This is a genomic window from Pseudomonas sp. NPDC090752 (genome assembly GCF_055584805.1).
Window position 1 is genome coordinate 112,455 of sequence record NZ_JBVJLI010000008.1, and the last position, 113,550, is coordinate 226,004.

A 113,550-nucleotide genomic window follows, 5' to 3' on the forward strand; every position below is an offset into this window, starting at 1 on the left:
TAGAAGACGATCGAGAGGATCTGCAGGGTGATACTGAAGGTGTTGCTGGCGGGGGAGGGCTGTTGCGCGGTCATGGGCTCGTTCGCGGGCGGGCGGTTGGGCGTGAGATCATCATGGGCGTTGTGCGAAGGAAATGAAAGCAGGCTAACGAATTATTCGTTATAGACCCGGCCATCCGAAGATGGCCGGGCAGAACAGCTAACTCAGACCAACACACCCTGGCTACGCAGGTAGTCGTCATAAGTGCCGCTGAAGTCCACCACACCGTCCGGCGACAGTTCGATGATGCGGGTGGCCAGCGACGACACGAACTCACGGTCATGGCTCACGAACAGTAGCGTGCCCGGGTAGTTTTCCAGCGCCAGGTTCAGCGCTTCGATCGATTCCATGTCCAGGTGGTTGGTCGGTTCGTCCATCACCAGCACGTTCGGCTTCTGCAGAATCAGCTTGCCGAACAGCATGCGGCCTTGTTCACCACCGGAAATCACCTTCACCGACTTCAAAATCTCGTCGTTGGAGAACAGCATGCGCCCGAGGGTGCCACGGATGATCTGCTCACCGGAGGTCCATTGGCCCATCCAGTCGAACAGGGTCAGGTCGTCCTCGAAGTCGTGCGCGTGGTCCTGGGCGTAGTAACCCACTTCGGCGCTGTCGGTCCACTTCACCGAGCCTGCATCCGGTTTCATCTCGCCCACCAGGGTGCGCAGCAGGGTAGTCTTGCCGATACCGTTGGGGCCGATGATCGCTACGCGCTCGCCAGCTTCGACGGTGATGTCGAAGTTCTTGAACAGCACCTTGTCGTCAAAGGCCTTGGCCATTTTCTCGACGACGACGGCCTGGCGGTGCAGCTTCTTGGTCTGCTCGAAGCGAATGAACGGGCTGACCCGGCTCGAAGGCTTGACCTCGGCCAGCTGGATCTTGTCGATCTGCTTGGCGCGCGAGGTGGCCTGCTTGGCCTTGGAGGCGTTGGCCGAGAAGCGGCTGACGAAGGTTTGTAGCTCAGCAATCTGGGCTTTCTTCTTGGCGTTGTCCGACAGCAGCTGTTCACGCGACTGGGTGGCCGCGGTCATGTATTCGTCGTAGTTGCCCGGGAACAGGCGCAGCTCGCCGTAGTCCAGGTCAGCCATGTGCGTGCACACGCTGTTGAGGAAGTGACGGTCGTGGGAAATGATGATCATGGTGCTGTTACGCGCCGTCAGAATCGTTTCCAGCCAGCGGATGGTGTTGATGTCCAGGTGGTTGGTCGGTTCGTCGAGCAGCAGCACGTCCGGGTCCGAGAACAGCGCCTGGGCCAGCAACACACGCAGCTTCCAGCCTGGCGCTACTTCGCTCATCGGGCCGAAGTGCTGTTCCAGCGGAATGCCCAGGCCCAGCAGCAGCTCACCGGCGCGCGATTCGGCGGTGTAGCCGTCCATTTCGGCGAACTCTGTTTCCAGTTCGGCGACGGCCATGCCGTCTTCCTCGGTCATTTCTGGCAGCGAGTAGATACGGTCACGCTCGGCTTTGACCTTCCACAGCTGGCCGTGGCCCATGATCACCGTGTCGATAACGGTGAATTCCTCGTAGGCAAACTGGTCCTGACGCAGCTTGCCGAGGCGGGTGTTCGGCTCGAGCATGACCTGGCCACCGGACGGCTCCAGGTCGCCACCGAGGATCTTCATGAAGGTCGACTTGCCGCAACCGTTGGCGCCGATCAGGCCGTAGCGGTTGCCGTTGTTGAATTTGACCGAGACGTTTTCGAACAGCGGCTTGGAGCCGAACTGCATGGTGATGTTAGCGGTGGAGATCAAAGGGCTTACCTATCAGTAACTTACGACGCTGGATTTTCAGCTGATACCGTTTTGATACCAATCTTGAATCTTCCAGCTCGCTCCAATCGGAGCTTGAGTAGAGCCAACGGGCGTACGTCGACAGCAGCATGTGCACGCTGTGACCCAGCTGTTGAGCGATAAATGCGGGGGTTGAGGCCGGACATTGAGCGTATTGTCGCATAGGTGTGACGGCAGTTGTATGGGGGCCGACGCCTGATGGCCAATTCATTGGGCGCCGCTGTGATCAGCCAGCGAAATGCTGACGTTGTGGGAGCGGGCTTGCCCGCGAACACCGGCACGGCCGGTGCCATCCACCGCGGTGCCTGCTTCGCGGGCAGCTGCGGGGCAACACAACCTCAGCTACTCTGGCTCAGCACGTACTGTTCAGCCATAACCTTCCCTTCGAGAATGGCTTCGGTCGAAGAGGAAAATGGTCGACTTACCCGCAGCGTGCGTGCCATTGCGCCTGGTTTCCCTATCTCAACCAACATCCCACTGGGAAACTCGAGGCTCGACTCCCAGAATACGTAAATCGATGCCTGGTAACCCAGGTAAGAATGCACGTAAAGGTCATGACTGGTGGACTGAAGGTTCATCACACTCTCCCACTGGGCGTCTCAAGTGCGCCTCTGATGGAGATACGACTGGGGCGTGCTCAGAAGCGTTCCGTTTTCCCGGCATTGCTATCTGTGAAGGTGCGAGTTCAATAGCTGCGTTCGTTCGGCCATCGATCTGCAGGCAGGTAGTCTCGCCGGGAGACTACCTGCTGCCACGCTAAAGCTTGTACTGAATGGTATAGGACGCATCAGTTCTTGGTTCTATCGTAATAGGAATGCCGAATAGTTTCCCTCGACACTCACTGACGCTACAGCGATACACGGCCCCCTGCCGAAGTTGGGTCCACAAGCCTTCGTCATGTATCGAGATACGCAATACGTGGTTGTTCGGATCCTCTCTGACTTGAGCAACGTGGTGGTCAAGGTCACATCCAAAATCCGCAGGGGTAAGCTCTGGATCGTAGCCGATCAGCACCCCGTGCCGTTTCAGATCGTCCCTGATACGTTCAATCACGTCATCCGCTTCTTGTTTTAGCATGATCGTTATCTCGCGGTGTTTTACTCGTTAAAACTCTAGTTGAACCTGATAGTTTTTGGTACGGAGTGCTGTTGGGGTGATGGGCGGCACTGATTGCTGATGCTCTGGTCTGCCTATCGGCGTCTGGCGATGGAGTGGCGAGATGGTTTGGCTTGGGCTATTGCTGAATCTGCAGTCAATGGAAACACGAGGTGTCGAATGAAACGTTTTCTGTTGGGTGCGGTGGTGTTGTCACTGGCCGCAACGGCTAACGCCGAGATGCCATTGGTTAACGCGACCTGCCCAGGTGGGTTCGAGGTGCACGCAGACGAGGGCGGGCCGGTGTACGTCAATGGCAAGGAAGCAAAACTGAAAAAATTCAGTGATACATACTTTGAAGCCAAGGGCAGTGGTGTGACCGTATCGATTACCATCAACCCTGATGAGTCTCTGGGTGTGTCGTACACCGGCAAGGGGGGGGCGAATGGCGTGTGCGAACTCACGGAGCAAGACTGATTTATTTGTGAGTTTTCATCCGTGCAGTTCGGGCGTGCGCTCCATCGCCAGTGCCAATGCATCCGATTGGCCCCAGGCTATCTGCATCGCCCGCAGGCCGTGCATCAGCAACTGCCGGGTTTCTTCGTCCTCGATGCGTTCAAGCGCGCGTCGGCTGTCGCTATAGGCGAACATCAGGTAGTGGGAAACATTCAGCAGCACGTGTTCGATTGGCACGACTCGCTCGCCGATGGCGCGGGCGAGGGTCTTCCCGGCTGGCAGTTCGAAGGTGTGGGGTGGATCAGGGACTATTTTTTTCATGGCTATCTCATGGGATTGACCGCACCCGTCCGTTTCCACACGTATGGGTGGCAGTTGTGCACGGGGTGGAAAACCGAGCCCATGAGAATCCCGGTAGGCCTTGCGACCTCCCGCGCACAACTGCCATGAAGACAGCTTCAATCTCAGGGACTGCCGGGTTTCCACACCCGATCGCTGAACCGTCAGCGACCCGGAGAGCCTAGAGGGCAGGGGTTCCCAGGACAATCAGATGAGTGTCGACAGGCCGCGTAGGGTATTTCTTCAGCTTTGCGCCCACCAGCGTAAAATAGTGGGAAAAATCTGAATCAGTTGTAGGGCAGCGCAGTCCTGTGCATTTTCTTTATAGCAAACAAGAATATTGGCCTGTAACTAATGCGGCGTACTATAAGCAAGTCATAAAACTAAAACATGGGCTCTTCTCGGTCTTGCAATGTTCTTGTAGGGGCAGCAGGAGCGTGTCGCGTGAAACGTTCTATTTTTTCAGGCGCAGTATTGGCAACAACTTTGGCTACAAGTCTTCTAGCGGGATGTGCACAAAATCCTGATGTTCGCGAAGGCCACGACTCTACATCCGGCATTACCGAGAAAAGCCCGCCGGATTATCTGAGTTGCGTTAAAGAAGAGTTGCACGGCAGTGCAACCACTTATGAGGAGGGCACCGGAGATTCCGTCAAGCTTTACGTCGATAGCACCGATCCGAATAAAGCTAACGGCCTGGTGGAAATGCGCAACACCGGCACCCATCATCAGTTCACGGCCTATCAACGCGATGCCTGGTACGACCATGGCCGGCTGCTCGATGCGGCACTCATGTGCTCAAAAGCCTGAAAGCCCTCTGGAACAAAAAGCCCGCACCCATGAGCGCGGGCTTTTTGTGATGGGTGCTGATCCTTCAGCGCGATGCATTGTAAAGAAATCATTCTCATTTGAAATGAGACGGAAGTCTTGCGTCCTACCATGGTGGATTAGTGCTTTGGTAAAACCATCGCTAGAATGCACCCTGTTCAATTGGGTCAATTGCAAATGCCTACCTTTCGTATTCTTCTTTGTGCCGCAGTGGCCATCAGCCTGGTCGGTTGCGCCAACCCTGGCAAGCCAACCGCCAGTAAGCTGACAAAAAAGTCCCCCGAGGCCTATGCCGCTTGCGTACTGCCGAAGTGGCAAGCGGTGGCGCCGCTTACCACGCAGAAGTCCATCAGCCACGGCTATCGGCTGACCGCACCTAGCGCAGTGACTTCCGATGAAGTACTTGAAGTCGTGGAGAACCGTGAGGGCAGCCGGGCGACGTTCTACAAAGGCAGTTTCCTGGCAGGTGACAAACTTCGTCAGGCGGCCAGAGAGTGCCTGGATTGAGCGTTCGTCAACTGCTCATTGCGGCCGGCTGTTCATCATGCGTTTGTACTGTCAAGGCTTGACTAGCGCAACCCCACCTTCAGGTTCATCTGACGGCATTGCACCTCTGCGTCCACCCTGCTCGGATAGCTGGGCTTGAGCCGTTCCTTCGCTTGGTTGTCATAAATGTCAAAGCCGCCGCACTCGGTAGCTGCACAGTACCTGCCACCGAGGCGAAAGGACTCCTTTTCGATGGGAACTGCCGGAACGATTACGAATCGTGGTTGCATGGTGCTTGCCTCCCAGGCTGAGACTTAAGTATTAGTACCACCGGGGATAACCAGCAAGGAAACGCATGACTTAATGACTGACACGCCGTGGACGAAACGAGACCCGTTGGTCGGATTGTGTAAGGGTTTTGTAAAAGTGACTGCAGCCTGGACAGGCATGGGTATGCTTTGTACCTAGTCCGAGCCGAAGAAAGTCAAAATGAACACACTTCCGTCGCAGCGAAATGCTGAACGCGGGGCGTTCTCCAGTTTTGAGGCGTGTCGCAATACTCAAAAAGGCCCCGTGGTGATTCTTGCCTCAGGTGCCTCTGCCAAGCAGTTCCCGTTGCGTGACTTCGCGCATCTTCCGGTCATCGCCATGAATGGCTCGGTCGCGCTCACCGCCGCCTGTGCTGTGAAGCCCTTTTTCTACGTGTGCACCGACAAGAGCTTTCGCGATCAGCAGCCCGAGCTGTTTGCCACCGCGTTGCGTGACAGCCAGCGCCTGGCGTTATGGCCCGAGCAGTTCGCCGGCGCCGACATTCCGGCCGACACGGAGTGCTATCCGTTGCACAAGGCCGAGACTCCAGGTCTGATCGATGGCTTGCGTGGCCATGGCTCCAGCCATGTCTGCAGCCGCGCGTTATGGAGCAAACGGGCCCGTTCGATCGCCTTCAGCAAAGACCTTGCAAGCGGCTATTACGATGCCCGCACGGTGGTTTACGTCGCTTTGCAGCTAGCGTATCACCTGGGTTTCGAGCAGGTATTGATGGTGGGCGTGGACCTCGATCAGTCGCTTGGCCGCTTTTACGAGAGCGATGAGGGCGAACATTCTCCCTGTGGGCTCGATCAGCATTGGGATAGCCGGATTCTGCCGTCCCTGACGCTGATGGCCGAGCAGGTGGTGAACGAACATTTCCAGGTTTACAACCTGTCTGCCATATCCCGTATTCCCCCTGAGGTAATCCCCAAGATCGACTTGCCCGAAGCACGGCGCATCGCTATTTGAAAGTTCCCTGCGCAAGATTGCGGATGCACAGGCTTAGGTGCGGCGTTACAGTGCGTGCACCTTGATACCCAGTGAGCACCCGTCATGACCCGTACCTTCACCCTTATGCAATCCCCGGTCGGCACCTTGACCTTGGTGGCACGGGGCGAGTGCCTGGCTGCCGTGCTGTGGCAAGAGGAACGGGAAAACCGTGTACGTTTGGGCGAGCTGCACCGGGATGATCGGCACCCCATCCTGCGCGAGGCTGCGCGCCAGCTAGGTGAGTATTTTGCCGGCCAGCGTCAGCGCTTCGAGCTGGCACTGGACTTCGCCGGCACCGAGTTTCAGCGTCAAGTGTGGGCGGCGCTGCTGACCATCCCCTTTGGCGAGACCCGCAGCTACAGCGACATCGCCCGGCAGATCGGCAACCCCAGTGCAGTCCGCGCGGTCGGCGCGGCCAACGGGCGCAATCCGATTTCAATCATCGCCCCCTGTCATCGGGTGATTGGTGCGTCCGGCAGCCTGACCGGCTTTGCCGGTGGGTTGCCAGCCAAGCAGTATCTGTTGGCACTGGAAGGGCGCCAGTGCCTGGCGCTGGATTTGTAGTTTCAGCTGAGCCAGAACGCGACCAGGCAGGCCACCACCGCCAACGCGGTCCCCGCCATTAGTGTGTACTGCCGGTGTGCCCGCCGTGCGTACGGGCGCACTTCCCGAAGATACTGCCCAGGCGCAGGCGCGTCCGGACGGTGGCGCAGCCCATCGGCGATGTCGGCCAGCTGGCCCTGAATCAACAGCCCCACCAGGTAATAGGTGCTGGAAAAACTGGCCAATGTCAGCAGAAAATATTTCATCCGGCAGACGTATTCAGCGTCACGCCCATGGCGCTGGAGGTATCGGTATCCAGCACGATCATGCCTTCGTGCCGGTCGTCCAGTGCCGCCAGCAACGTGCCCTGGCTATCCCAGGCCGCTGAGCCGCCGGCACCGACGAAGTTATCGGCCGGGCCAACGCAGTTGCCATCAGTACTGGGATACCGAGTGTACGCGCCACTTCAGGGTAATGTTCATAGCCTTCGCGGATACCCTTTGCGGTCTTGGCAACGCTCACCAGGTACAGTTGCGCGCCCAATGCGTGCGCCTGTTCGGCATGCTCGATGAACATCGACTCATAACAGATGGCAGGTGCCACCTGCAGTTGCCCGGCCGCGAAAACCAGCGGTTGCTCACCCGCAACGAAGTACGCCAACTCGTCCCCATGCAAGCGCTGTTTAGCGTACGCCAGCTGCGGCTGGCCAGGGCGTAGAATTGGCATGCCGATCTGAACACCCTCAGCGGTGGGCAACGGGAGGCCCACGGCGACGCTGATGTTCAGCCTGTCGCAGAGTGCCTGTAGCGGCGTTAGCCGAGTCGAGGTGACGGGTAACGCCAATTGCCGGGCCAGGCTGGGCTCATAACCGGTCAGTGACAGCTCGGGGAACACCACCACCTCTGCGCCTAGCCCCGCCGCCTGCTCGATGCAGTGCAGGTGGCGGAGCACATTGCCTTCGAGATCTCCTTTACGTGATGCCAACTGTACGGCACAGAGTTTCATGGAATGAGGACCTTTCCCTGGTGCAAGTCGAAGGGCCGAGCATACTACCGGCGCGCGCGCCTGTACCAGTGCAGGGTCTATCAGGAAGCTGGATGCGCCGCGAAACGTTGGCGGAACCAGTCGTCGAGCATGGCCTTTTCCGCGTACAGCCTGTCACTGCTACTGGCCGCGCGGCCTGGGCGGCTGAGATACATCTTGTCACTGACCCGTTCCTCGGCCTGTTGGCTGGGCTGTCCAGGCTGGCTCAAGGTATAGCTGAGGTCGATGGTTGGCCAGGTGATGTCGCGCATGAAGCGCACATCGTAGGCACGGCTGTGCCAAGGCTCGAACCGCCCGGCCAGGTCGATGTCACGGATGTCGATGACCAGTTGCTGGCCCGGTTGCAGGTAGCGCTGGCCAAGCTTCTGCAGGTACTGGGTCAGGGTTTTCATGACATAGTCGTCGGCACCGCGTTCGTAGCCCGAGTTGTCCAGGCTGGCGTCGCGGAATTTTTCAGGATGGTCGAAACGCACCTCAACCTGCGCAGGTGCGGTGCCTTGTGCCATGCTGTTGGTTGAGAGCGCCATGAGCACGGCACAGATGAGAGCGGTACGCATGATGCACCTCCGGGGCGTGCTGCGTGTTCGTCCATTTTACGCCTGCCAGTGTGTGGCAGCAGAGGAACATTGTCATGAGCCGGTTTCGGCGGGTTGCCGCCAACAGCCAAGGGCGTGACTTGGCCGTTGGCGATATTCACGGGCATTTTCGGCGCCTTGAGGAGTGCCTGGGCGCGGTGGGTTTCGATCCTGAGGTCGACCGGCTGTTCAGCGTCGGCGACCTGGTGGACCGCGGCCCGCACAGCGTCGAGGTGCTGGCGTGGCTGGACAAATCCTGGTTTCACGCCGTGCAGGGCAACCATGAATCGCTGGCCATTACCCACTTCAATGGCGGGCAGCTGGACCTGGATATGTATCGGGCAGCCGGAGGTGGCTGGTTCATCGACCTGCCGAGAGACGAGCAGGCGAACTTTGTAGAGCAGTTCCTGCAGTTGCCGATTGCCTTGGAGTTGCAGACGGCTGAGGGCTTGATTGGTGTGCTGCATGCCGATTGCCCGTTCCAGGAGTGGGCCGTCTTGCGCGACAGCTTGTTGTTCGATGATGACGCGAAAGTTCGCGAAATCTGTCAATGGTCCCGCCAGCGCTTGAAAGAGGGTGATACCCAAGTCGTCGAGGGGTTACGCGCCTTGCTGGTCGGGCACACGCCGGTACTCCAGGCCAAACAATTGGGCAATGTCTGGCATCTGGATACCGGTGGCTGGGCCGGTGGCTATTTCAGCCTGATGGACCTAGCCACCCTGAGGCTGCTCACCCCTGAACCAGGTGAACCAACAATGCCCCGGCCAGCAGCATCAGCATGATGCCCGAGGCCCGCTCCAGCCAGGGCAGGGCGTGCGAGAAGCGCCGCAACAGGCGTCGATTGCCAATGGCCACGGCCACCAGCAGGTCCCAGAGCAACACGATGCTGAACATCCACGCGCCGTAGGCGTACTTCCAGCCTGCGCTGCTGCTGGCGACCATGCTGGCGAGGCTGGCATAGAACAGCGCGTTCTTTGGATTGAGGATGCCGGACACAAAACCCATCCCCAGCCCTCGCCACCAACCGCGAGCGGGGTCATGCGTGCCCACCGCCGCAAGACTGGATTTTCCGGCATGGCGCAGAAACAGCACGCCGACATACATCAGATAACCCGCCCCGGCCAGTTGCAGGGCGATGAACGGCGCGCTGTCTTCACGCAGTACCGCCAGGCCGGCGAAGGCCACCCCGATGAATACACCATTGGCCAAGGCGATGCCCAGGCAGGCACCGCTGGCGACCCGCCAACCGGCACTGATCGATGTTCTGGCAATGAGGAAAAAGTCAGGCCCAGGCGAGAGCAAGGCAAGGAAGTGGGCGAGGGCGACGATCAGGAACTGCTCCATGGGGAGGGCTTTCTCAAAAGGAAAGCCGCAGTGTGGCGGCACCTGGGCGAGCGGTATTGAAGAATATTGCAGCCGGAGGCTTACCGGTACTGCCCTGGCGTTACCCCTACATGCGCCTTGAACACACGCTGGAAATGGCTCTGGTCGGAAAACCCCAAGCGATAGGCCACCTCGGCCAGCGCCAGGCCTTCACGCAACAGCTGCCGCCCACGATTGACCCGCGCATTGAGCAGGTAGGCATGCGGGGTCAAGCCGGTGGCAGCACGGAAGGCGCGAATCAGCTGGTACCGGCCTAGGCCGGCTTGCTGAGCCAGTGTCTCCAGGCTTAACGGTGCAGGGTCATCGGCTTCGATGCGTTCGATCAAGCCGCGCAGCGCTGGCATCGCCAATGTGGGCGCAGGCGCTGCCTTCAGCGGCGGGTGCTCGGAAAAGTCATGGTCGCCCATGAAGGCGATCAATGCGGCTTCTTTCTCGAGCGTATTCGCGGCAGAGAACAACAATTCATTCAACGTGCAGAACTGGCGGTATAGCGCGGGCAGCCGGCAGATACGCGCTGGCGCCCCCGGCTCAGCCGCTGCCAGCCCCGACTCCAGGCGCAGTTGCTGCAACCATTCAGCTTGCACGTGCAGCATCTGGTAGCTCCATGCGTGGCCTGGCTCTGGGTTGCAGGCATGCACGCGCTGCGCTGGCACCATCACCAGCGTGCCCGGTGTCAGGCGTTGCCGTCCTTCACCTGCGCCAGTGAAGTGGCTGCAACCTGCATCCACCGCACCCATGGAGAACGTAGGATGGCTGTGAGCCTTGTAGCAAGCACGGCTGTGGCAGGCTCGGCGGCTTTCCACCCAGGGCAGGGACGGGTCACGCCAGAGTGAGGAGCGGGTACGGGGCATGCGGCAATCCTCGGTCAGCTTGGCAGCTTAGCAGTGCGCTGCACACGGCCGTACAGTTTTTGCCAATGGCTGTACCTTGACCCGGCGTCGTCCGGGCAGTGACAGTAGCGACAGATTTCGTGGAGAACACAATGGACCTGTCGAGCCTGCTGCTATTCATCCCCGCCTGCTTCGCCCTGAACATGGCACCGGGGCCGAACAACCTACTGTCGTTGCATAATGCCAGCCACTATGGGTTGCGGGCCGCGTGTGTCGCCGGTGGTGGGCGTATCGTCGCCTTCAGCGGCATGATCGCGCTGGCCGCCATGGGCCTGGCGGTGGTGCTGCACACCAGCGAGTACCTGTTCCTGGTGATCAAGGTGGTGGGCGCCGCCTACCTGTTCTACATCGCCTGGCAGCTGTGGCGCGCGCCGGTGGGCGAGGCCCAGATGGCGAGCGATCAGCCGCGTGGCAAGTGGCGCCTGGCGCGCCAGGAGTTCTGGGTGGCAGCGGGTAATCCGAAGGCGATTCTGATCTTCACCGCCTTCCTGCCGCAGTTCGTATCGGTGGGCAGCGCCACACCGGTAAGCGAGCAGTTCCTCTGGCTGGGGGTGCTGTTCCTGCTGCTGGAATGGGCGGCGATTGCCATCTATGCGGGCCTTGGTGCCTACCTGCAGCGCTGGTTCAGCCAGCCGGGGCCGCGTCGGCTGTTCAACCGGGTCAGCGCCTCCCTGCTGGGATGCGCTGGCCTGGGGTTGCTGGCGGCGCGCCGTTAGAACTGCCAGCGCACCCCCAGGTTGACGCCGCTGGCTTCCTGCTGGCGGCTGTCCAGGTTGGCGGCGTACTGCACGCCGCCGTGCAGGCTCAGTGCCTCATTCACTTGGGCGACCAGCCCTGCTTCGAGTTGCAGCGAAGTGTAGCGGTAGTCGGTCTTGATCTTGTCCACGTCGTCGAAGGTCAAGGTGTCGCGGCCACCGTCGCCATGCCACAGGTTGACCTGCCCGTAGGGTTGCAGGAGGCGCCCACTGCTGCCGGTGAACGCGCCCTCCAACCGCACGCCCAGACGGCCAGTGAGCTCAACCTGGGCGTCGTGGCTGACGTGGGAGACACTGTCGTGGGCGCTGTTCAGTGAGACTTTCTGGGCAATCAACTGGGCCTGGGGTTCCAGGCTCCAGCGCTTGGACAGTGGAATGGGGTAGCCAGATTCAAGCGATGCCGTCCAGGCTTGGCCATCGATATTCAACTTGTCACCACGCTCGGAGCGGGCGCGGCCGTCCAGGTCGGTGTATTGCAGCACGGCATCGAGGTAGCCACGTTGCGGCCCAACCAGCGTCCAGTAGGCACCCACGCTGTCACCATCGAGCTTGATATCACCGACACTACGATCCTCCAAGGCCAAGGCGAAACCTTTTACGTCCGCCTCCAGGCGGCTGTGGCTCACGTACACGCCGACCTGCTGGCGATAGCCGTTTTCAGCGACGTGGGCATACAGGTCCTGGCCAACCTTGAAACCATACAGGTCGCCGTCCAGGCTCGGGCTGACCGTGCCGCTCCATTGCTGGCGCAGCGCGCCGCCGTAGGCCTGGCCCCAACTGGCCGGGAGCGTACCCTCAGCGGCCAGCAATTGCTGGTCGCCCTGGCGTTGATGGAATGTGCCCAAGGCCTGACGCGCAAGCAGGGCGGCCCCCCTGGGCGCGGCTGTGTAGACCGGAACTTCCGGGCGATACAGTGGCACGCTCTGGCCCATGACCGGGGCGGGTAGGTTGGGCTGCCCAGGCGCAGGGGCGGCGATGGGGGGCGTAACTGCAGGCTGCACGGGCGCAATGCCGGGTTCTTCAACCACGGCTGCAGCAGGGGCAGCCACCAAGGTCGAGCGCAAATACCAGCTGTTTTCAGAACCCGCCGTCACGCCCCCCTTGAACAGGCGGTAGTCGTAGGCACCCACGGACAGCACCTGGGTCTGCACGAAGGCCGTGGCGGTGCTGGTGGCGCCGTCACGGCCTTCGACCACCTGAATACCATTTTGCCGGGTGGCAGCACCCGTGCCCCCCAAGTTGTTCACCTGCAGCAACGTGGTGCCGCTGATAGCGCCTTGGCTCACCACCAGGCGGTCCGAGGCGGCGCCATCCTCAGCCAGCACGCTGTTGAGCCGCAAAGTGCCGTTATCGCCCAGATAATTGCCATTGATGGTCAAGCGGCCCTGTGCGTCGCTACCACTGGCAAGGTCGAGCGTGCCGGCATTGCGTAGCGTTGCAGGCTGACCTTGGGTGAATGCCGACACCGTTCCCTGGCGCGAGAACAGCGTACTGCTTGTGTCGATTGCCAATGAACCGCTGCCACTGCCGACGTCACCCAAGGTCAGTGTGTCGTCCAGCACAAGGCGGCTGCTCTCGCTCAACCCGATCGTTTCCCAATTGACATAGCGGGCCCCGCCAACGACTTCGCTGTTGACGAACAGCAGACGGTCAGTGCCATCACCGCCGTTGACGGTGATGGTCAAGGTTTGCGCAGTCAGGTGGCTGATGGTCGCCCCATCGTTGCCCAGGCCCATGTCCACCCGGCCATCGACGTTTCCACCAGACCAGTGCAACGCGTCATCGCCAGCGCTGGCCAGCAAATTGCCCTGAAGCCTGCCACCGCTGATGGTGATCTGGTCTACGCCTCCACTGGTACTGATATTGCCACCGAGAGTGCCGCCGCGAAGAATGATCGTGTCATCGCCGAAACCACTCACCAGGTTGCCGTCGATACGCGTTTCCACCGCCGTATCCTGGGACATGTCAAAGTAGTTGTCGGCGAGCTTGAGGTCCACCCGGCCAATGCGCCCACCGCTGAAGATCGCGCGATCACCGTCCTCGAAGGCACCGATGATGCGCCCGTCAGACATGTTGAAGTGGTCATAGCCTTCGTCCTGGCTGAGCGAGCGGACCGTACCTCCAGTCATGGTGAAGCTGTCCACCTGCTGGGTCTGCAAGACTTCATCCAGGTTGTCACCCGGTGAAACCAGCAGGTCCTCGGTGTGGCCAGGCAGCGGCAAGGTAAGCAGGGGAAAAACAGCGGGTACGAGCAGGCGGGGTAAACGCATCGGCAGATCTCCGTGTCCATTGAATGGAATCACTGGCGGGATCGCGCTTTTTTGTCGCTACTCCGGCCCTGCCTGAGTTGTAAGTAGCTGCCAGCTGGGGGGCAACTGGCAAAAATGCTAGGTGGCCACGCGCTATCAGTCGCGGTAGAACGTCTGCACCAGGTGATAACCGAATTTGCTCTTGATTGGCCCATGCACCACGCGCAGCGGCTTCTTGAAGATCACCTGGTCGATCGCACCCACCAGTTGCCCTGGGCGTACTTCGCCAAGATCGCCACCGCGCTTGCCCGAAGGGCAGGTGGAAAACTTCTTGGCCAGCACGTCGAAGGCCTCGCCGTTGGCGATGCGCTGCTTGAGCTTTTCGGCTTCGTCAGCGGTCTTGACCAGGATATGGCGGGCTTGAGCTTTCATGGGAACACCTGTGCTTCGGGGTAAAAAAGGGCGCCATTATGCCTGAACATACCGCGCCCTGACGTTGGTACGGCTTACTCTAGGTTAGCTTTCTGCACATCGTTCGACGCCGACCACACGCGATAGCGCACCTCGACCCCTTCCGGCACGTACACCACGACAGGCAACTTGCTGTTGTAGCGCAGCATGAAGCCTTCACCCACCACCGGCACGAAGGCTTCGGTCTTTTTGCCATCCGGACAGGCCATCAGGGTACTGGCCGGACCACCTACCTTGTCCAGGCGGTAATAGCTGTAGCCCCAGCCTTCGAGGGTGCGCTCCTCCAGGCTGCCGGCCAGGCGCTGGCGGTTGCAGTCGACCTGCAGGGTCTTGCCCGCCAGGATTTCCAACTTGAAAGCATGTTCATCGGCTTGTGCCGGCAGGTGGATGACCTGCCGGGTGAAGCCTTTTTCAGCGTCGGGGTAGGGGGCGACGTCCTTTAAGCTGGCAGCCATCGCCGGGGCGACGGCCGCCAGGGTCAGGGCCAGGATCGAGGGCAGTAGGGTTGGGCGCATAAGGCCTCCTTGCAAATGAACGGGGGCAAGACCGTCGCCAGGCCCAGACCTCCCATCACTGGGCCAGCCAGCCACCGTCGACGTTCCAGGCGGCGCCGCGGACCTGGCTTGCGGCCTCGCTGCACAGGAATAGTACCAGTTCACCCAAGTGCTCTGGAGTGACGAAGGCCAGTGAAGGTTGCTTCTCGGCCAGCAGGTCTGCCTGCGCTTGCTGCGGGTCGATGCCCTTGGCGGCCCGTTCGTCGATCTGTTTCTGCACCAGCGGAGTCAACACCCAGCCCGGGCAGATGGCGTTGCAGGTGACGTTGCTGGTGGCGGCTTCAAGCCCCACCACCTTGGTCAGGCCGATTACGCCGTGCTTGGCGGCAACGTAAGCCGCCTTGCCGGTCGAGCCAACCAGCCCGTGCACCGAGGCGATGTTGATGATCCGCCCCCAGTTGCGTGCTCGCATGCCAGGCAAGGCGAGGCGCGTGCCATGGAACACCGCCGAAAGGTTCAGGGCGATGATCTTGTCCCAGCTTTCCACCGGGAACTGTTCGACCGGCGCCACATGCTGGATGCCGGCGTTGTTGACCAGAATATCGACGCCACCGAACTCGCGCTCGGCGAAGGCGAACAGCGCTTCGATCTGCGTGACATCGGCAAGGTCGGCCGGATGGTGGGAGGCCTTGCCGCCATGCTGAGTCACCTCGGCCAGCGCCGCTGCCGGGTCGCCGAACCCGTTGAGCAGGATGTTGGCGCCGGCGCGGGCCAGCACCTGGGCAATGCCCAGGCCGATACCGCTGGTGGAACCGGTGACGAGTGCAGTCTTGCCTTTGAGGGTCATGCAAATGCTCCTTATTGGGCTGCGCTGTCGCGCAGAGATCAAAGCCTGCGAGTGCGCCGCATACCCTGTGGGAGCGGCTTTAGCCGCGAAGCAAGCGACGCGGTGTATGGCACCGGCTTCGCCGGTGTTCGCGGCTGAAGCCGCTCCCACAGGGGGCTGCCAAATCAATCGGTTAGTGTTTTTCTACCGCCTCGGATCAAACGCCTCGCGCAGGGCATCGCCGATAAACACCAGCAACGACAAAATCACTGCCAGCGCGAAGAATGCAGTAAAGCCCAGCCAAGGGGCTTCCAGGTGCTGTTTGCCCTGGGTTACCAGTTCGCCCAGCGAAGCACTGCCGGCCGGCATGCCAAAGCCCAGGAAGTCCAGCGCAGTCAGCGTCGTAATTGCCCCAGTCAACATGAAGGGCACATAGGTCAGCGTGGCGTTCATCGCATTGGGCAGGATGTGCCGGAACATCACCTGACTGTCCGGCAGGCCCAGAGCCCGGGCAGCTTTCACATATTCCAGGTTGCGCCCACGAAGGAATTCGGCGCGCACCACATCGACCAAGGTCAACCACGAAAACAGCGCCATGATCCCCAGCAGCCACCAGAAGTCCGGCTCGACGAAGCCGCTGAGGATGATCAGCAGGTACAGCACTGGCAACCCCGACCACACCTCCAGCACGCGTTGCCCCAGCAGGTCGACCCAACCGCCGTGATAACCCTGCAGGGCGCCGGCCGCCACGCCGACCAGCACGCTGACCACGGTCAGGGCAAAGGCGAACAGCAGCGATATCCGCGTGCCGTACAGTACCCGCGCAAGCACATCGCGACCTTGGTCATCGGTGCCCAGCCAGTTGCTGCTGCTCGGCGGGCTGGGGGTGGGGACCTGCAGATCGTAGTTGGGCGTATCGGCGCTGAACGGGATCGGCGCGAACAGCATCCAGCCACCCTGGCCCTCGATCAGCTGGTGCACATAGGCGCTGCGATAGTCTGGCTGGAACGGCAGCTGGCCGCCGAACTGCTGCTCGCTGTAGCGCTTGAGCGCGGGCACGTACAGCTCGCCCTTGTAGCCCAGCAGCAGGGGCTTGTCATTGGCCACGAGCTCGGCGCCGAGGCTGAGCAGCAACAGGCCGGCGAACAGCCACAGCGACACCCAGCCGCGGCGGTTGCGGCGAAAACGTTGCAGGCGGCGACGCGAGACGGGCGAGAGCATCAGTGCGCCCTCGCGTCGAAGTCGATACGCGGGTCGAGCAGGGTATACGACAGATCGCCGATCAGGCGGATCAGCAAGCCCGCCAAGGTGAAGATGAACAACGTGCCGAACACCACCGGGTAGTCCCGCGACACCGCCGCCTCGTAGCTCAAGCGCCCCAGGCCATCGAGGGAGAAGATCACCTCAATCAGTAACGAACCTGCGAAAAACACCGTGATCAGCGCCTGGGGCAACCCCGCCAGGACCAACAGCATGGCGTTGCGCAGCACATGCCCGTACAGCACACGCCGCTCGCTCAGCCCCTTGGCCCGGGCCGTGACCACGTACTGGCGAGAGATTTCGTCGAGGAAGGCGTTCTTGGTCAACAACGTCAGCGTGGCAAAGCCGCCAATCACCAGCGCACCGACCGGCAGCACCAGGTGCCAGAAGTAATCGGCGACCTTGCCCAGCAGGCTGAGCTGGTCGAAGTTTTCCGACACCAGGCCGCGCACCGGGAACCAGTTCAGCGAAGTGCCGCCGGCGAACAGCACGATCAGCAACAGGGCGAACAGGAACGAGGGCAGGGCATAGCCGATCACGATCAGCGCGCTGCTCCAGGCATCGAAGCGGCTGCCGTGGCGCACGGCTTTGCGGATGCCCAGCGGGATCGACACCAGGTAGGTGATCAGCGTGGCCCAGAACCCCAGTGACAAGGTTACTGGCAGCTTGTCGAGGATCAGGTCTGTGACCTTGGCGCCCCGGAAGAAGCTCTGGCCGAAGTCCAGCCGCGCGTACTGGCCGAGCATCAGCCACAGGCGTTCAGGGGCCGATTTGTCGAAGCCGTACTGGCGTTTGATCTCCTCGATCAACTTCGGGTCCAGGCCACGGGTGGCGCGCGACTCGCCGTGCACCACCTCGGCACGGGCCCCCGGTGCGCTGCCGCCAATGCCCTGCAACCGAGCCACGGCCTGTTCCACCGGACCACCGGGGGCGGCCTGGACGATGGCGAAATTGACCAGCAGGATCGCCAGCAAGGTGGGGATGATCAGCAGCAGGCGCCGCAGGATATAGGCAGTCATGGCTTGGCCTTCTGGCGCTCGGCCATCTGTGCGTTGGTCAGCGCTTCGGGGCTGACTTCCCACCAGCCGTCCAGGCCTTCGTCATAGGCGGGCTGCACCTTGGGCAAGCCGAAGCGGTTCCACCACACCGTCGAGCTGCCCGGCGGGTAATAGTTGGGGATCCAGTAATAGTTCCACTGCAGTACCCGGTCCAGTGCATGGGCGTGGCGCAGCATGTCGGCTTGGGTGTCAGCGCGCACCAGGCCATCGATCAGGCTGTCCACCGCCGGGTCCTTAAGCACCATCAGGTTGTTCGAACCCGGGTCGTTGGCTGCTGCAGAGCCGAAGTAGTTGTACAGCTCGGCGCCGGGCGAAAGCGTGGTGGTGTAGCCGGTGACGATCATGTCGTAATCGCGGGCCATCACGCGGTTGATGTATTGGGCCGAGTCGACGTTGCGGATGTTCAATGTGATGCCGATCTGCGCCAGGTTGCGCTTCCACGGCAGCAGCAGGCGCTCGACGCCGGACTGGCCGTTGAGAAAGGTGAAGGTCAGCGGTTCGCCGGCGGCGTTCACCAGGCGATCGTCCTCAGGGTGCCAACCCGCTTGTTCGAGCAAGGCCAAGGCCTGCAGCTGTTGCTGGCGGATGATCCCCGAGCCGTCGGTCACTGGCGCTGTGAACACCTGGCTGAACACTTCGTCCGGCACCTTGCCGCGCAGGGGTTCGAGCAGTTGTAGCTCACTGGCATCCGGCAGCGCGCGCGCGGCCAATGGGGTGTTGGAGAACACACTCTGCTGGCGGATGTACATATTGCGCATCATCTGCCGGTTGCTCCACTCGAAGTCCCAGAGCATCGCCAGCGCCTGGCGCACGCGGCGGTCTTTGAACTGCGGCCGGTCGAGGTTGAACACGAAGCCCTGAGCGGTCTGTGGTTTGGCCGGGCCCAGGTGGGCGCGCTGCAGGCGGCCGTCGTCCAGTTGCGCACCGTTGTAGCCGAGGGTGAATGCCGTGGCGGAAAACTCGCGGTTATAGTCGTAGCCACCGCCCTTGAGCACCTGGCGCGCCACCTCGGTATCGCCGAAATACTCGATGCGGATACGGTCGAAGTTGAAACGGCCGCGGCTGACCGGCAGGTCCTTGGCCCACCAGTCGCGGTTGCGCTCGAAGGTGATGCTGCGCCCGTTGTCGATTCGCCCGATGCGGTAAGGGCCGCTGCCGACGGGCGTATCGAAACCGGCACCGTTGGCGAAGTCGCGGTTTTGCCAGTCATGTTCGGGCAACACCGGCAGGCTTGCGAGGTCCAGGGGCAGGGTCCGACCATGGGCTTGCTTGAAGTCGAAACGCACGCGCTGCGGGCCTTCCACCGTGACGCCAGTGACCTCGGCGAATAGCGTACGGTACTTGAGGCTGCCCTGGCTCATCAGCTTCTCGAAACTGAAGCGCACATCCTCGGCGCGCACAGGCTTGCCATCGGCAAAAGTAGCCTTGGGGTCGAGCTCGAAGCGCAGCCAGGCGTCTTGCGGGCCACGTTCCATGCGCCGGGCGATCAGGCCGTAGACGGTATAGGGCTCATCGAATGAGCGCACGGCAAGGGGCGCGTACAGCCAGCCATCGACCTCGCTGACGCCGGTGCCTTTGTCGATGTACGGCAGGATATGGTCGAACTGGCCGATCTCGATGGCCGAGCGGCGTAGTGTGCCGCCCTTGGGGGCGTCGGGGTAGGTGTAGTCGAAGTGGCGGAAGCTTTCAGCGTAGCGGGGAGCTTCGCCGTAGACGGTGAGGGCGTGGGTGGGCGCGGCTTGTATCGCAAAGCTCGAGCACACCAGTACAAGGCCCAGAAAAACCTGTGGGAGCGGGCTTGCCCGCGAATGCGGCGGCGAATTCACCATCGCATTCGCGGGCAAGCCCGCTCCCACTGGGATCACTACCGGTGACCTTGGCTTAGTCCTGACGGCTGGTCACTTCCAGCAGGTGGTAACCGAACTGGGTTTTCACTGGGCCTTGCACGGTGTTGAGCGGGGCGCTGAACACCACGGTGTCGAATTCCTTGACCATCTGGCCTGGGCCGAACGAACCCAGGTCACCGCCCTGGCGGCTGGAGGGGCAGGTGGAGTTGGCTTTGGCGATTTCAGCGAAGTCGGCACCGGCTTCGATCTGAGCTTTCAGCTCGTTGCATTTGTCTTCGCTGCTGACGAGGATGTGGCGGGCGGTGGCGCGTGCCATGGGTACTACTCCTTGGGTGAAAAGGGCAAGCCTAGCGCGTTGCTTGGCAAATGTCTCGCAAGGCTTGCCGCAGGTTCACTACAAGCGTGCCGCTGCCTCGCGCAGCAGGGTTTCGGTCGACTCCCAGCCCAGGCAGCCATCGGTTATGGACACGCCGTACTTCAGCGCGCCCTTACCCAGTGCCTGGCAGCCATCGAACAGGTGGCCTTCGAGCATCACCCCGACAATCGACGTATCGCCGGCCAGGCGCTGGGCCAGCACGTCCTCGAACACGGCCGGCTGACGCGCCGGGTCCTTGCCGCTGTTGGCATGGCTGCAATCAACCATGATCCGCGCCTGCAGGGCGGCCTTGGCCAGCCCTTGGCGGGCCTGGGCAATGCTAGTGGCATCGTAGTTCGGACCCTTGTGGCCGCCGCGCAGTACCAGGTGGGTGTCCGGGTTGCCCAGGGTCTCGATGATCGCCGGGTACCCTTGTGCATCCATGCCGAAGTGGCGGTGCGGGGCGGCGGCGCTGCGCATGGCGTCGCAGGCGATGGCGACACCGCCGTCGGTGCCGTTCTTGAAGCCGACCGGCAGCTCCAGGCCGCTGACCATCTCGCGGTGCACCTGCGATTCGGTGGTGCGCGCGCCGATTGCCGCCCAACCCAGCAGGTCATCGAAGTAGCCGGCGGCCATCGGCTGCAGCAGTTCGGTGGCGATTGGCAGGCCGCGTTCGATCATGTTCAGCATCAAGCCACGGGACAGGGCAATGCCGGCATGCATGTCGTCGCTGCCATCGAGGTGCGGGTCGTAGGCCAGGCCTTTCCAGCCCACCGTGGTGCGGGGTTTTTCCACGTAGGCGCGCATTACCAACAGCAGTTTGTCATCCACTTCGCGGCTGAGCGCCGCCAGGCGGTCGGCGTATTCCAGGGCCGAGCGTGGGTCGTGGATCGAGCATGGGCCTACGACGACCAGCAGGCGCGAATCGCGACCTTCGAGGATGGCGCGGATGGCCTGGCGTTGGGCCTGGACTTGCTGGGCGTGTTCGAGGGACAGCGGCATCTGCTGCTTGAGCAGGTGCGGGCTGGGCAGGCGGCGGCTGACGGTGGTGTTGGCCGCGTGCGGCTGGGTCAGGGGCAGAGCGAGGTTCGAGGCGTGCATGGCGTAGGTTCCCTGGGCGGACGGCGGGTTCTGGCCCGCGCGGTCGGCCGCTATCGTGGTGTTCGACTGTTCGTTGAATTCACATTGGCTGCAGCGTTGCCACCTTGGACGGACCGATCGGAGGCGGCAGGCTGGCCCGAACGGGATTGGCTAAATCGCCAGGCGTAGGTGCATGCGTAGTCATAAGTGGCGTAGTTCATGAAAGTGTCCTCAGTGTGATTCGGTAGTGTTCAAAAGCCTGAAAAGCAAAACCCCCGGTCGGGGAGCCGACCGGGGGTTTGAGTATTCTCATGTTCGGCGGCCCCTCGAAGGTGGGCGCCGTGTGGGTATCGGCGCCTAGTGGCTAAACCAATACCCAAAATACGAGCAGGTAAGTGCCTTGCAGCCGGCAACGGCCAGCACAGGGCGCAGGGTGCGACCGGTGTGGTTGGCGAGGTTGCGGGTGGCTTTCGGCATGTTGCTCTCCAGTGAATGAGCCCGAGCTTACTTCAGGTGATACACCGCGTTCAATGGATAAATGCTATCGCATCGATATTTGCACGAACTGGATAGCGCTCTGCAGCAGGCGGATATTAGCGCCCAGATGTGCCCCTTAACCTGAGCCGGTCTGAACAATAACAATGGAGACCCCGGCCATGTCCCTGGGATTCGACTACCTCAATGCCATGCTCGAGGACGACCGTGAAAAGGGCATCTACCGCTGCAAGCGCGAGATGTTCACCGACCCACGGCTGTTCGACCTGGAGATGAAGCACATCTTCGAGGGCAACTGGATCTACCTGGCCCACGAAAGCCAGATTCCCGAGAAAAACGACTTCCTCACCCTGACCATGGGGCGCCAGCCGATCTTCATCGCGCGCAACAAGGACGGTGAGCTCAATGCCTTCCTCAATGCCTGCAGCCACCGCGGCGCCATGCTCTGCCGGCACAAGCGCGGCAATCGCTCCAGCTACACCTGCCCATTCCACGGCTGGACCTTCAACAACAGCGGCAAGCTGCTCAAGGTCAAAGATCCGAGCAACGCCGGCTACCCCGACAGTTTCAACTGCGACGGCTCCCACGACCTGACCAGGGTCGCTCGTTTCGAGTCGTACCGCGGCTTCCTGTTCGGCAGCCTCAATGCCGACGTCAAGCCGTTGGTGGAGCACCTGGGTGAATCGGCGAAGATCATCGACATGATCGTCGACCAGTCGCCCGAGGGCCTGGAAGTGTTGCGCGGCGCCAGCTCGTACATCTACGAAGGCAACTGGAAGCTCACCGCCGAAAATGGCGCCGACGGCTACCACGTGAGCTCCGTGCACTGGAACTACGCCGCCACCCAGAACCAGCGCAAGCAGCGCGAAGCGGGTGACGAGATCAAGACCATGAGCGCCGGTGCCTGGGCCAAGCAGGGCGGCGGTTTCTATTCTTTCGACCACGGCCATTTGCTGCTGTGGACGCGCTGGGCCAACCCCGAGGACCGTCCGGCCTACGAGCGTCGTGACCAACTGGCCGCTGACCATGGCCAGGCCCGCGCCGACTGGATGATCGAGAACTCGCGCAACCTGTGCCTGTACCCCAACGTGTACCTGATGGACCAGTTCAGCTCGCAGATCCGCATCGCCCGGCCGATATCGGTGAACAAGACCGAAATCACCATCTATTGCATCGCCCCCAAGGGCGAGAGCGCCGAGGCCCGCGCCAGTCGTATTCGCCAGTATGAAGACTTCTTCAACGTCAGCGGCATGGCCACCCCGGATGATCTGGAAGAATTCCGCTCGTGCCAGACCGGCTACGGCGGTGGCACCGGCTGGAACGACATGTCCCGCGGTGCCGCGCACTGGGTCGAAGGCGCCGACGAAGCCGCCCGCGAAATCGAGCTCAAGCCGCTGCTGTCGGGCGTGCGCACCGAGGACGAAGGCCTGTTCGTGCTGCAGCACAAGTATTGGCAGGACACCATGCTCAAGGCGCTTGAAGGCGAACCGCAACTGATCCCCGTGGAGGCCGTGCAATGAACCTCCATGAAACCGTGCGCGATTTCCTCTACCGCGAGGCGCGCTACCTGGACGATGCCCACTGGGACCAGTGGCTGGAACTGTACGCCAGCGACGCGACCTTCTGGATGCCCTCGTGGGATGACGACGACCGCCTCACAGAAGACCCGCAAAGCGAGATCTCGCTGATCTGGTACGGCAACCGTGGCGGCCTTGAGGACCGGGTATTTCGCATCAAGACCGAGCGTTCCAGCGCGACCGTGCCTGACACCCGCACCTCGCACAACATCAGCAATATCGAGATCGTCGAACAAAGCGAGGGCCGCTGCCAGGTGCGCTTCAACTGGCACACCCTGAGCTTTCGCTACAAGACTACCGACAGCTACTTCGGCACGAGCTTCTACACCCTGGACTTACGCGGCGAACAGCCGTTGATCAAGGCCAAGAAGGTGGTGTTGAAAAACGACTACGTGCGTCAGGTCATCGACATCTACCACATTTGATTCGAGGTAACGCGAACTGCCCGGTGTGCCCCAAGAGCGCGCCGCGGCCAGCTTCGCCCGCGAGGTGCAACATGAGCTTCCAGATCGCGCTTAATTTCGAAGACGGGGTGACCCGCTTCATCGAGGCCAGCGGCCATGAAACCGTGGCCGACGCCGCCTACCGCCAAGGCATCAACATCCCGCTGGACTGCCGTGACGGCGCCTGCGGCACCTGCAAGTGCAAGGCCGAATCCGGGCGTTACGACCTGGGCGACAATTTCATCGAAGACGCCTTGAGCATCGATGAGATCGCCGAAGGCTATGTGCTGACCTGCCAGATGCGCGCCGAAAGCGACTGCGTGGTGCGCATCCCGGCGTCATCGCAAGTGTGCAAGACCGAGCAAGCCAGCTTCCAGGCCACCATCAGCGGCGTGCGCCAGCTGTCGGTCAGTACCATCGCCTTGTCGATCAAGGGCGAAGCGCTGAGCCGCCTGGTGTTCCTGCCGGGGCAGTACGTCAACCTCAGCGTGCCGGGCAGCGACCAGAGCCGCGCCTACTCCTTCAGTTCGCTGCAGAAGGATGGCGAGGTCAGCTTCCTGATTCGCAACGTGCCGGGCGGGCTGATGAGCAGCTTCCTCACCAGCCTCGCCAAGGCCGGCGACAGCATGAGCCTGGCCGGGCCGCTGGGCAGCTTCTACCTGAGGCCGATCCAGCGCCCCTTGCTGCTGCTGGCGGGCGGCACCGGCTTGGCGCCGTTCACCGCGATGCTGGAGAAGATTGCCGAGCAGGGCAGCGAGCACCCGCTGCACCTGATCTACGGGGTGACCAACGACTTCGACCTGGTCGAACTGGACCGCTTGCAGGCCCTGGCGGCGCGCATCGCCAATTTCACCTTCAGCGCCTGCGTGGCCAACCCCGACAGCCAGCACCCGCAGAAGGGCTACGTAACCCAGCACATCGAACCGTGCCACCTCAATGACGGCGATGTGGACGTGTACCTGTGCGGGCCGCCACCGATGGTCGAGGCAGTCAGCCAGTACCTCCGCGAGCAGGGCATCACCCCGGCGAATTTCTATTTCGAGAAGTTTGCGGCAGCGGCCGCCTGAGTGTCCTCGGGGCTGCCCAAGCATGGAGAAATACCGATGAATACAAGATTCCAAGGCAAAGTCGCCCTGGTCACCGGTGCTGCACAAGGCATCGGCCGAGGCGTGTGCTGGCGGCTCAAGGCCGAAGGCGCGCAGGTGGTGGCGGTGGACCGCTCCGAGCTGGTCCACGAGCTGGCCGGGGAGGGCATGCTGACCCTTATCGCCGACCTCGAGCAGCACAGCGACTGCGCCCGGGTCATGGCCACGGCGGTCGAAACGTTCGGCCGCATCGACATCCTGGTCAACAACGTCGGCGGCACTATCTGGGCCAAGCCGTTCGAGCACTACGAAGTCGAGCAGATCGAGGCCGAGGTGCGCCGCTCGCTATTCCCCACCCTGTGGTGCTGCCATGCCGCACTGCCGTACATGCTCGAACGCGGCAGCGGCGCCATCGTCAACGTTTCGTCCATCGCCACCCGCGGCGTCAATCGCGTGCCCTACGGCGCGGCCAAGGGCGGCGTCAATGCCCTGACCGCGTGCCTGGCCTTCGAAACCGCTGGCCGTGGCATCCGCGTCAACGCTACCGCACCCGGTGGCACCGAAGCGCCGCCTCGGCGGGTGCCTCGCAACGACGCCGCGCAGGGCGAGCAGGACAAGGTCTGGTACCAGCAGATCGTCGACCAGACCCTCGACAGCAGCCTGATGCACCGCTACGGCAGCATCGACGAGCAGGTCGGCGCGATTCTTTTCCTGGCCTCCGACGAGGCCTCCTACATCACCGGCGTGACCCTGCCGGTAGGGGGCGGTGACCTCGGCTGAGGCTCACCCTCCTGGCACGCTTCTCCTCCACAAAAACAACAAGAGCGACAGATGCCATGCGAACCCTTGACGTGCACCCGATCATCGATAACGCCCGCTTTAGCGCCTTCCACTGGAGGGTCATGGCCCTGTGCGGCTTGCTGCTGATCTTCGACGGCTACGACTTGTTCATCTATGGCGTGGTGCTGCCGGTGATCATGAAAGAGTGGGCCCTGACGCCCTTGCAGGCCGGCGCCCTGGGCAGCTATGCGCTGTTCGGCATGATGTTCGGTGCCCTGGCCTTCGGCAGCCTGGCTGACCGTATCGGGCGCAAGAAAGGGATCGCCATCTGTTTTGCCTTGTTCTCGGGGGCGACCATTCTTAACGGGTTCGCCAGCAGCCCGAGCGAATTCGGCATCTACCGCTTCATCGCCGGCCTCGGCTGCGGCGGCCTGATGCCGAACGCCGTGGCGCTGATGAACGAATACGCGCCCAAGCGCTTGCGCAGCACGCTGGTGGCAATCATGTTCAGCGGCTATTCGCTGGGCGGCATGCTGTCGGCAGGCGTGGGCATCTTCATGCTGCCGCGCTTTGGCTGGGAGTCGATGTTCTTCGCCGCTGCCGTACCGCTGCTGCTGTTGCCGGTGATTTTCCATTACCTGCCGGAATCCATCGGCTTTCTTGTACGCCAGGGCCGGACCGATGAGGCGCGCACGCTGCTCCAACGCGTTGATCCAACCTGCGATATCCAGCCGGATGACACCCTGGAGTTCACTGTGGGAGCGGGCTTGCCCCGCGAAAGGGCCGGCACATTCAGTGCCGTCCTCGACCTGTTCCGCAACGGCCTGGCCACCCGCACCCTGGCCCTGTGGCTGGCGTTCTTCTGCTGCCTGCTGATGGTCTACGCGCTCAGCAGCTGGCTGCCGAAACTGATGGCCAACGCAGGCTACAGCCTGGGTTCGAGCCTGTCGTTCCTGCTGGCGCTGAACTTCGGTGGCATGGCCGGTGCGATTCTCGGCGGCTGGCTGGGCGACCGCTACAACCTGGTCAAGGTCAAGGTGGCGTTCTTCCTGGCGGCAGCGCTGTCGATCAGCCTGTTGGGCGTCAATAGCCCGATGCCGGTGCTGTACCTGCTGATCTTCATCGCCGGGGCCAGCACCATCGGCACGCAAATCCTCCTGTATGCCGGCGCTGCCCAGTTGTACGGCCTGTCGGTGCGTTCCACCGGCCTTGGCTGGGCCTCGGGCATCGGCCGCAATGGCGCCATCGTCGGCCCGCTGCTGGGTGGCGCACTGATGGGCATCAACCTGCCGCTGCAACTCAATTTCATCGCCTTCGCCATCCCTGGCGCGATCGCCGCACTGGCCATGGCCGTGCACCTGGCCAGCGGCCGGCGTCACAGCCTGGCGGCGACGGCCTGACCTACCTACTGACTGAACTGGAGCCCTTGCATGACAAGCCCGACCATTGAACGGCTGGAGGCGCTGATCGTCGACCTGCCGACCATCCGCCCACACCAGCTGGCCATGCACACGATGCAGCAGCAGACCCTGGTGGTACTGCGCCTGCGCTGCAGCGATGGTGTCGAAGGCATCGGCGAAGCCACTACCATCGGCGGCCTGGCCTACGGCTACGAAAGCCCCGAAAGCATCAAGGCCAATATCGACGCGCACCTGGCACCGGCACTGATCGGCATGGCCGCCGACAACATCAACGCCGCCATGCTCAAGCTCGACAAGCTGGCCAAGGGCAACACCTTTGCCAAGTCCGGCATCGAGAGCGCCTTGCTCGACGCTCAGGGCAAGCGCCTGGGCCTGCCGGTCAGCGAACTGCTCGGTGGGCGCGTGCGTGACAGCCTGGAAGTGGCCTGGACCCTGGCCAGCGGCGATACCGCGCGCGACATCGCTGAAGCCCAGCACATGCTGGAAATCCGCCGCCACCGGGTGTTCAAGCTGAAGATCGGCGCCAATCCGGTCGAGCAGGACCTCAAGCACGTGGTCGCGATCAAGCATGAACTGGGCGAGCGCGCCAGCGTGCGCGTCGATGTCAACCAGTACTGGGACGAGTCCCAGGCCATCCGCGCCTGCCAGGTGCTGGGCGCCAACGGCATCGAACTGATCGAACAGCCGATCTCGCGCATCAACCGCAGCGGGCAGATACGCCTGAACCAACGCAGCCCGGCGCCGATCATGGCCGACGAGTCCATCGAAAGCGTCGAGGACGCCTTCAGCCTGGCCGCCGACGGCGCTGCCAGCATCTTCGCCCTGAAGATCGCCAAGAACGGCGGCCCGCGCGCCGTGCTGCGCACCGCGCAGATCGCCGAGGCCGCCGGCATCGCCCTGTACGGCGGGACCATGCTTGAAGGTTCGATCGGCACCCTGGCCTCGGCACATGCGTTTCTTACCCTGCGCCAGCTGACCTGGGGCACCGAGCTGTTCGGCCCGCTGCTGCTGACCGAAGAGATCGTCAACGAGCCGCCGCAGTACCACGACTTCCAGCTGCACGTGCCACGCACCCCGGGCCTGGGCTTGACCCTGAACGAAGCCCAGCTCGCACGCTTCGCCCGCCGCTGAAGGTACGCACACATACATACCCCCTGTGGGAGCGGGCTTGCCCGCGAAGAATACGACGCGGTGGATGGCACCGGCTGCGCCGGTGTTCGCGGGCAAGCCCGCTCCCACAGAGATCGCGCAAGCTCTCATACACACAAGGAGATCCCCATGCTGTTCCACGTGAAGATGACCGTAAAACTGCCGCTCGACATGGACCCGGCCAAGGCCACGCAACTGAAGGCCGACGAAAAGGAACTGGCCCAGCGCCTGCAGCGCGAGGGCACCTGGCGCCACCTGTGGCGCATCGCCGGGCACTACGCCAACTACAGCGTGTTCGACGTGCCCAGCGTCGAGGCGCTGCACGACACGCTGATGCAGCTGCCGCTGTTCCCGTACATGGACATCGAGGTCGACGGCCTCTGCCGCCACCCGTCGTCCGTCCACGCCGACGATCGCTGAGCCAAGCCTTCTGCACAAGAACAAGATGAGGTAACCCCCATGACCGTGAAAATTTCCCACACTGCCGAAGCCCGGAAGTTCTTCGAAGAAGCCGCAGGCTTCGGTAATGACGAAGGCAGCCCGCGCCTCAAACGCATCATCCAGCGCGTGCTGCAGGACACCGCCCGCCTGATCGAAGACCTGGAGATCAGCGAGGACGAGTTCTGGCATGCCGTCGATTACCTCAACCGCCTGGGCGGGCGCGGCGAGGCCGGGCTGCTGGTGGCGGGTCTGGGCATCGAGCATTTCCTCGACTTGCTGCAGGACGCCAAGGATGCTGAAGCCGGCCTCAGCGGCGGCACCCCACGCACCATCGAAGGCCCGCTGTACGTCGCCGGTGCCCCCATCGCCCAGGGCGAAGTGCGCATGGACGATGGCAGTGAAGAGGGCGTGGCCACGCTCATGTTGCTCGAAGGCCAGGTACTCGACCCCCAGGGCCAGCCGCTGGCCGGTGCCACGGTCGACCTGTGGCACGCCAACACCCGTGGCACCTATTCGTTCTTCGATCAGAGCCAGTCCGAGTACAACCTGCGCCGGCGCATCGTCACCGATGCCCAAGGCCGCTACCGCGCCCGCACCATCGTGCCATCAGGCTACGGTTGCGATCCGCAGGGGCCGACCCAGCAATGCCTGGACCTGCTCGGCCGCCACGGCCAGCGCCCGGCGCATGTGCATTTCTTCATTTCGGCGCCAGGCCATCGGCACCTGACCACGCAGATCAACCTGTCCGGGGATAAGTACCTGTGGGACGACTTCGCCTATGCCACGCGCGATGGACTAGTGGGAGAGGTGGTGTTCCACGAGGGTAGCGAGCGGCGATATGCCGAGCTGAAGTTCGACTTCCAGCTGCAGAAGGCGCAGGAAGGTGCGGACGAGCAGCGCAGCGGGCGGCCTCGGGCATTGCAGGAGGCCTGATCATTCGCGGTGACCTTTTCGCGGGGCAAGCCCGCTCCCACAGTTACTGCACAAGGTCAGAGACCTGTGGCGATCCTGTGGGAGCGGGCTTACCCCGCGAAGAGGGCCACACAGAACAAGAGCCGACCTTGAATTCGGCCCAGCCTTGCGAGAGCCGCCATGAAAACCCTGATCAAGGACTGCTCCCTGTCCGCCATCGTCGCCGGCTGCATCGCGACGATGATTTCCTACGCCGGCCCACTGGTGATCATCTTCCACGCCGCCGAGGCCGCCGGCCTGTCCCACGGCTTGCTGTCCTCCTGGGTCTGGGCGATCTCCATGGGCAGCGCCGTGCTCGGCGGGTTGCTCAGCCTGCGCTACCGGGTGCCGGTGGTGATCGCCTGGTCGATTCCGGGTTCGGCGCTGCTGGTCACAGCGTTGCCCCAGCTTGGCCTGGAGCAGGCGGTGGGTGCGTACCTGATGGCGAATACAGTCCTGCTGCTGATCGGTATCAGCGGGGCCTTCGACCGCATCATCGCGCGCCTGCCGGGTTCGATCGCAGCGGGGATGCAAGCCGGCATCCTGTTCAGTTTCGGTACCGAGGTGTTTCGCGCGTTGCCGGTGCAGCCGGTGCTGGTGCTGGCGATGTTCGTCACTTACGTGCTGATGCGCAGGTTGCAGCCGCGCTATGCGGTGGCAGCGGTGCTTTGTGTGGGCGCTTTGGTGACGGTCGCCAGCGGGGCGTTGCGTAGCGAGGCGCTGGTACTGGAACTGGCCTCGCCCCAATGGATCACCCCGCAGTTCAGCCTGGCGGCGCTGTTCAGCCTGGCGCTGCCGATGGTGCTGGTGGCGCTGACGGGGCAGTTCATGCCAGGCATGGCGGTGCTGCGCAATGCCGGTTTCGCCATTCCCGCCAGCCCGTTGATCAGTGCCAGCGCCATCGGCGGCGCCTTGCTGGCGCCCTTCGGTTGCCACGGTCTGAATCTTGCGGCCGTGACCGCCAGCCTGTGCACCGGCCACGAAGCCCATGCCAATCCGCGTCGGCGCTACGTCGCGGCCGTGGCGGGCAGTGCGCTGTACCTGGTGCTGGGCATCGCCGGTGCGACGCTGATGTCGCTGTTCGCCGCCTTTCCCGCCGCGCTGATCGCCGCTTTGGCCGGGCTGGCCCTGTATGGCGCGATCAGCGAGGCATTGGCCCGCAGCCTGGCTGAGCCAACGGAGCGCGATGCAGGACTGTTCACCTTCCTGGTCACCGCTTCGGGGGTGTCCTTTCTTGGCCTGTCGGCAGCGTTCTGGGGCCTGCTGTTTGGTCTGCTGGCACATGCTCTGCTGAGCCTGCGCCGGCCACAACCCCGGGAGGCCCTGCGTCGCGCACCCTGAAAACCCGTGTTCCCCGCGCTTTTTCCATAACAACAAGATCAAGAGAGCTTCGGAATGAACCACACCCCTTGCGTCGCCATTGGGCTGAGCCTGCTCAGCCAACCGCTACTGGCTGCCGAAGGCGGCTTCTTCGAGGATGCCAAAGCCAGCCTCAGTGCCCGCAACTATTACTTCAGCCGCGACTATGCCGACATCGTCGGTGCCAATCAGCATTCAAAGGCCGAGGAGTGGGCTCAGGGCTTCATCCTCGACTTCAAGTCCGGCTACACGCCTGGGACCGTTGGCTTTGGCGTGGATGCACTGGGCTTGCTCGGCATCAAGCTCGACAGCAGCCCGGACCGGGTCAATACCGGCCTGCTGCCGGTGCAAGGCGATGGCCGCGCCGCTGACGATTACAGCCGCCTGGCAGCGACTTTCAAGGCCCGGCTATCGAAGACCGAACTGCGCGTCGGCGAGTTGCAACCCAACCTGCCGGTGCTGACCTTCAGTGACATCCGCCTGTTGCCGCCGACTTACCAGGGCGTGAGCCTGAATTCGGCCGAGCTGGACGGCCTGACGCTGCAGGCCGGGCATCTCAGGTCCACGCACCTGCGCAACGAAGGCGGCGACGGCAAGATGAACGCCATGCTCGGCCATGTACCTCAGCGCCAGGCCGAGAGCGATGGTTTCAACTATGCCGGTGGCGACTATGCGTTCAACGCCAACCAGAGCAGTGTCAGCCTCTGGTACGGACAATTGGAAGATATCTACGAACAAGGCTTCGTCGGCCTCAAACACAGCAAACCGCTGGGGGACTGGCTGCTCAGTGCCAACCTTGGCTACTTCACCGCCCGTGAAGACGGCGATGCGTTGCTGGGCAGCATCGACAACCAGGCGTTCTTCTCGCAGCTCACGGCCAGGCACGGTGGGCACAGTTTCCATGTCGGCTACCAGGGAATCTATGGCGACAGCCCGTTCCCAAGGGTGTTCGCCAATATCTCGCCATTGGGCAACGAGGTGCCCACCTATGAGTTTGCCTACACCGACGAGCGTTCCTATCAGCTGCGTTATGACTACAACTTCGCGGCCATGGGTATTCCGGGGCTGACGGCGACAGTGCGCTACATCACGGGTAACAACGTCGATACCGGTCAGGGATTCGAGGGTAAGGATCGAGAGCGAGACATCGACCTTGGGTACGCGGTGCAGAGTGGGGTGCTCAAGGGGCTTGGCATCAGGGTGAGGAATGCCATGGCGCGTTCCAATTACCGCAGTGACATCGATGAGAACCGACTGATTCTGGTGTATACCTGGCAGCTGTTCTGAGGTCGCTGCCACGCGTTGTCACACAGCAGTATTTGCACCTTGAAGCGTTCGAGGGTTAGGTTTGCGCCATTGCCCATTCAGGAAGCCTTACCTTGGACTCCATCACCCAAGCCGTACTCGGCGCCGCTCTGCAGGGCACGGTGCTCGGCCGTATCCAGGGCCGTCGCTCGCTCATCTACGGAGCGCTGCTGGGCACCGTACCGGACCTTGACGTGGTCATCCGCTACACCGACCCGGTGTCGCAGATGACCTATCACCGGGGTTTCTCGCACTCCATCTTCGTCCTGACCGGCCTGGCGCTGCTGCTCGCCTGGCTGGTCAACTGGCTTGGCCGCAAGCGCTGGCCCGACAAGGGATACAGCCTGTCGAGGGTGTTCCTGGCGTTCTGGCTGGTACTGGTCACCCACCCAATTCTCGATTCATTCACGGTCTATGGCACGCAACTGTTCTGGCCGTTGCAATTCACGCCGCAGAGTTGGGCCTCGGTGTTCATCATCGACCCGGTGTACACCATGCCGCTGCTGGGCGCCGTGCTATACGGCGCTTTCAGGGGCATCAGCGGCAGGGCGCTGCGTTTGTTAAGCTTGGCACTGGTGTTCAGCACGGCCTACCTGGGCTTTGGCCTGGCTGGGCGCATGGCCGCCGAGCAGCGAATGCAGGCTGCATTGGACCAGCAGGGCATCGTTGTCAGCCACGTGCGCGCCGTCCCCATCGCGTTCAACAGCCTGGTCTGGCGGGTGCTGGCCAAGACCCCGGACGGCGACTACTACGAAGGCGTCAGCAGCGCGTTCGACCACGATCCACCGGAGATGCAGCGCCTGGCGCTGAACCTGCACCTCGCCGACGCGCTTGCCGATGCGCCGCTGCTGCAGCGCCTGCGCTGGTTTACCGATGACTGGCTGCGCTATGACGAGGTGGACGGCGCGCTGGTGGTTACCGACCTGCGCATGGGCATTCCCGGTAACTACACCTTCCGCTTCAACATGGCTCACCGCGATGCGCAGGGGCATTGGGTTGCCCACACCCCAACCGCGTGGCGGGGCGCAGGAGTCGGCTCGATGTTCAACCGCCACGACCTGGCGTTGATCTGGCGGCGCATCCTTGATCAGCAACCGCCGCTGCCGTTGGCTGCGTGGACCAGCAAATACCTGGGCCAAGCCGCCGTGCCTGGACGTTGAGCGATGCGTTCGGCGGGGCTCGACCTGGTCAAGTGGACAGCGATCGTGACCATGGTCGCCGACCATCTGCGTTATCTCTGGCCGGCCGCCGATGGTTTGTTCATTGTCGGCCGGCTGGCGTTCCCGCTGTTCTGCCTGGCCATCGCGGTGAATGTCGGGCGCAGCCCGGCGGGTAGCCTGTTCACCCGTGGCAACCTGCGCTACCTGGGCTGGATGCTGGCCTTCGCGGTGCTGTCCGAAGGGCCTTATCGCTGGCTGGACCCTGCCACACAGACCCTCAGCGTGATCCCCACGCTGACCTTGGGGTTGCTGGTGGCCTGGGGCGTGCGGCACCCGCAACTGACGGCACGATTGATCGGGCTTGGTGCTGTACTGACCGCGACCGTGTTCAGTGCGCAGCTGATGTATGGCTTACCCGGCGCGCTGCTGCCTGCGGCGTGGGTCATGGCACGCAGCCACGGCGGTGCCGCCTGGCTGCTACCCTGCCTGGTGGCCGTGGCCGGCAACCTGACCAACAGCTGGTTGCTCGGGCACCTGATGGCGCCGTTTACACTGCTGACCCTGGCTGCCGCCACACTGGCCATCCCTGTCGGTTGCCGGCTGTTGCGCTGCGATCATCGAGCGGTGCCGGCGGTGGGCCGTTGGGGCTATCTGTTCTACCCGCTGCACCTGCTGGTCCTCAAAGGGTTGCAAGGGCTGCTGTAGCCGTGCCCTTGCAATACGCCGAAACGCACCCATCTAAGCGGGTCTTCACTCTGCGCAGGAGCCTGCCATGGAACCCAACCGCTTCGGCGACATCGCGGCCTTCGTCAGTGCCGCCAAAGCCGGCAGCTTCACTGCAGCAGCGGCAAGCCTGGGGCTGACGCGCTCGGCCGTGGGCAAGAGCATCGCCCGGCTGGAAGCGCGCATGGCGGTGCGCCTGCTCAACCGCACCACGCGCAAGTTGAGCCTGACCGACGAAGGCCTGGTGGCCTTCGAGCGCTGGCGGCAGATTCTCGATGATCTGGACGAGGTGGAAAGCACCATGGCCCAGCGGCGCGGCAAACCCACCGGCACGCTGCGCCTGACTGCGCCACTGTCGCTGGGCCAGCGCCATGTGCGGCCGATTCTCGATGCCTACCTCAAACAATGGCCAGAACTGCGTGCCGACATCCGCTTTACCGACCGCTTCGTCGACCTGGTCGAGGAGGGCGTGGACATCGCCGTGCGCATAGGCGCGCCCAAGGAGGATTCGCAGTTGCTCACCCGCACGGTGGGCTGGCAGCAATTTGTCACCTGCGCCTCGCCGGACTACTTGAGCCAGCACGGGGTACCGCAGGTGCCAGCGGACCTCTACGGGCATGACAAGATTGCCTTTCTGGCTGGCGAAAAGACGATGCCCTGGCGCTTTCGCACGGCCGAAGGCCTGCACCTCTGCGAGGAACCTGGGCGCCTGAACATCGACAGTTCCGAAGCGATGCTCGACGGCGCGCGGGCGGGTTTTGGGCTGATTCACCTGCCCACTTACATCACCGCTGACGACCTGCGCGCAGGCACCCTGGTGGAAGTGCTGCACGCCTACCGGCCACCGGCGGACCCGATCCGCGTGGTCTATCCGAGCAAGCGCCACCTGTCCCCGCGAGTGCGCGGTTTCATCGATCTGTTGGTGGCAAGTTGGGAGCAGGGCGTGCCATGGGAGCGGTGATTGGGGATTATCAGGCCCGAATGTAGGGCCTGAATCTGGGTTTACCCCTTGCACCACAGGCGGGACACTGACGTCACTGATAATCCCACTGGAGACCCCATGACTGCCTTGTCCGTACTGGATCTGGTCATGATCGGCGAAGGCAAGACCTTTGCCGACGCAATCGAAGAATCCCGCCAATTGGCGCGCCATGTCGAGCAACACGGCTACAGCCGTTACTGGATCGCCGAGCACCACGACATGCCCGGCATCGGCTCGGCCGCCACCTCGCTGGTCATCAACGAAATCGCCAATGCCACCCGACACATCCGCGTCGGTGCCGGTGGCATCATGTTGCCCAACCATGCGCCGCTGGTGGTTGCCGAGCAGTTCGGCACCCTCGATACCCTGCACCCGGGCCGCATCGACCTGGGCCTGGGGCGCGCCCCCGGCACTTCGGGGCCTACCGTGCGAGCCTTGCGCGGTGCCACCCCGGAGCGCGATTTTGCCCAGGACATCGCCGAACTGCGCGACTACCTCGCCGACAACGGCAAACGCCAGGTGCGAGGCGTACCGGGCACGCATGAAGTGCCGGTGTGGATTCTCGGCTCAAGCCTGTTCGGCGCCGACCTGGCGGCCAAGCTGGGCCTGCCCTATGCCTTCGCCTCGCACTTCGCCCCGCGCTACCTGCTGCAGGCCATCGCCCATTACCGGGCGAATTTCCAGCCGTCGGCTCAGCTGGCCAAGCCGTATGTGATGGTGGGGGTGAACCTGTTCGCCGCCGCCAGCGATGCCGAAGCCGATTACCACGCCAGCTCCCATCGCCAGTGGATGCTGGACCTGCACGTCGGGCGTTTTGGCCTGTTGCCCAAACCGCAGGAAGGTTATGTCGAAAGCCTGCCAGCCCATGAGCGCGCGGTGCTTGAGCAAGTGATGGCTTGCACCATCGCCGGTGGGCCTGAGCGGGTGAGGGCGGGGATGCGCACGCTGATCGAGCAGACACAGGCCGATGAACTGATGATCGATTGCCGCATTCACGATCCGCTGGCGCGTTTGCGCTCCCATGCGTATGCGGCGCAGGCCTTGAGCGCGCTAGGTTGAAAGGGACGGTACGCGGTTGGCTCCGGGGCTGAGTAAATTGCCAGTGGCGGCTTTTCATTGAATGGTCGACACTGGTACGGACCGGGGCTGGTCAAACGACTGGATACCCGTCATGTTCAATCAATGCAACACGCAGATAGCGATCGAGGATTCAGCGCATGGCCGAAAGACAGAAAGGAACTGTTAAATGGTTCAACGATGAAAAAGGCTTCGGTTTCATTACCCCGGCTGGGGGTGGTGATGACCTGTTCGTTCATTTCAAGGCAATCGAGTCGGATGGTTTCAAGTCTTTGAAAGAAGGCCAGGCCGTCAGCTTCGTTGCCGAAAAAGGGCAGAAAGGCATGCAAGCTGCACAAGTACGTCCCGAGTAAGTCGGACGTCAATGAAACGGGGCCCTAAGGGGCCCCGTTTCATTTCTGCCGTATCGCCACCTCAGGCCGTCTTCAGGAACGGGTAATCCGTATAGCCTTCAGACCCGTTGGCATAGTCGAACTGTGCCCGGTGCTCGTTCAGCGGGGCGTCCGTCTGCAACCGCTCCACCAGGTCCGGGTTGGCAATGAAGCTGCGGCCGAACGCGGCGGCATCGATCATCCCGCGCTCTATCAAATCTTCAGCCTTCTCTGCCGTGTACGCGCCTGCCGCCACGATCACACCTGGGTAAGCCGCCCGGATTGCCTCACGGAACTCGTAACGCAGCGGCTTGCCACCGGCCCAGTCCGGTTCCGAAAGATGCAGGTAGGCAAGGTTGCGCTTGGCCAGCTGCTCGATCAGGTACAACCCTGCAGCCTCCTGATCCTCGCCATTGTCCACACCGTTGAAGCCGCCCAGCGGGAAGATGCGGATACCCACACGGTCAGCGCTCCAGCTGGCAATCGCGGCATCCACGGCTTCCAACACGATGCGTGCGCGGTTTTCGACACTGCCGCCATAGCGGTCTTCACGCTGGTTGGCGCTCGGGGTGAGGAATTGGTGCAGCAGGTAACCGTGGGCGGCGTGCAGTTCGATGAAATCGAAATCGGCCTCGCGGGCATTGACGGCTGCCTGGCCGAAATCGGCGACGATGCCGGCGATTTCCTCTTCACTCAAAGCGCGCGGTGCAGAGGTCTCGGTACGTATCAGGTTGCCGTGCTCATCCCGTAGCGTGGTGCAGGCACCGGCGGGCAGGGCGGACGGCGCGACCGGCGCTTCGCCACCCGGTTGCAGCGAAGTGTGGGATATCCGGCCGGTGTGCCAGACCTGCACGGCGCTGTGGCCGCCAGCAGCGTGGATGCCCTCGTTGACCAGGCGCCAGGCAGCCATCTGCTCGGCACTGTGAATGCCGGGTGAGCCCGAGTATCCCTTGGCCTGGAAGGAAATCTGCGTAGCTTCGGTGATGATCAGCCCGGCGCTGGCGCGTTGGGCGTAGTACTCGGCCATCATCGGCGTGGGAACATCGCCCGGCTCCAGGCTGCGCAGGCGGGTGAGGGGGGCCATGAACACCCGGTTGGGCAGTGTCAGTGGGCCGATCTGCAGGGGTTGGAAGAGTTTCATTGCCGCTCCAAAGGTGAAAAACCAATGGCGCGCACGATACTAGGATGATTGGGGAATGGGGGGACCGGTACCCCGGCGGTGGGCTCCCCAATGAACTGGATGGGTTGAGTCAACGCTCAGCCGATCAGCTTGAGTGCCTCATCCACGCTCAACGGCCGCTTCATCCGCTGCGACAATTGCGCCATGGCATCCGAGTAGCCTTTGGCAATCACCGCTTCGACCTGCTCGCCGACACACTGCAAGGCAATGAAATCGCCTTGCTCCGGCTGCCCGACGAATTCGATGCGATCCCAAGTGTGCGCATGCCCCAGCACTTCGTAAGTGCGGCCATGCTGATAGGTCCAGAAAAACGGCACATCCGCGTACCGGCGCTGCTCGCCGAGCATATTGGCCGCAGCGATCACGCCGTGCTGCTGGGCCAGGCGCCAGTGTTCGATGCGCATCGGGCGGCCGGCGAGCGGAAAGGTGGCGATATCGCCGGCGGCCCACAGCTGCTCGCCGGCATGCAGTTCGGCGTCGACTGGCAGGGAACGGTCTTCAGCCAACGGTACACCCTGCACGAACGCGGTGGCCGGGGAGACCCCAGTGCCGAGCAGCACCAACGGCGTCGCCAGCCTTTCGCCATTCGCCAGCAGCACGGCTTCGACCCGCTCCTCACCGATAAACCGTTCAACCTCGGTGGGGCCATGGAAGACCACGCCCTTGCGCTCATGCAGCTCGCGAATGCTACGCCCGATACGCTCCCCCAGTTGCTTGCTCAAAGGGATTTTGTGGCGGCTCACGACGTGCACGTGAGCACCATATTTGCGCAAGGCCGAGGCCGCCTCCAGGCCGATGAAACCGTCGCCAACGATCACCACCGGCTGCCCCGGCTCGACAGCATCGAGCAGACGCGCGGCGTCCTCGCGTGAACGCAGCGTGACGATGCCAGCCAGGTCGACACCGGGCAGGTCGGGGCGCTGTGGCTTGCCGCCGGTGGCCAGCAACGCGGCGTCATAATCGATGCGCTTGCCGTCGGCCAGGCTGATCTGGCGCTTTTTCACGTCCAGTGCACGCACTTTGCCAAAGCACCGCTCCAGTTGGCCCTTGCGCAACTGGTCTGCCTCCAGCAGCGCCGGCACTTCGTCCGCTGGCATCTCTCCAGAAATGACGAACTTGCTCAGCGCGGTCCGGTCGTAGGCGGGCTGGCGCTCCTGGTCGATCCACACCAGACGCCCGCCAAAACCATGCGCCAGCAGCGTGGAGACCGCCGCCGAGCCTGCGGCACCTGCACCGATGACGACGAAGCAGCGGGCGTCGCTATGGCGCGGCGGTTCGGCGTGTGCAAGGGGCTGATCATCAACCCAGATTTCGCCGTCCTTGACAGTTGTCGCATAGCGGCGCAAGTCAGCAAGCGCTGGCGGTTCGCACACCGCGCCTTCGTCGACGGCAAACGCGGCCTTGTGCCACGGACAGACCAGCAGACCGTTGCAGATCACGCCCTCGTCCAATGGCGCGCCAGCATGCGGGCAATTGGCCTGGTAAGCGTGGACCCGGTCGCCCTGGCGAATCAGGATCACTTCTTCGTTGCCGGCCTGTACGCGCAGGGGGTGTTTGGGGTCGAGCTGCTCTAGGCGGGCCACGGCGTGCTGGGTCATGGGGTTTCTCCAAAGGGGCCTTTGGAATCATTTGACGCCTGCGTCGCGGGGGTGATGCGTCGAACTGACGATCGGAGCGGCGTTACTCGCTGGCATTCAGCAACGGCTGGAACTCCTGCAGCAGCCAGTCGCGCAGGCGTCGACAGCTGGAGTCGTGTTCCTTGTCTTCATTGAAGGCCAGGAAGTGGAAGGTGTCCTTCAGTACCAGCTGCTGCTCCACCGGCCGCACCAGCAAACCCTGGGCAACCAGTGGCGCCACCAGGTGGTGCCAGCCCAGCGCCACACCCTGGTTGCTCATGGCCAGTTGCACCAGCAGGTTGTAGTCGTTGGCATTGAAAAAGTGCGGTGCAGTGTTGGCCCGGGTTTTCAGGTCGACATCGTGAAAGGCCAGCCAGACATTCCAGTCGACGTGTTCGGCGACCTGGGAGCGGCCATAGGGGCTGAGGTTGAGCAACGAGCCATCACGGATGCCCTCCAGGGTGGCCAATTCCGGGTGCTGGGCCAGGTACTGCGGACCACACACCGGGTAGATCACGTCATGGTTAAGTGGGTGGCAGCTGTAGCCCGCCTGGATCTTGCCCAGTTTGGTGATGTAGATGTCCGGCCGCACCCCCGGCTCCATCGCCAGGAAGTTCTGCGTGGTCACCAAGTTGATGTCGATGTCCGGGTTTTCTTCGAAGAACTTCGGCATTCGTGGGCCCATCCACAGCGCAGCGAAGGCCGGCGAGCAGCACAGCGTGACCACATGCTTGGTGTTGGTGTTGCTGCGAATGCGCTCGGCCGCCTGGCTGATATTGACGAACGATAACTGCACGGCATCGAAGAAGATCGAACCGGCCACCGTCAGCTCCACGGCGCGGCCTACCCGGTCGAACAGCTCGGCCCCCAAGTAGGTTTCCAGTTCGCGGATCTGCCGGCTGACCGCTGCCTGGGTCACGCACAGGGCCTCGGCGGCGCGGGTGAAGTTCTGGTACTTGGCGGCCGCGACGAACACTTTCACCGCGCGCAGCGAAGGCATCTTGATCAGCGTTTGATCGGGTTCGGAATGTCTGACCATGGTCGTGGAGGAGGTCCTTCGTCTCGCCAGGTCAGCCACTCTAGCCTGTTGCACGGCCGTCGGTAAATGCGCAGGCGGCCTGGCACAACGGCTGCAGCGCGATTGATAACTTCAGGTAATGATTAGCGCCATGCAAATGTCGTTGGACCCTGTCTGGATCAGGGCCTAACGTTGAAGATACGGCGCGGCATTGAGACATCGATGTCGATAATTTTGAAGCAGGACATTCTGCGTGCCGGTTCCGACTCACGTTCGAATTTGAACGGACTGCCAAGCGTACTCGCACTGATCTACCCGCCTTATTGAAAGTGCGATGTTGATAGATTGGTTAATAAGCATAATAAAGAGGGTCGTATGAGCCATGCCGATGAGATTCTTTCGGTAAAAAACATCTTCAAAGTGTTCGGTCCCAACCCGGACATGGCCATGGAGATGCTCCGCAAGGGGGCCGACAAGAACGAAATCTTCAGCAAGACCGGCCACGTCGTCGGCGTGTTCGATGCAAGCTTTTCCGTCAAGCGTGGCGAGATCTTCGTCATCATGGGCCTGTCCGGTTCGGGCAAGTCGACCATGGTGCGGCTGTTCAATCGCCTGATCGAACCCACCTCAGGCAGCATCCACCTCAACGGCCGCGAAATCACTGGCCTCTCCGATAAAGACCTGCTCGACGTGCGCCGCAAGGACATGGGCATGGTGTTCCAGTCCTTCGCGCTGATGCCGCACATGAGCGTGCTGCAGAACACCGCCTTTGGCCTGGAGATTGCCGGCGTGTCGGAAGCCGAGCGCCACAGCCGTGCCCGCGAGGCGCTGGCCCAGGTCGGCCTGGCCGGCCATGAGCACAGCTACCCGCACCAGCTGTCCGGTGGTATGCAGCAACGCGTGGGCCTGGCCCGGGCGCTGGCCAACGACCCAACGATTCTGCTGATGGACGAAGCCTTCTCGGCCCTCGACCCGCTGATCCGCAGCGAAATGCAGGGCGAGTTGATGCGCCTGCAGCAGGAGCAGCAGCGCACCATCATCTTTATTTCCCACGACATCGAGGAAGCCATTCGCATCGGTCACCGCATCGCGATCATGGAGGGCGGCCGGGTGGTGCAGATCGGCACGCCACAGGAGCTGATCAATCAGCCGGCCAACGACTACGTGCGCACCTTCTTCAAGAGCTTCGACAGCTCGCGGGTGCTCAAGGCCGGCGATGTGGCGAAGTTCGACCCGGCGGTGGTGTGCAAGGTCAACGGCAAGGCGCCGAGCTTCCACGCCGGCGTACCGTTTGGCTACCTGGTCGACGACCGCGGCCAGCTGCTGGGGGTAGTCGACACCGACGCCAGCGGGGCCACCGCCAGTGACCGCTACAGCCTGCACGAGCGCCAGCCGGTGTACACCGATACGCCGTTGCACGAAGTGCTGGGGATCGCGGCCGACTTGCCGTACCCGGTGCCGGTGCTCGACCGCGAGGGGGCCTTCAAGGGCACCCTGTCGAAGAACGAGCTGCTGCAGACCCTGAGCCGCAACTAATTACAACAAGAGGTAAGCCCTCATGTCCGAATTCAGCCTTCTCGACCCGTTCCAGGCGGCCACCATCCCCCTGGGCGACTGGGTCACCGCAACGCTCAATTTCCTGGTGCACAACTTCCGCGAGGTGTTCCGCGCCATCCGCTGGCCGATCGACCAGGTGCTCAACGGCATCGAATTCACCCTGCAGAGCATTCCACCGACCATTGGCATCCTGCTGTCGTCGTTGCTCGGTTGGCAGTTGGCGGGCAAGCGCATGGCGCTGCTGTGCTTCGTCACGCTGACCTTGCTCGGGCTGATCGGGGTGTGGTCGGAGTCGATGACCACCTTGGCGCTGGTGCTCACCTCGGTGTTCTTCTGCGCGGTCATCGGCATCCCGCTGGGCATCGTCTGCGCCCGCAGCAACCGCCTGGAAAGCATCATCCGGCCGATCCTCGATGCCATGCAGACGCTGCCGGCATTCGTCTACCTGGTGCCGGTGGTGATGCTGTTCGGCATCGGCAACGTGCCCGGGGTGCTGGTGACCATCGTCTTTGCCTTGCCGCCACTTGTGCGCCTGACCAACCTGGGCATCCGCCAGGTGCCGGAAGACAAGATCGAAGCCGCCCGTGCCTTCGGCTGCACGCCCCGGCAGATGCTGACCCGGGTGCAACTGCCGCTGGCCACCTCGACCATCATGGCCGGCCTTAACCAGACCTTGATGCTGTCGCTGTCGATGGTGGTGATCGCCTCAATGATCTCGGTGGGCGGCCTGGGCCAGATGGTGCTGCGCGGCATCGGCCGGCTGGACATGGGCCTGGCCACCGTCGGTGGCGTCGGGTTGGTGCTGCTGGCGATCTTCCTCGACCGCCTGACCCAGGCCATGGGTGCGCGCAGCAGTGCCGACCCGAGCCTGCGCTGGTACCACACCGGCCCCGTTGGCGTGGTGCTGCGCCTGTGTGGTGCGGGACAGGCTGCAGAGCGGCGCAAGACCGCCTGAAACACACGTATTCGAACTGCCGCACACGTTATAAAAACCAGAAGAAGGTACGCGACGATGTTGGAATCCAAGTTCTCCCGCAGCATCCTGCAAGGCGCCGGCGCCCTGGCCATGGTAATCGCCTCGCTCACCGCCAATGCCTCGGCCGACAAGCCGGGCGAGGGCGTCAAGGTGACGCCGATCTTCCCTTCCATTGCTGAAGAGCGTTTCCGTGGCGAGGTTGCCATGGAAGGCCTGCGCGAGCTGGGGTACAAGGTTCAGGAACCGAAGGAAACCGAATACGGCGTGATGATGGTGGCCCTGGCCAACGGCGATGCCGACTTCACCGTGCACCTGTGGGACAAACTGCACGACAAGTTCTACCAGCAGGCCGGTGGCAACGACGTGATGGTCAAGGCCGGCGACATCATGCCCGGCGTGCTGCAGGGCTACCTGATCGACAAGAAGACCGCCGAGCAGTACCACATCAAGTACATCACCGACCTGAAGAAGCCGGAGATCGCCAAGCTGTTCGACACCGATGGCGACGGCAAGGCCAACCTCACCGGCTGCAACCCCGGCTGGGGCTGCGAGCTGGTGATCTCGCACCACATGAAGGCCTATGACCTGGGCGACAGCGTGCACGTCGACCAAGGTTCATACTTCGCGCTGATGGCCGACACCATCACCCGCTACAAGGAAGGCAAGCCGATCCTGTACTTCACCTGGGTGCCGCAGTGGATATCCACCGTGCTGGTCGAAGACAAGGACGTGGTCTGGCTGGAAGTACCGAAGACCGACCTGCCTGACGGCAACAACAATGTCGACACCATGTACAAGGGCAAGAACCTGGGCTTTGCGGTCGACAAGGTCGAGGCGGTGCTGAACAAGGAGTTCGCCGAAGAGAACCCGGCGGCCACCAAGTTCCTCTCGCTGATGCAGATCACCACGGCTGACGAGAGTGCGCAGAACCTGAAGATGCAGCAGGGCGAGAAGAAGCCTGCCGACATCACCCGCCATGCCAAGGAATGGGTTGCGGCGCATCGCCAGCAGTTCGACCAGTGGCTGCAGGCGTCGCGTGCCGCCGCTACACAGGCCAGCAAGTAAACCGGTGGTGAGACCTTCGCGGGCAAGCCCGCTCCCACAGGTTCTGCACAAGCTCTGAGGCTGTTGCCGTACCTGTGGGAGCGGGCTTGCCCGCGAATAATCCACTGCGATCCCCGCTGTTGAGTCAACACCATGAGCCACTTCGAAAGCATCCTCAAAAACACCAACCTGGCCCACCTCGACTCGGCCGGCCGCACCGCATCGACTTTGCCCTGCCAGCGGGTGGCCTTCGTCCTGCGCGAGCATTTCTCGATGATGGCCTTCACCGCCGCCATGGACACCCTGGTCACCGCCAACCTCATGAGCGCCACCCCGCTGTTCCACATCCAGGTGGTGGGCGAGGGCGCGCAGGTGATGAGCGACCTGGGCATCGCCCTGCCGGTCAATACCGCGTTGGCCGACCTGGAGGTGCAGGGCCTGGACAGCCTGCTGGTGTGCGGCGGTTTCCGTGTACGCCTGGAATCCGCGCCGTTATTGCGCACCAAGTTGCGCCAGGCCGACCAGTTCGGTAGCCAGCTGGGTGGCTTGTGGAATGGCGCCTATTTCCTGGCCGAGGCAGGTTTGCTCAACGACCACGACTGCGCGTTCCACCCCGATGGCCGGGCGATGATGAGCGAACTGTTCCCCAAGGTACGCATCAGCCGCCAACCCCATGTGCTAGACCGCCGCCGCATGAGCTGCGCCGGCGCCAGCAGTGCGCTGGACATGATGTTGGCACTGCTCGAGCACCTGGGCGGCAGTGGGTTGCGCCGTGCAGTGGAACAGATGCTGGCCTGCGACCGTTCGCGGATCCTCAGTGATGCCCCCGCCAGCGTCCCGGAGATTGACCCCAGCTTGCCGCGCGGCGTCCGCCTGGCGCTGGAACTGATGCACGCGAACATCGAAGACCCGATCGGCATCGACGAAATCGCCGAACACGCGGGTTTGTCCCGCCGCCACCTGGAACGCCTGTTCCGCCGCCATGTGCAGGCCACACCGCCACGCTATTACCTGGAGCTGCGCCTGACCCACGCCCGGCAGTTGCTGCAGCACACCAGCAAGTCGCTGACCGAAGTGGCGGTGGCCAGCGGGTTCGTCAGCTTTCCGCATTTCTACCGACGCTTTCGCGAACTGTTCGCCATCGCCCCGCGGCAGTTTCGGGCGCGCAGTCAGGGGTGGGCAGGGCGGCAGGAAGCCAGCGTTCGATAATCGGCCGATAGCCTGTGCCCGGCTGTCCGTTATCCGCCCACCCAATACCAACATCTCATTGCCCAGCCCTCGGCTTTTGCTTAGTGTGTAAGCTTCAGTGACCGTGAACGACCGCAACCACTGGCCCTAAGGCCCGTAGGAAGCGGCGACCAGAACAATAACGATTCCGAGTGCCTTGCCTATGGAAAGCCGCCTGCTGAGCGAGCGCAGTAGCGTGTTCCATCACGCCGACCCCTACGCCGTGTCCGACTACGTCAACCGGCACGTGGGCCAGCACTGCATCGGCCTGTCGCGCACCACCCACCCGCAGGCCAGCCTCAGCCACCGCAAGTTCGCCGAACTCGACCTGTGCCGCATTAGCTACGGCGGCAGCGTGCGGGTCACCTCACCGGCCCTGGAAACCATTTACCACCTGCAGGTGCTGCTCAACGGCAACTGCCTGTGGCGCGGGCACCAGCGCGAGCACCACCTGGTGCCGGGCGAGCTGCTGCTGATCAACCCCGACGATCCGGTCGATCTCACCTACTCGGAAGACTGCGAGAAATTCATTCTCAAAGTGCCGACGCACATGCTTGATTCGATCTGCGAGGAGCAGCGCTGGCAGCGGCCCGACGGTGGGGTGCGGTTCTTGCGCAACCATTACCGATTGGAAGAGCTGGACGGCTTCGTCAACCTGTTGGCAATGGTTTGCCACGAGGCGGAGGTCAGTGATTCCTTACCGCGTGTGCAGGGGCACTACAGCCAGATCGTCGCCAGCAAACTGCTGACCCTGATGAGCACCAACATCCGCCGCGAGAGCCTGGGTACGCCAGGCGCGAGCCTGGAGCGAATCCTCGACTACATCGACCGCAACCTGAAGCTGGAACTGGCCGCCGAGACACTGGCGGAGCAGGCGTGCATGAGTGTGCGCTCGCTGTATGCGCTGTTCGACCGCCACCTGGGTACTACGCCCAAGCAGTACGTGCGCCAGCGCAAGCTGGAGCGGGTGCATGCGTGCCTCAGCGATGGCAGCTGCGCGGTGCGCAGCGTGACCGAACTGGCGATGGATTATGGGTTTTTGCATCTTGGGCGGTTTTCGGAGATCTACCGACAGCGGTTTGGGTTGTTGCCTTCAGAGACCTTCAAACAGCGGCGCTGATCTACGGACACTGATGGTGAGATTGTGGGAGCGGGCTTGCCCCGCGAACCAGGGCAAAGCCCTGGCCATACACTGCTGGTGTCTGGGCGGGCCATTTCGCGGGGCAAGCCCGCTCCTACAGGTCCGCACTAGCAGCGCTATATCGAGTAGTGCTTCAACTCCCGCGCAATCAGCATCCGCTGAATCTCGCTCGACCCCTCATAAATCTGCGTAATCCGCGCATCGCGGTAATACCGCTCCACCGGGTAATCCTCCAGATAGCCATACCCGCCATGCACCTGGATCGCCATCGAACATACCCGCTCAGCCATCTCGGACGCGAACAGTTTGGCCTGCGAGGCCTCCGACAAGCACGGCTTACCGGCACTGCGCAGGCGTGCGGCATGCAAGATCAGCAGGCGCGCGGCATTCACCTGCACCTGCATGTCGGCCAGCAGGTTGGCGATGCTCTGGTGCTCGTTGATCGGCTTGCCGAACTGGACGCGCTCGCGGGAATACACCAGCGCCGCTTCGAACGCCGCACGGGCGATGCCCAATGCCTGTGCGGCAATACCGATGCGCCCACCTTCGAGATTGGACAAGGCAATGGCCAGGCCCTTGCCGCGCTCGCCAAGGAGGTTGGCCGCCGGGATGCGGCAGTTGTCGAACGTGACGGCGCAGGTGTCGGACGCGCGGATGCCCATCTTGTGCTCGCTGCGGTCGACCTTGAACCCCGGGTTGTCGGTCGGCACCAGAAACGCCGACAGGCCTTTCTTGCCCAGTTCCGGGTCGGTCACCGCGAAGACGATTGCCAGGCCCGCACGGCGGGCATTGCTGACGAACTGCTTGGCGCCACTGATCACCCACTCGCCGTTGATCAATTCGGCGCGGGTGCGCAGGTTGTGCGCTTCGGAGCCGGCCTGTGGCTCGGTCAGGCAGAAACAGCCGATCACCTCGCCGCTGGCCAGGCGTGGCAGCCAGGCCTGTTGTTGCTCGGGGGTGCCATAAGCCAGCAGCGGGCCGCAGCCCACCGAGTTGTGGATGCTCATCATCGCGCCAGTGGCGCCGCAGCCGGCGGCGATTTCCTCGACCGCCAGGCCATAGGCAACGTAGTCGGTATAGCTGCCGCCAAAGTCCTCGGGCACTACCATGCCCAGCAGGCCCAGCTCACCCATCTTGCGCACCACACCGTCATCGATCCAGCCGGCCTTCTCCCAGGCCTGGGCATGCGGGGCGATCTCGCCACGGGCGAAATCCCGGGCCATGTCGCGGATCATGATCTGCTCTTCGTTCAGTTCCAGGTCTTGCATCTGCGTACTCCCCGGCTCACAGGCCTTCGAAGAATTGATCGACCCGCTGGGGTTGCAGGCCGGCGAGGGTCGGCGGGTTCCAGCGCGGCTGCTTGTCCTTGTCGATGATCAGGGCACGCACGCCCTCGATGATGTCGCCGTGCTGGAACCACTGGCGGTCCAAGTGCAGCTCCAGAGCGAAGCAGTCCTCCAGCGCCAGGTGACGGCCGCGGCGCAGCATCTCCAGCGTAACGGCCGTGGCGAGCGGCGAGCGGCTTTCCAGCTGATCGGCAGTGGCCAGTGCCCATGGGTGGCTGTCGCCGATGCTGACGGCGCGCAGCTGCTCGATGATCGCCGCCAGGTCGGGCAGGGCGAAGAAGTGGTCGATGGCAGGGCGCAGCTTTTCCAGGGGGGCATCGTCCAGGACTTGGCTGCCAAGCTTGGCCAGCAGGTTCTGCAGGTCCTTGAGCGGATGGTCGCCGAAGCTCAGATGGTCGAGCCCTTCGTCCAGCGTGGCAAGCTTTTCGCTGGGCACGTACCAATCGGCCAGGCCACAATACAGCGCGTCGGCGGCTTGGATCTGCGCGCCACTGACGCCCAGGTAAGTGCCCAGTTCGCCGGGAATGCGCGAAAGGAAGTAGCTGCCGCCGACGTCCGGGAAGTAACCGATGCCGACCTCGGGCATGCCCAGGCGGCTGCGCTCGGTGACCACTCGCAGGTCGCAGCCCTGGGCCAGACCCATGCCGCCGCCGAGGGTGAAGCCGTCCATCAGCACCAGTACCGGTTTGCGGTAACGGTGGATCAGCAGGTCGAGGGCGTACTCCTCGACGAAGAAATCTTCATGCAAGGTCTCGCCGGCCTTGTAGCTGTCGTAGAGCGAACGGATATCACCGCCGGCGCAGAAACCCTTGGGGCCTTCGCCGCGCAGGACCACGGCCAGTACCTGCGGGTCATCGGCCCAGCGGTCGAGGTGCTGGCGCAGGCTGCGCACCATCTCCAGCGTCAGGGCGTTGAGGCCAGCGGGGCGGTTGAGGGTGAGGTGGCCAACCTGGTTGCGAACCTCGGCCAAGACATGATCCGTTGCCGAGATGTGAGCATGCGCGGTCATCGCGTTCTCCCTGCTTTGTTATTGATTTTCCAAGTGAAGTCTGGAGTGCGTTGGCGTATTGCAGGATCCTGTCATGCAAATTTGCCCGGCACAATCGGCAATTCTGCAGGGGGGTCGTGCATTTATGCGGCTTGGGCTTTACAGCGTACTTTAGATCGAGCGCCGCCGCGCGGCACTCCCGTATCCATTACCCTTAGCGTAACGATCACGCCTCCTGCTTGATTGATCACCCATCGCCTACCGCCCTAATGTGCCTCCACGACAGCGAACCCGTGGAGTCACCCAATGACCATAACGAAGAATCCACCGCCGCAATGGTCGAGGCGGCGCGCCGAAAAGCAACGCCGCGTCGACCGCGTCAAACACCTGGCTGACGGTGTGGTGCTGCCCACCGAGCGCATCGTCGAAGCCCTGGAACTGCTGATCGCCCCCGGTGACCGGGTAGTGCTCGAAGGCAATAACCAGAAGCAGGCCGACTTCCTCTCGCGTTCGCTGGCCAAAGCCAACCCCGAGCGCCTGCACGACCTGCATATGATCATGCCCAGCGTCAGCCGTGCCGAGCACTTGGACTTGTTCGAACGCGGCATCGCCCGCAAGCTCGACTTTTCCTTTGCCGGCCCGCAGAGCCTGCGCATCGGCCAGCTGCTGGAAGACGGCCTGCTCGAAGTCGGCGCCATCCACACCTACATCGAACTCTATTCGCGCCTGTTGGTGGACCTGATCCCCAACGTCACCCTGGTCGCCGGTTTCATGGCCGACCGCGACGGCAACCTGTACACCGGCCCCAGCACCGAGGACACCCCGGCGCTGGTGGAACCGGCAGCCTTCAGCGATGGCCTGGTCATAGCGCAGGTCAACCAGCTGGTGGACCGGGTCGACGACCTGCCGCGCGTGGACATTCCCGCGTCATGGGTAGACTTCGTGGTGGTCGCCGACCAGCCGTTCTACATCGAGCCGCTGTTCACCCGCGACCCGCGCCATATCAAACACGTGCACGTGCTGATGGCGATGATGGCGATCCGCGGCATCTATGAAAAACACCAGGTGCAGTCGCTCAACCACGGCATCGGCTTCAACACCGCTGCCATCGAACTGATCCTGCCGACCTACGGCGCGTCGTTGGGCCTCAAAGGCAAGATCTGCCGCAACTGGACGCTCAACCCGCACCCGACGCTGATCCCCGCCATCGAAACCGGCTGGGTCGAAAGCGTGCACTGCTTCGGCACCGAACTGGGCATGGAGGACTACATTGCCCAGCGCCCGGACGTGTTCTTCACCGGCCGCGACGGCTCGTTGCGCTCCAACCGCATGATGTGCCAGCTGGCCGGGCAGTACGCGGTCGATCTGTTCATCGGCGCCACTTTGCAGGTCGATGGCGATGGCCATTCCTCGACAGTCACGCGCGGTCGCCTGGCCGGTTTCGGCGGCGCGCCGAACATGGGCCATGACCCCCGCGGCCGGCGCCACGCCACCCCGGCCTGGCTCGACATGACGGTGCCCGACACGATGCTGGAGCGCGGCCGCAAGCTGGTGGTGCAGATGGTCGAGACCTATCAGGAAGGCGGCAAACCCACCTTCGTCGAAACCCTCGATGCCGTCGAGGTGGCGAAAAAGGCCGGTATGCCACTGGCGCCGGTGATGATCTATGGCGACGACGTCACCCACCTGCTCACCGAAGAAGGCATCGCCTACCTGTACAAGGCCCGCAGCCTGGAGGAGCGCCAGCAAATGATCGCTGCCGTGGCCGGGGTCACCGCCATCGGTTTGCGCCATGACCCCAAGGACACCCTGCGCCTGCGCCAACAAGGCTTGGTGGCCCTGCCCGAAGACCTTGGCATCCGCCGCACCGACGCTAGCCGCGAACTGCTCGCCGCACGCAGCATCGCCGACCTGGTCGAGTGGTCCGGTGGCCTGTACAACCCGCCCGCACGGTTCAGGAGCTGGTAAATGCACATATCCAATCCACAACCGCATCGTCCTCTTCGCGGGCAAGCCCGCTCCCACAGGTACATCGCAGTTTTCGACAACGATGGGGAACCTGTGGGAGCGGGCTTGCCCGCGAAGAGGCCAGAACAGCCAATCAAAATCCACCTGGCCGACCATCTTGCCGACCTGGCAGTCGAATCCCTGATCGACGAAGCCGATCTGTCTCCCAAACCCGGCTTGGTAGACCGCCGCAGCAGCGGGGCCCACACCGACATGACCCTGGCCCTGATGCATGCCTCGGCGCTGGCCCTGTGGCCCTGCCTGCGGCAGATGGCCGAGGCTGCTCAAGACCATGGCGAGATCGGCCTGCCCCTGCGCGCAGCGCTCGGCCGTATCGGCCGCGAAGGCGAAGCCGCCATGTTGGCCACTACGGGCGGCATCAACACCCATCGCGGGGCGATCTGGGCGCTTGGGCTGCTGGTAGCGGCGCGAGCCCTGGAGGCAGAGGCTGACCCGCAAACACTCGCCGCACGTGCCGGCCGCATCGCCCTGATCGATGACCCGGCCGCCACCGCACAAGACAGCCACGGCACCCAGGTCCGTCGCCGTTACGGCGCCAGCGGTGCCCGCGAGCAAGCCCAGCAAGGCTTCCCCGCCGTGATCGAGCACGGCCTGCCGCACTTGCGCCGCAGCCGTGCTGCCGGCGCCAGCGAAAACCAAGCACGTCTCGATGCCCTGCTGGCGATCATGGCCGCACTCAGCGACACCTGCGTGCTCTGGCGCGCCGGCCCCGAAGGACTGCAAGCGTTGCAACAGGGCGCCGGCAACGTACTCGCTGCCGGTGGCAGCGCCACACTCGCTGGCCGCCGCCAACTGCGCCAGCTGGACGCCCAGCTGCTGCACCTCAACGCCTCACCGGGCGGCGCCGCCGATCTGCTGGCCGCCTGCCTGTTCCTCGACAAAGCCGGGAGCCTGTGACATGGAAACCCTGACCTTTCAATTTCCCGCCGCCGAGCCTGGCCGTGGCCGCACCCTGGTGGGCTGCGTCAGTTCTGGCGACCTGGAAGTGCTGATAGAACCTGGCACAGCCGGCCGCCTGGAGATCCAGGTGGTGACCTCGGTCAACGGCAGCGGCGCGCGCTGGGACCAGCTGTTCCAGCGCCTGTTCGAAGGCCGTGCCTGGCCAGCCGTCAAGCTCGACATCCATGATTTCGGCGCTACCCCAGGCGTAGTTCGCCTGCGCCTGGAGCAAGCCTTCGAGGAGATCGCCCATGACTGACACCGAACGCCTGCTGCGCAGCCGCAGCTTCGTCGAACTGGGTGCGCGCCAACGCGCCCGTGCCGTGCTCGACGCGGGTAGTTTCCGCGAGCTGCTCGGCCCGTTCGACCGGTTGATGTCGCCGTGGCTGCCGCGCCAGGGCATCGTGCCCCAGGCCGACGACGGCGTAGTTATTGCCAAAGGCCTGCTCAACGGCCGCCGCACTGTCATCGCCGCCATCGAAGGCGCCTTCCAGGGCGGCAGCATGGGCGAAGTGGGCGGCGCCAAGATTGCCGGTGCGCTGGAGCTGGCCATCGAAGACAACCGCAACGGCATCCCGACTTGCGCCGTGCTGCTGCTGGAAACCGGCGGCGTGCGCCTGCAGGAAGCCAACCTCGGCCTAGCGGCGATTGCCGAAATCCAGGCGGCGATCGTCGAACTGCGGACCCATCAGCCAGTCATCGGCCTGGTTGCAGGCTCCGTCGGCTGCTTTGGTGGCATGTCCATCGCGGCGGGCCTGTGCAGCCACTTGCTGGTCACCCGCGAAGCGCGCCTGGGCCTCAACGGCCCGCAGGTGATCGAGCAGGAAGCTGGTATCGCCGAGTACGACGCCAAGGACCGCCCGTTCATCTGGAGCCTGACCGGTGGCGAGCAGCGCTACGCCAGCGGCCTGGTGGACGGCTACGTGGCCGATGACGTCGACAGCATTCGCCAGCAGCTGCTGCAGTTGCTCGATACACCGGCCGCCAACCGCGCAGGCCGCCACGCTTGGTACCTGGAGCGGCTCGCAAGCCTTGGCGATGACTGCCCGCAACTGGACGCCACCGCCGTGCGTGCCCTTTACCAAGGAGATGCCTCATGAACCGTGCCCTGAACTGGCTGCCGGGCCTGGCCGGTGGCGAAGTGCTGCCAGGTTATCCTGCCTCGCTACAGGTGATCGACGGCGAACTGGACAACCGCCTGGCGCGCTTCATCGCCGTGGTACCGGATGCACATAACCCGTTCCCCCGGGCGCGTAATGGCGAGGTTGGCCTGCTCGAAGGCTGGGGCCTTGCCAAAGCGGTGAGCGAGGCGGTCGAACTGGACCGCAAGGGTGAGAAACGCGCCATTGTTGCAGTCATCGATGTGCCCAGCCAGGCTTACGGCCGCCGCGAGGAAGCGCTGGGTATCCATCAGGCGTTGGCCGCTGCGGTACAGGCCTATGCCCAGGCACGCCTGGCCGGGCACCCGGTGATTGGCCTGCTGGTGGGCAAGGCGATGTCTGGCGCCTTCCTCGCCCACGGCTACCAGGCCCAGCGTCTGATCGCCCTGGATGACAGCGGGGTGATGGTGCACGCGATGGGCAAGGCGGCGGCGGCGCGCATCACCTTGCGCAGTGTCGAGCAACTCGAAGCCCTGGCTGCCGAAGTACCGCCGATGGCGTATGACCTGGCCAGCTATGCCTCGCTCGGCCTGCTGTGGCGGCGCTTGAGTGTGGACAACGCCGACACGCCAAGCAGCGCCGACCTGGCTCAGGTGCGTGCCTGCCTGGCCGACGCGGTTCGCGATATTGGCCACTCCACCGATCTGTCTTCTCGTTTGGCCGGCGAACATCGCAGCGCCTCGCGCGACGTGCGTTCGCGGCTGCGTAGCCAGTGGCGGGAGGCCTGAGATGAACGCCCCGCAACCCCATGATCTGCTCTGGGGAATGACCCCGGCGGCGTTGCCTGCTGATGCTCCAGATTGGGCCTCGCGGGTGCTGTCGGCCGGGCAACCGGTGGTGGTACGGCGTGCTGCCTGTGCGGCAGGCTGGGTGGCGGTGGGCCTGCGTGGGGAAGGGCGGGCGCAGCGTCTGGCGGCGCAGATGCGGCTGGTCGATATTCGTCGGCAACTGAGGCCAGAAGCCTTGCGCTGGCAGGGTGAAAGCCGCTGGCCAGCGCTGCAGGCATTGGCTTCGGTGGCCCCGGTACTCGACGCCAGCGGGCTGGCCTGGGGGCCGACGGGTGGGGTGGGTTACCAGTTGGCCAGCGGAGTCGATGTGCTGCACGCAGCCAGCGACCTCGACCTGGTGTTGCGCACCCCCCGGCCCCTGACACGGGCCAAGGCGCGCGAGCTGCTGGATATCCTCGACTGCGGCCCATGCCGCATCGATGTGCAACTGGACACCCCCGCTGGCGCCGTCGCTCTGCGCGAATGGGCTGGCACGGCGCCGCGGGTAATGCTCAAGTCGGCACTTGGCGCACGGTTAGTGGCGGATCCTTGGAACCTGCTGGAGCGTGCAGCGTGAGCAGCCTGTTCGCCTTCCCTGGCCAGGGTGCTCAGCAGGCGGGCATGCTGCACGGCCTTCCAGAGGGTTCGGGAGTATTGCTGGAGGAAGCCAGCGATACCCTCGGTGAGCAGGTGCTTGAACTCGACAGCCATCAGGCGCTGCAATCGACTCGCGCCGTGCAACTGTGCCTACTGCTGGCAGGCGTGGCCTGGGCACGCTGGTTGCTGCAGCGCAGCCCGGCGCCGGATTACGTGGCGGGCCTGTCGATCGGCGCCTATCCCGCGGCCGTCACAGCCCAGGCATTGGCACTGCCGGACGCCATGCGCCTGGTGGCCTTGCGCGGTGAGCTGATGCAGCGCGCCTACCCGCAAGGCTACGGCATGACCGCCCTCAGCGGCCTTGACCTGGCCAGCGTCGAGCGCTTGCTGGCGGAGGTCGGTGGCGAGGTCTACCTGGCCAACCTCAACAGCGACAACCAGATCGTCATCGCCGGCAGCGATACCGCCATGGCCGAGGTCGCTGCCCGTGCGCGCAGCCGTGGCCAGGGTGCGGCCCGGCGCCTGGCGGTCAGCGTGCCGTCGCATTGCCGCTTGCTCGACGGCCCCGCCGCCGAGCTGGCACGCGCATTCGCCGACGTAACCCTGCATCGCCCACGCATCACCTACCTGAGCGGCAGTAGCGCCCGGCCGATCTTTGATCAGCTACGCCTGCGTGACGACCTGGCCGGCAACATGGCCAGGCTCGTCGACTGGCGTGCTACGTTGCGTACAGCCTATGAACGCGGCGTGCGCCTGCACCTGGAAATACCGCCCGGCAGCGTGCTCAGCGGCCTGGCCCGCCCGGTGTTCGAACAGGGCAGGGTGCTGGCCATCGAGGCCACCCGGCCGGACACCCTCGATGCGCTGCTGCGCCAGGAGGTGGCCGAGCACAGATGACGGCGCTGCAACTCGAAGGACAACAACAAACAACTTCGATACAAGCTGAGGACAACAACAATGATCATCTATGGTGTGGCTCTGCTGGCCGTGTGCACGCTTGCCGGCGTCATCGTCGGCGACTTCCTGGGCGTGCTGCTGGGCGTCAAATCCAATGTGGGCGGGGTCGGCATCGCCATGATCCTGCTGATCTGCGCAAGGCTCTACATGCACCGTAATGGCGGCATGAGCAAAGAGTGCGAATTCGGTGTCGGTTTCTGGGGCGCCATGTACATTCCGGTGGTGGTGGCCATGGCCGCCCAGCAAAACGTGGTCACCGCCTTGCACGGCGGGCCGGTGGCGCTGCTGGCGGCGATCGGTGCGGTGCTGGTGTGCGGCCTGACCATCGCCTTGATCAGCCGCAGCCATCGCGGCGAACCGTTGCCCGCGCTGGAAACGCCCCCCACCGTCGACACGCAGGTAGCCCCTGCAGGAGGTCGCTGACATGTGGCCACTCATTGACAATGCCCTGGAACACAACGGCCTGATCACCGCGTTCGCGGTGGTCGGCGGGATCATGTGGTTGTCGGTGCTGCTGTCGAAGTACCTGACCTTCGGCCGCGTGCACGGTTCGGCCATCGCCATCGTCATCGGCCTGGTGCTGGCCTGGGTCGGCGGCACCGTCACGGGCGGGCAGAAAGGCCTGGCGGACATGGCGCTGTTCTCCGGCATCGGCCTGATGGGCGGGGCCATGCTGCGCGATTTCGCCATCGTCGCCACGGCGTTCGAAGTGCAGGCGACCGAAGCGCGCAAGGCTGGCATGATCGGGGCGATCGCGTTGCTGCTGGGGACCGTGCTGCCGTTCATAGTGGGTGCCGGCGTGGCCTATGCCTTCGGTTACCGCGATGCGGTGAGCATGACCACCATCGGTGCCGGTGCAGTGACCTACATCGTCGGGCCAGTGACCGGGGCGGCGCTGGGCGCAAGCTCGGAGGTGATGGCGCTGTCGATTGCCACCGGGTTGATCAAGGCGATTCTGGTGATGGTGTTCACGCCGGTGTCGGCGCGCTTGCTGGCGCTGGACAATCCGCGCTCGGCGATGGTGTTTGGCGGCCTGGCCGGGACGGTGTCGGGGGTGACGGCGGGGCTGGCAGCGACGGATCGGCGGTTGGTGCCGTACGGCGCGCTGACGGCGACTTTCCATACTGGTTTGGGGTGTTTGATGGGGCCTTCGATTCTGTATTTCTGTGTTCGAGGATTGGTGGGATAATTCCGGCTTCTTCGCGGGCAAGCCCGCTCCCACAGGTACAGTGCTGATCCAAAGTACAGCACTGTACCTGTGGGAGCGGGCTTGCCCGCGAAAAGAACATCTCAATTCTCCCGGCTGTACATCCGGCACTCAGCCAGCAATGCCAGCAAATTCGGCTCCCGCTCCCGAGCCTTCAAAAACACCACCCCAATGTGCTGCTGCAAGCGATACCGCGCCTGCAGCGCAATCAGCTTCACGCGGTTTTCGTATACCGCGGCAATGCGCCCCGGCAACAGGGCGAACCCCACCCCGGAGCTGACCATGCTCAGCAGGGTGAAGATATCGTTCACCTGCATCGCCACCTTCGGCTCGAACCCCGCCTGCTGGAACACCCGCGCGCCATCGCGGTGGGTGGCAAAACCTTGGGTCAGGGTGATGAAGGTCGAGTCGGCGAGGTCCGCCAGGTCGACTTCCTGTTGTTCGGCGAACGGCGAATCGGTGGGCACGGCCAGGAAGATATCGTCGGAGAACAGCGGCAGTTGCTCGCAGGCAGGGTCCGCCACGCTTTCGTCCAGCGACACCAGCATTGCTTCCAGTTCATGGTTTTTCAGGCGCTGCAGCAGGTCGACGTTCGAGCCCAAGGTCAGGTCGATGTTCAGCTCGCTGCGCCGCAGCTTCAGGCCCATCACCAGCTTCGGCACGGTCTTCACGGTCAGCGAGTACAACGCCCCCAGGCGGAAGCGCTCGGCGTAGAAACCGGCGGCTTCTCGGGTCTGGCGTACCATCTGTTCGGCATCCTGAATCAGCTGGCGGGCTTTCTTTTCCAGCACATAGGCACTTTCCAGCGGAATCAGCTGGCGACCTTCGTGCTTGAACAGCGGGCAGCGCAGGGCGCTTTCCAGCGAATGGATGGCGCGGTGCACGCTGACCGCGCTGGTGGACAGTTCGGCGGCGGCGCGGCCGAGGTTGCCGCTGCGCATGAAGGCGAGGAAGGTCTCGAGCTTTTTCAGGGTCAGTTCTTCGTCGATCAGCATGTTCAGGCCCTGAAATGAAGGTGCTGCAGAGCATGCCACAACCTCACCCCGAAGGGTGATGGCCGGCCCCGCCAACCCATGCAAGAATCCCAACCATAACAACCCAGCATGGGACAACGACAATGAGCAAAGACCGGCTGAAATCGCCCGACTGGTACGCGCAGATGGCCCGTGTCATCGACGCCCAGGGCACGCCGGGCTTCGTCGAGGCACTGTTCGCCGCGCTCAAGCTGCTTGCGCCGTGCCAGGCCATCACCGTGTTCCTTTACCCACGCAAGGGCCTGCCCTCGGCGCTGTTCGTCAAGGACGAGGAGGGCCCATGGCTGCCGGAAGGCAACGTGCAGCGCTACCTCGAAGGCTACTACCTGCTGTGCCCGTTCTACCGGGCCTGCATGGACGGCGTGGCGGCTGGCTGCTTTCGCCTCAGCGACGTCGCCCCCGACCACTTCAAACGCAGCGAGTATTACCTGTCGTTCTACCAGCACGCGCACCTTGAGGACGAGCTGAACTTCATCGTGCCGCTGGATGAACACCTGACCATCGCCGTGGCCCTGGCCAGCACCCGGCGCCTGGACCGCCAGCAGGTCAGCGACCTCAAGTGCGTGGCGCCCTGGGTCGTGGCCGTGGTGCGGCGGCAGTGGAGCCACCTGGATGTCGACGCCGTGGGTGGGCGTTTCGAAAGTGCCCTGGGCCGGCAGATCAACGCTGCGTTGAACAATTTTGGCTCGTCCCTGCTCACCGAGCGCGAGTGCCGCATCGCCCAGTACCTGCTGCGTGGCCATTCGACGCGTTCCCTTGCCGAGCGCCTGGGCATCAGCGAAGACACGGTGAAGACCCACCGCAAGAACCTCTACACCAAGCTTGATATCGCCAAGCAATCCGAGCTGTTTTCGTTGTTCATCGACTCCCTGGCCCAGGCCCAGGAAGGCTTGAGCAAAGACCCGCTGGAAAGCTACCTGCGAAGGCGCTGACGGCGCCACCTCCGCCCCTACGAACAACCATCACAAGCGGCTGCCCGCGCAGCCGCAAGGGAGACCCGCGTGCATACGAAAAGCGATTGGCAGCAGCGCGCTGCACGGCAAAGCTTCATCACCACGGCGTTAGTCGATGGCCGCCCATTGGCGGCACAGTCCGGGGCGACCTTCGATACCCTCAACCCGGCCACCGAGCAACTGCTGGCCAAGGTGGCCGCCTGTGGCGACGCCGAAGTCGACCAGGCCGTGCGTTCGGCCCGCCGCGCCTTCGAGCAAGGCCCCTGGGCCCGTATGGCACCGGCGGCACGCAAGCGGGTGCTGCTGCGCCTGGCCGAGCTGATGATGGCCCACCGCGAAGAGCTGGCGCTGCTCGACTCGTTGAACATGGGCAAGCCAGTGATGGACGCCTACACCATCGACGTGCCCGGGGCCGCCAATGTGTTTGCCTGGTACGGCGAGGCGCTGGACAAAGTCTACGATCAGGTCGCGCCAACCGCCGACAATGCCCTGGCCACGGTGACCCGCGAAGCGCTGGGCGTGGTCGGCGCCGTAGTGCCGTGGAACTTCCCGCTGGACATGGCCGCCTGGAAGGTCGCACCGGCCCTGGCTGCCGGCAACAGCGTGGTGCTCAAACCTGCCGAGCAGTCGCCATTCTCGGCCCTGCGCCTGGCCGAGCTGGCCCTCGAAGCCGGCGTGCCGGAAGGCGTGCTCAACGTGGTGCCGGGGCTGGGCGAAAATGCTGGCCGTGCGCTGGGCTTACACCCGGATGTGGACTGCCTGGTGTTCACCGGCTCGACCCAGGTGGGCAAGTACTTCATGCAGTACTCGGCGCAATCCAACCTTAAGCAGGTATGGCTGGAGTGCGGCGGCAAAAGCCCGAACTTGGTGTTCGACGACTGCCAGGACCTCGACCTGGCCGCCGAAAAGGCCGCCTTCGGCATCTTCTTCAACCAGGGCGAAGTCTGCTCGGCCAACTCGCGGCTGTATGTGCAGCGCTCGATCCAGGATGAATTCATCGAGCGCCTGCTGGCCAAGGCCCGCAACTGGTTGCCCGGCGACCCTCTGGACCCGGCCAGCCGCGCCGGCGCCATCGTCGACGCTGCGCAGAGCGCGCGCATCATGGCCGCCATCGAGCAGGCCCAGGGCGACGGTGCTCGCCTGCTGTGCGGCGGCCAGCGCCTGAGTTTCAACGGCTCGAACAACTTCATCGCGCCGACGGTGTTCGCTGACGTGCACCCGGACTCAGCCCTGGCCCGTAATGAGGTGTTCGGCCCGGTGCTGGCGATCACGGCCTTCGACGACGAGGAACAGGCCGTGCGCCTGGCCAACGACAGCGTCTATGGCCTGGCCGCCTCGCTGTGGAGCGACGACCTCAACCGCGCCCACCGCGTCGCCCGGCGCCTGAAGGCCGGCACCGTGTCGGTCAACACCGTCGATGCCCTCGACGTGGTGGTGCCTTTTGGCGGTGGCCGCCAGTCGGGCTTCGGCCGCGACCTCTCGCTGCACGCCTTCGACAAGTACACCCAACTCAAGACCACTTGGTTCCAGCTGCGCTGACCCTCACTCACGGAGAATGACCATGAACGCACCCTTCACGCCGCAACGCGAGACCCGCGACTACCAGGCCAGCGACGCGGCCCACCACATCCACGCCTTCCTCGACCAGAAGGCGCTGAACGCCGAAGGCCCGCGGGTGATCACCCGTGGCGAACGCCTGCACCTGTGGGACAACGACGGCCGGCGCTACCTGGACGGCATGTCCGGCCTCTGGTGCACCCAGCTCGGCTACGGCCGCAAGGACCTGACTGCCGCCGCCGCTGCGCAGATGGACCAGCTGGCGTACTACAACATGTTCTTCCACACCACGCACCCGGCGGTGATCGAACTGTCCGAGCTGCTCTTCAGCCTGCTGCCCGGGCACTACAGCCACGCCATCTACACCAACTCCGGCTCCGAGGCGAACGAGGTGCTGATCCGCACCGTGCGCCGCTACTGGCAGGTGGTCGGCCAGCCGAGCAAGAAGATCATGATTGGCCGCTGGAACGGTTACCACGGCTCGACCCTGGCGGCGACGGCGCTGGGCGGGATGAAGTTCATGCACGAAATGGGCGGGATGATCCCGGACGTGGCGCACATTGATGAGCCGTATTGGTACGCCGAGGGCGGTGAACTGACACCGGCCGAGTTCGGCCGCCGTTGCGCCCTGCAACTGGAAGAGAAGATTCTCGAACTGGGCGCCGAAAACGTCGCCGGCTTCGTTGCCGAACCGTTCCAGGGCGCGGGCGGCATGATCTTCCCGCCGGAAAGCTACTGGCCGGAAATCCAGCGTATCTGCCGCCAGTACGACGTGCTGCTGTGCGCAGACGAGGTGATCGGTGGCTTTGGCCGCACCGGCGAGTGGTTCGCCCACGAATACTTCGGCTTCGAGCCCGACACCTTGTCCATCGCCAAGGGCCTGACCTCGGGCTACGTGCCCATGGGCGGGCTGGTGCTGAGCAAGCGTATCGCCGAGGCGCTGGTAGAGCGGGGCGGGGTGTTCGCCCACGGCCTGACCTATTCAGGCCACCCGGTGGCGGCGGCGGTGGCCATCGCCAACCTCAAGGCACTGCGCGACGAAGGCATCGTGCGCCAGGTCAAGGACGATACCGGACCGTATCTGCAGCGCATATTGCGTGAGGTGTTTGCCAATCACCCGCTGATTGGCCAGGTGCAGGGCGCAGGGTTGGTGGCGGCGTTGCAGTTTGCAGAGGACAAAGGCAGCCGCAAGCGCTATGCCAACGAGAATGACCTGGCCTGGCAGTGCCGGACGTATGGTTTCGAGGAAGGGGTGATCATTCGCTCGACGCTGGGGCGGATGATCATGGCGCCGGCGCTGGTCGCCAACCACAGCGAGCTGGATGAGCTGGTGGAGAAGACCCGGATTGCGGTGGATCGTACGGCCCGGGGGCTGGGCATTCTGTAAACGAGGCCGCATTTTGCGAACCATTCGCGGGCAAGCCCGCTCCCACAGGATCATCGCTGTCTTCTCAGGCGGCGCTTGACCTGTGGGAGCGGGCTTGCCCGCTAAGAGACCCTTACTGACTCACCTCAATGCGGCGCCCGCACGATGGTCTTGAGCAGGTCTTCCGGGCTGATGTGCCCAACCACCTGGGCCACCGCGCTGCCCGGGGTCGGCAGGTCGATGATATGGCTCTTCATCTTGCCGACCACATGCATCTCGCACGGCTTGCAGTCGAATTTCAGGGTCAACACTTCATCGCCCTGAATCAGCTGCATAGGCGCCACCTTGGTGCGCACGCCAGTCACGCCCTTGGCCTGCTTGGGGCACAGGTTGAACGAGAAACGCAGGCAGTGCTTGGTGATCATCACCGGCACTTCGCCGTGTTCCTCGTGCGCCTCGTACGCCGCGTCGATCAGCTGCACACCGTGGCGGTGGTAGAAGTCGCGGGCCTTCTGGTTGTAGACGTTGGCCAGGAACGACAGGTGCGACTCAGGGTACACCGGCGGCGGCGTGGTCTCGGCCTTGCGCCCGCCACGCGGGTGGGCCTTGATGCGTGCTTCGGTCAGCGCCTCGATGGCTTCACGGCGCAGGGCCTTGAGCTGCGAGTTGGGGATGAAGTACGCCTGTGGCGCATCCAGCTCGATGGTGTTGGCGTGGTACATCGTGGTACCCAGCTGGCCCAGCAGGTCGTGCAACTGGTCCAGCGCCTGCTGCGGCTTGTTGGCCGCGCCGAACGGGCCGTCCAGCGCGACTTGCACGCTGACGCCTTCCTCACTGCAGACGCTGAGCATCAACCGTTGCTCGGTGAGCACGGCGTGCCATTCCACGCCCACCCGACGCTCGGCCGAGGTGCGCTGCAGGGCCTGCTGCCAGTTGTGATCGAGGTTGCGCGACAGCGGGTGGTTCGGGCGCAGCTTGTACATGCCCTCCGGCATCTCGTTGGGCTCGACCCGGTAGCGGTAGCGCTTCTGGCCGTCTTCCTCGAACTCGCCACGCGGCTCGGCGATGTTGGCACGGAAGCCCACCACCTCGCGCTTGACCAGCACATTGAGGCCGTCGCCGTTGGTCAGCGGCACGTCGGTGACCACCTGCATGTCACGCTTGCCGACTTTTTCCACCACGCCTACCGGCAAGCCGGTGAAGGTGGGCGAGTCGAAGGCGCCGATGTCGACCTTGCGGTCGCTGACGAAGTAGTCGGTGCTGCCACGGTGGAAGGTCTTGTCCGGGTCGGGCAGGAAGAAGTGTTCGGTACGACCGCTGGAGGCCCGGGCGAGGGCCGGGCGGTCTTCGAGGATGGCGTCGAGTTCTTTGCGGTAGTGGGCCGTGATGTTCTTCACATAGCCCATGTCCTTGTAGCGGCCCTCGATCTTGAACGAGCGCACGCCGGCATCGACCAGGTCGCGCAGGTTGGCGGTCTGGTTGTTGTCCTTCATCGACAGCAAGTGCTTCTCGAACGCCACCACCCGGCCCTGGTCGTCCTTGAGGGTGTACGGCAGGCGGCAGGCCTGGGAACAGTCGCCACGGTTGGCGCTGCGGCCGGTCTGCGCGTGGGAGATGTTGCACTGGCCGGAGAAGGCTACGCACAGCGCACCGTGGATGAAGAACTCGATCGCCGCGTCGGTTTCAGCGGCGATTGCGCGGATCTCCTGCAGGTTCAACTCACGGGCCAGCACCAGCTGCGAGAAACCGGCCTGGTCGAGGAACCTTGCCCGCGCCAGGGTGCGGATGTCGGTCTGGGTGCTGGCGTGCAGCTCGATTGGCGGGATATCCAGCTCCATCACCCCCAGGTCCTGCACGATCAGCGCATCGACGCCGGCGTCGTACAGCTGATGAATCAGCTTGCGCGCTGGCTCCAGCTCGTTGTCGTGGAGGATGGTGTTGATGGTGGTGAACACGCGCGCGTGGTAGCGCCGGGCGAACTCGACCAGTTCGGCGATTTCGCCGACTTCGTTGCAGGCGTTGTGGCGCGCGCCGAAGCTCGGGCCACCGATGTAGATGGCATCAGCGCCGTGCAGGATCGCTTCGCGGGCGATGGCCACGTCACGCGCAGGGCTGAGCAGTTCCAGGTGATTTTTTGGAAGGGACATGTCGTTATAGGTTCGGGCTGTCACGGTAGGGCGGCATTGTAACGGGGAAATGGGTGGGTGGCATGCTTTGGCTGCCGGGAGGTGTGTTGCCTGGGCCGGCCCCTTCGCGGGACAAGCCCGCTCCCACAGGTACGGCACCGTTCTCAAGGACAGCGGGGAATCTGTGGGAGCGGGCTTGCCCCGCGAAGAGGCCGGCCCAGTCAGCAGAGGCGGTTCAGAACTGATACTCCATCCCGGCTCCGGCATACCACGACCGCCCCGGCGCTGCTTCGTAGTAGCGGCCATTGCCATCGCCCACGATCACCGAGCCGACATACTGCCGATCCAGCAGATTGTCCAACCGCACCAGCTGATGGAACGTCCACGGCCCCACGTGCTGCTCGAACCGCGTTCGCCAGTTGAACACCGCATAACTCGGCGCGGCATGCTGGTCGTTGGTGTCTTCGACATACACCTTGCTGCGGTACTGCCCCTCAACCCCCATGCTGATGCCATCACGCGGCTTCCACACCAATTCGCCGAACAGGCTGCTACGCGGTACACCCGGCAGGTGGTTGCCCTTGTCGATGGTCGTGGTGCCTTGATTGAAGGCTTCGTCATAGGTGGCATCGAGCAAGGTGTAGGCCAGGTTGGCCTGCCACTGGGCGTTCAGTTCGCGCTGCACGCTCAGCTCGAAGCCACGGCGCAGAGTCTTGCCGGCATTACGGTAGCTGGTACGGCCACCTTCAGACGCCGCGACGACGAGCTCATCCTCCGTGCGGATTTCGAAAATAGCCGCATTGATCCGTGTACGGTCATCCGGGCGGGCTTTGATGCCAAGCTCGTACTGGGTGCTGGTGGCCGGCTCCAGGCCGAAGTTGAAGCCTTCAACAGCACCCGGTGCATAGGCCATTTCCGCCTGGGTCGGGGTCTCGAAGGCTTTGCCTGCACTGATGTAGCCATGCAGGTCGGGGGTGAAGGCGTACATCACCGACAAGGTCGGGGTGGTGCGCTGATACGTTTTCGAGCCGCTGGCATCGCCGTTGGACAGGAAGCGGTCGTCCACGTCCATTTCCATGCTGCTGTGGCGCAGGCCAGCATCGACGGTCCAGCGCTCCAGTTCCCAGTGCGCCTGCACATAAGGGTCGAGGCTGGTGGCGGTGTCTTTTTCGTCGCGGCGCAGTTCGCCTTTCACCCCCAGCGTGTCGCCGCTGAAGTTCTGGAAGCCTCGGCGGTCATCGCGGCTGCGGTCGTAATCGGCACCGAAGGTCAGCGTGAGGTTACCGGGCGCGGCGCTGATCGGCTGGATCCAGCGCAGGGTGCCGCCGTGGAACTCGCGGTCGAAATCGACCACGCCGCCGCCACGGTTGTTCGCCGGCGTGCCTTTGGGGATCGACAGGTACTGGATGACGCTGCGCTTGCCGGCATACAGGTTGAACTGCAAGGTCGCGTCGCCGAAGTAACGCTCGTAGTTCATGCCCACTTGCTGGTGGTGGATGCTCTTGCGCGTATTGTATTCCTCGGCACGCGACGACACCGAGCGCGGGTCGTGCTTGTAGGCGTCCCAGGTCTGGCCGAGCGGGTCTTCGGTGCCGTTCTGCTCCAGGGTGCTGAGGATCAGCGCCAGGCGGCTGTCTTCATCGGGCTTGACGTGGACCTTGGCGAAGGTCTGGTCGCGGCGTGCGGCGCTGTGATCGCGGTAGCCGTCGGTGTCCATGCGCGAAGCATCGACCAGAAAGCCCGCCTGTTCACTGCCGCCCTCGCTGTAGACGTGGTTCTTGTTGAAGCCATCGCTGCCGAAGGTGGTTTCGGCCCCGACCTTGGGCGGCCCCGAGCCATCGCGGGAGAACATCTGGATCACGCCACCGGCATTGCTGCCATAAATGGCCGAGGCAGGGCCGCGCAGCACTTCGATGCGCTCGGCTACGTCCAGGTTGAGCGAGGCCGCCTGGCCCTGGCCGTCCGGGGTACTGGCCGGGATGCCGTCGCTGAGTAGCTTGATGCCACGGATGCCGAAGGCCGAGCGAGCGCCATAGCCGCGCGAGGAAATCTGCAGGTCCTGGGCGTAGTTCTGGCGGTTCTGCACCACCAGGCCGGGGACGCGGTTGAGGGCTTCGGACAGGTTGACGCCCAGCTGGCCATCGGCGATCTGCGAACGGTCGACGGTGTCGATGGAGTAGGGCAGGTCGAAGCTGGGGTTGGGCGCGTAAGTGCCGGTCACCACCACCGGTTCGAGCAGGTTGAAGGTCGTGGCGGGTTCGGCATGGGCGAAGGCGCACAGGCCAAGAGAAGGCGCCAGGGCGCAGACGGCCTTGCGGCAAAAACGGTGAGACATCGAGAACAGCATTCCTGCTTGGATGGGGCCGCTTTGCGCCCCTTCGCGGGCAAGCCCGCTCCCACAAGGACCCCGCCGGTATAGAAATCAGCGCAGTCTCTGTGGGAGCATGCTTGCCCGCGAAGGGGCGCAAAGCGGCCCCAATGATCTTAAGGCAACAGTTTGATTAGCGTTTCGCGGCCATGGCGGTCACTTCCACGCGCATTTCCGGATAGGCCAGCGCAGCCACACCGACAGCCGCACGTACCGGCCAAGGCTTGCTGAAGAAACGCTGGTACACCTCGTTGAAGGCCGCGCGGTCGGCCATGTCGGTCAGGTAGATGGTCAGGTGCATGACGAGGTCCATGCCGCTACCAGCCTTTTCCAGCGCCTCTTTCAGCGCCTGCAGGGTGCTTTCGCTCTGCTGCTCGATATCGCCTTCGAGGTCGGCAGGGATCTGGGTAGTGACCAGAATGCCGTTGAACTCGGCGACGTCGGAAGAAATGGACTCGGCATCGGAATCCGGGGTGAAGACGAGGTTTGCCATGGGAGGTTTGCCTTGCAACGGAAGGAAAGGCGCAAGCCTACGCGAGCGCGGCGCAGGGGTCGAGCCGCAGGGCACCGTCTGGCCTGCGCGCATTGTAATAGCGCGCCATGGCCGTCAGAATCGCGCCGATTGTCGAGCAAGGGGTATGAGTTGAACGAACAGACATTGTCGATGCGCCTGGAGCGCGTCGCGGCGCATGTACCTCAGGGCGCGCGCCTGGCCGATATCGGCTCGGACCACGGCTACCTGCCGGTGGCCCTGGCGCTGCGTGGCGTGATCGAAGCGGGTGTGGCCGGCGAAGTGGCGCAGACGCCCTACGCGTCAGCCCAGCGCAACGTACGCAGAAATGGCCTGCAGGAACGCATCACCGTTCGCTTGGCTGACGGCCTGGCCGCAATCGAAGCGCAAGACCGCATCTCGGCGGTCAGCCTCTGCGGCATGGGCGGCAAGACCATGTGCGAAATCCTCGAACGGGGCAAGGCGCACCTCAACGGCCGCGAGCGGTTGATCCTGCAGCCCAACGGCGACGAGCGCGAGCTGCGTACCTGGCTGATGGATAACGGCTACCGGATCGTGGCTGAAGAGTTGTTACGCGAAAACCGCTTCGACTACGAGATCATCGTGGCCGAACCGCAAGGGGCGGTGGCCTATAGCGAAGAAGAGCTGTATTTCGGCCCGCTGTTGATGCGTGAGAAAAGCCCGGCATTCATCACCAAGTGGCAGCGCATGTTGCGCCAGAAGCAGCAGGCCCTGGCCAACTTCGAACGGGCCCGGGATGCGATCCCGCAAGATAAGCTGCGTACCTTCACCACGCAGGCGAGTTGGATCACCCAGGTGCTGGCCTGAATCACAGCTGCGAGCAGTTACGCATCTCGCGGTAATTGACTTCGCGGGTCTGACCTTGATGGTCGACATAAACCATGTGCGCGGTGCCGATCTGGCAGTCGGCAGCGTTGCTGGCCGGAGTGATCGAGATGACCTTGGCCACGTCCAGCGGCATGCCGTATTCGTAATTCGCGCTATTGCTGGCGACCGACTGGCTGGCGGATTGATCGGCCAGGGCGCCGAACGACGCAAAGGCGGCAGACAGTACGAGCAGGGCAATCGAGCGTTTGATGTTCATGGCAGGCTCCTTTTCGATGTTTTACCAATGATGTATTCATTGGCCATGCACAATAAATGGGCTAAGCCGTGATAGATTCCTGCCTGCAACGTACGAATAAGAACGCACAAGGAGCCGAGCCCCATGGATATGCTGCATGCCATGCGTACCTTCGCCCGGGTCGTGGAATGCGGCAGCTTCGCCGCCGCCGCCAACGCCCTGGACATCTCTGCCGCGCAGGTGTCGCGGATCGTCGCCGAGCTTGAGAACCAGCTGCAGACCCGCCTGCTGCACCGCACCACGCGGCGCCTACGCATGAGCGAAGCGGGCGAACGCTTTCTTGAACGTTCGCGACAGATCATGCTGCTGACCGAAGAGGCCGTGGGCGAGGCCCGCGGCGCACATCTCACCCCGCGTGGCCGGCTGCGCCTGCATTGCCCGCATGGCCTGGGGATGTTGCTGATGCCGCTGGTGGCCGGCTACAACGCCCTGTGCCCGGAGGTGGTGATCGAGCTGACCCTGTCGCAGCGCAACCCCGACCCGCTGGCCGAAGGGCACGATGTGGTGATCACCGTGGACGAAGCGCTGCCTGACTCGCAGTTGATCGCCGTGCCGCTCGGCAATATCTTCAGCATCCCCTGCGCTGCGCCCAGCTATCTGGAGGCCCACGGGGTGCCGCAACGGCCACAGGAGCTGCACGAGCACCGCTGTCTGCGCATGGCCTATCCGATGTATGAAGGTGACTGGGTGTTCCCGGAGGGCCTGGATCATTGTGTGATCGCCCCGCGCGACAGCTTCCTGACCAACGTCGCCGACGCGATGCTGGTGGCCAGTGAATTGGGCATGGGGATCGGGCTATTGCCGTTCTATACGGCCAGCCAGGCGATCGAGCAAGGCCGCTTGCGGCGGTTGTTGGCGCCGTACCGGTTACGGGAGAGTGCGTTGTATGCGATCTACCCGTCGCGGCATTACCTGGATGCCAAGGTGCGGACCTGGATCGATTATCTGAAGGAACAGCTACCGGCACTGTTTGCGGGGCATGAGCGGATTGTCGATGACTCGCAGTATTGGCGGTGAGTCAGTAATGCCCCTTTCGCGGGCAAGCCCGCTCCCACAGGGAACCCGCTGTCCTTGAGAACTGTGCAGTACCTGTGGGAGCGGGCTTGCCCGCGAAGAGGACAGTGAAGCCATCATCAGTGCCCATATTTCCCCACCAGGCTCTGGGCTCCTAAGGCGTGCCCTTGTAGCAGTTCCATCAACCCACTGCGATCCAGCCCCTCAGGCAATGTCCCAATGGGGATATCGGTAGCAATCAATGTCAACGCATAGTGATGCGGATTGTCCCCGGCCGGTGGACAAGGCCCACGATAGTTGAGGGTGCCGCGCGAATTGCGCCCCACCATCACCGCCTGAGTGGTCAACGCAAACTTGCCTTCTTCCAGGCCATCGAGTTCAGGATCGATGTTGTAGGCCAGCCAATGCACCACGCCGATGCCCTTGCCGCCGTCGGGGTCGAACATCACCAGGGCCAGGGAACGGGTGCCTGCAGGAAGGTTTTTCCAGCTCAGCTGCGGCGTACGCTCTTCGCCCGCGCCACAGGCCGGGTCAGGCCCGACCTGCTGCAAGGCGATGACACCGCCATCGGTGAATGAAGACGAACTGATAGACATTGCACCGGAGCCACTGCCAGCCGCCAGTGCAGCACCCGGCAACAGCGCGGCGAACAGCCAGGGTTTGAAGTTCATGGCGATTCCTAAGCGAGGCGACTGGCCGCAGTGTAGTCCAGGCTGCCGTCAGCGGCTGTCCTGGTCCTCGGCGGTCCCGCCGCTGTGCCCGGCACCGGAGCCTGTCGCTTCGCCGGTGCTGTTGGAGCCACCTGCAGCACCGTCTGCCGCGTCGCTGCCGGTGTCGGCACTGTCGTTGTCCTGGCCACTGCCGGGGCTGTTTACGCTGCTGCCTTCACCAGCGGTCTTGCCGCCTTGCTGGTCGGTTTTCGGGTAAGCGTCGGTGTTGGTGTTGGACGTGTCGGAAGCGGCGAAGCTGGTAGCCGAGCCGAGGCCCAAGGCGATGGCGAGCAGCAGCGGGAGCGGGCGAATGCGGATCATGGCGAATCTCCTGTGCGGATGATCTGTCATTCGTTTGGCTTGAGCATGGGGGCAGGGTGCCCGCTGGGCGACGGGCGGTCAGAAAAAAGGCCGCAAAAGCGGCCTTCAAACTTAGTCGACTTGCGCGCGCGGCGCAGGCGCTTCGGCAGGCTGCAGTGGCGGATGCTCCTGCGGGTGCTCTTGCGCCGCATGCATCAGGTCTTCGGTCACCCGCAGCTCGGCGCCGGTCGGCGAGAAAGTGGTCGAGGCCGTGAAGGGCGCCGGATGCTCCGCCGCCGGGCGTTTGCCACGGCGCCAGAGGAAGAAGCACACCATGCCCAGGTTGACCACGGCAAAGGCCCAGAACAGCCCGGCCTCGCCAAATTCGGTCATCGCTGGCGAAATCGCCAGCGGCGCCATGGCCGAACCCAGCGAGTTGATCAGCAACAGGCCCTGGATCATCGGTACCAGTGCATCCGAAGGTGCACGGTCGGCGGCGTGGCTGACCGCCACCGGGTACAACGTGAACACGCCGCCACCGAGCAGGAACAGCATGGCCGGCAGCAGCGGCGACTGCGAGGGCAGGAACACGGTGATCAGCGACAGCACCACGCACAGTGCGGCCAGGGCGATCAGTACATCCTGGCGGTCCTTGCGATCGGACCAGCGCCCTACCGGGTACTGCAACAGCATGGCGCCGAGGATGACCCAGGCCATCATGTTACCGACTTCACCCACGTCCAGGCCGATGCGCTGCAGGTAGAGCGGCAGCAGCGCATAGATGCCTGCAATGGCCACGCCCGAACCGAAGCAGCCGACCAGGCCCGATGGCGCAACCCCGAGCAGCTGGCGTGGCTTGAGCGGCTCGACCTGCTCCAGCAGCGGCGACACCCGTGGCAGGATCACGATCGGCAGCACCGACAGCGCGGCAAGCATGCCGGCCAGCATGAACGGCGCGCTGTCGCCCAGGTGGGTGATTTCGCCAAGGCCGGCCTGGGCGATCACCCCGGCGCCGTAGAAGGCGATCATGTACAGCGCCAGCAGACGCCCGCGGATCTTCGCGTCACCGGCCAGCAGCAACCAGCTCTCGATCACCAGGAACACGCCCACGGCGGCCCAGCCGTTGATCAGGCGCAGGATCGACCACCAGGTGGTGTCGTAGAACAGCCCTTGCAGCAGGATGGTGGCGGCGATCAGCGCGGCGAAGCTGGTATAGGCGCGGATATGGCCGATGCGCAGGATCAGGCGGTCATTGAAGATCGCGCCAAGGGTCAGGCCGAGGAAGTAGCTCGACGAGACGATACCGATCATCGTCGCCGATTCACCGGCAGCGCCCAGGCGCAGGGTGGTCAGGGAAGACATGAAACCATTGCCCAGGGCGATGATGAACAGCCCGAGCAGGGGTGCCAGCGCCATGGCCAGCAAACGCGGAGACATACATACCTCAAGTTGGAGTGGCGGTAGGGGACGCCTCTTCGAACGCGCACGCCAAACAGGCCCGATAGGGGCCGGAGGGGTGCACGGGTGTGCCTGGGCTGGATGCGACCTGGGCAAGACTCAACCGCTGGGCCTTTGAGGAACTGGGCCGGGCGGGGTCGGTTGAGCCTATTTCACATGGGCTGCATGTGTTCAGGCCTGGACTCTGTCGTTGCTGCCGGTTGCCACCGTTCAAGGCGACGGGCGAAAAGGAGGCGCGATTCTACGGGTTGCGCACGATTTGCCCAAGAGGTTACGGGCTGCGACCAGACGCCGCAGGGTGGAATGCGACAGCTTTGTGCCCGGATTCGACATCTTCAGCGCACCCCGTGGTAGCCACTGTCTTGCTCAAACGTTAAAAAGTTGCGCGATCCCGTGGGAGCGGGCTTGCCCCGCGAACACGGGCGAAGCCCGTGCCATGCAGCGCGGTGCCTGCTTCGCGGGACAAGCCCGCTCCCACAGAGATCGCGCAGCCCCATCATTTATCGAACAAGCGCTCGTGTACCCAGCCCTTTTGGGTCAGCACCATTGCCCGCGTTTCCTTGGCCGGCGTATCGTTGGTGGCCACAGCCTCGCTCAGCTGGCGAATGCTGTCTTTCACTTCTTGCCTAGCCGCCCATTCCGGCAAGCCGGTGATCTTGTAGGCATAGGTCACCTCGGAAATCGTCTGGCCCATCATCTCGCCCGGCTCGGTGAACCCTTCGATTGCGGTGACCTGCGCCTTGCCGAAGCACAGCCCGCCACGGGTACTGCCGTTGAGCATCTTCTGTGCGTCGGCCTTGTAGTACTTGCGGCCTTCGTCGGTCAGGTCGTAGGCATAGTAGATGTCGGTGCGGGCGGGTTGCCACAGGCGTTTTGGCACCTCGGTGCGGGAGATTTCCTTCTCGCTGACTACCCCGACCTGCGCCAGTGCATGCAGCGCTTTGTTGGTGCCGTCGACGTCGAAATCCTGGGTCTTGGTAGGGAACGAACCGACTACGAAACACTGCGGGTACTGGGTATCGAGGTAGGCTTGGGCGGCCTTCTGGAAAGTGGCTTCGCTGGCACCCTTGTTGTCCGAGCAGCCGGCCACGGTGGCCAGCAGGGCCAGCGGTACGATCTTCCTGTACATGATCGAGCGTCCTTGGATTGCGAAGATAAAACCGATGGGTCGGAATTAGAACCCACGGTTTAGAGCGGCGCAATCATGGCAAGTCGGCATCGGGAAGGGGTTCTCACTTGGTGCGGTGGTCAATACGGGTATCGATGCTGACCACCACCGACATGCCTGGCCGCAGGTGCCTCGCCTCGGGCTGGTCGGCATCCACGGTGATACGCACGGGAATGCGCTGGGCGATCTTGACGAAGTTGCCGGTGGCGTTGTCGGCCTGAAGCAAGGCGAATTCGGAGCCGGTGGCCGGTGAAATCTGCTGCACATGGCCGCGCAGCTTCAGGTGGTTCAGCGCATCGACGGTGAACGTCACTGGCTGGCCGATGCGCACATCAGCCATCTGGGTTTCCTTCATGTTGGCGATCACCCACAGGGTGTCGGGCACCAGGGCCATCAGTTGCGCGCCGGAGTTGACGTAGGCGCCCAGGCGCGTGCCGATCTGCCCAAGTTGGCCATCGCGCGGCGCCGTCACCCGGGTGTTGTCCAGGTCGATGCGGGCGAGCTCCACCGCTGCCTTGGCGTTTTCCACCGAAGCCTCCAGCGCGGCGCGGTTGACGATAACCGTCTCGCGGTCCTGGCGAGCGATGGCCAGCGCGGCCTTGGCCTGGGCCAGGGTAGCGACGGCGGCGGCCTGGCTGGCCCGGGCCAGATCAAAATCGCTGCGGGACACCGAGCCATCGCTGACCAGTGCCTGGCTACGGCGCAGGTCAGCACGGGCCTTGTCGGCCTGCGCCGCAGCATCACCGATGGCGGCCTGGCGTTGGGCGATGGTGGCGTCGGCACTGTTGCGCTGTTGCAGGTTGTTGGCCAGCGCTGCCTGTTGTTGCTGCAGTTGAGCAACGGCCTGGGCCAGGCGCTGCGTGTAGATGCGATCGTCGAGTTGCACCAGCAGGTCACCCGCCTTGACGAACTGGAAGTCATGCACCGGCACATCAACGACGTAGCCGCTCAACTGCGGCCCGATGATCGTCACCTGGCCACGCACCAAGGCATTCTCGGTGCTTTCGATGGCACTGCTGAACGGCGGCAGTTGCCAGGCATAGAGCACCAGCATGATGCCGACGAGGCCCACGCTGGCGAACAGGATCGACGACAGGATGCGCACCCGCCGCGAGCGTACCGGGCTGGTCGGTTCGCTGGGCGGCGTGGTGCCCTCCGGGGTTTCGGCGAGGGCGGTGGTGGTGGTCGTGCGGGTCTCTTCGGTCATCGGTTGGCAGTACCGCTTGTGGCGTCGGGTGAAGCGGCCTGGCGGGCGGAGTACCACAGCCAGGATCCGCGAATGCAAATCCAGATCATGGTGAGCACGGCAATGCAGCCGATCAACATGAACACATCGTTGTAGGCCATTATGTTGGCCTCCCGGGTCGCGGCACTGGCCAGCACTCGCATGCCGGCCTCGCTGCGCAGGGCCGGGTCGGCGAGTATGCCGGCATAGCCGCCGCCACCGCTTTGCACGCGGGCGTTGACCAGCGGTTCGAGGTAGCTGAGGCGGTCCATCAGGTGGCTGGAGTGAAACTTTTCGCGCCAGGTCTGGAAGGTGCCCAACAGCGCCGCGCCTATCAGCCCACCGAGGTTATTGCAGATGCCGAACAGCACCGAAAAGCTCACCAGGTTGCGCGGGTTGGCGCGCACGTGGCTGATCCCCAGGGCCATGGATGGGCCGAGGAAAAAGGTGCTGCCAAAGGCCAACAGAAACTGGCTCAGGTACATCTGCGCCGGGCGGGTCAGGTTGCTCGAACTGCTGTCCATGAACGCCCCGGTGGCCATCGCCAACAGCGAGATGAACAGCGGGATCACCAGGTGATTGGGGTTGATGGTCAGTGCGCTGCTGGCCAGGCCCACCACCGCGCCGAGCAGCATGACCCCGTACAACGTGCGCATCTGCTCGCTGCCCATGTTCAACACTTGCAGAAAACCGACGGCGCCAGTGGATTGTTCGGAGGTGACCATGCGGATCAATATCACGCACAAACCCAGGCGGATGATCGCGCCACTGCCCAGCCAGCGGGTCATCAGTAGCGGGTTCTGACGGTTGTGCTCGATCGCCAGGCCACTGAAGATCAGAGCGATGGACGCCGCCAGGGCGACGCCGATCCACGCTGCGTCCAGCCACCATTCGATGCGCCCCAGCGACAGCGCCGCGCAGAGCAGGGCAGTGCCGCTGGCCATCAGGGTGAAGGTGAGGAAGTCCAAGGGTTCGAAGGTCTTGAAGCGGTCCCCCGGCGGCAACTTGAGCAGCAGCACACAGCCCAGCGCCGCCAACGCCAGGCCCAGTTCGAACAGGTACAGGCCGCGCCATTCGGCAATCTGCAACAGGTCTTCGGAAAAGATCCGCGCCAGCGGCAGGGCCAATTGCGAGGCACCCAGGCCCAGCACCATTGCCTTGAGCCGCCACTGCGCCGGGAACGCCTGAATCATGTAGTAAAGGCCCAGCGAACTGAGCGCGGCGCCGACCATGCCGTGGGCCGCACGCACAGCGATGGCCGAGTTGAGGTCGTTGACGAACAGGTGGGCGAAGGTAACCAGGGCGTAGAGCACCAGGAACACCTCGGTGAACGCGCGCAGGCCGAACTGCTGGCGAAACTTGACCAGCAGCAGATTGATCGAGACGTTGGTCATGACGTAGGCGGCGGGCAACCAGGCCATTTCTGCGGTGGTCGCGCCCAGCGCGCCCTGCAGGAACACCAGGTTGGCGGTGACCAGCGCGTTGCCCAGGCCGCCGGTGATCGCCACCAGCAGGCCGACCACGCCGAAGGCCAGGCGTTTGCCCGGGGTGTGCAGGGGCGTGGAAGGGGAGCCGGGCAGGCTGGGCTGTTCGTGCGGCAGCCACTGGCGGGGGGCGTATTTGTCCATGGCGAAGACTGTACTTGAGGGGACAAGACCTTGAAAGATGCCTGATCGATTGCGGTGATTTCTTCGCGGCTAAAGCCGCTCCCACTGGCACAGCGCAGCCCTCAAGGGAAGTGGAGGACCTGTGGGAGCGGCTTTAGCCGCGAAAAAATCACCGCCGACCTCGGGTCAACCGCCCACCACCATCGATGTAAACGGCGCCACATACGCCTGCAAGGTCACCAGGCAACCCACCAGGATCGCCAGGATGATCGAGTGAAAGAACACATAGCGCAGGATCTCGCCCTCATGCCCATACCAACGGGTAGCGGTGGAGGCTACGACGATGGACTGCGCATCGACCATTTTGCCCATCACCCCGCCGGAACTGTTGGCCGCCGCCATCAGCACCGGGCTCAGCCCCAGCTGTTCCGCGGTGACCCGCTGCAAGCCGCCGAACAGCACGTTGGAGGCCGTGTCCGAGCCGGTCAGTGCCACGCCCAGCCAGCCGAGCAGGGTGCCGAACATCGGGTAGAAGATCCCGGTGGCGGCAAACGCCAGGCCCATGGTAGCGTCCAGGCCCGAATAACGCGTCAGAAAACCCAGCGCGAGCATGGCGACGATGGTGATCAGCGAATAGCGCACCACCCATAAAGTGCGCAGGTACTGGCGGCCCAGCTGCAGCGGCGAATAGCCCATCAGCAAGCCGCCGAGGATCGCCGCCAGGAAGATGCCGCTGCCCGTGGCGGTGAACCAGGTGAACTTGTACTGGGCGTCTTCTTTCTTCGGCGTGGCCACCACGGGCGGGACCTTTTCGATCTGCTGGTGGATCGCATCGAAGGTGAACACCGGCGCAAACACCGGGTTGGCTTCGCGCAGCGGCTTGCCCTGCGGGTCGAGCATGGCCACGCCGCTGGCCGGGTCGAGTGCCGGGCGGGTGTCGAACAGGTTCTTGAAGCTGGCCGTACCCCAGGCGAACACGAACACGGTGAGGATGATCCATGGCATCCAGGCCTTGAGCACACTGCGCTGGTCGCTTTGGGTAAAGGTTGCAGTGGCGCCTGGCCTGTCGTCCGGCTCGACCTTGGAGTTGTCGACACGCCCGGTCAGCGCTGCCGAGGTGTGCACGGTGGCGGGCTTCCACACACGCAGGAAACCGGTCAGGCAAGCCATGGAGATCAGCGCGGCGATCACGTCCACCAACATCGGCCCATGGTAATTCGAGACGACGAACTGCGGCACAGCGAAACTGACCCCGGCCACCAGAATCGCCGGCCACACTTCGAGCATCTTGCGCCAGCCGGCAAACGCCCAGATCAGCCAGAACGGCACGATCACCGAGAAGAACGGCAATTGCCGGCCGACCATGGCCGACAGTTCCATTTCATCCAGCCCGGTCACCTTGGCCAAGGTGATGATCGGCGTGCCTAGCGCACCGAAGGCCACAGGCGCAGTGTTGGCGATCAATGCCAGGCCCGAGGCCGCCAGCGGTGAGAAGCCCAGGCCGATGAGGATGGCCCCGGTGACCGCCACCGGCGTGCCGAAGCCCGCCGCGCCCTCGAAGAAGGCGCCAAAGCAGAAGGCGATCAACAGCAGTTGCAGGCGGCGGTCGTCGGTAATGCGCGCCAGTGAGTCCTGCAGCACCTTGAACGAGCCGTTCTCGGTGGTGAGCCGGTGCAGGAAGATGATATTGAGCACGATCCAGCCAATCGGCAGCAGGCCGTTGGCTGCGCCGTACAGTGCAGCAGAGCCGGCCATGCTGGCCGGCATGCCGAAGGCGATGATCGAGATCAGTAGCGCCGAGCCCAGGGCGAGCAGCGCGGCGATGTGGGCTTTGATATGGAAGAACGCCAATGCTGCCAGCATCACCACCACCGGGACGGCGGCCATGAGGGTAGAGAGCACGGGGCTTGAGAACGGATCGTAGATTTGCTGCCAGACCATTTGCCACCTCGATTGTTGTTGTGTGAGGTTTCGCACGCTATTGGGCAGGTGGCATTTGCAGATGCCAGGGGGAGTATAGGAAGGATTTTGTCTACGGAAGATGTTGTGACTTCACCGGCCCCTCGCGGATAGATCCGCTCCTACAGCGATAAACCTGTAGGAGCGGATTTATCCGCGAAAGGGCCGCTACAAGCTCTACAAGGCCCTGGCCAGAAACGCGGCCGTGCGGCTGTCTCCACACCGGGCAACCGCCTCTGGCGTGCCACTCACCACAACCGTCCCCCCCGCATCCCCGGCCCCCGGCCCGATATCGATCACCCAGTCGCTCTGCGCCACCACGCGCATGTCATGCTCGACCACCACCACGCTGTGGCCACCCTCGACCAGTCGGTTCAGCTGCACCAGCAGCCGGTCGATATCCTGCGGGTGCAGCCCGTTGGTAGGCTCGTCCAGCACATACAGCGTGGCGCCACGGGCCAGGCGTTGCAGCTCGGTGGCCAACTTGATCCGCTGCGCCTCGCCGCCGGACAGCTCGGTGGCCGGCTGGCCCAGGCGCAAATACCCCAGCCCGATGTCCTGCAAGACCTGCAGGCAACGTCGCACCGATGGTTGTTCGGCGAACACGTCAAGTGCCTGGTCGACGGTCAACTGCAGCACTTGAGCGATATTCATCCCTTGCCAACTAACGGCCAGGGTTTCGGGGTTGTAGCGTGCGCCATGGCAAGTCGGGCAGGGCGCGTAGACGCTGGGCATGAACAGCAGTTCGACGCTAACGAAGCCTTCGCCCTCGCAGTTTTCACAGCGGCCTTTGGCGACGTTGAACGAGAACCGCCCGGCATCGAAGCCAGAAGCTTTGGCCTGCTCGGTGGCGGCGAACAGCTTGCGCACGTGGTCGAACAGCCCGGTGTAGGTGGCGAGGTTGGAGCGTGGCGTGCGGCCGATAGGCTTCTGGTCGACTTGCACCAGCCGCTTGATACTGTCCAGGCCCGCCGTGACGCGGCCTGTGCTGGACTGTTCAGGCTCATCCTCCAGGCTCTGCTCCTCAGGCTCGGCACGCTGCGCGGCATGACCCAGGTGTGCACCGACCAGTTCCAGCAACGCCTGGCTGACCAGGCTGGACTTGCCCGAGCCGGATACACCGGTCACGGAGGTGAAGCAACCCAGTGGAAATCGGGCACTGAGATTGTCGAGGTTATTGCGGGTAATGCCCTCCAGCTGCAACCAGTCGCGGGCGTTGCGTGGCTCGCGTTCGGCACGCTGTTGCTCGGCGAACAGGTAAGCGGCGGTACGTGATGCCGCGACCTGCTGCAGCCCTGTAGGCGGGCCGCTGTACAGCACTTGCCCGCCGTGCTCGCCAGCTGCCGGGCCGACGTCCACCAGCCAGTCGGCGCGGCGCATGGTGTCCAGGTCGTGCTCCACCACGTACACCGAATTACCGTCGTGCTTGAGCCGTTGCAGCGCGTCGAACAACGCTTCGCTGTCGGCCGGGTGCAGGCCGGCTGAGGGTTCATCGAGCACGTAGATCACGCCGAACAGTTGCGAATTGAGCTGGGTGGCCAGGCGAAGGCGTTGCAGCTCGCCCGAGGACAGCGTCGGCGTGCTGCGCTCCAGCGCCAGATAGCCAAGGCCCAGGTCGATCAATGGCGCAAGGCGTTCGAGCAGCTCGTGGGCGATGCGCTGGGCCGCCAAGCGCTTCTCCAGGGTCAGGGTGTCTTCGTGCTGTTCCAGATAACCGGGCGCGGCGACCGTGCGCAACACATCGGCCAGTGCCTGCAACGGCAGGCGGGAAAGCTCGCCGATGTCACGGCCGGCAAAGGTCACCGCCAGCGCTTCGCGCTTCAGGCGCTTGCCCTGGCACAGCGGGCAAGGGCTCGGGCGCATGAACTGCGAGACGCGCTTGCGCATCTGCGCGCTCTGCGAATGCATGAAGGTGTGCATGACGTAGCGCCGGGCGCCGCTGAACGTACCTTGGTAGCTGGGCTCGAGCTTACGCTTGAGCGCGGTGCGGGTTTGCGCCGGCGTCAGACCGGCGTACACCGGCACGGTGGGCGTTTCGTCGGTATAGAGGATCCAGTCGCGCTGGTCCTGCGGCAGGTCGCGCCACGGCGTGTCGACGTCATAGCCCAGGGTTACCAGGATGTCGCGCAAATTCTGCCCCCCCCAGGCCATCGGCCAAGCCGCCACAGCGCGCTCGCGAATGGTCAGGGAAGGGTCGGGGACCATGGTCGCCTCGGTAACCTCATAGACCCGGCCCAAGCCATGGCACTCGGGGCAGGCGCCCTGCGGTGTGTTCGGCGAGAAATCCTCGGCATACAGCATCGGCTGCCCGGCCGGGTAACTGCCGGCGCGGGAATAAAGCATCCGAATCGAGCTGGACAGGGTCGTCACGCTGCCCACCGAGGAGCGTGCGCTGGGTGTGCCGCGCTGCTGTTGCAGTGCCACAGCCGGGGGCAGGCCTTCGATGGCGTCGACGTCTGGCACGCCGACCTGATCTATAAGGCGTCGAGCATAGGGCGCGACCGATTCGAAGTAGCGCCGCTGGGCTTCAGCGTAGAGGGTGGAGAAGGCCAGCGAGGATTTGCCCGAGCCGGACACACCGGTGAATACCACCAGCGCATCCCGGGGGATGTCGACGTCGACGTTCTTGAGATTGTGCTCGCGGGCGCCACGGACACGGATGAAGCCTGGCGGGGCAGGGTGGCGTGGCGGCATGGGGGCGGTCCTTGGCGATTGGCGAACGCTCAAGTTAGCAGCATTTGTGCGGGCTGTACCGGCCCCTTCGCGGGGAGGCGATGCAGGGTCAGGACCGCTGCTCGCGCGTCCCCAGCACATCGCGAATGTTGTCCACCACATTACTGTCCTTGATCACATCGCTCAGCCAACCTTCCAGCGGCATGTTGCCCCACTTGATGGCACGTTCGATCAGGTAGGGCACCGGGCTTTGCGGCTCGCTCTGCTTGAAGAACTGAGCAATGCCCGCGAGCATGGTGAAGGCCTCGTCTCGGGTCAGTGGGGTGGTGCGCATCGCAGCAGGGGGCGCTACCCGGGCGGGGCTGTTCATCGCTTCTCCTGGCTCGGCGGGCGCTTGGATTTCTTCAACAGGTTCGGGTTGCGCCACCGCTGCAGGGTGCAGTTCGATGCCGCGATCCTTGAGCAGCTTCTCCGCCAGCTGACTGGCCCGCGAAAGCATGTCGGCCAGGCTGGCGAAGCTCGGGGCTTCGGCGCCGAACAGGCGGTCAGCGGTCGCTTGCAAGCGCTGGCAGGCCTGCAGGCTGGCGGCGATCTGCAGGGCTTTGCTGCGCAGGTAGTCGCTGTCGCTGAGGACCACCGAACGCTGGAAGATCTCGGCGTTGATCTTGCCTTCGTTGAGCGCGGTCTGCATCGCCTTGGGGTTTTGCAAGGCGAGGTTTTCTACATGGCGTGATTCGTCGTAACGCAGCACGCCGAAATGCTGCCCTTGGGTAATGGGCAAGCCACCGGCAATGTCGGTGAGCGTCGTCTTGAGCCAGGACAGCCGCGCGGCGCGCTCGTCCAGGCCGTCTTCGAGCGATGGATAGGCGGTGTCCCAGAAGGTTTCCAGGATCCGCTCCGTCAGGGTGAGGCCGAAGGTAATGCCTTCGAAATGATCGCGCTGGGCCAGGCCTTCGTTGAGCCAGGCCACCAGCATCAGATCCTTGCTCTGTTGCGCAAGCCCCTGGGCCGAGAGGTTGATGACCTTTTCCCAGTCAGCGGTCTTCAGGTCGGTTTGCCAGTCGCCCTGGGTCAGGTAGTCGGGATCTGCCCGGCGCGCCTCCTTGATCTGGTCGAACAAGGCAGAGAAGCTCAAGTCTTCGCCGCTGCCACCGTCGATCGGCGCGGTCAGCTCGGCCAGCGAAAGGTCGTTGAGGAATTCAGGCATAAAACACTCTGATCAGGGTTGGAACAACGTGCCGGGCTACCCGGCACGCCGCAGGATATGGGCCGCTTGCGCAGCCCATGACACGCAAGTGCTTAGGCGAACACTTTGTTCGCGGTGCGGTCCCAGCCACCGACGATGTTGCCGCCAGCCTGGCCGTCGGTACGGTTCTGCTGGGTGTAGGTGGTCTTGATGCGGGCGAAGTTGAAGCTGATTTCTTCGATCGGCAGGTCGCTGACTGCCTTGTCTTCGCCGCCCTGGTTGCCACCGGCCAGGAACTTGACCGACGACACTACCACTTCTTCCATGTCGATGGTCAGGTAGGTGACCTTGTCACCACCGGCACGGTTGACGTTCAGCTTCAGCTTGGCGATGTGCTTGCCGGTGCAGCAGTGTTCGAACAGTTTGGCCGAAGCCTTGTCGACCGCCTTGCGGATCTTGAAGTCGCTCAGGGCAACACGCTCGGAGGACGCACCGCCCGAGGAGCTGGCGGTAGCCGAGGTGGCCTGGGTGGCGCCGTACTCGTAGCCCAGCACTTCGATCCAGTCCTTGTGCTTGTCGTCCAGTACTTCGCCTGGGATGCCGTCGATTTGGATATACGCGTCAAAAGCCATTGTGAAACTCTCCATTAACATCAATTAAAGGTCGCTCATGCGTCCCTTTGTGTTGACCCCTGTGACCGGCGTCAGCAGAGGTAGCTTGCCGCCACCCGGGCCTCCTCCTGTGAGGCCCGAGTGGCCGGTTCTTGCAGCGCGTCCTTAGTTGAGGCCGCGCACTTCGATTTCGACCCGGCGGTTGGGCTCCAGGCACTTGATCAATTGCGCCCGCGCTTGCTGCATGTCGCAGTTGACCAACGGCTTACGGCTGCCTTCACCCTGGGCCGTTACCAACTCGGCGGGCACGCCTTTGCCGACCAGATAGGTACGGATGGTCTGCGCCCGTTGTCGGGAAACTTGCAGGTTGCCTTGGGCATCGCCCAGTTGGTCGGCGTGGCCCGAGATGACGATCTTGCCGATATTCGGGGTGTTCAGCAGCTTGCTGGCGATTGCGCTCAGCTGGCTCTGGCCTTCGCTCTTGAGGCTTTGGAAATCAGCGCGAGCGAAGGCAAACAGCGTGTCGGACTCCAGGGTGATGGTTTCGATCGAGCGCAACGATTGGTTCAGCAGGCTGTTGATGTAGTTGCGCGAGCTGGACATCAGGAACGCGTTATCGAGAATGCGCGGCGCGTCTTGCTCGCGGATCTGGTCGCTGTAGAACACGATCTGTCGGCTGGCATACGCGTAATCCTGGTTGGCGGCGCCTTCACTGCCGGCGGCAATCATGCTCTTGCCACTGTGGCGGGCAATCGCCGGGTACCAGTAATCCGGCAGGTGCGCCTTGAGGAACGCCGGATCGGCCTTTTCCCGCTGGGCTGGCGAGAGCATCACGTAGGTATCCAGCGCCGCCGTGCCGAAGTCGGCGATCGACTGGGCGCGGTTGTCATGCGGGAGCGCCTCGGCCTCTACGCTGTCTACCCCGGTGACCGGCTGCAGCTCGCGGGAATTGCGCTGGTAGACCTTGAGCGTAGGCAACAGGGATAGCGTGCGGGTGAGGTTGTCTGCGGTAGGCTTGAGCATCACCTTCTGCAGCGTGGCGAAGTAATGCTTGCGCAGCACTGGCTCCACGGCATGACCCTGGTACAACCCCAGGCGCATGCCAAGCGGCACCGCTTGTTCGTGGTGTTGCTGGTAGTAGTGCGCGGCCCAGAAACGCAGGCGGTCGAGGCTTTGCCAGGCGGCGTATCGGCCAGGATCGGTTTGGTCAGCGCGCTTGGCCTGGGCCAATTCGTCGGCGATGGTGTCAAGTGTGGTGCGGTTGTTGACGTAGGACCAGCCCCACAGGCTGCACAGCAGCAGGCCCGTCAAGCTCGCGGCGCCCACCCAGGCGGCCTTGCGCCGGCGTTCGCGGTGGTTGCTGGTGTACAGCGCGACCAAATGCTGGTCGGGGATGATCACTTTGCGGAACAGGCTGTTGATAAACAGTGGCGCTGGCTGGCTGCCACCACTGGCCGCGCCATCGCCAGTTTCCAGGGCAAAGCGCTCGGCCACATGCTGGCCGTGGCTGCCCCACTGGGTTTCGTCGGCTTCCAGCGCGGCAGTGAAGTAGAAGCCACGTAGCAGTTCGGCATTCTGGTAGGGGTTGGCGCGTAACAGGCTGTCGACGAACTGTTGCAAGCGCGGCTTGAGCGCCGCCAGCTCAAGGGGAAAGCGGTAGGCCGCGTTGTTCTGCCGGGTGACCTGGATGTCCTGCTGCACCAGTTGTTGGCCCGCCACCTGTTGCCAGTAGTCGGTCAGCTCGTCCATGGCCTTGCCAAAACGTTGGCCCCAGTCTGCCTGTTCGAAGGCTTTGTGCGAGAAAGTCTTGCCCATTACCTCGCCACGCGCGCTGTCGTCCAGCTGGCGATAGAAGGGGGTGAAACCCGGGATCAGGTCACACTTGGTGAATACCAGGTAGATCGGCAGGCGTACTTCAAGCAATGTGCAGCTTTCCTGGATGCGTTCGCGCAGGCGCTTGGCCACCCGTTCCTGGTCCTCGGCCGAACCGTGCAGGATGTCGTCGATGCTGACGCTGACGATCAGGCCGTTGAGCGGGCGGCGCTGGCGGTGCTGGCGCAGCAGTTGCAGGAAACCGCGCCATTTGCCGGCCTCTTCAGGGCTGTTCATGTAGCGCCCGGCGGTGTCCAGCAGGACAGCTTCGGAGCTGAAGAACCAGTCGCAGTTGCGCGTGCCACCCAGGCCTGCCACGCGTGCGCCCTCGCGCTCGGCATAGGGGAAATTGAGCCCCGACTGGAGGATCATGGTGCTCTTGCCGGCGGCAGGCTGGCCGACTACCAAATACCAGGGCAGGGCATACAGCGCATCCTTGGCCGGCGTAGCACGTGGCTTGTTGCTGTGCAGGCGTTCGATGCTCTGCAGCAGGCGCTCGCGCAGCAGGCTGATTTCTTCGCGGTCGGCAGGCGTGGCATTGAGCACCGCCTGGTCGGCATCATCACGCAGCAGCGCCTCGAGGTTGTGGTGCTGGCCGGCGCCACGGTAAAGCAGCAGTACATAGCCTGCAGACAGCAGGAGGAACACGCCGATGCCTGCCAGCAGGCTATGCAGCGAGGCGAAGCCAAGGGCACGGCCGATCGCCCAGACCAGGAAGATCGCCAGGAAGAAGGCCAGCCCCAGCAGGTAGGGTTGATAGCGCAGGCAGTAGTACTTGATCTTGTTCATACAGGCGTCACATCCAACGCATCGACGAAGTGTTCGATGACGTGTTCAAGAGGTCGGTCGTAATCGTGCGAATGTGCCGGTTGTGCCAGCGGGCTTAACAGCTCCAGATGCTGACGGGCGTCGGCGGTGCCGCTGAGCAGGCGATAAGCCGTGCTGGCGTGACGCGAGGGGAAGCACAGCAGGCGCGGGTGCATGAAATCGTCGGCCAGCAGGCTGACCGCAGGCACACCTTGGCGCCTGCTCATCCGCGTCAGCCAGGTCAGCCACAGGTCGGCAGTCGGGTTTTTCAGGCCGCGCTCGGCCGGCAATGGCAACTCGATTGCGCCCTCGAAATCGCTGTGCAGCGATGCATGGGCAAGCCGCAGCCGTGCCAGCGCGGTGGCACTGTCGAAGGTTGGCCAGGAGCCATGCAGCGCACGGGCGACGTCGGCAAAGCTGAAATCGTGCAGGAATTTGGCATGCACCCGACGGAACAGGTCCAGGTCCTGGGCCTGAAGCGGACGCAGGGCGCTGATGCGCTGGAAAACACTGTCAGTCTCGGCGCCCTGTGCTGCCTGGTGTAGCAAAGGTTTGATCTGGGCGCTGAACAGTTCGCCAAGGGTGAACGGGTTGAGCAACGGTTCAGCGTCCTGGCGCTTGAGTAGCTGGAAGATGAAAAACGGGTAGCGCCGCTGGCTCGCATCGCGCGAGCTCAGCAGGCCGCCCAGCAGCCAGTTGCCATTGCGCGCCTGGTAGCTGAAAAAACACATCGGCAGCGCATCGAACAACGCCTGCCAGTCCTCGCGGTGGCGCATCGCCGCCAGCGAGGCCTGCAGCCAGGCGTCGAACTCGCAGACTTCCTCCGCCGCGCCATGCAGGCTGACGAAGTCCGCGCTCGACGGCAGCTTGCCGAAGCAACCGATCATTGTGCGCCCCTGCCCGCGTTGTTCAGCGCGCTGAGTGCCTTGACGTCGCCCAGGTCGGTCAGCTTGACGCCGCCGAAGTTGCGCACGATCAGGCTCACGCGGCCATTGGCGGTGTTCCAGCTGAAGCGTTGCTGGATGCCGTCGAGGTCGTCGACCCGGGCGCTTTCGTTCATGCGCAGCAGGCCCCAGCGGCCCGGGAAGTCGAACACGTTGAGGCGTGCGCCGCTCAGGGTCACCACGTCCAGGCGTGCACCCGGTGCGTTGCTGGTGCCCGGCCAGGCAAAGCGGTTCCAGCTGCTGCGCCCGTTGCGGTAGTGCTGCTCCTGGCCATCCAGGGTGAACACGATGTCGGTGAAATTGGCCGACGGTTCGAGCATGATCTCGAAGCCGTTGTCGCGGTCCGACAGGCTGGCGATCACCTGGCCCACGGAGCTGGCCTTGTCGATGCTGTTGAGCATGCCGGGGTTGACCAGCGCAGGCGCCTTGCCGTTGCTCAGGCCCAGGCCTTCACCGCCGGACAGGTTGCCGATTTCGTTGCGCTTGAAGCTTGGCAGCAGGCCGCTGTCGGGGTCGACGAAGCGCTGCAGGTCCTTGACCGACGCCTCGTTGCGGCTGCCGGTAGCGATCGGGTAGCGGTGCGCCATGACCTGTTCCCAGGGCTTGGCGATCTGTTGCGCCCAGGCCTTGGCGATCTGCTGGCCGGCCGGGTCGCGCAGGGTTTCCCAGGCGTACTGGATGGGCAGGCTGAACAGTCCCTGCAGCGACCGCGACAGGCCGTCCTGGCTGGTGTCGACGCTGGTTTCCACGTAGTTGCGCACGGTGGTCACTTCGCTCGGCTGGCCTTCCAGGGTTTCGCTGATCAGCAGCTTGCTGCCTTTGCCGACGTCCTGGGAGCGCTGGATATTGTTCATGCGCACCTTGAGCTTGCGCAGCGCGGCCAGGTAACGGTCCATGATGGTGCTGTCGGCGCCCTCGGCGTTGTTGGCCGCGAACACTCGCGCCACCGGCTCGAAGCGTTTGGCCAGGCTACCGTCATCAACAGCGGGAAGGCTTGGGGTCAGAGCATCTGGCATGACATCCTTGGCGTCGTCCCACAGGCCGCTGACCTTGCTCCAGAAACCGTCTACGCGAGCGTTGCCGATCTGCGCGACTTCACGTTGAACCGGCAGGTCCCACTGGGTGTTGTCATTGACCGCCGCCAGCAGGTTCTTCACCGGCGAGTTCTGCACGTCGCTGAGCAGCCCAAGGTGCTCGGTTGCCGAGGCCAGGTCGGCGAAGTGGCGCACGCCGACGCTGCTGACCATCTTGTACCAGGCCTGGGTGTAGTCACGCTTGTAGCGGTTCATGAACTCGCGCACGAAGTTGGCTTTCTGCACGATGGCATCGCCGCCTTCACCGTCGAGTACCCAGTCGGTGTCGTTGCGCAGGTTGCCCGACACCAGCTTGATCAGCTCAGGCTTGACGAAGGTGTCCCAGCCCTGGCGGGTGTAGATCGCCGGTACGCCTGCCGAGCTGTACAGCAAGGCGCGGCCAGGCATCGGCACCAGGTCGCTGAGGCTCAAGGCCGGGAACTGGCGGCTCGACTCCAACTGCAGGCGCAGGTACTCGCGGTCGACCAGCGAGCTGGAAATCATGAAAGATTTCAGGTTCTGCCGGGTCTCGTCGATCAACTGTTCGTTACGTGGCAGCGACGGTGCCTGCCCTTGTTCGAGTAGCTGCACATAGAGCGGCGCGTTCTCGTTGATCACGCCGTCCTCGGCCGGTGCGCTCTCGGTGGCCGCAGCCCAGGCCTGCGGCAGGCTGGCGGCGACGAACGCCGGGTCGGGGTGGGCCTGAGGTTCGGTCAGCAGCAGGTACAGTTTGAGGGTGTTGTAGGCCTCGATGATCGACGCGACTTGTTGCTCATCCAGGCGCCCGAGCATCTCTTCGGAGAGCGATAGGCCGCCGGTGGTGACGGACAATTCGGCGGCATCGCTGGCGCTGGCCAGGTTGACCTTGGCCGCGTAGGCGCCGCCACGGGTATTGTTCAGCGCGGCCTGGGCCTTGGCCGCCAGACGTGGCGTCAGCGGCTTGCCATTGCGACTTTTCGGCGCCGGAGTGAACTCCAGTTCCTGGTTGATGCCGCTGGCAAAGGTATTGAAAGCGCGCATCTGCACCTGCAGATTGCGGGCAATCGGCTCCAGTGCCTGGCTGCGCAGTTGCGCCAGGTAGGCACTGCGCGCGACCTGGTGAATTGCCTCGCCATGGTACAGGCCAGCGCTCAGCTGCAGTGGCACGCCTTGCAGGCGGTGGACCTCGACGGTCGCCATCTGGCCGCGCAGCACTTCCAGGCCTTTGCCTGCAGCCAGCAGTTGATCGCGATCAGTCGATTGTTCGATCTCCGCCAGTTGGCCGCGCAGGTTGTCCAGCCATTGGCGGTTGTTGGCGAACGACAGCGCCTGCCAGCCGATGAAGGCCACCCCGGCGGCGGCAGCCAGGCCCAGCAACAGCGGGCTTGCGGCCTGGCGGCCCTGGCGCGACTGGTACAGGGTCAGGTCGCGGTCGGGGAAGATGACTTTGCGGAAGGTGTCGGTGATGAAATAGCTGCGGTTGCCCTGCGTTTTACTGCTGGCCTGGTTGCCTTCTTCGTAGGCCGCCTGCAGGGCGAAGTCGTCGGCGATGGCATCTTCGTAGACCTGGCCCAGGTGCTGTTCGGTCTGCAGCGCGCTGGTGAAGTACAGCCCGCGCAGCAGCAGTGGCGCAGCGCTGCCATGGCCACGGGTGAACTGTTCGAGGAACTGCACCAGTACGCCATTGAGCTCGGCAAAGTATTGCGGGAAGTTGAGCAAGGTGCTGTCGACGTCCGCGCCCAGGTGGATCATCTGCGCATCGACATGCTGGCGGATGTGGTCCTGCAGGTTCTTCAAGCGGGTGTTGAGCACCGCGTGCAAACCGTTGTTGCGGATTTCCGACAGGCCAAAGGTCATGCCCAGCGGCTGCTGGCGCTGATGCAGGTCCAGCCCCTCGAAGGCCTGGTTGAAGCCTGGCAATTGGTCGGTCTTGCTCAGCATCAGGTAGATGGGCGGATTGCTGCCCAGGCACTCAGCGTATTCCTCGACCCGCGCCACCAGCTGAGCAGCCAGGGCAACACGCGCGTCGCTGTTGGACTCCAACAGCTCCGGCAGGCTGATCACCAGCACCAGGCCGTTGATCGCGGCCTTGCCCCGTTGCTTGCGCAGCATGCGCAAGAAGGCCGAGAACTCGCTGGCGGACTGGTCGTCGCGCAGGTAACGGCCGGCAGTATCGATCATCACCGCTTCAGGGCTGAAGTACCAGTCGCAGTGCTGGGTACCGCTTTCGCTGTCATTGGCCGTGGCGATGCTTGCCGACAGGCCCGAGTGGGTCAGCAGCGAAGTCTTGCCGGCGGCCGACATGCCGATCACCAGGTACCAGGGCAGGTCTGACAGCGCGGCCTTGCCACCACCGCCGGCGGAGCGGTCGGTCCGCAGCATGGCGATGGCATGCTTGAGGCGTTCGCGCAGCACTTGCTGATCGCGGAATTCGCCAGTGGCATTCCACGAGCGATCGACCTCGATCTGCAGCAGGTTCTCCAGGTTGTGCTCGGCACGGATGCGTTGGTACTGGCGCAGCACGATCACCAGCAGGAAGCAGGCACTGATGATGGCCAGCGCTTCGGGCACATGGTGGCGCAGCCACGGCACCACGGGCGCCACCAGCCAGCAGATCAACAGGCTCACCAGCCACAGCAGTGGCAGGAGAATCCAGAAACTCTTCAACAGACGCAGTAATGTTTTCATGTCTTCCTGACTCGGCTACCTGAGGTGTGCTCAGGCACTGAACAGCTGGCGGATTTGTTCGGAAAGGGCGGCGACGTCCTTGTCCAGCAACCAGTCGAGTGTCAGGTAAACCGCGACACAGACCAGCGCGATCAGCACCAGGTACACCCACAACGGCACTTCATGACGCAGCATCTGCGACACCTGGTCGGGCAGGGCCCAGTCCGGCGACAGCGCTTTGGGCGGCTTGCGGTAGCGCGCGATGTCCTGGCCCAGGGAATTGGCCAAATAACGCAGCTGGTCTTTCTGGCCGAGGCTGAATTTGCCCTCGAAACCCAACGCCAGACACAGGTGATAAACCTCCAGCACCTCGAGGTTTTGTTTGACGTCGGCGCGCAGGGCGTCGACTTTTTCAAAGAAGCCCTCGCCAGCCAGGTGTACGCCGAAGTAGCGGAACTGCAGCGGCTGCAGCTCGAAGTGCCGGCGCAGCTCGTTATCGCCCGAGCGCAGCACGCTTTCGTCGAGGAACGCGCACAGGGCGTACTGGGTGTCCTTGACCTGTTCGACACTGTAATTGGCAGCGCGGGCGTCGCGCTCGAGGTTAGCGAAGAAGCGCTCGACGCTGCCTTCGAATGCCTGTACGGAAGTGACTTCGCGACCCCGGCGAACGATCAGCGCCATGCTGATGAAGTCCTGGACCAGGTCCTTGAGGGTCGGTTTGCCATCGGCGGCCGCAACGGCGCCCTGTTGCAGTACAGCTTCGGTCATTTGAGCACCGCCATCAGTTCAAGCTTGAGGTTGGTAAAGGCGCTGGGCGCGTAGAAGCAGATGGTCTGGGCGTTCATCATCCGCTCGTAGACGTTGCCGTGTGGCTCGATGGCGAAGTACTGGTTGTCCAGGCGCACCGGGATCGCATTGGGCAGCCGCGCGGCATGGTTGAGCGTGACCCCGGGCATGGCGCTGTTGACCACCACTTCGATGTCTTCCGGCGAGCCGACCTTGAACGCCCGCGGCACCAGCTCCAGCAGGCTGGCACCGGGCATGTCGGCCTGCACGGAGATATAGAAGTCGGCCTCGGCCAGGCGCGGGTCACGCAGTTGCCCCTGCCAGTAGGACGGCTTGGTCTGGTTGAGGTTGATGACGATGCACTGGTTGGGCACGACGTTGTCGAGCATCACTCGGATCATCTCGTCGAGCTTGACCAGCGAAGCGGCTGGGTCGTGGTGGTCGTACTCGGGGAGGTCGCTGAGCTGGGTATCCAGGGTGAACGTCAGCAGGCCGCCGGCCAGGTCGGCCAGGAACAGGTACAGGCGCTCCGGGTGCAAGCGCGGATGGGCCAGCAGGTGAGCCAGTTGCGGGTGAGCGCGGTTAACAGTGTTCAACAGCCAGAACAACGTCACGTCGCTGGAGCCGAACTCGGCGATCTGGTCTGCACGTTCACGGCGCCGGCCCGACAGCGCTTTGCTCTTGGCCTGCAAGGCGCCGAGCAAGCGTTTGCCGATACCGGCCAAGGTCTCGTGGTTGCCCAGGTGCAGGGTCGGGTGAACGAAGTGCGGGTCGAGGTTGAAGCCGCCCATGCTGTTGCGCGTCAGCTTGGCCAGCGGGCAATGGCTGTAGCCATCGAGACTGTCGCCGTCGACCAGCAGCACCACGTTCAGGCGCAGGCTGGTGATTTCGTTTTCCAGCTCGCCCTCGTTGAGGTCGGGGAGGGTGTCGAACTGCTTGCGGAAGCGCCGTGAGGCCTTGTGCTCCTGGCCGTCCTCGACATAGTTGAGGCCAAACGGCTCGGGCAGCTTGAGCGCCGCATAGACCTTCAGGTCGTTGGCCTTGAGCAGGTCCTTGAGGTCGCGTGCGGCCGGCAGCGGGTCGTGTTGCGGCGCGTCGTACAGGCTGCCGTCGGGGAACACCAGTTTCAGGCGCTTGAGCTGCAGCGAACCGTTGGCCAGGGCATCCTCGTCCACCTGCAATGCCTGCACGCCCCAGTGGAACGGGGTGCCACGCAGGGTCGCCTCGGCCAGCTGGTGCTGGTGGAATTCATCCTGATACTGGAAGTGCTGGGGCAGCAGGAACATGCCTTCCGACCACATCACCCGGCTCTGCTTGCTCATTTGACGCTATCCACTAAAGAGTTGAAGGTTGAATCCATGGCTTTCTGCGCCGACTGGCCGGCGGCATCGGTGGCCTTGTCGATCAGCGCGTCCTGCACCTTGTCGCCCAGGGTCGGCGCTGCGTCTTTGCTCTGTGCAGCCGCCAGTTGCTGAGCGGTCGGTGGCTTGTTGAGGACATCCTCGCCACGCATCGCGGTGATCGCGGTCTTGTCGACCAGAATGCGCAGGCCGTCCGAAGAGAACCAGATGCCGTCCTTGCGCAACGAGTTGGCATCGAAAGCGACTTTCCAGCGGGCATCCTGTTCATCGCGGAAGAACGCCGCCACGCCGACGTAACGCGCACTCTTTGCCAGCGGCCACTGGTCGACCTGGCCGATGCCCGGCAGCAGGGTGAGCTCGCGGGCTTCCACCAAGGTGTTGCCAAGGGCTTTTTCCGGGGCATCCCACAGGGTGTCGGCATCGGTCGCGGCGAAGCGTTCGAGGTCGGTCAGCTGGTACACGCGCATCACCACCGACAGGGGTTTGCCCTCGACATCGGGGTTGAGCTGGTTGCCGCCATCGGAGGTCAGGATGACCTTCTCGCTGTCGGCCAGCATGTCGGCCGCCCAGCTGTCGTCCATGCGCTTGCCGATGCGGTCGGTGACCCCGCAGCCGGCGAGCGCCAGCAGCAGGACGACGGCGCTCAGGCGCATGAGTGGGGTGTGCTTGTGGTGCATGACGGCTAAACCTCCAGGTACGCGTTCAGGCCAGGCGATAGGCGAAGTCGCCATCGCTGCCCAGTTCGATCGTCAAGCGCTCGATCGGCGCGTCCTGGGCCATGCGTTCGAGCACGTGCTGGGCCAGTTCGGGCATCAAGGTGCGCGACAGGATGTTGTCGATGTTGCGCGCGCCGCTGTCGACCTCGGTGCAGCGCGCCGCGATGGCCTTGACCAGGGCGTCGTCGTAGCTCAGCTCGGCCTGGTGGTTGCGGGCGAAGCGCTTGGCGATGCGGTCGAGCTTGAGGGCTACGATGCGCTCGAGGATCTGGTCCTGCACCGGGTAGAACGGCACGATGCTCAGGCGGCCGAGGAAGGCCGGCTTGAACACCCGGTTGAGTTCGTCGCGCAGGCCCTCGACGATGGCCTCGGGCGTGGGCAGTGTCTCGGCGTTCAAGCAGGTCTGCATGATGCGTTCGGTGCCGGTGTTGGAGGTGAGGATGATCACCGTGTTGCGGAAGTTGATCTCGCGGCCTTCGCCATCGTCCAGCACGCCCTTGTCGAACACCTGGAAGAACAGTTCGAGCACGTCAGGGTGGGCCTTTTCCACTTCGTCCAGCAGGACCACACTGTACGGTTTGCGGCGCACGGCTTCGGTCAGCACGCCGCCTTCGCCGTAGCCGACGTAGCCGGGCGGGGAGCCCTTGAGGCTCGACACGGTGTGGGCCTCCTGGTACTCGGACATGTTGATGGTGATCAGGTTGCGCTCGCCGCCGTACAGGGTGTCGGCCAGGGCCAGCGCAGTTTCGGTCTTGCCGACGCCGCTGGGACCGAGCAGCAGGAACACGCCGATCGGTTTGTTCGGGTCTTCCATGCGCGCACGGGAAATCTTGATGCGCTTGCCGATCTCGTGCAGCGCGTGGTCCTGGCCCAGCACGCGTTCGCCGAGCAGGGCTGGCAGGCGCTGCACGGTATCGATTTCGTCACGCAGCATCTTGCCCAGCGGGATGCCGGTCCAGCCGCTGATCACCTGGGCGATGGCACCGGCGTCGACCAGGGCGTGCACCAGTGGCTGGTCGCCTTGCACCTGGCTGAGTTCGGCGCGCAGGGCGTTGAGTTGCTCGGCGTCGGCTTGCGTGGCGCTGTCCAGTGCCTTGAGTTGCTCGACCAGCTCCAGCTCTTGCTGCCACTGAGCGGTCAGCCGCTGCTCTTGTTCCTGCTCAGCCTGCAGGGCGCTTTGCAGCTCGCCAAGGCGGCGCTCATGGTCGTGGCCTTTGCCGGCTTCGTGGTCGAGCACGGCGATTTCGGCTTGCAGGTTATCGATGTGGCGGCGGCTGTCCTCCAGCGCACCGGGCTGCGACGATTGCGCCAGGGCGATGCGGGCGCAGGCGGTGTCGAGCACGCTGACGGCCTTGTCGGGCAACTGGCGGCCGGTGATGTAGCGGTTGGACAGGCGCACGGCCTGCACCAGCGCTTCGTCCATCACCGCCACCTTGTGGTGTTCGCGCATCTTGCCGAGCAGGCCGCGCAGCATGTGGATGGCCTTGTCTTCGTCGGGCTCTTCGACCTTGACCACCTGGAAGCGGCGGGCGAGGGCGGCGTCCTTCTCGAAGTACTTCTTGTACTCGGCCCAGGTGGTGGCGGCGATGGTACGCAGCTCACCACGGGCCAGGGCTGGCTTGAGCAGGTTGGCGGCATCGTTCTGCCCGGCCTGGCCGCCGGAACCGATCAGGGTGTGGGCTTCGTCGATGAACAGGATGATGGGATGAACGCTGCGCTTGACCTCTTCGATGACCGACTTCAGGCGGTTCTCGAACTCGCCCTTGACCCCGGCGCCGGCTTGCAGCAGGCCCAAGTCGAGAGTGTGCAGCGCCACCTCCTTGAGTACCGTCGGCACGTCACCCTGGGCAATGCGCAGGGCCAGGCCTTCGACCACGGCAGTCTTGCCGACACCGGCTTCGCCGGTGAGGATCGGGTTGTTCTGGCGGCGGCGGGTGAGGATGTCGACCATCTGCCGCACTTCGAACTCGCGGCCGAGCACCGGGTCGATGCGGCCTTCGCGGGCACTCTGGGTAAGGTTGACGGTGTATTGATCCAGGGCCGGCGTCTTGCCACCGACTTTGCCTGCATTCGCCACCGGCGCTGCCGGGCTGGCCAAGGGGCTGGCATGTTTCGATTCGGCGCTGCCTTCGACCAGGGCGCTGAGGTTCAGGCGCAGGTCGTCGGCGTTGATCTTTTCCAGCTCCGGTGCCGAGGCGATCACCACGCGGCGCAGTTCGGCGTCGTCGAGCAGTGCTTGCAGCAGATGGGCGCTGCGTACCTGGCCGACGCCGTATTCGATCGAGGCCAGTACCCAGGCTTGTTCGATCATGCGGGTGATGTGCGGCGACAGCGCCGGGGTGCGGGTGTTGCCCTTCTTGAAGGTGCCCAGGGCAGTGACCAATTGAGCTTGCAGGCGCTCGGCGACCACGTCGTAGTGGCGCAGGATGGGCGGCAGGTCGCAGTCGCTGTTGTCGAGCAGCTGCAGCAGCAAGTGCTCGACCTCGACATCGTAATGATGCTCAGACAGGCACAGGGCCGCCGCGCTTTCAGTGGCCGTGCGGCTGGTTTCGTTGAGCTTGGCGAACAGAGACTTCAGGTTCACAAGGCGACCCCATCGTAAGGAATATGGAAAACGGCGCAACGCGAAGGCTCCGCGTCACGGCCAGGGCGTTTGAGCCAGCCCAGCCAGCCCAGCGAGACGTTGCCGCTGCGGCCAAGTTGGGCGCGCGGTACGGCCTCGCGCTTGAGGCGAGGGGCGATTTCGAAGTCAAGCTCAGCGCCTACATAGAAGCGCACCAGCTCGACCAGCTTGTTGTAGTCCTCGGTGCCGGGCTGAAAACGCTGGTAATCGGCCAGCGCCAGGGGGCCCAGCTCGATGCGGATGCACGACTGGTAATCCCACACGCGGTTACCGGCCACCGCGCTGCGGCCCAGCTGGGCGTTCTTGCGGCCCAGCTGGGTGCACTGCTCTGGCTGCAAGTTGAGCCAGCGGCCGGCGAACTGCTTGACCTGGATCGGCAGGCCGAAATAGAAGCCGAGCATCCGCTCCAGGTTCAGCGCATTACGCGGCTTCTGGCTGAGCAGCCCGGCGAAGTAGCTGAACAGTTCGCGGCGCAGCACCGGCTGTTGGCGCTCGAATTTCAACTGCTGGGCACGCGGGCCCAGGCCGACCAGGTTGAGCAGGTAGCCATCGAAGCCCGAAGTGCCGTTGCGCTCGTGCTCGATATGGAACTTGTACTTCTGCCAGGCTTCGTAGAACAGCGTGGTCATGCGGTGCGAGAAGATGTCGAGAAACGCATGGGCGGCATCGTCGCGGTACTGCACGTGGCGCTCCAGCAGCAGCTCGGTGTACGGGCGCGGCAGCACGCCCGACGGCCCGACCAGGCCCATGAAGGTCACCTGGACTTCCGACAGCGGCAACCCGGCGGTCGACACCTTGCCCTCGCGCTCGAAGTGCAGGTCGCTGACCTCGCTGGCGGGGAACGCCAGCGACAGCTGACTGCGAAAACGCAGCGGGTCCTCGTGCGGCCGGGTCGCCAGGTCCATGCGCCCGGTGCGGCTGTAGTGCAGGCGGAGCAAGCGCACCAACTGAAAGAATTCGAATCGGTGCGGCTCGGCTCTGGCTTGATCGATCAGACCAGGGGCTGATCGCCAGTTCGTGCTGGCCATTGGACGACTCTCTTTTCTCGTTGTTGGGTACGCAGGGTCAGTTGGGTGAAGCTGTTCATCGAGCAGTACTGGCCGAAGAAGTGATCCAGCACCATGCCGAACAGGAACACGCCGCTGCCGGTGAACTGGCTTTCGTCGAAGGTCAGGGTGATGCCCACGCCGCGCACGAAGTTCGGCCGCGGGTGGCCGATGCGTGCGACCACCGGTTCACTGCTGATCGTCTTGATGCCGTTGATCTGTTTGCGGATGGCCGACACGTTGCGGTAGTTGTACAGCGACAGCAGTTCGAGCAGCACTTCGCGGCCCTGGCTGACCAGCGACAGGTGGTTGAGCGACAGGTGCGCGATCAACCGCCAGATCAGGCCTTTGCCCAGCGGTACGCGCACGGTGGCCGTGGGCTTGCGCAGGCAGCGGATGTCCTTGATCACCGAGTTGGCCGGGATGTTGAAGTCACCACGCTCGCCACCGAACGGCAGCATCAAGGGCACATCGCGGTTGCTGCAGGTGAGGCTGATGCTGAGGGTGTCGCTGTTGCCGTCGATCAGTTCCAGGTCGCGGTCCACCACGCGGATGCTCATGGCGGTGGCGTCGCCCTGGTTGCGCCGGCGGGCGATCCAGAAGCTGTTGTGCGGGTCTTGCTCGCCACGCGGCTCGAAGAACGGCTGGCAGGTGCCGACGTGGTCGATGCCGCCCAGCTTGCGCACGCGGCGCACGCGGTCGATCGAGACCACTTCGGCGGCGTTGTGCAGACGAATGTCGGGGGTGACCGGGTACTCGTGCTGGGTATGGGTGAGCTTGACCGGCTCGGCCTGCTGGCGGAACAGGTTGATGATCGGCGTGCAGTTGAGCTTGAAGTTGTTGCGCCCGATGTTCTGGGTCAGCCGCGCCAGGCGCTCGCTGAGGTCGTAGTCGTTGAAGTAGAAGTTGATCTCGACCTGTTCGATGGCCTTGCCCTGCAGGATGCGGGCAAACCCGCAGAGGTCGAAGAACATGAATTTGTCGGGGAAGGTGAAGTACTCGTGCAGCAGGCGGTAGCCCAGGAACGAGCGCTCGGAATAGTCCACCAGGCCCTCGTCGCGGGCATAGCCAACGGCTTTCAGGGCATCGGCAGGCAGGGCGACTTCACGGCTGCGGCCTTCATCCTGGAAGCTCAGGGTGGCTTTGGCCAGGTTGTTGAACAGCAGCTCGTACAGCTGGTGCATGAGCGTCGCTTCGCCATCGAGGAAGAAGCGCAAACGATCAACTTCCATCTGGCCGAACAGGGTATTGCTGGTGGCTTGCAGGCGAATGCGCAGCCGCGCTACCAGGTCGGCGCTGTGGCCGTTGAACGCTGAGCGCTCCATCTCGGCGAACGAAGCCTGTTGCACGGCAATCGGCCACAATTCCACCGGGTAGCAAGTGCGGAATTTGCACACCACGCCTTCGACGGCATTGGCGTGCATCTCGGTGTGCCGGGCCACGCGGTAGGCTTCGGTGACTTTCTCGTGCTTGCCCAGGCTCAGCTCGGCGATCGACATCGACGGGGTAGGGCGCAGGTAGTGCGGGTACAGCACCTCAAGGAACGACTCGACGATTTCCGGAAACTCGTCATCGAGCTTTTTATGCACGCGCGCCGACAGGAACGAGAACGCTTCGATCAAACGCTCGGTGTGCGGGTCTTCGCAGTTGTCGCCCTCGATCAGCAGCCGCGAGGCGATTTTCGGGTACTGCGCAGCAAACTCCTGGCCGAGGAAGCGCAGGTGCGACAGTTCCTTTTCGTAATAGGGCAGCAGTTCGTCGAGCATCAGTTGAGGTTCTGCACTTTGTATTCCTGGGTGTTGACCTGCAGCACGGCGTCGAATGACACCTGGCGGCTGATGTCCTGCAGGCGCAACACGGCGTCCACGCGGAAGGTCAACATGCGGTGGCCGTTCTGCTGGGCCAACAGCTGTACACGGACCCGGCGAAAACGCCGGTCACCGGTAGTGATCGCCCGCTCCAGCTGTTGCTGGATCAGGCGGCGGTCGTGCGGATCGAGCACGCTGCGGCTGATGAAGTCGGGCATGCCGTATTCAAGGATGGAACCACCGAGCTGGCTGAAGCCGTCGAGCTCCTCGGCGACCAGGGACTGGCGGGTATTCACCAGTACCTCCAGGTCGCGGACGATGCTCGCCTTGTACTCGGCCAGCGAACAGGTGCGCTGCAGGGCCGGCTCGGCCGACTGGTAAGGACGGTCGTCCAGCAGTCGGTCGAGCAGCGAGGGCAGCAGGCGGGCCTGGTTACTCATGTGTCATCCCTGTACACACCGGCCGGTCAGCCGCGGGCGCCTTGCGGCAGTTCGGCGACCAGGCGCAGCGAGGCGGTCAGTTCGTCGAGCTGGTAGTGCGGGCGCAGGTAAGTCACGGCCTTGTACACGCCAGGCTTGCCTGGCACTTCGAACACCTCGGCGCGGGCTTCGCGCAGCGGGAACTTGGCCTTGGCTTCCTGGCTGGCGGTGTCGTCGAGCAGCACGTAGCTGGCCAGCCACTGGTTGAGGAAGCGCTCGACATCCATGCGCGAAGCGAAGCTGCCGATCTTGTCGCGCATGATCGCCTTCATGTAGTGGGCGATACGCGAGGTGGCGAAGATGTACTGCAGCTGCGCCGACAGGCGTGCGTTGGCATTGGCGATGTCGGTGTTGTACTGCTTCTGCTTCTGCGTCGACTGGGTGCCGAAGAACGCGGCGTAGTCGGTGCCCTTGCAGTGCACCAGCGGAATGAAGCCAAGGTCGGACAGCTCTTTTTCGCGGCGGTCGGTGATGGCGATTTCGGTCGGGCACTTGAGGGCGATTTCGCCGTCGTCGGTCTTGAAGGTGTGGGTCGGCAGGCCTTCGACCAGGCCGCCACCTTCGACGCCGCGGATCGCCACACACCAGCCGTAGCGGGCGAAGGCATCGGTGACGCGGGTGCCGAGGGCGTAGGCGGCGTTCATCCACAGGTACTTGTTGTGGTCACGGCCGTCGACGCTTTCGACGAAGTTGAATTCTTCCACCGGGGTGGTATCCGGGCCATACGGCAGGCGGCCCAGCACGTGTGGCAGGGTCAGGCCGACATAACGAGAATCTTCCGAAGCGCGGAACGACTTCCACTTGGCGTATTCGACGGTGTCGAAGATTTTTGCCAGGTCGCGCGGGCCCGACATATCGGTGAACGAATCCCAACCGAACAGCTCCGGCGAGGCGGCCGAAATGAACGGCGCGTGAGCCGCGGCGGCCACGTGCGAAATCTCTTCGAGCAGGTACATATCTTCGGGGTTGCGGTTGAACTCGTAGTCACCGATCAGCATGCCGAACGGGGCGCCACCGAAGGTGCCGTACTCTTCTTCGTAGACCTTCTTGAACAGCGCGCTCTGGTCGAATTCGCTGGCGGCCTTGAGGTCGCGCACCAGGTCTTTCTTCGAGGCGTTGAGCAGGTGGATCTTCAGCGTGGTGCTGGTTTCGGTCTGGTCGACCTGGTACTTCAGGCCGCGCCAGGACGCTTCCAGCTGCTGGAATTCACGGGCGTGCATGATCTCGTTCATCTGCTCGGAGAGCATCGAATCGATTTCGGCGATGCGCGCGTCGAGCACGGCGATCAGGTCCTTGCTCGGGGTCATCTCACCCTCGAGCACCTGGTTGACCAGCTCACCGATCAGGTCGCGGGTGCGGTTGCGCTCGGTGTCGGAGCGGGCCACACGGCTTTGCGAAATGATGCTGTCGAGCAGCGAGGCCTGGGGGGCGAAGTTTTCCACTTCGACCAGGTCGGTGTCCTGTTGCGGCAATGTTTGCTTGTCGGTCATCGTCTGGCTCCTGCTTACTCTTTGCCGTCGGTGGCGGGGACGGCGGCCTCGCGACCGAATTCCTTGCCCAGGGTTTTCAGCTTCTCGGTGTTCTGCAGCACGTCCATCAGCAGCTCTTCGAGCTTGTCGTTGCCACCCATCTTGTTGCGCAGGTCGGCCAGCTTGTTACGCACTTCCAGCAGCTTGCGCAGCGGCTCGACCTGCTTGACCACGTTCTGCGGCTCGAAGTCTTCCAGGCTGTTGAAGTTCAGTTCGACGCCCAGTTGAGTGCCGTTTTTGGCCAGGGTGTTGTCGACGCGGTAGGTCAGGCGCGGCTTGATGCCCTTGAGCACGCCGTTGAAATTGTCGCGGTCGATGAAGACGAACTTGCGGTCCTTGAGCTTGGGCAAAGGTTCCAGCGGGTTGCCGGAGAAGTCGCCCAGCACGCCGACGACAAAGGGCAGCTCTTTTTTCTCGAGCGCATCGCCGATGTCCACGTCGTAGGTGATATGGACCCGAGGCGCGCGGATGCGGTCGAGTTTGTGCTGGGTACTTTCCTTCTTCGCCATCGTGTTCTCCAGTGCGAGCAATTCGCTGCGAATCATTGCGCGGCCCGTTGCCGGGCCCTGCGCGTTACAGACCTTCGATCGTCGCCAGCAGGCGCTGACGGATTTCGTCGTTCATTTCCAGAATGTTGTCGCGCCCCACCAGCTCTTCGAAACTGGTGTTGCCGGCAATTTGCGTGCTGCTACGGATGACCGAATCGTCCGGAAGTTCCGAACGCACCGGCGAGCTGATGATGCAGAAGGGCAGGTCGCCCAGGCCCTTGAGGCGCTCGAAGCTCAGGCTGAAACGAAGGCCTTCGAACAGCCGGCCAAGGCCCGGCGACTTGCTCAGGCAGTAGAACAGCACCAGGTAGTGCACCACGAAGCGGTACAGCTCGGCGCTGCTGCGGTTGGGGTCGTTGATCACGCTGCGAAAGCGCGCCAGCTCGAAGCCCTGGAAGCCCACCACCCAGCGCACCGGGCTGGTGATACGGATGACCTGGCCGCTCGGGGCGAGGACCTTGTCGTATTCCAGGGGGAAGAGTTCGGGGGTGGTGCTGATGAGGTTGAGCGGCACTTCCAGTTCGCTGACCAGCTGGAAGGGCGCGGCCGAGCCGATGCGCTCGTAGAGTTCGATAAGCGACTGGAAGTGGCCCTGGGTTTCGCGCCCGCTGCTGCGCTGCGCGCCCTGCAGGTATTCGCCGAACAAGTTTTGCGGACGAATCAGCGGCGCCGCGGTGGCGAGGTAATCCGACGCCTGCGCCTTCAACGCATCGGCAATCGCCCGCGTCTGGCTGCGCAGCTTGATCAGTGCTTCGACATCGAATGTCTGAGTCATCGGTACATCGTCCATGAGCCTTTTGAATCGTCCTGATACGCCGGTGGCGCGGACTTGAAACTCGGTACTGGCACATGAATATCGTGTTGCCAGCAATGCCGTGTAGGGCACCTCGCGTTTGAAGAAGTTCCAGCGAGGGCGGCGATTTTTTCGTTGTTTGTGACGCGGCGCAATGATGTCGCATTGATATTGCTTGCGCGTTTTGGGCACGCAAAATAGGGGCTTGGCCCCACGGGGAAGGGGTTTCAGGCGACACAAACGGTCTAGAAAAAAGATCAAAAAATGTTTAACAAAAGGTGAAGCAGGTCTCATTTCTGGCAGTGTGAAATTCCACGCGAAGCGCTTTATTCCGGGCCATCCAATGATGGCAATGCGACGGAATACGGCGCATGGGGCGCCTTCGTGCGAGCAACCGCCTTGCTCAAAATTTAAAAAATTGCGCGATTCCTGTGGGAGCGGGCTTGCCCCGCGAACACGGGCGCAGCCCGTGCCATCTTGCGCGGTGTCTGTTTCGCGGGACAAGCCCGCTCCCACAGGATTAGGCGGCGCACTCGCAGGCTTTTGTAGACTCAGACCCGCTTTGCTACCGCAGCTTGTTGTCTGCCAATCGCCCCGCAAGCCCCCAGTCATACAACCATCCAAGCAGCTCATGGAGCTCATCAGTGGCCTCAATCAGAACCACGCCCTCGCGATACAGCACCTGATCACATAGCGAACCCATGCCGCAATACATGGCCAACATCCTCTTGCGAACCTCATGACTGTCGACCAACAGCCTCACGCGAAGGCCCTCGATACCGCGGGCCCAGTCGGAGCATTCCCCATCGCGCAAAAGCCAGGCAATGCGCGCCATGACCGCTGCCACTTCTGCCACGCTCAAATCGCATCCATCCGCAGTGCCCCGGTTAGCCCCCGGTTGCATTATCAGCGCATGATCTATCAGCCGACGGCGGCACCTGATTACGGTTGGCACGGCGGCTGCCGGATCGCGCATCCAGGTGTCGAAGCGAGCCTGCTCGATCGCGTAGTACTCCTCGTAATCGACCAAGCCATTGCTGACCGGTATTGAGAGGTAACGGCGGTTGGAGCTTGCCTCGGTGCCCAAGGAGAATCGGAATTCAGTGCTGGTGAAGGTATCGCAGAACTGCATCTTGGTTCCTCGTCGACCGTGTCGTTTGGCGGCAGGGGTTGAAGCTGCTACCTGCCGTCCACCTGAACGCACATGTTCTTGTTCCCGACAACTTTGCACGGCCAGTGGTCGTTGATGTAAGAATCGGGCTTGAAGCACACGCGCTCATCGTTCACCCAGAACATTTGCCATCCGGAGCCTGAGATCCGCAGTTTGGGGCAAGACCAGTAGTCCTTGGCCAGCAGCGTGGCGCAGGTCACTGCGATGATTACAGGGGCAGCGCACATCATCGCAAGCGTCAGCTGATAGGAGCGCAACTGGAACGCATACAGCCATGATTTCACAGGCGGGTCGAACTTGCGGCCAGTCCAGGCGCAGTACGCGCTTGTCACGATTATCACGGGTGTGACCGGGATCGCGGAGATCGCTAGGAAGGCCATGAGGGGCGTCTCAACGACTGGCGCATTACGGTATAGACGACCGTAGAGCGGAATGAGCGCCTCCCAGAGCGCGTAGAGCGCAATTGCGCCTACGCCGAGCATACCGAGACCGAGGCCAATGGCCGTCAGCCTGAACAGGATGGGCGACCTGATGTGCAGTTCAGGATGGTTTTTCACGTGCTTGCAGCGCTCCTTGCTGAGTTTCATTTTGCTATGGCCAGACGCCCGCTGGCATCGGTGCCAAGGCGCCAGATGACCTGCACACTTCGCTTCTGCCATTCCGCCTGGCGCCTGGTGAGTGGACACACGATACCAGCATGGCCCTGTGCCTGGCAGTCACCTACGCAGCCAAGGGTGAGTTCGATTACGCGACCTTTGCCGATGCACTGGTGCGCTGGTACCGCCAAGGCGAGAACAGCGTCAACGGCCGCTGCTTCGACATAGGCAATGTCACGCGACGCGCCCTCGAAGGTTGGGAAACAATGCGGGTGAATACAAGTTGAAAACCCGCGGGAAGATCAGGTCGTCCGGCTACGTGGTCGACACCTTGGGGTGCAGCGACGTCGGTGATGTTGGCGCTCGCGCCCGTCGTGTTGGTGCTCCTGGCCTACGCGGTAACTTATTGCTGGCGTAGCACAAGCGACATTTTTCATTACAAAGGACTACGTGTTGAAACCATCGAGCCGCCCCAGAAAGTCCAGTGGTGGCAAGCGGGAAAACCGTCAATATATATTCATGGACATTGAAACGATTCAGAGCATGCGTGCTGCCTTGTGGCTGGGCAGGCTGTTCGCCGTGAGGGCGCGCCGATGTTCACAAAAAACTATGCCGCCATGGTCAAGAGCCGCTTCACGCGCTGTCTGCTGGCAATGTGGTTACTCATCCATGTTAAGGCATAATTTTTTCCCATCTACCATTTTGCAGGGCCATCTATTGTCTGTGTAACTATCAGGCACGAAACAGAAACCGGGGTGGCTTACCCAATAGGTCTGCCAAGCCGAGCCAGATTTTCTCAATTGTGGGCACGTTGTATAGTCCAGGGCGTTGAGTGTCAGCGTGGTGGCAAACCCACGGCAGAGCAGATCAAGAGCGTCAGTGCGGCAGAGAGTCTGAATTTCAAGGTGGCAATACCTAAAACCTGTCAAAGGTAGCAGTGGAGTTCCCAGTCGCTGGCGGCCAGCATTCCCTCAGCATTTATTCTTCGCCAGGTAGGCGAATTTTCAGGCCGTTAGCTGACTGTTCTGCAATGTAATAAACTTGGGATAAAGCCATGGCGAGCTCCCTATCTGTTGGCTCGAACTCTTTGATGGCGATAGCGCCAATCGTGAGCCGGTGCAGTTTGGATTTATCCTTCTCGGTACCGTCGAATACGGTCCTGATGTACCTCAATTGATCAATTACAGTCGCGTAGATCGGAAACCCAGAGAACCGGTTTTGGCGGTTGATTGCAAGCAACAGGGCTTTGTCTACATACTCGAGTGGTGAGGTCGGTTTCATCAGTCACGTGGGCCTATAAGCTTGAAGAGCGCTTTCTGGGTGGAGGTTGCCTGCCTCGCTCCAGCAAGTATTTGTACGGGGCTCGGCTGTTCGGAGCAGTCATCCAGCACGGGCGCAGAAATCTTCGCAACACGGAAGCTTTGCCTGACCCTTTCATTGCTCGATGGCCTTTCTGCACGCTACCTGTATATCTCGTTGAAAATCGTCGTTGATATGTCCCATATCGCTCATACAAAAACCTCATGAAGTCATCCATAAGCCATTAAGCCCTTTTCGTTACCGTGATGCAGCGGATTCATGGTAGCCGTTCGCAATGTGCTCCCCGAATGGTCATCTCAATTGCACCAGCGCATGGACTGCACGTTGCAGTCCGACGCACCCGTATTGCCCCGTATCACGCCCGCCTGGATTAGCGACAAACCTTGCACGCTATCACATGCCCAGACACTCGACTTTGCGCGAGGCGCTCTGCTTGGCTTGGCGATCGGTGAGCTCCGCGCTCGATGATGATCTTTTGCCATCATTGCTGCACCGTGCATCCTTGAGGAAAATGCGGCTGGGCGGAATTTTTCGCAGAAGCTGTAGTCGGACGCCTGTGCGCCATCGATGTGCCATCAATGCCTCGCTGCATAATCCGGCAAGCACGCCATCTTCAAAGGACTGTGATGTAAAAAATGGACCTTTTAACCAATGTCCCCAGCTGGGGAGACATCGAGCGCAACCTCGAGCAAAAGCTTAGCGCGGCCAACCAGAGCATCAGTCAGGGATGGCAGAGCGCTCATGATGGTTGGGACGGTTTTTCCCGGCGGCTCAGCGATGGCGCAAGCCAGGCCTATGGCTACATGGGTGGCAACCGCATCGACAACGTCCAGCAGGCGCTGGCAATGTCTTACCCAATTCTTCAGGAAAACCTCAAGCGCAAATGGGCCTCGATCGGGATCGAGCAGATTCTGCCGGTGCTGCTGGAGCTGGTCAAAGAAGTGTGCATGATCCTGGGTGGCAGTGTTGCGGTGGGTACTGCCGCAGGAGGCGCACTCGGCGCGCTGGCTTTCGGTGTCGGTGCAGCACCAGGGGCCGTGGCCGGAGCCGGGATCGGTTTACAGGTTGGAAACCTGATTCTCATGGCGTTGGGCTTGTCAGCGATCGCTGAGTATTTTTATCGGGGGCTACCGGCATGCCTCTCCACATTGCACGATGGCCTTGTCGGCGCCTGGACCGCTGAGGAGGGGGTCAGGCCGGCGGGTCTTGACCCTTCCGGCGGCTCTGCGGCCCTGGTACAGGAGCGTGTCGAGCGCGCCGCCCGCCAGCTGGCACAGGGCCAGGCGCAACTGGTTTTGCTTTTGCTTACCGCCATTGTGACCTACCTGCTGAGAGGTCAGGTCAAGTCGGCTGTGGTTGGCAGCGTGGAGAGTATCGCAACCCGCAGTGCCAAGCTCCAGGCAGAGATAGCCAACAAGCAATTCGCGGCGTGGCTCGCCAGAAACGAAGCGAAACTATTGGCTCAGCCGGAATTGCAGATCAAGGAAGCGACGCCGCTGCAAAAAGTCGAGCTGCCAGAGATCGTACGTAAACCTGAGGTGCAAGCGAGTGCCAAGCCAACACCGGTGCCGGTGATGTCCTTGCGCGACGCCGTTGGGCACGACCTCGCCGAATACTGGATCGATGCTGGCCGGCGACGAGCGAACGTGGCACACGGCGATCTTTCGGCACTGCTGACTGACGATCAGATTGGTGCCCTTCATGGTTACACGCTCAACGGCTACAACGCTATCAACCCGGCTTTGAGAGGCAAGGCCGTGATGACGCCTCAGCTCGAAGCCTTTGCTCATCACATCAACGAAGGGTTGGCGCGATTGCCCAACTTTACGGGCGCTCAAACCTGGCGTGGCACGACGCTGGATGCGGATGTGCTGTCCAGAATGCAAATGGGCATGCCAACCAGCGACCTGGCATTCATGAGCACATCGGCAGAACAAGCCAGGGCGTTCGGTGGTAACGTCAAGATGATGATTCGCGGCACCTCGGGCAAGGATATCGCTTTCCTGTCCGGGCATCCTGAAGCCGAAATTCTGTATCCCTCCGGGACACAGTTCCAGATCCTCAATAGAATCGAGCAAGGTTCTGTTACCCACTTCCTGCTTGAAGAAATCCCATGATCGATTTGAGAAGTTCCAACGAAGTAATGTCGGAGTACGTTGAGCGTTATGCGCATTTGCTGCCGGAGCCGTCACCACGGCTGCAGCAACGTATGGACTATAACCTCAAGCCGGATGCGCCCACGCCTGCCAATTCCAAGCCTGCCTGGTTGGTATCCAGAGAATGCACGCTGACTACCGAGCAAGCGCTCGATCGTGCAAAGGGTGCCTTGCTCGGGTTGGCTATCGGCGATGCGGTCGGTACGACCCTGGAGTTTCTGCCACGGGACCGTGCACAAGTCACCGATATGGTTGGCGGCGGGCCTTTCCGGTTGGCGGCAGGCGAGTGGACCGACGACACGAGTATGGCGCTTTGCCTGGCTGATACTTACCTAGCAGCAAACAAATTTGATTTTGCGACCAATGCCGAAGCGTTGGTGCGCTGGTACCGGAATGGCGAAAACAGCGCTAACGGGCGGTGCTTCGACATCGGTAATGCCACCCGCAATGCACTCGAAGGTTGGGAGCGCGAAGGCGTGAGGTGGTCAGGGAATCGCGAGCCGTCTACAGCTGGGAATGGCTCGCTCATCCGGCTGGCACCCACCGCCATTTTCCGCCGTCACCTGCTCTCGGTTACCTGGCGTGAAAGCGGCGCGCAGAGCAACGTGACCCACAAAGCGCTGGAAGCAGTCAATTGCTGCCAGATGTTTGGGACATTGTTGCATCTTGCGCTCAATGGCGCGGACAAGCAGGAAGCACTCGCATCGAGAGAAATGGCCCTCTATCCCCGGCCGCTGGTGATCAATGCGGGAGAATACAAGCTTAAAAATCGCGAGATGATTCGTTCGTCCGGTTATGTGGTCGATACGTTGGAGGCGGCGTTATGGGCGGTATGGAATACCGATAATTTCCGTGATGCGATCTTGTTGGCGGCGAACCTGGGCGATGATGCCGACAGTGTGGCGGCGACGGCAGGGCAGCTTGCCGGTGCTCTTTACGGTGTTTCAGGAATGCCACCTGAATGGGTTGCAAAAGTAGCCTGGTCAGAGCATATCCAGGGGCTGGCCGCCACGCTCTTTGAGCGTGCGCCTCACCATGATCAACTGGACTCGGAGATTTACGGATAGGTAACCTGGCCGCTCGACAATGTGAACCAGGTCGCAATAAACGATACGCATGATGGCACTTTCCGTCATGCAGGCAGTCACATGCGCTCGTAGCGCGCGCGTTACGCGCGGATGCCGAGATGTGCCGCACTTTCCAGAGTTGTTGCTGAGCATCGCAAAAGCGTGCTGGCCGTGTTTTCAAGGAGATTTCGCATGATCATGGACCTGGCCTCCGCGCTGCTTTCGCCGCAGAACCGCCGCCTGTTCAAGTTCCACAACCTGGCCAACCCAGAGCAGGAACTGCTGCTGGAAACCTTCAAGGGCGTCGAAGCCCTGTCGCGGGCCTTCAACTACGAACTGCTGCTGGTCTGCGAAGATTCCGGCGTGGCGCTCAAATCGATGATGGGCCAGCTGGTCAGCATCGAGATCGAGCTTGCCGAAGGCGGCCCCAGGTACATCACCGGTTACCTCACGCGCTTTTCCAACATCGGCAGCGACGGCGGCATGGCCCGGTACACGGCCACCCTCAACCCGTGGTTCTCGATGCTCAAGAACCGCTTCGACACGCGAATCTTCCAGGGCAACACGGTCGAGGAAGTCGTCACCGAAGTGTTCGCCCTGTGCCCGGCATTCTCCCGTCACGAATTCCGCCTGACCCGCCCGCAGAAGCGCTACACCTACATCACCCAGTACCGCGAAACCGACTTCAACTTCGTCCAGCGCCTGCTGGAGGAAGAGGGGATGTTCTACTACTTCGAGCACACCGCCGAAGGCCACACCATGATCATCTGCGATGACTCCAGCACCCTGGTGGACATCCCCGAGCAACCGCAGATCCGCTTCCACAGCGCCTCGGTCACCGAGACCGCCGACTCCATCACCCAGTGGAGCGGCAACCGCCAGCTGCAAGCCGGCAAGATGGCCACGCAAACCTTCGACTACCGCCAGCCAAACAACCGCCTGCCGGTGGCGATGAACAGCAAGAACAAGCAGGGCGAGGTGGAAAACTTCGAGGTCTACGACTTCCCCGGCCAATACACCCACGGCACCTACGACGAAGGCGAAACCCTGCTGCGCTTGCGCATCGAGGCCCTCGAACTGCGCGGCAAGAAGTTCGAAGGCGCCAGTAACTGCCGTGCGATGAAGCCCGGGTTCACGTTCGAGCTGCTGCAGCATTACACCCATGACCAGGGCGCCGTGGAAGACCGCCAGTTCCTGCTGATGAGCGTGGAAAGCGAAGGCCACAACAACTACCTCAGCGGCCAGCAGGCCAGCTACTTCAACACCTTCAGCTGCGTACGCAAGAAGATCCCGTTCCGCCCGCAGCTGAGCACGCCCAAACCGACCATTTCCGGCCCGCAGACGGCAATTATCGTCGGCCCACCGGGTGAAGAAATCTTCACCGACGAACTGGGCCGGGTGAAGATCCAGTTCCACTGGGACCGCAACGGCAAATACAACGACCACAGTTCCTGCTGGGTACGCGTTGCCCAGTCCGGCGCCAGTGGCGGCTTCGGCAGCATCCAGATCCCCCGCGTCGGCGACGAAGTGGTGGTGGTGTTCCTCGACGGCAACCCCGACCGCCCGCTGATCATGGGCAGCCTGTACAACAGCACCAACACCCCGCCGTGGGCGCTGCCGGCGAACAAGACCCAAAGCGGTTTCCTGACCCGGTCGATGAAGGGTGATGGCGGGACTGCGAACTTCTTCCGCTTCGAAGACAAGGCCGGCGCCGAGCAGATCATCATGCACGCCGAGCGGAACATGGATACCGAGATCGAGCTGGATGAGAAGCACGATGTCGGGAACAACCGGACCATTACCGTAGGTGGGACGCACACCGAAACGGTTACCAAGAATACGGTGGTGCAGGTTACCGAAGGCTCATACACCCTGCAGGTCGACAATCAGTTCATCCAGGTGGCGGCCAAGCAACACATCATTCTGCAGGTGGGTGACAGCAGCATCACCCTGACGCCGGAAGGCATCGAGATCAAAGGCAAAGTCATCACCACCACCAGTACCGACACCACGCAGATTACTGGTGCCGCTGTGCGGATCAACGACTGAGGCCGGCGTGATGTACAAACCCTCGATCTATGACCGCCTATCTGCCAAGCGTGAAGCGCAACAGGAAGCCGAGCGCCTGGCCAAACTGGCCGAAGCCGCGATGGTGGCCGAACCTGTACCTGAGCCGGTCCCTGTACCCGCCGAGCTACAGAACATTGCCAGCAGCTTCACCTTCGGCGGCTTGAATCTGCAGTTTCCAACGGGTTTTCGTTTCCGCGACATCCAGACCACCCTCGAACATGAAGGTGAGCCGGTCACGCTCAACATCCGCCGCCGCGATGTACGTGCCGGACAAACGCTGGAGCAGCTGTTCGATGAGGGAATCCGGGCGCTGCGCGAGCGGAATCCGCAACTGCGGGTGATTCGCCAACGTGACTGCCACCTCGCTGGCAGCTCGGCGAAAGCCCTGGATTTCCACTTCAATGCCGGCCACGAACCCCGCCACGGGCGCTTGGTCGGTGCATTGGTGCCTATCGAGGGGAGCAATCAGCCGCAGTGGCTGGATATCTCCTGCGTGATCGACCCGACCAAGCTTGGCCTGAGCCAGTGGCTGGTCGAGTTCGACCGCATGCTCGATGCCCTGGCACTGCGCTGACACATCAAATTTAGCTTTCAGGAATTTATATCGCATGGATTACGAGTTGCAGGAAGGCGGGATCTCGCTGCCGGAAGGGTTTGATGACCGTACGGTGAACATGTTCGTTCTAGGTGCCAGTGTGCCCGCGCCGTTGAGCATCACCGTATCGCGCGACACGCTGCTGCCCGACGAGGCGTTGCAGGCCTATGTCGACCGCCAGATCAAGATGCTCACGTCCAAGCTGCGCGGTTACACCCGCATGGGCAATAAAGCCGTTTCGCTTTCCGCTACCGCACCTATTGCCGGCATTCAGATCGACGCGTACTACCTGAACCAGGGCCGTCCGCTGTACCAGCGCCAGGCAGCCTTTGTAATCAGCCCTGGCCGCGCATTGATCTTCTCAACCACCGCGCAAGCAGACTTCAGCCCTCAGCAAAACGAAGACTGGGCCAACCTGCTGGCCAGCTTCACCCCGCGCAACCCCGTCGTGACCAACGCCGAGCCAGGCGAACAGGAGTAACCCCTCATGTTCGAAGCGGCCAGGTTCGGCGACGAGATTTCGCACACTAGTGCACTGGGAGGCTTCCTGATCGGCGCCGCCCTGGGCATCGCACTGGTGGCCACGGTGGCCATCGCCACCTTCACCTGCGGATTCGGCGTGGCCTTGCTCGCCGGCATGGCAGCCGGCATCGGAGGCAGCTTGCTGACCGCCGCCGGGGAGGCGATAGGCAGTATGTTCTCATCCCCCTCAGGGACGATAACCACTGCCTCACCCAACGTCTTCATCAACAGCCGCAAGGCCGCCCGGGTCGAAAAAAGCATCGGGGCCTGCGACAAGCACCCCGGCCCGGTGCAGATCGCGGAAGGCTCGACCAACGTTTTCATCAACAGCGTGGCAGCGGCGCGCAAGGGCGACAAGCTGACCTGCGGCGCGACCATTTCCGGCGGTTCGGACAACGTTATCATCGGCGGCGGCACCTACCGATACCTGCCGGTGGACGACGAAATCCCGAAATGGCTGCGCACCACCGTCGACGTGCTGATGGCCGTCGCCGGCGCCGCTGGCGGCATCGCCCAGCTGATCAAGGCCGGTACCCAGGCCGGCATGAAAGCCATCATGCCGTGCGCACTCAAGTTCACTGCAGGCTTCATTGCCGGCGAAGTCGCCAGCCGTTACGTGGTCGAACCCGTCGCCCGCCGGGCAATCGGCGGCCTGACCGGCAACCCGGTCGACCTCACCACCGGCCGTAAACTGATCCCTGACGAAATCGACTTCAGCCTACCAGGCCTGATGCCGATCGAATGGTCGCGTTTCTACGCCAGCGATTTGACCGTCGACAGCGTGCTCGGCCGCGGCTGGGTACTGCCGTGGGAACAAAGCCTTCGCCGTAGCGGCAACTTCGTCTACCTCACCGACAACCAGGGCCGCGAAGTCCCGTTCGTCAACATCCTCCCGGGTGAGCGCATCTACAACCCGCACGAGCAGGTGTACCTGGTGTGCACCGAGGGCGGCCACTACATCCTGCAGACGCTGGACAACCTGTTCTTCTACTTCGGCGAAGTACCGGACACCGACACCGACGTCCCGCTGCAGCGCATCGAAAACGCTCTCGGCCACTTCCTGCATTTCACCCGCACCGAGCAAGGCACGCTGACCGACATCAGCGCCACCGGCGGCACGCGCGTACACCTGCACTACGACAACCCGCTGGGCCGCCTGACCGAGGTCAAGAGGGTGGTCAACCACCAGCCCGTGGAAACCCTGGCCCAGTACCGCTACGACGAACACGGCCAGCTCAGCGCCGTGGTGAACCGCAATGGCGACACCGTGCGCAGCTTCAGCTACGCCGACGGCATGATGGTCACCCACAACAATGCCATTGGCCTGGGCTGCCACTACCGCTGGGAAATCCTCGACGGAAAACCGCGCGTGGTCGAACACTGGACCAGCGACGGCGAACACTTCCATTTCCGCTACGACTTCGCCGCGCGCACCAGCTGGGCCGCCGACGTGCTCGGCCGCGAACTGGAGATTCACTACAACGAAGACCACCGCGTCATCGCCAGCCGCGACTACGGCGGCGAACGCTACGCCATCGACCTGGACGACAACGGCAACATGGTCGGCCTGGACCTGCCCGACGGCAATCGCCTGCACTTCAAGTACGACGAATTCGCCCGCCTGCTGGAAGAAACCGACCCGCTGGGCCGCACCATCGCCTACGAATACCACCACCTGACTACCCTGGTGACCAAGGTCACCTACCCGGACGGCAGCACCTGGCAGGCGCGTTACGACGACAAGGGCAACCTGCTTGCCGAATTCGATGCGCTCGGCCAGATGACCGAGTACCTCAACGGCGAAAATGGCCTGCCGCACACCATTATCGATGCGACGTACAAGTCCAAGTACCTGTGGTGGAACACCTTGGCCCAGGTCGAGCGCTATCAGGACTGCTCGGGCAAGAGCACCTACTACCGCTATGACGAGCGTCAGCATCTGGTGGCGGTGACCGATGCACTGAAGCAGACCACCACGCTGGAGCGCAAGCCGGACGGGGAGGTGGTCAGGATCGACCATCCGGACGGCACGGCGGAAACCTTTACCTACAACGTCTACGGTCAGGTGCTGACCCACACCGACGGCAAGGGCCAGACCACCCGCCTGATGCGCACCGCCCGCGGGCTGCCCAGCAGCCGCCAGGATGCCAAGGGCCAGCGGGTCAGGTACGAGTACGACAAGGCTGTCCGTTTGACCGCGTTGGTCAATGAAAACAGCATGCCGTACCGCTTTGCCTACGATGCCTCGGACCGGCTGGTGGAAGAAGTGCGGGTGGACAACCTGACCCGGCGCTTCACCTATAACGACGGCGGCCATCTGACCCGGCTGGATGAAATCGGCTACGGCGAAAATGGCGAACAGCCGCAACGCGAAACACTGTTCGAGCGCGACCCGATTGGCCGGCTGGTGGCCAAGCTCAACCGCGATGCGCGACAAGACTATGCCTATGACGATGTTGACCGGCTGCTGAGCATTCAGCGGCAACCCAGCGGCATCGGCAAGCAACTCGGCATCACCGAAGAAAAGCTCGAATACACCTATGACCTGCTCGGTCGGTTGACCCAGGAGATCGGCCCGCAAGGCACGCTCGACTACGAATACGACCCGCTGAGCAACCTGACCACGCTGACTCTCCCGGACGGGCGCAAGGTCAACCACCTGTACTACGGCAGCGGCCACCTGCACCAGCTGAACCTGGACGGCCAGGTGATCAGCGACATGGAGCGTGACGACCTGCACCGCGAGGTGTACCGCACGCAGGGCAAGCTGACCAGTTGCTTTGGTTACGACGCGATAGGGCGCAAGGCGTGGCAGTTCGCGTCCAAGTTGCCTGCCGACAAACTCTCGCAGGTGCACAACCCCGGCATCAATACGTCGTTACTGGTGGAGCATGCGTATAACCCGATTCATCGGCGCTACCAGTACGATCCGGCCGGCGAGTTGGTGCGTACGCTGGACAAGCTGCGCGGCGAGATCAAGTACGAATACGAAGCCAACGGCCAGTTGCATAGCCGCGATACCGGCTCGTTAGTTGGCAGCGAAGAGTTCCGCTACGATCCGGCAGCCAACCGCCTCGACTTCAACGCGCGGCAACTGGAGAAGGTCAAGGACAACCGCATCAGGCGTTGGCGGGATCAGGAGTACCGCTATGACCCGTGGGGCAACCTGATCGAGAAGCGCTCGGGGCATAGCAAGCTGCAAAACTTTAGTTATGACTGTGAGAACCGACTAATCCGTGCTGAGACGCTGGTCAATGGCAAGTTGGAGAGCACTGGCGCGTATCGCTATGACAGCCTGGGGCGACGGGTTGCCAAGCAGTCTGAGATCGATGGCACCACGGAGCAGAAGCACTTCCTCTGGCAAGGGCTGAGGATGCTGCGTGAGGAAACGCCGGGGCAGAGCATTTTGTACCTGTATGAGCCAGGCAGCTATGCGCCACTGGCACGCGTTGATCAGGGCGAAGGCGAAGAGCAGAAGGTCTACTACTTCCATACGGATCAGATTGGGACGCCATTGGAGTTAAGTAACAGCGAAGGCGAGATCGTATGGCAGGCGACCTATCGGTCTTGGGGAGCGATTGAGGAACAAACAATAGACCAAGTCGAGCAAAATCTGCGATTCCTAGGTCAGTATTTCGATGGCGAAACCGAGCTGTATTACAATACATTCAGATACTACGATCCTGAAATTGGACGCTTTATCACTCAAGATCCAATTGGTCTAGATGGTGGGTCTAATCTCTATTACTATGTTCCAAATCCCACTGGCTGGGTGGATCCATGGGGCCTAGCCTTTAAAAGTGTCAACTTCGAAGGCTCTGCG

The 113,550-nt window shown here is 63.1% G+C and carries 101 protein-coding genes and 2 pseudogenes (2 of these 103 running past the window's edge); 48 read left to right on the top strand and 55 right to left on the bottom strand.

Features of this window, described 5'->3' with window-relative positions:
* The 3 genes from ACZ6YA_RS13220 to ACZ6YA_RS13230 form a co-directional block, all read right to left on the bottom strand.
* Positions 1–74, bottom strand: partial view of an MFS transporter gene (locus tag ACZ6YA_RS13220; RefSeq protein ID WP_465897570.1) — the beginning only. Its footprint begins 1,120 nt before the window's first position; only the first 74 of its 1,194 coding nucleotides appear in the window; the start codon lies at positions 72–74; the stop codon falls past the left edge of the window.
* A 129-nt stretch (positions 75–203) separates the two neighbouring features.
* Positions 204–1,790 carry an ABC-F family ATPase gene (locus tag ACZ6YA_RS13225; protein ID WP_400803278.1) on the bottom strand — a complete coding sequence of 529 codons (1,587 nt, stop codon included), beginning with the start codon at positions 1,788–1,790 and terminating at the stop codon, positions 204–206.
* 377 nt (positions 1,791–2,167) lie between these two features.
* Positions 2,168–2,407: a hypothetical protein gene (locus tag ACZ6YA_RS13230; protein ID WP_465897572.1), complete on the bottom strand. Its 240-nt coding sequence runs from the start codon at positions 2,405–2,407 to the stop codon at positions 2,168–2,170.
* A 697-nt stretch (positions 2,408–3,104) separates the two neighbouring features.
* Between ACZ6YA_RS13230 and ACZ6YA_RS13235 the strand changes: the two genes are divergently transcribed.
* Entirely contained in the window at positions 3,105–3,401 is a 297-nt protein-coding gene (locus ACZ6YA_RS13235; RefSeq protein WP_465897573.1) for a hypothetical protein, read from the top strand.
* 15 nt (positions 3,402–3,416) lie between these two features.
* Here ACZ6YA_RS13235 and ACZ6YA_RS13240 read toward each other — a convergent pair whose 3' ends face one another.
* Positions 3,417–3,701 (bottom strand): hypothetical protein, encoded by a 285-nt coding sequence (locus ACZ6YA_RS13240; RefSeq protein ID WP_465897574.1) that lies wholly within the window; start codon positions 3,699–3,701, stop codon positions 3,417–3,419.
* Between the two features lie 462 nt (positions 3,702–4,163).
* Between ACZ6YA_RS13240 and ACZ6YA_RS13245 the strand changes: the two genes are divergently transcribed.
* Positions 4,164–4,529 carry a hypothetical protein gene (locus tag ACZ6YA_RS13245; RefSeq protein ID WP_465897575.1) on the top strand — a complete coding sequence of 122 codons (366 nt, stop codon included), beginning with the start codon at positions 4,164–4,166 and terminating at the stop codon, positions 4,527–4,529.
* A gap of 195 nt (positions 4,530–4,724) precedes the next feature.
* Positions 4,725–5,054, top strand: coding sequence for a hypothetical protein (locus ACZ6YA_RS13250; RefSeq protein ID WP_465897576.1), 330 nt, complete (start codon positions 4,725–4,727; stop codon positions 5,052–5,054).
* A gap of 62 nt (positions 5,055–5,116) precedes the next feature.
* Here ACZ6YA_RS13250 and ACZ6YA_RS13255 read toward each other — a convergent pair whose 3' ends face one another.
* Positions 5,117–5,323, bottom strand: coding sequence for a hypothetical protein (locus tag ACZ6YA_RS13255; RefSeq protein WP_465897577.1), 207 nt, complete (start codon positions 5,321–5,323; stop codon positions 5,117–5,119).
* 199 nt (positions 5,324–5,522) lie between these two features.
* On the opposite strand from ACZ6YA_RS13255, the gene ACZ6YA_RS13260 reads away from it, so the two are divergent.
* Positions 5,523–6,311 carry a lipopolysaccharide biosynthesis protein gene (locus ACZ6YA_RS13260; protein ID WP_465897578.1) on the top strand — a complete coding sequence of 263 codons (789 nt, stop codon included), beginning with the start codon at positions 5,523–5,525 and terminating at the stop codon, positions 6,309–6,311.
* 84 nt (positions 6,312–6,395) lie between these two features.
* Positions 6,396–6,896, top strand: coding sequence for a methylated-DNA--[protein]-cysteine S-methyltransferase (locus tag ACZ6YA_RS13265; protein ID WP_465897579.1), 501 nt, complete (start codon positions 6,396–6,398; stop codon positions 6,894–6,896).
* A gap of 2 nt (positions 6,897–6,898) precedes the next feature.
* Here the strand turns inward: ACZ6YA_RS13265 and ACZ6YA_RS13270 are convergent, their stop codons facing one another.
* From ACZ6YA_RS13270 to ACZ6YA_RS13280, 3 genes and pseudogenes are all read right to left on the bottom strand, one after another.
* A complete protein-coding gene (locus ACZ6YA_RS13270) occupies positions 6,899–7,141 on the bottom strand; it encodes a hypothetical protein (protein ID WP_465897580.1) in 243 nt (80 codons plus the stop codon).
* Positions 7,138–7,880, bottom strand: a pseudogene (locus ACZ6YA_RS13275) (carbon-nitrogen hydrolase family protein). The gene ACZ6YA_RS13270 and the pseudogene ACZ6YA_RS13275 overlap by 4 nt, the downstream one beginning before the upstream one ends.
* Before the next feature lie 80 nt (positions 7,881–7,960).
* Positions 7,961–8,476, bottom strand: coding sequence for a DUF3016 domain-containing protein (locus tag ACZ6YA_RS13280; RefSeq protein WP_465897581.1), 516 nt, complete (start codon positions 8,474–8,476; stop codon positions 7,961–7,963).
* 74 nt (positions 8,477–8,550) lie between these two features.
* On the opposite strand from ACZ6YA_RS13280, the gene ACZ6YA_RS13285 reads away from it, so the two are divergent.
* Positions 8,551–9,276, top strand: a complete 726-nt coding sequence (locus ACZ6YA_RS13285; protein WP_465897582.1) for a metallophosphoesterase — start codon at positions 8,551–8,553, stop codon at positions 9,274–9,276.
* On the opposite strand, the gene ACZ6YA_RS13290 is transcribed toward ACZ6YA_RS13285, so the two are convergent.
* Both ACZ6YA_RS13290 and ACZ6YA_RS13295 read right to left on the bottom strand, forming a co-directional pair.
* Positions 9,224–9,838, bottom strand: a complete 615-nt coding sequence (locus tag ACZ6YA_RS13290) for a LysE family translocator (RefSeq protein WP_465897583.1) — start codon at positions 9,836–9,838, stop codon at positions 9,224–9,226. The two genes, ACZ6YA_RS13285 and ACZ6YA_RS13290, sit on opposite strands and share 53 nt — an antisense overlap.
* An 80-nt stretch (positions 9,839–9,918) precedes the next feature.
* On the bottom strand, positions 9,919–10,728 hold the full coding sequence (locus tag ACZ6YA_RS13295; RefSeq protein ID WP_465897584.1) for a helix-turn-helix domain-containing protein: 810 nt from the start codon (positions 10,726–10,728) through the stop codon (positions 9,919–9,921).
* A 131-nt stretch (positions 10,729–10,859) separates the two neighbouring features.
* Here ACZ6YA_RS13295 and ACZ6YA_RS13300 point away from each other — a divergent pair, with 131 nt between their 5' ends.
* Complete coding sequence (locus ACZ6YA_RS13300) at positions 10,860–11,483, top strand: LysE family translocator (RefSeq protein ID WP_465897585.1); 624 nt, start codon at positions 10,860–10,862, stop codon at positions 11,481–11,483.
* Here ACZ6YA_RS13300 and ACZ6YA_RS13305 read toward each other — a convergent pair.
* From ACZ6YA_RS13305 to ACZ6YA_RS13345, 9 genes are all read right to left on the bottom strand, one after another.
* Entirely contained in the window at positions 11,480–13,792 is a 2,313-nt protein-coding gene (locus tag ACZ6YA_RS13305; RefSeq protein WP_465897586.1) for an autotransporter family protein, read from the bottom strand. The genes ACZ6YA_RS13300 and ACZ6YA_RS13305 overlap by 4 nt on opposite strands.
* A 135-nt stretch (positions 13,793–13,927) precedes the next feature.
* Positions 13,928–14,203, bottom strand: coding sequence for a peptidylprolyl isomerase (locus ACZ6YA_RS13310; protein WP_008095636.1), 276 nt, complete (start codon positions 14,201–14,203; stop codon positions 13,928–13,930).
* 74 nt (positions 14,204–14,277) lie between these two features.
* Positions 14,278–14,757: a serine protease inhibitor ecotin gene (gene eco / locus ACZ6YA_RS13315; protein WP_465897587.1), complete on the bottom strand. Its 480-nt coding sequence runs from the start codon at positions 14,755–14,757 to the stop codon at positions 14,278–14,280.
* Between the two features lie 55 nt (positions 14,758–14,812).
* Positions 14,813–15,583 carry a 3-hydroxybutyrate dehydrogenase gene (gene hbdH, locus ACZ6YA_RS13320; RefSeq protein ID WP_465897588.1) on the bottom strand — a complete coding sequence of 257 codons (771 nt, stop codon included), beginning with the start codon at positions 15,581–15,583 and terminating at the stop codon, positions 14,813–14,815.
* A gap of 183 nt (positions 15,584–15,766) precedes the next feature.
* Positions 15,767–16,783: an ABC transporter permease gene (locus ACZ6YA_RS13325; protein ID WP_465897589.1), complete on the bottom strand. Its 1,017-nt coding sequence runs from the start codon at positions 16,781–16,783 to the stop codon at positions 15,767–15,769.
* The gene (locus ACZ6YA_RS13330; RefSeq protein WP_465897590.1) at positions 16,783–17,841 is read right to left on the bottom strand and encodes a microcin C ABC transporter permease YejB; all 1,059 of its coding nucleotides are present in this window, start codon (positions 17,839–17,841) and stop codon (positions 16,783–16,785) included. Before ACZ6YA_RS13330 ends, ACZ6YA_RS13325 begins: the two co-directional genes overlap by 1 nt.
* Complete coding sequence (locus tag ACZ6YA_RS13335) at positions 17,838–19,709, bottom strand: extracellular solute-binding protein (protein WP_465897667.1); 1,872 nt, start codon at positions 19,707–19,709, stop codon at positions 17,838–17,840. Before ACZ6YA_RS13335 ends, ACZ6YA_RS13330 begins: the two co-directional genes overlap by 4 nt.
* A gap of 52 nt (positions 19,710–19,761) precedes the next feature.
* Positions 19,762–20,043 carry a peptidylprolyl isomerase gene (locus ACZ6YA_RS13340; RefSeq protein WP_400804070.1) on the bottom strand — a complete coding sequence of 94 codons (282 nt, stop codon included), beginning with the start codon at positions 20,041–20,043 and terminating at the stop codon, positions 19,762–19,764.
* 78 nt (positions 20,044–20,121) lie between these two features.
* Positions 20,122–21,183: a 3-deoxy-7-phosphoheptulonate synthase gene (locus tag ACZ6YA_RS13345; RefSeq protein WP_465897591.1), complete on the bottom strand. Its 1,062-nt coding sequence runs from the start codon at positions 21,181–21,183 to the stop codon at positions 20,122–20,124.
* Positions 21,184–21,818: 635 nt separating this feature from the next.
* Here ACZ6YA_RS13345 and benA point away from each other — a divergent pair.
* The 15 genes from benA to ACZ6YA_RS13420 all read left to right on the top strand — a co-directional run bounded on the left by benA (position 21,819) and on the right by ACZ6YA_RS13420 (position 36,463).
* The gene (gene benA, locus ACZ6YA_RS13350) at positions 21,819–23,177 is read left to right on the top strand and encodes a benzoate 1,2-dioxygenase large subunit (protein WP_465897592.1); all 1,359 of its coding nucleotides are present in this window, start codon (positions 21,819–21,821) and stop codon (positions 23,175–23,177) included.
* Complete coding sequence (benB, locus tag ACZ6YA_RS13355; protein WP_465897594.1) at positions 23,174–23,659, top strand: benzoate 1,2-dioxygenase small subunit; 486 nt, start codon at positions 23,174–23,176, stop codon at positions 23,657–23,659. Before benA ends, benB begins: the two co-directional genes overlap by 4 nt.
* 71 nt (positions 23,660–23,730) lie before the next feature.
* Positions 23,731–24,744 (top strand): benzoate 1,2-dioxygenase electron transfer component BenC, encoded by a 1,014-nt coding sequence (gene benC, locus ACZ6YA_RS13360; protein ID WP_465897595.1) that lies wholly within the window; start codon positions 23,731–23,733, stop codon positions 24,742–24,744.
* A 36-nt stretch (positions 24,745–24,780) separates the two neighbouring features.
* On the top strand, positions 24,781–25,542 hold the full coding sequence (locus ACZ6YA_RS13365) for a 1,6-dihydroxycyclohexa-2,4-diene-1-carboxylate dehydrogenase (RefSeq protein WP_400804081.1): 762 nt from the start codon (positions 24,781–24,783) through the stop codon (positions 25,540–25,542).
* Between the two features lie 56 nt (positions 25,543–25,598).
* The gene (locus tag ACZ6YA_RS13370) at positions 25,599–26,942 is read left to right on the top strand and encodes an MFS transporter (protein ID WP_465897596.1); all 1,344 of its coding nucleotides are present in this window, start codon (positions 25,599–25,601) and stop codon (positions 26,940–26,942) included.
* Positions 26,943–26,972: 30 nt separating this feature from the next.
* Positions 26,973–28,094 (top strand): muconate cycloisomerase family protein, encoded by a 1,122-nt coding sequence (locus tag ACZ6YA_RS13375; RefSeq protein WP_465897597.1) that lies wholly within the window; start codon positions 26,973–26,975, stop codon positions 28,092–28,094.
* Between the two features lie 147 nt (positions 28,095–28,241).
* Complete coding sequence (catC, locus tag ACZ6YA_RS13380) at positions 28,242–28,532, top strand: muconolactone Delta-isomerase (protein WP_465897598.1); 291 nt, start codon at positions 28,242–28,244, stop codon at positions 28,530–28,532.
* A gap of 39 nt (positions 28,533–28,571) precedes the next feature.
* Entirely contained in the window at positions 28,572–29,486 is a 915-nt protein-coding gene (gene catA, locus ACZ6YA_RS13385; RefSeq protein WP_465897599.1) for a catechol 1,2-dioxygenase, read from the top strand.
* A gap of 159 nt (positions 29,487–29,645) precedes the next feature.
* The gene (locus tag ACZ6YA_RS13390) at positions 29,646–30,845 is read left to right on the top strand and encodes a benzoate/H(+) symporter BenE family transporter (protein WP_465897600.1); all 1,200 of its coding nucleotides are present in this window, start codon (positions 29,646–29,648) and stop codon (positions 30,843–30,845) included.
* Positions 30,846–30,899: 54 nt separating this feature from the next.
* On the top strand, positions 30,900–32,150 hold the full coding sequence (locus ACZ6YA_RS13395) for an OprD family porin (protein ID WP_465897601.1): 1,251 nt from the start codon (positions 30,900–30,902) through the stop codon (positions 32,148–32,150).
* A 92-nt stretch (positions 32,151–32,242) separates the two neighbouring features.
* On the top strand, positions 32,243–33,328 hold the full coding sequence (locus tag ACZ6YA_RS13400; RefSeq protein ID WP_465897602.1) for a metal-dependent hydrolase: 1,086 nt from the start codon (positions 32,243–32,245) through the stop codon (positions 33,326–33,328).
* A gap of 3 nt (positions 33,329–33,331) precedes the next feature.
* Positions 33,332–34,033, top strand: coding sequence for a TraX family protein (locus ACZ6YA_RS13405; RefSeq protein ID WP_465897603.1), 702 nt, complete (start codon positions 33,332–33,334; stop codon positions 34,031–34,033).
* A 67-nt stretch (positions 34,034–34,100) separates the two neighbouring features.
* Positions 34,101–35,012 (top strand): LysR family transcriptional regulator, encoded by a 912-nt coding sequence (locus ACZ6YA_RS13410; protein WP_465897604.1) that lies wholly within the window; start codon positions 34,101–34,103, stop codon positions 35,010–35,012.
* Between the two features lie 99 nt (positions 35,013–35,111).
* A complete protein-coding gene (locus ACZ6YA_RS13415; protein WP_465897605.1) occupies positions 35,112–36,092 on the top strand; it encodes an LLM class flavin-dependent oxidoreductase in 981 nt (326 codons plus the stop codon).
* A 158-nt stretch (positions 36,093–36,250) separates the two neighbouring features.
* On the top strand, positions 36,251–36,463 hold the full coding sequence (locus ACZ6YA_RS13420) for a cold-shock protein (protein WP_465897606.1): 213 nt from the start codon (positions 36,251–36,253) through the stop codon (positions 36,461–36,463).
* 61 nt (positions 36,464–36,524) lie between these two features.
* Here ACZ6YA_RS13420 and nemA read toward each other — a convergent pair whose 3' ends face one another.
* From nemA to ACZ6YA_RS13435, 3 genes are all read right to left on the bottom strand, one after another.
* Complete coding sequence (gene nemA / locus ACZ6YA_RS13425) at positions 36,525–37,622, bottom strand: N-ethylmaleimide reductase (RefSeq protein ID WP_465897607.1); 1,098 nt, start codon at positions 37,620–37,622, stop codon at positions 36,525–36,527.
* Between the two features lie 116 nt (positions 37,623–37,738).
* On the bottom strand, positions 37,739–39,259 hold the full coding sequence (locus ACZ6YA_RS13430) for an FAD-dependent oxidoreductase (protein WP_465897608.1): 1,521 nt from the start codon (positions 39,257–39,259) through the stop codon (positions 37,739–37,741).
* Positions 39,260–39,341: 82 nt separating this feature from the next.
* Positions 39,342–40,316 (bottom strand): LysR family transcriptional regulator, encoded by a 975-nt coding sequence (locus ACZ6YA_RS13435; RefSeq protein ID WP_465897609.1) that lies wholly within the window; start codon positions 40,314–40,316, stop codon positions 39,342–39,344.
* 354 nt (positions 40,317–40,670) lie between these two features.
* Between ACZ6YA_RS13435 and ACZ6YA_RS13440 the strand changes: the two genes are divergently transcribed.
* The 5 genes from ACZ6YA_RS13440 to ACZ6YA_RS13460 all read left to right on the top strand — a co-directional run bounded on the left by ACZ6YA_RS13440 (position 40,671) and on the right by ACZ6YA_RS13460 (position 46,219).
* Positions 40,671–41,831, top strand: a complete 1,161-nt coding sequence (locus ACZ6YA_RS13440) for a quaternary amine ABC transporter ATP-binding protein (protein WP_465897610.1) — start codon at positions 40,671–40,673, stop codon at positions 41,829–41,831.
* Between the two features lie 22 nt (positions 41,832–41,853).
* Positions 41,854–42,807 (top strand): glycine betaine/L-proline ABC transporter permease ProW, encoded by a 954-nt coding sequence (gene proW / locus ACZ6YA_RS13445; RefSeq protein WP_465897611.1) that lies wholly within the window; start codon positions 41,854–41,856, stop codon positions 42,805–42,807.
* A 57-nt stretch (positions 42,808–42,864) separates the two neighbouring features.
* Positions 42,865–43,893: a glycine betaine/L-proline ABC transporter substrate-binding protein ProX gene (proX, locus tag ACZ6YA_RS13450; protein WP_465897612.1), complete on the top strand. Its 1,029-nt coding sequence runs from the start codon at positions 42,865–42,867 to the stop codon at positions 43,891–43,893.
* Positions 43,894–44,025: 132 nt separating this feature from the next.
* Positions 44,026–45,081 (top strand): GlxA family transcriptional regulator, encoded by a 1,056-nt coding sequence (locus ACZ6YA_RS13455; protein ID WP_465897613.1) that lies wholly within the window; start codon positions 44,026–44,028, stop codon positions 45,079–45,081.
* Between the two features lie 181 nt (positions 45,082–45,262).
* A complete protein-coding gene (locus tag ACZ6YA_RS13460) occupies positions 45,263–46,219 on the top strand; it encodes a helix-turn-helix transcriptional regulator (protein WP_403128969.1) in 957 nt (318 codons plus the stop codon).
* 137 nt (positions 46,220–46,356) lie between these two features.
* Here ACZ6YA_RS13460 and ACZ6YA_RS13465 read toward each other — a convergent pair whose 3' ends face one another.
* Positions 46,357–47,508, bottom strand: a complete 1,152-nt coding sequence (locus tag ACZ6YA_RS13465) for an acyl-CoA dehydrogenase family protein (protein ID WP_465897614.1) — start codon at positions 47,506–47,508, stop codon at positions 46,357–46,359.
* 16 nt (positions 47,509–47,524) lie between these two features.
* Complete coding sequence (locus ACZ6YA_RS13470) at positions 47,525–48,595, bottom strand: enoyl-CoA hydratase/isomerase family protein (RefSeq protein ID WP_465897615.1); 1,071 nt, start codon at positions 48,593–48,595, stop codon at positions 47,525–47,527.
* Between the two features lie 285 nt (positions 48,596–48,880).
* On the opposite strand from ACZ6YA_RS13470, the gene mdcA reads away from it, so the two are divergent.
* The 9 genes from mdcA to madM are packed head-to-tail and all read left to right on the top strand — an operon-like array spanning position 48,881 to position 56,211.
* Positions 48,881–50,542, top strand: coding sequence for a malonate decarboxylase subunit alpha (gene mdcA, locus ACZ6YA_RS13475; RefSeq protein WP_465897616.1), 1,662 nt, complete (start codon positions 48,881–48,883; stop codon positions 50,540–50,542).
* Positions 50,543–51,499: a triphosphoribosyl-dephospho-CoA synthase gene (locus ACZ6YA_RS13480; protein WP_465897617.1), complete on the top strand. Its 957-nt coding sequence runs from the start codon at positions 50,543–50,545 to the stop codon at positions 51,497–51,499. It begins immediately after the preceding gene.
* A gap of 1 nt (position 51,500) precedes the next feature.
* Positions 51,501–51,800 (top strand): malonate decarboxylase subunit delta, encoded by a 300-nt coding sequence (locus ACZ6YA_RS13485; RefSeq protein WP_400804126.1) that lies wholly within the window; start codon positions 51,501–51,503, stop codon positions 51,798–51,800.
* Positions 51,793–52,641: a biotin-independent malonate decarboxylase subunit beta gene (locus tag ACZ6YA_RS13490; protein WP_465897618.1), complete on the top strand. Its 849-nt coding sequence runs from the start codon at positions 51,793–51,795 to the stop codon at positions 52,639–52,641. Before ACZ6YA_RS13485 ends, ACZ6YA_RS13490 begins: the two co-directional genes overlap by 8 nt.
* Positions 52,638–53,429 carry a biotin-independent malonate decarboxylase subunit gamma gene (gene mdcE, locus ACZ6YA_RS13495; RefSeq protein WP_465897619.1) on the top strand — a complete coding sequence of 264 codons (792 nt, stop codon included), beginning with the start codon at positions 52,638–52,640 and terminating at the stop codon, positions 53,427–53,429. The genes ACZ6YA_RS13490 and mdcE overlap by 4 nt, the downstream gene beginning before the upstream one ends.
* A gap of 1 nt (position 53,430) precedes the next feature.
* On the top strand, positions 53,431–54,045 hold the full coding sequence (locus tag ACZ6YA_RS13500) for a malonate decarboxylase holo-ACP synthase (RefSeq protein ID WP_465897620.1): 615 nt from the start codon (positions 53,431–53,433) through the stop codon (positions 54,043–54,045).
* Complete coding sequence (gene mdcH / locus ACZ6YA_RS13505; protein ID WP_465897621.1) at positions 54,042–54,962, top strand: malonate decarboxylase subunit epsilon; 921 nt, start codon at positions 54,042–54,044, stop codon at positions 54,960–54,962. Before ACZ6YA_RS13500 ends, mdcH begins: the two co-directional genes overlap by 4 nt.
* A gap of 60 nt (positions 54,963–55,022) precedes the next feature.
* Positions 55,023–55,445, top strand: a complete 423-nt coding sequence (gene madL / locus ACZ6YA_RS13510; RefSeq protein WP_465897622.1) for a malonate transporter subunit MadL — start codon at positions 55,023–55,025, stop codon at positions 55,443–55,445.
* 1 nt (position 55,446) lies between these two features.
* Positions 55,447–56,211: a malonate transporter subunit MadM gene (gene madM, locus ACZ6YA_RS13515; protein WP_465897623.1), complete on the top strand. Its 765-nt coding sequence runs from the start codon at positions 55,447–55,449 to the stop codon at positions 56,209–56,211.
* A gap of 101 nt (positions 56,212–56,312) precedes the next feature.
* Here the strand turns inward: madM and ACZ6YA_RS13520 are convergent, their stop codons facing one another.
* Positions 56,313–57,224, bottom strand: coding sequence for a LysR family transcriptional regulator (locus ACZ6YA_RS13520; protein ID WP_346615500.1), 912 nt, complete (start codon positions 57,222–57,224; stop codon positions 56,313–56,315).
* A gap of 122 nt (positions 57,225–57,346) precedes the next feature.
* Between ACZ6YA_RS13520 and ACZ6YA_RS13525 the strand changes: the two genes are divergently transcribed.
* The 3 genes from ACZ6YA_RS13525 to ACZ6YA_RS13535 all read left to right on the top strand — a co-directional run bounded on the left by ACZ6YA_RS13525 (position 57,347) and on the right by ACZ6YA_RS13535 (position 61,160).
* Complete coding sequence (locus ACZ6YA_RS13525) at positions 57,347–58,195, top strand: helix-turn-helix transcriptional regulator (RefSeq protein ID WP_119687137.1); 849 nt, start codon at positions 57,347–57,349, stop codon at positions 58,193–58,195.
* A 69-nt stretch (positions 58,196–58,264) separates the two neighbouring features.
* Positions 58,265–59,755, top strand: coding sequence for an aldehyde dehydrogenase (locus ACZ6YA_RS13530; protein WP_465897625.1), 1,491 nt, complete (start codon positions 58,265–58,267; stop codon positions 59,753–59,755).
* Between the two features lie 22 nt (positions 59,756–59,777).
* A complete protein-coding gene (locus ACZ6YA_RS13535; RefSeq protein ID WP_465897626.1) occupies positions 59,778–61,160 on the top strand; it encodes an aspartate aminotransferase family protein in 1,383 nt (460 codons plus the stop codon).
* 125 nt (positions 61,161–61,285) lie between these two features.
* Here the strand turns inward: ACZ6YA_RS13535 and ACZ6YA_RS13540 are convergent, their stop codons facing one another.
* From ACZ6YA_RS13540 to ACZ6YA_RS13550, 3 genes are all read right to left on the bottom strand, one after another.
* Entirely contained in the window at positions 61,286–63,286 is a 2,001-nt protein-coding gene (locus ACZ6YA_RS13540) for a peptidase U32 family protein (RefSeq protein WP_465897627.1), read from the bottom strand.
* Between the two features lie 214 nt (positions 63,287–63,500).
* Positions 63,501–65,600, bottom strand: a complete 2,100-nt coding sequence (locus ACZ6YA_RS13545) for a TonB-dependent receptor family protein (RefSeq protein WP_465897628.1) — start codon at positions 65,598–65,600, stop codon at positions 63,501–63,503.
* Between the two features lie 166 nt (positions 65,601–65,766).
* On the bottom strand, positions 65,767–66,126 hold the full coding sequence (locus tag ACZ6YA_RS13550) for a RidA family protein (protein WP_465897629.1): 360 nt from the start codon (positions 66,124–66,126) through the stop codon (positions 65,767–65,769).
* A gap of 150 nt (positions 66,127–66,276) precedes the next feature.
* Here ACZ6YA_RS13550 and ACZ6YA_RS13555 point away from each other — a divergent pair, with 150 nt between their 5' ends.
* Positions 66,277–66,972 (top strand): tRNA (adenine(22)-N(1))-methyltransferase, encoded by a 696-nt coding sequence (locus ACZ6YA_RS13555; RefSeq protein WP_465897630.1) that lies wholly within the window; start codon positions 66,277–66,279, stop codon positions 66,970–66,972.
* 1 nt (position 66,973) lies between these two features.
* Here ACZ6YA_RS13555 and ACZ6YA_RS13560 read toward each other — a convergent pair whose 3' ends face one another.
* On the bottom strand, positions 66,974–67,243 hold the full coding sequence (locus tag ACZ6YA_RS13560; protein WP_465897668.1) for a DUF2790 domain-containing protein: 270 nt from the start codon (positions 67,241–67,243) through the stop codon (positions 66,974–66,976).
* Positions 67,244–67,372: 129 nt separating this feature from the next.
* On the opposite strand from ACZ6YA_RS13560, the gene ACZ6YA_RS13565 reads away from it, so the two are divergent.
* Complete coding sequence (locus tag ACZ6YA_RS13565) at positions 67,373–68,305, top strand: LysR family transcriptional regulator (protein WP_465897631.1); 933 nt, start codon at positions 67,373–67,375, stop codon at positions 68,303–68,305.
* Positions 68,306–68,421: 116 nt separating this feature from the next.
* Here ACZ6YA_RS13565 and ACZ6YA_RS13570 read toward each other — a convergent pair whose 3' ends face one another.
* The 25 genes from ACZ6YA_RS13570 to ACZ6YA_RS13690 all read right to left on the bottom strand — a co-directional run bounded on the left by ACZ6YA_RS13570 (position 68,422) and on the right by ACZ6YA_RS13690 (position 101,958).
* A complete protein-coding gene (locus tag ACZ6YA_RS13570) occupies positions 68,422–68,973 on the bottom strand; it encodes a YbhB/YbcL family Raf kinase inhibitor-like protein (protein WP_465897632.1) in 552 nt (183 codons plus the stop codon).
* Positions 68,974–69,021: 48 nt separating this feature from the next.
* Complete coding sequence (locus ACZ6YA_RS13575) at positions 69,022–69,333, bottom strand: hypothetical protein (RefSeq protein ID WP_465897633.1); 312 nt, start codon at positions 69,331–69,333, stop codon at positions 69,022–69,024.
* A 111-nt stretch (positions 69,334–69,444) separates the two neighbouring features.
* Positions 69,445–70,749 carry an MFS transporter gene (locus ACZ6YA_RS13580; RefSeq protein WP_465897634.1) on the bottom strand — a complete coding sequence of 435 codons (1,305 nt, stop codon included), beginning with the start codon at positions 70,747–70,749 and terminating at the stop codon, positions 69,445–69,447.
* 517 nt (positions 70,750–71,266) lie between these two features.
* A complete protein-coding gene (locus tag ACZ6YA_RS13585) occupies positions 71,267–71,899 on the bottom strand; it encodes a hypothetical protein (protein ID WP_465897635.1) in 633 nt (210 codons plus the stop codon).
* Positions 71,900–72,002: 103 nt separating this feature from the next.
* Positions 72,003–73,145 carry an HlyD family secretion protein gene (locus tag ACZ6YA_RS13590; protein WP_465897636.1) on the bottom strand — a complete coding sequence of 381 codons (1,143 nt, stop codon included), beginning with the start codon at positions 73,143–73,145 and terminating at the stop codon, positions 72,003–72,005.
* Positions 73,142–74,791, bottom strand: a complete 1,650-nt coding sequence (locus ACZ6YA_RS13595; RefSeq protein ID WP_465897637.1) for an MFS transporter — start codon at positions 74,789–74,791, stop codon at positions 73,142–73,144. The genes ACZ6YA_RS13590 and ACZ6YA_RS13595 overlap by 4 nt, the downstream gene beginning before the upstream one ends.
* 165 nt (positions 74,792–74,956) lie before the next feature.
* Positions 74,957–76,711, bottom strand: a complete 1,755-nt coding sequence (locus ACZ6YA_RS13600) for an L-lactate permease (RefSeq protein ID WP_465897638.1) — start codon at positions 76,709–76,711, stop codon at positions 74,957–74,959.
* Positions 76,712–76,906: 195 nt separating this feature from the next.
* Positions 76,907–79,423 carry an excinuclease ABC subunit UvrA gene (gene uvrA / locus ACZ6YA_RS13605; RefSeq protein WP_465897640.1) on the bottom strand — a complete coding sequence of 839 codons (2,517 nt, stop codon included), beginning with the start codon at positions 79,421–79,423 and terminating at the stop codon, positions 76,907–76,909.
* Positions 79,424–79,511: 88 nt separating this feature from the next.
* A complete protein-coding gene (gene tssA, locus ACZ6YA_RS13610; RefSeq protein WP_465897641.1) occupies positions 79,512–80,609 on the bottom strand; it encodes a type VI secretion system protein TssA in 1,098 nt (365 codons plus the stop codon).
* Between the two features lie 92 nt (positions 80,610–80,701).
* The gene (locus tag ACZ6YA_RS13615; RefSeq protein ID WP_465897642.1) at positions 80,702–81,220 is read right to left on the bottom strand and encodes an Hcp family type VI secretion system effector; all 519 of its coding nucleotides are present in this window, start codon (positions 81,218–81,220) and stop codon (positions 80,702–80,704) included.
* 144 nt (positions 81,221–81,364) lie between these two features.
* Positions 81,365–83,860: a type VI secretion system membrane subunit TssM gene (gene tssM / locus ACZ6YA_RS13620; RefSeq protein ID WP_465897643.1), complete on the bottom strand. Its 2,496-nt coding sequence runs from the start codon at positions 83,858–83,860 to the stop codon at positions 81,365–81,367.
* Positions 83,857–84,765, bottom strand: coding sequence for a type VI secretion system-associated protein TagF (tagF, locus tag ACZ6YA_RS13625; protein WP_465897644.1), 909 nt, complete (start codon positions 84,763–84,765; stop codon positions 83,857–83,859). The genes tssM and tagF overlap by 4 nt, the downstream gene beginning before the upstream one ends.
* Positions 84,762–88,562 carry a type VI secretion protein IcmF/TssM N-terminal domain-containing protein gene (locus ACZ6YA_RS13630; RefSeq protein WP_465897645.1) on the bottom strand — a complete coding sequence of 1,267 codons (3,801 nt, stop codon included), beginning with the start codon at positions 88,560–88,562 and terminating at the stop codon, positions 84,762–84,764. The genes tagF and ACZ6YA_RS13630 overlap by 4 nt, the downstream gene beginning before the upstream one ends.
* Before the next feature lie 30 nt (positions 88,563–88,592).
* On the bottom strand, positions 88,593–89,309 hold the full coding sequence (icmH, locus tag ACZ6YA_RS13635) for a type IVB secretion system protein IcmH/DotU (RefSeq protein ID WP_465897646.1): 717 nt from the start codon (positions 89,307–89,309) through the stop codon (positions 88,593–88,595).
* On the bottom strand, positions 89,306–90,649 hold the full coding sequence (gene tssK / locus ACZ6YA_RS13640; protein WP_465897647.1) for a type VI secretion system baseplate subunit TssK: 1,344 nt from the start codon (positions 90,647–90,649) through the stop codon (positions 89,306–89,308). The genes icmH and tssK overlap by 4 nt, the downstream gene beginning before the upstream one ends.
* A complete protein-coding gene (gene tssJ / locus ACZ6YA_RS13645; RefSeq protein ID WP_465897648.1) occupies positions 90,646–91,365 on the bottom strand; it encodes a type VI secretion system lipoprotein TssJ in 720 nt (239 codons plus the stop codon). Before tssJ ends, tssK begins: the two co-directional genes overlap by 4 nt.
* A gap of 25 nt (positions 91,366–91,390) precedes the next feature.
* Positions 91,391–93,988, bottom strand: a complete 2,598-nt coding sequence (gene tssH / locus ACZ6YA_RS13650) for a type VI secretion system ATPase TssH (protein ID WP_465897649.1) — start codon at positions 93,986–93,988, stop codon at positions 91,391–91,393.
* A complete protein-coding gene (gene tssG / locus ACZ6YA_RS13655; RefSeq protein ID WP_465897650.1) occupies positions 93,985–95,055 on the bottom strand; it encodes a type VI secretion system baseplate subunit TssG in 1,071 nt (356 codons plus the stop codon). The genes tssH and tssG overlap by 4 nt, the downstream gene beginning before the upstream one ends.
* Complete coding sequence (gene tssF, locus ACZ6YA_RS13660; protein ID WP_465897651.1) at positions 95,019–96,839, bottom strand: type VI secretion system baseplate subunit TssF; 1,821 nt, start codon at positions 96,837–96,839, stop codon at positions 95,019–95,021. The genes tssG and tssF overlap by 37 nt, the downstream gene beginning before the upstream one ends.
* Positions 96,839–97,321, bottom strand: a complete 483-nt coding sequence (gene tssE / locus ACZ6YA_RS13665) for a type VI secretion system baseplate subunit TssE (RefSeq protein ID WP_465897652.1) — start codon at positions 97,319–97,321, stop codon at positions 96,839–96,841. The genes tssF and tssE overlap by 1 nt, the downstream gene beginning before the upstream one ends.
* Before the next feature lie 26 nt (positions 97,322–97,347).
* Positions 97,348–98,850, bottom strand: coding sequence for a type VI secretion system contractile sheath large subunit (gene tssC / locus ACZ6YA_RS13670; RefSeq protein WP_465897653.1), 1,503 nt, complete (start codon positions 98,848–98,850; stop codon positions 97,348–97,350).
* A gap of 14 nt (positions 98,851–98,864) precedes the next feature.
* Positions 98,865–99,398: a type VI secretion system contractile sheath small subunit gene (gene tssB, locus ACZ6YA_RS13675; RefSeq protein ID WP_465897654.1), complete on the bottom strand. Its 534-nt coding sequence runs from the start codon at positions 99,396–99,398 to the stop codon at positions 98,865–98,867.
* A gap of 64 nt (positions 99,399–99,462) precedes the next feature.
* Positions 99,463–100,212 (bottom strand): hypothetical protein, encoded by a 750-nt coding sequence (locus tag ACZ6YA_RS13680; RefSeq protein ID WP_465897655.1) that lies wholly within the window; start codon positions 100,210–100,212, stop codon positions 99,463–99,465.
* A gap of 583 nt (positions 100,213–100,795) precedes the next feature.
* The gene (locus tag ACZ6YA_RS13685; RefSeq protein ID WP_465897656.1) at positions 100,796–101,362 is read right to left on the bottom strand and encodes a DUF6966 domain-containing protein; all 567 of its coding nucleotides are present in this window, start codon (positions 101,360–101,362) and stop codon (positions 100,796–100,798) included.
* Positions 101,363–101,409: 47 nt separating this feature from the next.
* Positions 101,410–101,958, bottom strand: coding sequence for a hypothetical protein (locus tag ACZ6YA_RS13690; RefSeq protein ID WP_465897669.1), 549 nt, complete (start codon positions 101,956–101,958; stop codon positions 101,410–101,412).
* A 98-nt stretch (positions 101,959–102,056) separates the two neighbouring features.
* Here ACZ6YA_RS13690 and ACZ6YA_RS13695 point away from each other — a divergent pair.
* Positions 102,057–102,260: pseudogene (locus ACZ6YA_RS13695) on the top strand (ADP-ribosylglycohydrolase family protein); the annotation flags it as partial.
* 715 nt (positions 102,261–102,975) lie between these two features.
* Here ACZ6YA_RS13695 and ACZ6YA_RS13700 read toward each other — a convergent pair.
* On the bottom strand, positions 102,976–103,278 hold the full coding sequence (locus tag ACZ6YA_RS13700; protein WP_465897657.1) for an immunity protein Tsi6 family protein: 303 nt from the start codon (positions 103,276–103,278) through the stop codon (positions 102,976–102,978).
* Positions 103,279–103,952: 674 nt separating this feature from the next.
* Between ACZ6YA_RS13700 and ACZ6YA_RS13705 the strand changes: the two genes are divergently transcribed.
* From ACZ6YA_RS13705 to ACZ6YA_RS13730, 6 genes are all read left to right on the top strand, one after another.
* Entirely contained in the window at positions 103,953–105,434 is a 1,482-nt protein-coding gene (locus ACZ6YA_RS13705; protein ID WP_465897658.1) for a DUF6861 domain-containing protein, read from the top strand.
* Entirely contained in the window at positions 105,431–106,540 is a 1,110-nt protein-coding gene (gene tri1, locus ACZ6YA_RS13710) for an ADP-ribosylarginine hydrolase Tri1 (RefSeq protein WP_465897659.1), read from the top strand. Before ACZ6YA_RS13705 ends, tri1 begins: the two co-directional genes overlap by 4 nt.
* A 192-nt stretch (positions 106,541–106,732) precedes the next feature.
* Positions 106,733–108,589, top strand: a complete 1,857-nt coding sequence (locus ACZ6YA_RS13715; protein ID WP_465897660.1) for a type VI secretion system Vgr family protein — start codon at positions 106,733–106,735, stop codon at positions 108,587–108,589.
* 10 nt (positions 108,590–108,599) lie between these two features.
* Complete coding sequence (locus ACZ6YA_RS13720) at positions 108,600–109,184, top strand: DcrB-related protein (protein WP_465897661.1); 585 nt, start codon at positions 108,600–108,602, stop codon at positions 109,182–109,184.
* 34 nt (positions 109,185–109,218) lie between these two features.
* Complete coding sequence (locus ACZ6YA_RS13725; RefSeq protein ID WP_465897662.1) at positions 109,219–109,686, top strand: DcrB-related protein; 468 nt, start codon at positions 109,219–109,221, stop codon at positions 109,684–109,686.
* Between the two features lie 6 nt (positions 109,687–109,692).
* Positions 109,693–113,550, top strand: partial view of an RHS repeat-associated core domain-containing protein gene (locus tag ACZ6YA_RS13730; RefSeq protein ID WP_465897663.1) — the 5' portion only. 366 nt of this gene lie beyond the right edge of the window; only the first 3,858 of its 4,224 coding nucleotides appear in the window; the start codon lies at positions 109,693–109,695; its stop codon lies beyond the right edge, outside the window.

Coding starts and splice junctions, on each gene's coding strand:
- catA (WP_465897599.1), top strand. CDS start 28,572: ATGACCGTGAAAATTTCCCACACTGCCGAAGCCCGGAAGTTCTTCGAA.
- ACZ6YA_RS13390 (WP_465897600.1), top strand. CDS start 29,646: ATGAAAACCCTGATCAAGGACTGCTCCCTGTCCGCCATCGTCGCCGGC.
- ACZ6YA_RS13405 (WP_465897603.1), top strand. CDS start 33,332: ATGCGTTCGGCGGGGCTCGACCTGGTCAAGTGGACAGCGATCGTGACC.
- ACZ6YA_RS13325 (WP_465897589.1), bottom strand. CDS start 16,783: ATGCTCTCGCCCGTCTCGCGTCGCCGCCTGCAACGTTTTCGCCGCAAC.
- ACZ6YA_RS13335 (WP_465897667.1), bottom strand. CDS start 19,709: ATGGTGAATTCGCCGCCGCATTCGCGGGCAAGCCCGCTCCCACAGGTT.
- ACZ6YA_RS13310 (WP_008095636.1), bottom strand. CDS start 14,203: ATGAAAGCTCAAGCCCGCCATATCCTGGTCAAGACCGCTGACGAAGCC.
- ACZ6YA_RS13595 (WP_465897637.1), bottom strand. CDS start 74,791: ATGGACAAATACGCCCCCCGCCAGTGGCTGCCGCACGAACAGCCCAGC.
- ACZ6YA_RS13485 (WP_400804126.1), top strand. CDS start 51,501: ATGGAAACCCTGACCTTTCAATTTCCCGCCGCCGAGCCTGGCCGTGGC.
- ACZ6YA_RS13370 (WP_465897596.1), top strand. CDS start 25,599: ATGCGAACCCTTGACGTGCACCCGATCATCGATAACGCCCGCTTTAGC.
- benC (WP_465897595.1), top strand. CDS start 23,731: ATGAGCTTCCAGATCGCGCTTAATTTCGAAGACGGGGTGACCCGCTTC.
- ACZ6YA_RS13285 (WP_465897582.1), top strand. CDS start 8,551: ATGAGCCGGTTTCGGCGGGTTGCCGCCAACAGCCAAGGGCGTGACTTG.
- ACZ6YA_RS13280 (WP_465897581.1), bottom strand. CDS start 8,476: ATGCGTACCGCTCTCATCTGTGCCGTGCTCATGGCGCTCTCAACCAAC.
- ACZ6YA_RS13575 (WP_465897633.1), bottom strand. CDS start 69,333: ATGATCCGCATTCGCCCGCTCCCGCTGCTGCTCGCCATCGCCTTGGGC.
- tssM (WP_465897643.1), bottom strand. CDS start 83,860: ATGAACAAGATCAAGTACTACTGCCTGCGCTATCAACCCTACCTGCTG.
- hbdH (WP_465897588.1), bottom strand. CDS start 15,583: ATGACCCTCAAAGGCAAGACTGCACTCGTCACCGGTTCCACCAGCGGT.
- ACZ6YA_RS13720 (WP_465897661.1), top strand. CDS start 108,600: ATGTACAAACCCTCGATCTATGACCGCCTATCTGCCAAGCGTGAAGCG.
- mdcE (WP_465897619.1), top strand. CDS start 52,638: ATGAACCGTGCCCTGAACTGGCTGCCGGGCCTGGCCGGTGGCGAAGTG.
- nemA (WP_465897607.1), bottom strand. CDS start 37,622: ATGAAACTCTTCCAACCCCTGCAGATCGGCCCACTGACACTGCCCAAC.
- ACZ6YA_RS13490 (WP_465897618.1), top strand. CDS start 51,793: ATGACTGACACCGAACGCCTGCTGCGCAGCCGCAGCTTCGTCGAACTG.
- ACZ6YA_RS13465 (WP_465897614.1), bottom strand. CDS start 47,508: ATGCAAGACCTGGAACTGAACGAAGAGCAGATCATGATCCGCGACATG.
- tssE (WP_465897652.1), bottom strand. CDS start 97,321: ATGAGTAACCAGGCCCGCCTGCTGCCCTCGCTGCTCGACCGACTGCTG.
- madL (WP_465897622.1), top strand. CDS start 55,023: ATGATCATCTATGGTGTGGCTCTGCTGGCCGTGTGCACGCTTGCCGGC.
- proX (WP_465897612.1), top strand. CDS start 42,865: ATGTTGGAATCCAAGTTCTCCCGCAGCATCCTGCAAGGCGCCGGCGCC.
- ACZ6YA_RS13500 (WP_465897620.1), top strand. CDS start 53,431: ATGAACGCCCCGCAACCCCATGATCTGCTCTGGGGAATGACCCCGGCG.
- madM (WP_465897623.1), top strand. CDS start 55,447: ATGTGGCCACTCATTGACAATGCCCTGGAACACAACGGCCTGATCACC.
- proW (WP_465897611.1), top strand. CDS start 41,854: ATGTCCGAATTCAGCCTTCTCGACCCGTTCCAGGCGGCCACCATCCCC.
- ACZ6YA_RS13460 (WP_403128969.1), top strand. CDS start 45,263: ATGGAAAGCCGCCTGCTGAGCGAGCGCAGTAGCGTGTTCCATCACGCC.
- ACZ6YA_RS13715 (WP_465897660.1), top strand. CDS start 106,733: ATGATCATGGACCTGGCCTCCGCGCTGCTTTCGCCGCAGAACCGCCGC.
- tssG (WP_465897650.1), bottom strand. CDS start 95,055: ATGGCCAGCACGAACTGGCGATCAGCCCCTGGTCTGATCGATCAAGCC.
- ACZ6YA_RS13535 (WP_465897626.1), top strand. CDS start 59,778: ATGAACGCACCCTTCACGCCGCAACGCGAGACCCGCGACTACCAGGCC.
- ACZ6YA_RS13415 (WP_465897605.1), top strand. CDS start 35,112: ATGACTGCCTTGTCCGTACTGGATCTGGTCATGATCGGCGAAGGCAAG.
- icmH (WP_465897646.1), bottom strand. CDS start 89,309: ATGACCGAAGCTGTACTGCAACAGGGCGCCGTTGCGGCCGCCGATGGC.
- tssC (WP_465897653.1), bottom strand. CDS start 98,850: ATGACCGACAAGCAAACATTGCCGCAACAGGACACCGACCTGGTCGAA.
- ACZ6YA_RS13295 (WP_465897584.1), bottom strand. CDS start 10,728: ATGCCCCGTACCCGCTCCTCACTCTGGCGTGACCCGTCCCTGCCCTGG.
- benB (WP_465897594.1), top strand. CDS start 23,174: ATGAACCTCCATGAAACCGTGCGCGATTTCCTCTACCGCGAGGCGCGC.
- tssF (WP_465897651.1), bottom strand. CDS start 96,839: ATGCTCGACGAACTGCTGCCCTATTACGAAAAGGAACTGTCGCACCTG.
- tssA (WP_465897641.1), bottom strand. CDS start 80,609: ATGCCTGAATTCCTCAACGACCTTTCGCTGGCCGAGCTGACCGCGCCG.
- ACZ6YA_RS13580 (WP_465897634.1), bottom strand. CDS start 70,749: ATGTCTCCGCGTTTGCTGGCCATGGCGCTGGCACCCCTGCTCGGGCTG.
- ACZ6YA_RS13455 (WP_465897613.1), top strand. CDS start 44,026: ATGAGCCACTTCGAAAGCATCCTCAAAAACACCAACCTGGCCCACCTC.
- ACZ6YA_RS13340 (WP_400804070.1), bottom strand. CDS start 20,043: ATGGCACGCGCCACCGCCCGCCACATCCTCGTCAGCAGCGAAGACAAA.
- ACZ6YA_RS13430 (WP_465897608.1), bottom strand. CDS start 39,259: ATGACCCAGCACGCCGTGGCCCGCCTAGAGCAGCTCGACCCCAAACAC.
- ACZ6YA_RS13240 (WP_465897574.1), bottom strand. CDS start 3,701: ATGAAAAAAATAGTCCCTGATCCACCCCACACCTTCGAACTGCCAGCC.
- ACZ6YA_RS13615 (WP_465897642.1), bottom strand. CDS start 81,220: ATGGCTTTTGACGCGTATATCCAAATCGACGGCATCCCAGGCGAAGTA.
- benA (WP_465897592.1), top strand. CDS start 21,819: ATGTCCCTGGGATTCGACTACCTCAATGCCATGCTCGAGGACGACCGT.
- ACZ6YA_RS13270 (WP_465897580.1), bottom strand. CDS start 7,141: ATGAAATATTTTCTGCTGACATTGGCCAGTTTTTCCAGCACCTATTAC.
- ACZ6YA_RS13375 (WP_465897597.1), top strand. CDS start 26,973: ATGACAAGCCCGACCATTGAACGGCTGGAGGCGCTGATCGTCGACCTG.
- ACZ6YA_RS13540 (WP_465897627.1), bottom strand. CDS start 63,286: ATGTCCCTTCCAAAAAATCACCTGGAACTGCTCAGCCCTGCGCGTGAC.
- ACZ6YA_RS13230 (WP_465897572.1), bottom strand. CDS start 2,407: ATGAACCTTCAGTCCACCAGTCATGACCTTTACGTGCATTCTTACCTG.
- ACZ6YA_RS13685 (WP_465897656.1), bottom strand. CDS start 101,362: ATGCAGTTCTGCGATACCTTCACCAGCACTGAATTCCGATTCTCCTTG.
- ACZ6YA_RS13565 (WP_465897631.1), top strand. CDS start 67,373: ATGGATATGCTGCATGCCATGCGTACCTTCGCCCGGGTCGTGGAATGC.
- ACZ6YA_RS13700 (WP_465897657.1), bottom strand. CDS start 103,278: ATGAAACCGACCTCACCACTCGAGTATGTAGACAAAGCCCTGTTGCTT.
- ACZ6YA_RS13585 (WP_465897635.1), bottom strand. CDS start 71,899: ATGTACAGGAAGATCGTACCGCTGGCCCTGCTGGCCACCGTGGCCGGC.
- ACZ6YA_RS13345 (WP_465897591.1), bottom strand. CDS start 21,183: ATGCACGCCTCGAACCTCGCTCTGCCCCTGACCCAGCCGCACGCGGCC.
- ACZ6YA_RS13680 (WP_465897655.1), bottom strand. CDS start 100,212: ATGACTCAGACATTCGATGTCGAAGCACTGATCAAGCTGCGCAGCCAG.
- catC (WP_465897598.1), top strand. CDS start 28,242: ATGCTGTTCCACGTGAAGATGACCGTAAAACTGCCGCTCGACATGGAC.
- ACZ6YA_RS13365 (WP_400804081.1), top strand. CDS start 24,781: ATGAATACAAGATTCCAAGGCAAAGTCGCCCTGGTCACCGGTGCTGCA.
- ACZ6YA_RS13440 (WP_465897610.1), top strand. CDS start 40,671: ATGAGCCATGCCGATGAGATTCTTTCGGTAAAAAACATCTTCAAAGTG.
- ACZ6YA_RS13330 (WP_465897590.1), bottom strand. CDS start 17,841: ATGACTGCCTATATCCTGCGGCGCCTGCTGCTGATCATCCCCACCTTG.
- mdcA (WP_465897616.1), top strand. CDS start 48,881: ATGACCATAACGAAGAATCCACCGCCGCAATGGTCGAGGCGGCGCGCC.
- tssB (WP_465897654.1), bottom strand. CDS start 99,398: ATGGCGAAGAAGGAAAGTACCCAGCACAAACTCGACCGCATCCGCGCG.
- ACZ6YA_RS13260 (WP_465897578.1), top strand. CDS start 5,523: ATGAACACACTTCCGTCGCAGCGAAATGCTGAACGCGGGGCGTTCTCC.
- ACZ6YA_RS13470 (WP_465897615.1), bottom strand. CDS start 48,595: ATGACCGCGCATGCTCACATCTCGGCAACGGATCATGTCTTGGCCGAG.
- ACZ6YA_RS13725 (WP_465897662.1), top strand. CDS start 109,219: ATGGATTACGAGTTGCAGGAAGGCGGGATCTCGCTGCCGGAAGGGTTT.
- uvrA (WP_465897640.1), bottom strand. CDS start 79,423: ATGCCGCCACGCCACCCTGCCCCGCCAGGCTTCATCCGTGTCCGTGGC.
- ACZ6YA_RS13290 (WP_465897583.1), bottom strand. CDS start 9,838: ATGGAGCAGTTCCTGATCGTCGCCCTCGCCCACTTCCTTGCCTTGCTC.
- ACZ6YA_RS13600 (WP_465897638.1), bottom strand. CDS start 76,711: ATGGTCTGGCAGCAAATCTACGATCCGTTCTCAAGCCCCGTGCTCTCT.
- ACZ6YA_RS13590 (WP_465897636.1), bottom strand. CDS start 73,145: ATGACCGAAGAGACCCGCACGACCACCACCACCGCCCTCGCCGAAACC.
- tssK (WP_465897647.1), bottom strand. CDS start 90,649: ATGAGCAAGCAGAGCCGGGTGATGTGGTCGGAAGGCATGTTCCTGCTG.
- tagF (WP_465897644.1), bottom strand. CDS start 84,765: ATGATCGGTTGCTTCGGCAAGCTGCCGTCGAGCGCGGACTTCGTCAGC.
- ACZ6YA_RS13435 (WP_465897609.1), bottom strand. CDS start 40,316: ATGGTCAGACATTCCGAACCCGATCAAACGCTGATCAAGATGCCTTCG.
- ACZ6YA_RS13410 (WP_465897604.1), top strand. CDS start 34,101: ATGGAACCCAACCGCTTCGGCGACATCGCGGCCTTCGTCAGTGCCGCC.
- ACZ6YA_RS13250 (WP_465897576.1), top strand. CDS start 4,725: ATGCCTACCTTTCGTATTCTTCTTTGTGCCGCAGTGGCCATCAGCCTG.
- ACZ6YA_RS13520 (WP_346615500.1), bottom strand. CDS start 57,224: ATGCTGATCGACGAAGAACTGACCCTGAAAAAGCTCGAGACCTTCCTC.
- ACZ6YA_RS13255 (WP_465897577.1), bottom strand. CDS start 5,323: ATGCAACCACGATTCGTAATCGTTCCGGCAGTTCCCATCGAAAAGGAG.
- ACZ6YA_RS13630 (WP_465897645.1), bottom strand. CDS start 88,562: ATGAAAACATTACTGCGTCTGTTGAAGAGTTTCTGGATTCTCCTGCCA.
- ACZ6YA_RS13525 (WP_119687137.1), top strand. CDS start 57,347: ATGAGCAAAGACCGGCTGAAATCGCCCGACTGGTACGCGCAGATGGCC.
- ACZ6YA_RS13570 (WP_465897632.1), bottom strand. CDS start 68,973: ATGAACTTCAAACCCTGGCTGTTCGCCGCGCTGTTGCCGGGTGCTGCA.
- ACZ6YA_RS13305 (WP_465897586.1), bottom strand. CDS start 13,792: ATGCGTTTACCCCGCCTGCTCGTACCCGCTGTTTTTCCCCTGCTTACC.
- tssJ (WP_465897648.1), bottom strand. CDS start 91,365: ATGCACCACAAGCACACCCCACTCATGCGCCTGAGCGCCGTCGTCCTG.
- eco (WP_465897587.1), bottom strand. CDS start 14,757: ATGCGCCCAACCCTACTGCCCTCGATCCTGGCCCTGACCCTGGCGGCC.
- ACZ6YA_RS13265 (WP_465897579.1), top strand. CDS start 6,396: ATGACCCGTACCTTCACCCTTATGCAATCCCCGGTCGGCACCTTGACC.
- ACZ6YA_RS13300 (WP_465897585.1), top strand. CDS start 10,860: ATGGACCTGTCGAGCCTGCTGCTATTCATCCCCGCCTGCTTCGCCCTG.
- ACZ6YA_RS13705 (WP_465897658.1), top strand. CDS start 103,953: ATGGACCTTTTAACCAATGTCCCCAGCTGGGGAGACATCGAGCGCAAC.
- ACZ6YA_RS13550 (WP_465897629.1), bottom strand. CDS start 66,126: ATGGCAAACCTCGTCTTCACCCCGGATTCCGATGCCGAGTCCATTTCT.
- tri1 (WP_465897659.1), top strand. CDS start 105,431: ATGATCGATTTGAGAAGTTCCAACGAAGTAATGTCGGAGTACGTTGAG.
- ACZ6YA_RS13480 (WP_465897617.1), top strand. CDS start 50,543: ATGCACATATCCAATCCACAACCGCATCGTCCTCTTCGCGGGCAAGCC.
- ACZ6YA_RS13545 (WP_465897628.1), bottom strand. CDS start 65,600: ATGTCTCACCGTTTTTGCCGCAAGGCCGTCTGCGCCCTGGCGCCTTCT.
- ACZ6YA_RS13420 (WP_465897606.1), top strand. CDS start 36,251: ATGGCCGAAAGACAGAAAGGAACTGTTAAATGGTTCAACGATGAAAAA.
- ACZ6YA_RS13235 (WP_465897573.1), top strand. CDS start 3,105: ATGAAACGTTTTCTGTTGGGTGCGGTGGTGTTGTCACTGGCCGCAACG.
- ACZ6YA_RS13395 (WP_465897601.1), top strand. CDS start 30,900: ATGAACCACACCCCTTGCGTCGCCATTGGGCTGAGCCTGCTCAGCCAA.